Source organism: Nocardiopsis gilva YIM 90087 (assembly GCF_002263495.1).
Classification (GTDB): domain Bacteria; phylum Actinomycetota; class Actinomycetes; order Streptosporangiales; family Streptosporangiaceae; genus Nocardiopsis_C; species Nocardiopsis_C gilva.
In genome coordinates, this window is the sequence record NZ_CP022753.1 from 1,643,509 (window position 1) to 1,755,540 (window position 112,032).

Genomic DNA, 112,032 nt, shown 5'->3' on the forward strand with positions numbered 1-112,032 from the left:
AGGGGCCGCGGCCGGTCCCGGCGATCGACCTCGTGGCGGATGACGACGGCGCGGTCGCCGAGCCGGTGCGCCGCGGTACCGCCCTGGCCCGTGCCACCGCGCTGGCCCGCGACCTGATCAACACGCCGTCGCTGGAGAAGGACCCGGCGTGGCTCGCCGGGCGGGCCGAGGAGATCGGGACTGAGGCCGGACTCGACGTCGAGGTCTGGGACGAGGCGCGGTTGGAGCGCGAGGGATTCGGCGCGATCATCGCCGTGGGGCAGGGCTCGGTCCGACCGCCGCGCATGGTCAAGCTCGCCTACCGGCCCGAGAACCCGACCTCGCACGTCGTCCTCGTCGGCAAGGGCATCACGTTCGACACCGGCGGCCTGCAGATCAAGCCGACCGACAACATGATGCTCATGAAGACCGACATGAGCGGCTCGGCGGTCGTGCTGGGCGTGGTGTCGGCACTGGCCGAACTCGGGGCGCGGGTGAGCGTCACCGGCCTGATCCCGCTCGCCGAGAACTCGGTCTCCGGATCGGCGCAGCGCCCCAGCGACGTGATCACCACCTACAACGGGCGCACCGTCGAGGTGCTCAACACCGACGCCGAGGGGCGCCTGGTCATGGCCGACGCCATGGCCTACGCCGTCGCGGAGCTGGACGCCGACACCATCGTCGACGTGGCCACCCTGACCGGGGCGGCCAAGCTGGCGTTGGGAACCCAGACCGGCGCGCTGTTCAGCACCGACGACGCACTGGCCGAGGCGCTCGCCGCGGCCGGCCGCGCCTCGGGCGAGGAGCTGTGGCGGATGCCGCTGGTCGAGGAGTACCGCGACACGCTGGACTCGCCGGTGGCGGATCTGGCGAACATCGGCACGAAGACCGACTACGGCCACCCCGGCGCCACCGAGGCGGCGCTGTTCCTGCGCGAGTTCGCCGGCGGCCTGCCGTGGGCGCACCTCGACATCGCCGGGCCGGGCCGGGCCACCGGCGACGACGGGCTCATCACCAAGGGCGGCACCGGCTTCTCCACGCGGCTGCTGCTGCGCTGGCTGACGGCGACGCCCTAGCGGACGGCGGTGCGGGCCCGACCCCGGGTCCGGCCGGTTCGGCTCAGAGGGCCTCCTCGCGGATCGCCGCGAGGAGGCCCTCGCCTACGGGCAGCAGCAGCGGGACCAGGTTCTCGTCCTCCCGGATCAGGCGCCCCACCTCGCGCACGGACTGCTGGGCGCTGGGGACGCTCAGCGGCCCGTCGGGGACCGGGGCCGCGTCCAGGCCGTTGTTGAACACCACGATCCCGCCGACGCGCAGCAGGCGCAGCGCCTCGGCCAGGTAGGCGGGGTACTCGTCGGTCACCGCGTCGATGAAGACCATGTCGTAGGCGGCGTCGGTGAGCCGCGGCAGCACCTCCATGCCGCGCCCCTGGATGAGCCGGGTGCGGTTCGCGGGGAAGCCGGCGGACCGGTAGGCCTCCCGGGCCGCCTCCTGGTACTCGGGTTCGATGTCCACGGTGGTCAGGATGGCGTCGGGGCGCATGCCGCGGAGCAGCCAGATGCCGGAGCTCCCGCACCCCGTGCCGACCTCCACGACCGAGCGGGCGCCGATCGCCGCGGCGAGGAAGCGCAGCACCGCCCCGCCCGCCGCGCTGATCGGGCCCACATCCGCCCGCCGCCCGGCTTCGCGGGCGTCGGTCAGCGGGTCGTCCTCGATGACGTAGGAATCGATGTACGCACGTGTATCGTCTCGGCTGGCGATGTCGGCCTCCCGCACGTGGAACGGATATGACGGCTGCTCGCCGGGTGGGTCCCGCGTGGGGAAGCGGGAACGCTCAGTCGTGTCGAGAGTGGGCGGCACGGCCCGGCAGATGCGATCGATCTCAGAACACCGCGACCGTCACGCGCTGTCGTAGCGTGATTACAGTCGGATGATGCTCCTGGGCAAAGACTAGCCCGTCCGGAAGCGGGACGGGGCTGTGGGAACTTAATTGCCGCCGCGCGGCGTTGCAATCGGGTGAAGGGTCCTCGCGGACGATGACATATCTGGACCGTCGTCCGCGCGATCCGGTCGACGCGACCGGATGCGGGACGCCGCGCATGCGGATCGTGCCGAAGAATGGGGGTAGCGGTGGCAGGCTCCGAAACTGCCGTGGACTTCGAGCAATGGGAGCCGCCCAGCTGGGACGAGGTGGTGCGGAACCACTCCGCACGCGTGTACCGGCTCGCCTTCCGCCTGACCGGGAACCAGCATGACGCCGAAGACCTCACCCAGGAGGTCTTCATCCGCGTCTTCCGCTCCCTGGCCAACTACACGCCCGGAACGTTCGAGGGCTGGCTGCACCGCATCACGACCAACCTCTTCCTCGACATGGCGCGCCGCAAGGCGCGCATCCGCTTCGAGGGCCTCGCCGAGAACGCCGACGAACGGCTCCAGGGCCGGGAACCCTCCCCGGCCCAGTCGTATGACGCCAAGCACTTTGACGCCGACATCCAGGGCGCGCTCGACGCGCTGCCCGCGGAGTTCCGCGCGCCGGTGGTGCTGTGCGACATCGAAGGGCTCTCCTACGAGGAGATCGCCGCGACCCTCGGAGTGAAGCTGGGCACCGTCCGCAGCCGCATCCACCGCGGCCGCGCTCAACTGCGCAAGGCGCTGGAGCACCGCAAGCGCATGGCCGCCCAGGAGGGCGTCCCCCACGCGAACGTGACACAGGCTCATGGCTGGGGCCGGGAGGTGGAGTGAACAATGGATCACTTGGGGGAACGGCTGTCAGCTCTCGTCGACGGCGAGCTCGGGGACGCTGAGCGCGATCGGGCGCTGATCCACCTGGCGTCCTGCGAGTCCTGTCGCTTCGAGGCCGAGATGATGCGCCGGCTCAAGCGGCGCCTGCACCACCTCGACGAACCCGCGCCCTCGAACGACTTCATGGGTCGCCTGTCCGCGCTGAGCGGGCCGCCGTCCGCGGAACCACCCGCGGGGCCGCCGCCCGGCGGTGGCCCCGGGGTGCTCAGCCGTCCCAGAGGTAGCCGCTCGCCATTCGGAACCGACCCGTTCGGTCCTCCGGCGCCCGGTTCCCTCGGCGGCCTGGCCGCCGAGTCCGCGCCCGCTCCCACGTCCACCCCCGCGGCACGGGCGCTGCGCCGCCGCCGCGGCCCGGAGCCGCTCTCGGTGCTCCGACCCGGCTGGCCGGGCGCGCGCTACGCCGTCGCTGGAGCTTCTGTCGTGGCGCTGACCCTGGGAACGGCGTTCGTCGCGGGAGGCGACGCCCAGCCCGCGCCCGTCGTCCGCCCCGCCCTGGAGGACTACGCGGTCGAGCACGCGGTCACCGCGCGCCAGGGCGCGTTCCCCACGGCACCGCCGCCGTCGTCCGCCTCCGCCAGTGTCGAGACGGTCATCCGCACAGGCGCGATCGATGCGCCCCGGCCCCGGTGAGCGGCGCGGACCGATGGCGCGGTCCGGCCGTTGCGCTGGTCCTGCTGACGCTGCTCGTCGTGGTGCCCCTGAGCGCCTCTGGGAGCCCCGGGGCGGCCGCGACGGCGCCGGGCGGTGACGACGACGGAATGGCCCTGCTGCGCCGCGCGGCCCGGGCGGAACACGGCACCTCCTACCGGGGCGTCCAGTCGGTGACCTCGGGCATCGGGTCGGAGGTCGAGACCCGCCTGGTCCAGGTGGTGCACCGGGCCGGGCACGGCACCGAGTACGGCGGACCGCCGGGGACGACCGGGGCCGACCGCGTCGTGGTGACCCCGTCGCCGACCCTGCTGCGCATGGACGAGAAGCTGCTGGGCGCGCTCGCGGCCAACTACCGCGTGACCCGCGCGGGATCGGGCGTGATCTGCGGACGCCGCGTGACGGTCGTGGAGGCGCTGCGCGCCAACGGGACGGTCGCCGGGCGGTTCTGGATCGACGACGACACCGGACTGCCGCTGCGCCAGGAGACCCGGGACGCGGCCGGGCAGGTCGCGCACTCCACCGAGTTCACCGAGTTCCGGACCGATGTCGGCACAGCGACCCTCCCCATGTCGGCGCACCACGCGTGGCCGTGGAAGGGCGTGACCTCGAACGCGGAACTGGATGACCTGCGCGCTGAGGGCTGGGCCGTGCCCGACTACCTCCACTGGGACCTGCCGCTGATCGAGGTCTGGTCCAAGGGCGAGGGCGAGGGCCGCGTCCTGCACCTCTCCTACTCCGACGGATTGTCGGTGGTGTCCGTTTTCATCCAGCGTGGGCGCTTGGGGCGTGAATCCGAGGGAACCGGGGACGGGATGACCGCCGTCGTACAAGGCGATGGCACCGTCTACGTCGACGACGCGGGGCAGCAGCGGCGCGTGTGGGAGACCGACGGATTCGTCTACACCGTGCTGGCCGACGCCCCCGAGGAGACGGTCAGGGCGGCGGTCGCGGGGCTGCCCGCCCCCGACGGGAGCGGGTTCTGGCCGCGAGTGATGCGGGGCTTCGAGCGGCTCGGCTCCTGGTCGGGTCTTCCGGTGGCGCAGGCTACCTGAGCCGGCACCACCCATAGGCGACCTGAACGGCCCGAATGCCCCGGTGAGGACGTAAGGTGCGCCAGTTGGGACAATCCACTGACGGCGCCTGTTAACCAACGGCTTATGTCGACCGCCCCAGAATGGAGGCGGCAGCGACAACACGGAGAATTCATGACGGATGAGACCGGCCCCCGCCCCCCGGCCGAGAACGGGGAGCAGAACTGGTCGGTTCCGCCGGGAGCGGAGCGCGAGGACGACCGCGCCCAGGCCGCGGAGGCGCTCTCGGCGGGACAGCCCGAGGCGGGCGCCGCCGACGCCCCGCCGAACCGCGGCGACATCCTCGCATCGCCTGGTTCCGCCCCCGAGGACCAGAGGCACACCACCGACCTGGCGCCGGGCGTCTGGGGGGACGGCTCGGCGCCTCCAGGGGCAGGGGCCGCGGGTCCACCACCGCAGGCCGCCCCGGGGCCGCCACAGGGCGTACCGGAAGCGCAGGGAGGGCCCACCGTCACCGGTGGTTACGGATCGATGACCACCCCCGCGCCGTCCGGAACCGGCCAGTGGCCGGTCGGGGGCGCGCCGTCGGGCACAACCGGCGCTTTCGCCTCGGGCGGATTCGGTGGTCCGAGCGGACCCACAGGCCCCGGCGGGCCGGGAGGGCCGCGGATCCCCGGTGGCCAGGGTGGTCCAGGCATGCCCGGCGGCCCCGGTGTGCCGGGGGGATCGGGCTACCCGGGCGGACCCGGTGGCCCGATGGGACCCGGCGGTCCGGGCCACCCCGCTGGTCCTGGAGGGCCCGGCGAGGGGGGACCCGGAGGCGGGCCGTGGGGCCCCAGCCCCGGCGGCACGGCGATGATGCAGCTCCCCACCGCGCCGCGCAAGCGTCGCAGCATGCCGGTCTGGTCCGTCATGCTCGTCGTCGCCCTGGTCGGCGTCGTCTCCGCGGGTGTCGGGGGGACCATCGGCGCCCAGCTCGGGCTGAGCAACGGCGACGCCACCAGAACAGGCGCACCATCGCTGAACAACCCGCCGCCCACCGGCGCCCCGAGCCGCGCGCCCGACACCGTCGCCGGGGTCGCGCAGCGGGTCAGCCCCAGCGTCGTCTCCATCCAGGCCAGCGGTCCCGGCCTGAGCGGCAACGGTTCGGGCTTCGTCATCGCCGACGACCACGTCGTCACCAACAACCACGTGTCCTCGGCGCTGGAACGCAAGGGCATCGAGGTCGTCTACAGCGACGGCCACACGAGCGGTGCCGAGGTCGTCGGCTCGGCGCCCAGCGCCGACCTCGCCGTCCTCAAGCTGAAGGACCCCGTCGACGTCGAAGCCCTGGAGTTCGGCGACTCCGACCAGGTCACCGTCGGGGACGAGGTCATCGCCATCGGCGCCCCGCTCGGCCTGGCCGGAACCGTCACCACCGGGATCATCAGCGCGGTCGACCGCCCCGTCTCCGTCGGCGAGGCGGGCGAGGAGACCTTCATCAGCGCCCTGCAGACCGACGCCGCCATCAACCCGGGCAACTCCGGCGGGCCGCTGGTCGACGCGCAGGGACGGGTGATCGGCGTGAACTCGGCGATCGCCACGATGGGCGCCCTGTCGGGCGAGCAGAGCGGCAGCATCGGCCTGGGCTTCGCGATCCCCTCCGCCCAGACCAAAGGGTCGTCAACGAACTGATCGAGAACGGCGACATCCGCCCGGCCGTGATCGGCGCCGTGCTCGACATGCGCTACGGCCAGGACGGCGCGCCGATCGTCACCGACGAGGAGGCCGGAGGCGACGCGGTCATCCCGGGCGGCCCCGCCGACAAGGCGGGACTGGAGGCCGGCGACCTGATCGTGGAGTTCGACGGGCAGAAGGTCGCCGACTCCACCGAACTGCGGCTGCTTCTGTCCCAGAAACAGCCGGGCGACAAGGTGAAGGTCGGCTACGAGCGCGACGGCAAGAAGCGCACCACCACCGTCACCCTCGGGGCGGCCAAGGACTGACCGACGCTTCCGCCCCGGACCACGACGTGCCTTCCGGTGAGGGAACGGGTCGGGGTGTGACACCGCCCGTGACGTCCGGCCCCTTCGGGCCGGACGAAACCGTGATGCCCCGGTAGCTAATGACGATGGGGGCCGATCCGCCACAGGCGGATCGGCCCCCATCGTCGTCCGTCGAGGGAGGGCCCGTGCGGGACGAACGTCAGTCGTCGGTGTCCTCGCCGATGTCCTCGTTCCAGAGATCGGGGCGGGCCGCGATGAAGTCGGTCATCAGCCGGACGCAGCGGGGGTCGTCGAGGAGCACGATCTCCACACCGTTCTCGGCGAGCCAGTCGTGGCCCCCGGTGAACGTCGTCGACTCGCCGATGACCACGCGGGAGATGCCGAACTGCCGCACGAGGCCACTGCAGTACCAGCACGGGGACAGCGTGGTCACCATCGTCGTTCCCGCGTACGAGCGCTGCCGCCCGGCGTTGCGGAACGCGGCCGTCTCGCCGTGGACGGATGGGTCGCCGTCCTGGACCCTGCGGTTGCGCCCGCGACCCAGGACCTGGCCGTCACGGCCGATCAGCGCGGCGCCGATGGGGATGCCGCCCTCGGCGAGTCCGGCCTCCGCCTCCTCGATGGCGATCCCCAGCCAGCGCCTGTAGAGCGCGGTGTCCGACTCGGCCATGGGTCCGTCCCTGTCGTGTGTGGAGGTCGTTGTGGTGGATCGACGAAGGCCGCCACCTGATCGGGTGGCGGCCTTTCCGTCGTTGAAGCGGCCTTGGCGGGTCAGCGGCCGGCCGGGGTGATGCCCAGCTGCATGCCGGACAGCCCGCGCGGCTTGCCGACCAAGTCGTCGGCGACCTTGGTGAGCACCGCGCTCGCCTCGGCGTCGGGGTCGGTCAGAACCAGCGGCTTGCCTTCGTCGCCGCCCTCGCGCATCCGCATGTCGAGCGGGACCTGGCCGAGCATCGGCACCTGGGCGCCCAGGGAACGGGTGAGGCCATCGGCCACGGTCTGGCCGCCGCCCTCGCCGAAGAGGTAGGTGCGCTCGTCGCTGCCCGGCGCGATGTAGTAGGACATGTTCTCGATGACACCGGCCACCCGCTGGTGGGTCTGCGCGGAGATCGCGCCCGCCCGCTCGGCGACCTCGGCCGCGGCCTGCTGCGGCGTGGTGACGACCAGGATCTCGGCGTTCGGCAGCAGCTGCGCGACGGAGATCGCGATGTCGCCGGTGCCCGGAGGCAGGTCCATCAGCAGCACGTCGAGGTCGCCCCAGTACACGTCGCCGAGGAACTGCTGCAGCGCGCGGTGCAGCATCGGCCCGCGCCACACCACCGGCTGGTTGCCCTGGGTGAACATGCCGACGGAGATGACCTTGATGTCATGCGCCGACGGCGGCATGATCATGTCCTCGACCTTGGTCGGGTGGGCGTCCACGCCCAGCATCCGCGGCACCGAATGGCCGTAGATGTCGGCGTCGACGACGCCCACCTTGTGGCCCTGCGCGGCCATCGCGGCGGCGAGGTTCACCGTCACGGAGGACTTGCCTACGCCGCCCTTGCCGGAGGCGACCGCGAAGACCTTGGTCAGCGAGTTCGGCTTGGCGAAGGGGATCTCCTTCTCCGCCTGCCCGCCGCGGAGCTTGGTCTGCAGCGCCTTGCGCTGCTCATCGCTCATCACGTCGAGCTCGACCGCGACGCGCGTCACGCCGTCGACCTTGGAGACGGCCTCGGTGACGTCCTTCTCGATGCGCCCCTTCATGGGACAACCGGCCACCGTGAGGTAGATGCCGACGTTCACGACGCCGCCGTCGGCGATCTCGACACTCTTGACCATGTCGAGATCCGTGATGGGGCGGCGGATCTCGGGGTCCTGGACGTTGGCCAGGGCCGCGTTCACCTGCTCGGTGGTGGGTGTGGAGGACATGTACCCCATGGTAGTAAAGCCCGCGCGTGGCCAAACACGCGGACTCGCCTTGCTCGGATCCGCGTCACTGCAGGTCAGGGGAGTATTCCCGGATTCCTGGCGATTCTTCTTTCCCAACCCTGTCACATCCGCGGCCTGTCATGTGTCGTGGTTGGGGAAGGCAGAAGATAGAAGCGGATGGAGGGAGGCCGTCATGGCCCGCATCTCGTTGGAACCGCCCAGCACCCTGCTGAACCGGCTGGTGATGCCCATGGCCCGGCGCCGCTACGGCAAGATCCCCGATCCGGGAAAGGCCATGGCGCACAACGGGCGCGTCCTCATCGCCCACCTTCTCTTCGAAATGGGCGTGGCGTGGTGGAAGCGGGTGGATCCCACCCTCAAGGCGCTGGCCGTCACCGCGTCGGCGGCACGCATCGGCTGTTCCTGGTGCATGGACTTCGGCTACTGGGAGCACACCCACCAGGGGATCGACGGCGCCAAGCTGCGGGCGGTCTCGCAGTGGCGCGACAGTGAGCTGTTCAGCCCCCTGGAGCGCAGGGTGATGGAGTACGCCGAGGCGATGAGCGCCGACCCGATGGAGACCACGGATGAGATGGTCGAGGCGCTGCGGATCGACCTCGGAGAGGCAGGTCTGGTGGAGCTGACCGCGATGGTCGCGGTGGAGAACCAGCGCTCCCGGTTCAACCGCGCGCTCGGTCTGACCAGCCAGGGGTTCAGAGAGTTCTGCGACGTGCCGCGGGCACGGCAGGGGGAACAAGCGTGAACACGATCCAGACGGACGCGCGACAGGTCGGGGGCACCGCCGCCCCCGACAGCACCGAGGTCTTCGAGCGGTACCGGCGGCTGCTGTTCAGTGTCGCCTACGACATGCTGGGATGCGTCGCCGACGCCGAGGACTGCGTGCAGGAGGCGTGGATCCGCTGGACACGCGACGACCGCTCCGACATCGCCGACCCGAAGAGCTACCTGGTCCGGATCACCACCAACGTGAGCCTCAACCGGCTGCGCGCGGCCCGCAGCCGGCGCGAGTCCTACGTCGGGCCGTGGCTGCCGGAGCCGCTGGTCACGGCGCCGGACGTGGCCGAGGAAGCGGAGCGCGCGGACGCGGTGTCCTACGCCATGCTCGTGGTCCTGGAGACGCTGAACCCCGTCGAGCGGGCCGTGTTCGTGCTGCGCGAAGTATTCGGGATGCCGCACGCTGAGATCGCCGAGGCGGTGGGCAGATCGGAGGCGGCCGTGCGCCAGCTGGCCCATCGGGCGCGGGAGCGCGTGCACGCTCGGAAGCCCCGCTACACACCCGCCCCCGACGAGCGGCGCCGTCTGACCGAGAGGTTCCTGGCCGCCTGCGCCGAGGGCGATGTCGCCGGGCTGAAGGACCTCCTCGCCGAGGACGCGATCGTGCTCACCGACGGTGGCGGCAAGGTCCGGGCGGCCCTCCGTCCGCTGTTCGGTGTGGACAAGTGCGCCCGCTTCCTGGCCGGGATCGGTGTCGGGTTCCAGCAGAAGAGCTGGCTGGTCACCTGGGCGGAGGTCAACGGCGCTCCGGGCATCGTCCTCTTCGACGCGGAGGGCACAGTGCAGGCGACCGCGCTCGTGGAGGCCGTGGACGGGGCCATCACGCAGGTGCTCATGGTCCGCAACCCGGACAAGCTGGTGCACCTGCGGGAGCTGGGGGCCGCCGTCGAGGCGATCGGGAAAGGCCAGGTCATCAATGAGTAGTCAGTTGATCGCGGTGGGTTCTTAACGCAGCCGATACACGGGCGGATAGTAATCTCGGCAGACGATGAGAAACACGCCGCCACCGCCTGGTTCGTCCTGGCAGCCCGATCCGCGGCACACCGGGGGACGGGAACCGTCAGCGCACTCGGACGCACAGGCGTGGGCGTGGCCGCCGGGCACCCCGGCGGTCGGCGCCCAGCCCGCTCAGGCATGGGCCTGGCCGCCGCCGCAGGAGCGGCGGCCCCGGACGACCGCGTCATCGGGCCCGGCCGTGCCACGGACCGGCAGCGCGTACCACCGTATGGGCCGCACCTGGCGGCACCGGTGGTGGATCCCTGTGGTGGCGTTCATCTTCGCCGTCGCGCTCTACCTGCTCGTCCAGACCATCATGAGTGTCGCGGGCGCGATCATCGCGGTGCTGCACGGGCACGAGTTCAGCGCCGAGTCTCCCCTCGGGGCGACCGTGCCCGACCTGGTCTTCCTCTTGCTCACGATCGCCGCGATGATGCCGGTCGTGATGCTGGCAGTGCGGCTGATCCAGCGGCGACCGGTCGGCACGCTGATCTCGGTGGAAGGGCGGATGCGCTGGCGCTGGCTGTTCATCTGCCTCCTCGCCGCGGTCCCGGTCCTGGTGGTGTTCTCGGCCGCACTGTACGTCCTGCAGGTGGTCGTCACGCCGGACGAGCCGTTCATCGCCGAATCCGGCGGCGGGAAGAACGTGCTCCCCGCGATCGTGGCGATCGTGCTCCTGGTCCCGTTCCAGGCCTCCGCCGAGGAGTTCGCGCTGCGCGGGTTCCTGATGCAGCTGGTCGGCTCCTACGGCGCCGATCCAGGCGAGCGGCGCGGCAGCGGCGCGTGGGCGCGGTTCCTGCGCACGCCGATCCTCGGCGTCGTGGTCACCACCGCGCTCTTCACCTCGCTGCACGAGTACACCGGTTGGGGGCTCGTCAACGTCGCGGTCCTGGGCGCCGGACTGGCCTTGATCACCTGGTACTCGGGCGGACTGGAAGCGCCCATCGCGCTGCACGTGCTGCACAACATCCTGGTCTTCTCGATCAGCGCCTACGAGGGCACGCTCGACGCCGCCGCCAAGGGCCCCGGGTCGTGGGAGGGTGTGGTGGGCACGACCGTGGAGGTCGGCCTGTTCGGCCTCATCGTCGTCTTGCTGGTCCGGCGGCTGGGCATCCGGCGCACCGCGACCGCCGAGCTGTCCGCCGCACGGGGCCGTAGCGCGATGTCGGCCTCCGCCGCACCGGCCTACCAACCGCCGACCGGCCCCGGCTCCTCCTACTCCCACTCCTCCTACGGCGGCCCTGACGCTCCCGGTATCCAGGGGGCCTCCGGCGCCCCCGGTGTCCGGGGCACCCACGGCGCCTCCGGCGGCGGGCGTGCCCAGGCGCCGCCCGCCGACCCCGGTTCGCTGCCGGGACCTCCCGCGCTGTAACCGCAGGGACGCGCGTCGGCTGGGGCGCAAGGTTCGGGAGTTTCCGCACAGGTCACCGGGGTATCTCTCCCACCAGCCATGAGATCGGATCCCACCTGCCCGCGCTGCGGTCGCGCCATCCACCCGCCGAGTGTGTGGACGAGCGCGTGGCAGTGTGACGCGCACGGTCCGGTGGCACCGCTCCGACCGATCCGGCCCCTCGGGGAGGCGTCGGTCGACCTGATCGTCAAGTCCGCCCAGGTGCCCGTGTGGGTGCCCTGGCCCCTGCCCACGGGGTGGGTCATCACCGGCTTCGCCGAGGCGGGTGACGACCGCAGCGGTGCGCTGGGCGTCGTCGTCGCGCTGTCGGGTCCGGCCCCGCTGGGTGGGATCGGGGAGATGGCCATCGTCGCCGAGGACCCCGGCATCGGCCTGGGCGCGCGCCTCGCCCGGTTCGACGGTCCCGATCCGGGCACCGGCTTCGACTCCGGCCCGCCTGACGGCAAGATCCGCCACGACGGCCACGAGATCGCGCTGTGGAGCGTCGACGCGGGCAAGGAGCGCGCGGTCTACGCCGGAGAAGCGAACACCTGCTGGATGTGGCTCGTGTTCAACCCCGCCGATGCCGGCATGCTGATGTGCGACCTCAAGACGGTCATCGACCTCCGTGACCACCAGGGCGGCGTCGCCCAGCAGCTGCCGTTCGGCGCGCCCTCGCCCTTCCTCGCCTCGGCACTGCAACCGATGGACTGACGAGGAACCCGTCGCGACCGCCCCTGTATCTTCGTGTGATGCGCATCGACCTGCATTCGCACAGCTCCGTTTCCGACGGCACCGAACCTCCCGAAAAGGTCGTCGGCCACGCGATCGCGGCGGGGCTCGACGTCCTCGCGCTCACCGATCACGACACGGTCGGCGGGGTGGCCGCGGCGGCGGCCCACGTCCCGCCCGGGTTCACCCTCGTTCCCGGCATGGAGCTGTCCTGCGCTTATGAGGGCTCCAGCGTGCACCTGCTGGCCTACCTCTTCGACCCCGATCACCCCGAGCTCGCCGCCGAACTGCGGCGGATCCGCCTCGACCGCACCGAGCGGGCCGCGACCATGGTCCGGATGCTGCGGGAGGCCGGTGTGGAGCTGACCTGGCAGCGGGTGCGGGAGATCGCCCACGGGCGGGCACCCGGCGCCGACCTCGGTGACGTCGGTGCCGACGACGTCGTCGGGCGGCCGCACATCGCCCGCGCGCTCGTGGAGGCCGGTGCGGCCGAGGACGTGCAGGACGCGTTCGACCGCTGGATCGGCTCCGGCGGCCCCGCCTACGTGGCGCGCTACGCCCTGGACCCGGTGCGCGCAGTGGAGCTGGTGCGCGCCGCCGGGGGCGTGTGCTCGCTGGCCCACCCGGCGCGCGGCGAGGGAGCGCTCACCGGAGCGGTTCCCGAGCCCCTCGTGGAGCGGATGGCGGAGGCCGGACTCGGCGGGATCGAGGCGGACCACCCTTCGCACGACGAGGAGGAGACCGAGCACTGGCGTGCCGTCGCCGAACGGCTCGGCCTGGTGGTCACCGGCTCCAGCGACGACCACGGAGAGCTGAGCGGCCACCGGCTCGGGATCCGCACCACGGATCCGGCCGCGTTCGAGCGGCTGATTGCGCCCGCTACCGGAGCCTCCCTCATCACCGGTCCCACAGGCTAGACTGCCGGGCTGAGATGGGATGATGGCCCGCTGGATGGGGACCCCGAGGGTCTTATCGGCCGCTTAGCGGTGGCGTGGGATCCTCACAAGCCGTGCGGAGGGGGTACCCGATCACGCCGCGGGGCCGGAACAATGGTCCCCGCACACTCGAGTTGAGTTCCCAAGAAGCGAATCGAAGGGTCGGCACCGTGTTCTGGAATCGGAAGAACAGAAAGAAGGACGTCAAGGAAGCCGACGGCAGCGGCACGACGTCCTCGACGGTGACGGCCGACGAGGCTGCCGAGGACGAGCGCAACGAGCCGGAGGCGCTCGAGGCGGCGACGGAGAACGGCGCGCACGCGGACACGGACACCGCGGCCGAGAAGGCGGATGAGGCCGAGGAGTCGAAGGGCGCGAAGGACGTCGAAGCAAACGACGCCGTGCCCGACACGGACGACGCGGACGACGAGGGCAGCAAGGACACCTCGGCCGGGGCGGTGCAGGCCGAGGACGACGAGGAAGCCGATCCCGAGCCCGAGGTCCCCGGCATCGGCGAGCCCGACGCCGACGGCATCCAGCGCGTCCGCAGCGAGGGCGTCCTGAAGGTCGACGGCGAGGAGTTCGACGTCGTCAGCAACACCTGGATCGTCGACGTCGACGACGAGGGTGTCGTGGTGGTCGACCCGGCGCACGACGCCAAGGCCATCCTGGAGGCCGTCGGCAAGCGCGAGATCTACCTGGTGGCCTGCACCAACGGGTACAACACCCACATCGAGGCCGCCGTCGAGGTGGCCGAACGCGATGAGGCCCCCATTGCCCTGCACCGGCGCGAGATCCGGCCCTGGCGCCGGGTGCACGGCGCCGAGCACCGCCCCGACCTGGAGATCGAGGGCGGAGGCAAGCTGCAGGCCGGCGACAAGGAAGTCGACATCCTTCCCCTCCCCGGCACCGCGACCGGGAGCGTCGCCTACTACATCTCCGAGCTGGGCGCGGTCTTCAGCGGCGACACCCTCCGCAAGGGCGAACTGGGCACCGTCGGCGAGGGCTACGTCGACTACACGCGCCAGCTGCACTCGGTCGGCGAAGTCCTGATGTCCCTGCCGCCGGACACCCGCATCCTGCCGGACCGCGGTCCCGAGACCACGGTCGGAAACGAGACGAAGAACTTCGAGGACTGGGTCTGAGTCTGCGGCGGACGCCCATCACGTCCCCCCCAGCACCCTGGACCGGATATCGGAGGCCGGGCGCCCTGGTCAGGGCGCCCGGCCTCCGGCGTTTCCGATAGCCCACGTTCGGGCGGGTACGGACGGCGCTGTCACGAAGTGCGGGCCGGGGTCTCCGCGTCGTGCCAGAAGCGGGTGAGCGCGCTGGCCGTCGTCTCGGGGGCTTCGACGTTGGGGGAGTGGCAGGCGCCGGGGATGACGACGCGGCGGGCGCCGACGCGCTGGGCCATGTCGGCCTGGACCTCCGTGGGCCAGGCGTCGTCGTCCTCGCCGTAGATCACCAGTTTCGGCAGGTCCACCTGGGCGAGTTCGGCGCTGCGGTCGGGGGCGCTGAGGATGACATCGGCCATGCGCACCAGGCCGTGGGGGTCGTTGGCGAGCATCCGGGCCCGCAGGAAGGCGTGGATCTCGTCGCTGATGCCGCTCGACCGCGCGGGGGCTTCGAGGTACTCGTCCCAGACCTCGCGCAGCCGCTCGCGCGTGGGGGAGGCTTCGAGCGCGGTCTTCAGGCGCTGGGCGTCGACCGCCCGCAGGCCGCTGATGGCCGACGGGCCGGAGCTCATCAGGGTGAAGGAGAGCAGCGGGGCCTCGTTCGCGAGGACGGCCTCGCGTGTCACCAGGCCGCCGAACGAATGTCCGAGCAGGTGGACCGGTCCCTCGTCGAGGGCGCGGACCACCTCGGTGACCGCCCGGCCCAGCCCTTCGCGCGTGTAGGACTCGGGGTCCTTGGGGCCGGGCGATTCGTACTGGCCCGGCATGTCGATGGCGAGCACCGAACGCCCGGCCTGCGCCAGCGTCTGCAGCAGCGCGATGAAGTCCTCTTTGCTGCCCGTGTACCCCGGTACCAGGACGGCGGTCTGGCGGTCCGTGCCACCGGCCGTGGGCATGGCGTGCAGCGCGGCGATAGGGCCGAGCGCCGTTGGGACATCGATCCGCCGGACACCAGGCGGAAGGTCCAGAAACCGAGGTGTACTCACGACGGTTTACCTTAGACGATCTCCTCCCCCTGGTGGGGTGTCCAGTGGCCCCGGATTTCTTCGAGATTGGACCAGTTTGGCGGGGCCGTTATGTCGACGATGCCCCAGCGTCCGGGATGTTCCGGGGCCGGGGCTCTCCAGGGGCCGAGGCGGCCGTATGCCGATCCACGCCGCGCGTCGCCGACGTGTCCGATGCCACCGGCCGGTCCCGGCACGCTCACCGCCGACCGGCCTGGCACGTTCACGGCCCCTCACATGCGACTGCGGAGAACCGCTAGTCCTGGTCCTTCTTCACGTCCACGCCGCTGCGGGTGCGGCGGCGACGGCGGCGCCGCGGGGCGGGCTTGTCGGCCCCCTCGCCGCTCGTCTTCTCGCTGCGCTCGGCACCGGAGGCCGCGCGTCCGCTGTCACCGGACGGCTTGCGGCGGGTGCGGCGGCGGTTGCGGGAACGGCCGCGCGCGGGGCGGTCGTCCTCGTTGTGGGACCGGCCGGTGTCGCCGATGTCCTCGACCTCCTCGGCCTCCAGCCCGGCGCGCTCCCGGCGCTCCTTGGCCAGCGTCCCCTTGGTGCCCGCGGGGATCTTCAGGTCCTCGAAGAAGTGCGGCGAGGTGGAGTAGGTCTCCTCCGGGTCGGCGTAGGGCAGGTCGAGCGCGCCGTTGATGAGCTTCCAGCGCGCGGTCTCCTGCCAGTCGATGAAGGTGACCGCGGTGCCCGAGCGCCCCGCGCGGCCGGTACGGCCGATGCGGTGCGTGTAGGTCTTCTCATCCTCGGGGCACTCGTAGTTGATGACGTGCGTGACATCGTCGACGTCGAGACCGCGGGCGGCCACATCGGTGGCGACCAGCACGTCGATCTTGCCGTTGCGGAACGCCCGCAGCGCGCGCTCGCGCTGGCTCTGCCCGAGACCGCCGTGCACGGCCGCGGCGGCGAAGCCGCGCCCCTCCAGCGCCGTGGCGACCTTGTCGCAGGCGCGCTTGGTCTCGCAGAACACCATGCTCAGGCCGCGGCCGTCGGCCTGCAGCAGCCGCGCCAGCATCTCCGGCTTGTCCATCTGGTGCGTGCGGTACACGTACTGCTTGATGTCTCCGATGCTGGTCTGGCCCGGCTCGTTGTCGTCGCCGGCCCGCACGTGCGTGGGACGGCGCAGGTACCGGCGCGACAGCGACACGATCTCGCTCGGCATGGTCGCCGAGAAGAGCATGGTCTGGCGCTCGTCGGGGATCTTCTTCAGAATGCGCTCGATGTCGGGCAGGAAGCCCAGGTCGAGCATCTTGTCGGCCTCGTCGAGCACGACGGCCTGGACGCTGGCCAGGTTGAGGTGCTTCTGCTGCTCCAGGTCGAGCAGGCGGCCCGGGGTACCGACGACGACGTCGACACCGGCCTTCAACCCGTCGATCTGCGGCTCGTAGGCGCGGCCGCCGTAGACGGTCAGAATGCGGCTGCCGGTGCGCTTGCCGGCGGTGGTGAGGTCGGCGGCCACCTGAATGGCGAGCTCGCGCGTCGGCACGACGACGAGCGCGCGCGGGCGCTTGGACTCACCGGGTCTGCTCTGTGCGAGCTGGAGTAGGGGAAGGCCAAAGGCGAAGGTCTTGCCGGTGCCGGTCCGGGCCTGGCCGATGATGTCGGATCCGGCCAGGGCCAGCGGAAGGGCCAGGGACTGAATAGGGAAGGGGTCGACGATCCCTTCGGCTTCGAGAGCGTCCGCGATCTCGGTGGTGACACCGATATCGCGGAACGTCTGTCGGGGTTCGTTGGTCGAGTCTGTGGTTGTCAGGGCTCATGCCTCCATCTGGGCGGGCCTGTCATCGCAAATGCGGCCGGCTGTCGCGGACAGCTCGCGGCGCGGCGAGCAGGATGTGTCGCTTCTCGTGCGGGTCCCCGAATGCCAGGCGGGAACGAATCCGGCGCGGCGCGAGGGCCCGGAGCGATCCGGTGCCTCGGCGCGGCCCGTTCTGCGGCCGCGGCGTCGCCGCCGCGGATCACGGATTCATGGTCAGTGCACGCAAGCCATCCGCTGTACTTGTCTTCCGCGCTCCGGCCCCCTCCTCCGGTCGCCATCGCGCGCGATTGTCATGGTGCGCTGCGGAGAACACCGGGCGTCGGCCCGTGCCCCGAGACGCCGCCTATGGGCGCCGCGTTTCACGATTCTCCGCGTTCGAGGTGCGCCGGGGGGACTCCGCGCGATGACCGGCAGCGGCCGGTCACTGGTCATGAGTCTAACCTGTAGGCCCTGCGGCCGGATATAGGAGTCCGTACCACATGCAAGGGACGGCCGCACACCGCGTTTTCGTTACCGTCCACCGCTTCTCTAACGCTCCATAACGGCCAACACGGATGCGGGTGCGGATAATCCCGAAGGGCCGGTCCACCTCGCGCGGGCGCTAACCTGTGCGGCATGACGAACGGCCCTGCCTCCGACACCACCCCGGTGGACCCCGACGACAAGCCCGGTCGCGGCGTGATCGATCTGCTGGCCATGATGGCCTACGCCGAGCTGGTGGCCTTCTTCCGGTTGTCGGACGACGCCGGGCTCGCCCCGGACCTCGCCGCCAAGGGAGAGCTGGCCGGTGTCGCCGCCACCGAGTACGGGCACTACAAGCTGCTGCGCGACCGCCTGGAGGAGCTGGGCGTCGACCCCGAGGCGGCGATGCGCCCGTTCGTCGAGCCGCTCAACGCGTGGCACGCCCGCACCGAGCCGCAGAGCTGGCTGGAGAGCCTCGTCAAGGCGTACGTCAGCGACGGCATCGCCGGTGACTTCTACCGCTACATCGCCGACCAGACCGACGACCGGACGCGCGCGCTGGTCGGCGAGGTGGTCTCCGACACCGGGCGCGGAGAGATCATCACCGCGCGGATCCGCGCGGCCGTCGAGGATGACCCGAAGCTCGGCGGACGCCTGTCGCTGTGGGCGCGCCGCCTGGTCGGCGAGGCGCTGAGCCAGGCCCAGATCGTCGCGGCCCAGCGGGTGGAGCTGGCGGCGCTGCTCGCCCCGCGGGGCGCTGAGGCGGGAGAGGGAGAAGGCAGGAGCGAGGGGGCCGCGTCCGACCTCGCGGCGGTGAGCCGGGTCTTCGCCAAGCTGACCGAAGCGCACTCCGCCCGCTTGGCGGCCATGGGCCTCAACGGCTGACGCTCCCGGCGCCCTCGGCGATTCCGGACGAAACCCGCGCCGGTGCGGGAGTCATCCCAGGTCGAAGAGGTGTGTAAGGTCGGTCACGGCCTGCGAACTTCATTGCGAATTCGTATATAGTCTGTTGCGTTCCCTTTTGTTCCCTTACCTGAGGTAACCAGCCATGCCCCGTGAATTCTTCGCGGAGGGCCCGCTGGTCCGGCTCTCTCGTGAGTTCGACGTCTTCGGCCCGATGAGTTCGGATCCCGAGCCGTGGATGACCGCTGAGCTGGATCAGCACGCCGCCGCGGTGTGCGAGTCGATCACGCGGGACGGCGCGGCGGTAACCCTCCAGAGCCTCAGCCGCTACCTGCACGGTTTCATCGACGGCTGCCGCGAGCGCGGCTGGGACTCCGACTCGTCCGGGTATGACTGGGAGACCCTCCGACTGCTGGCGGTGTGCCGCCTGGCCAAGGAACACGGCTTCGTCCGCTAGGTTGGTCTCGCTGTCGGCGGATACGCCGACAGCGCCCCACCCGCGTGGTGATCGAGAAGTGATCTCGCGAATGCCCTGACTGGGCGTACGCTAAGCCATACCTGGGGTGGCTACCGGCACGGTGGCCTCCTGAGTCCCCACGCCGTGGCAGGATGCCTCCGGCATGGACCCGACTCGACAGACCTGACCGCGATCCCCCTCGGGAGCGAAGGATGCGGTCCAACGCGGACCGTGAGAAAGGAAGAACGCATGAGGAGCGGCCGGCACGGGGCGGCGCGCCCACCGATCGGCGTCCTGATCCACCGGGATCGCGTCGACTTCTCACTCTTCGCGTTGATCATCGTGATCGCTCTGGCGGTCATGGTGCTGACCGGCTGGACGAGCATCGCCTTCTGGCTGGGGCTCGTGCCGATCTTCGCGACGCTGGCCCTGATCGTGCGCCGCATCGACCGCCTCGCTCGCGACGAAGTCCGCGACGAGGAACTGCTCTGACTGCGGCGTCCTGCTGCGATCAGGACGCAACGCGTCACTCTTGCGGGGTACGACCCTGCTCGCTGCCCCCTCCTTCTTCGCCCATCGCCGGGCCGTGCGTCGCCGGAGTCTGCTTCTCCTCGGACTCCGCCTGCGCGGGGGCGCCCTTCTTGCTCATCGCGTCGGCGCGCCCGGCCTGGTAGCTGCCGTCCTCGCGCATCATCGCGCTGGTCTCGCGCTCCGCGCTTTCGAGCCAGCGGCTCCACCGCTCCTGCATCGGCCTGATCATTCCGCCGCCGACACCGACGACGAGAATGCCGCCGATCGTGGCCAGTACGGCGATCAGGACGGGCTGGGTGACCGTGGTGGCGATGCCGACCTGGTTCAGGGCGGCGATGACACCGAGCGCCATGATGAAGACGCCGACGACGTTGGCCACGAAGCTCCCGTAGCTGAGACCGCCCATCGCGCCGGAGACGATGTCGCGCGCCGCCTTGGCGATCATGCCGGCCACCACGACGATGACCAGGGCCACGATGGCCTTCGGGATCCAGGCGATGACGCTGTCGAGCAGCTGGGTGATCGGGTTGGTCGGACCGAACACGCTGAAGGCGAGCTGCAGCACGATCAGCAGACCGATGTAGTACACGATCTTTCCGCAGAGCTGGCTGGCGTCGTAGCGGCTGCGCTGGAAGTACTCACCGACGCCGCTGCGCTCCAGGCCGCGGTCGAGGCCGACCCGGGCGAGCCCCTTGCCGACCATCCGGCCGACGAACTTCGCGATGATCCAACCGATGACCAGGATCACCAGGAACATGGCGAGGAGGGGTGCGAAGGTCGCTACCGCGCTCCACGCCTCGGTAAGGCCCTGTCCAATGTCCATGAGGTTCCCCCCGTGGGGTTCCATCGACCGGGCAGCGGATTCGCTACCCGTGGGAACGGGTCACAGTAGCGCTGATTCCCTGTCGGGGTGACCAGCAATCGTCACGGCGTGACCAGGAGCAGGGCAATGTCAGATTTGACCGGCGGTATACCGTCGCATTGCGCTGGGCCGCACCGGCCCTAACGGCTCTTCCGGGCGGCGTCAGCTGCGGGTCAGGTCCCAACCGCTGATGCCACGCCAGGCCAGGCGCGCCACGAGCTTCTCCGCGGCGTCCTTGGGGATGGAGCCGTAGTTGCTGATCCAGTAGCGGGCGCTGGTCTCGGCCATTCCGACGAGCGCGATGCTGAGCAGGTTGGCCTCGTCATCGGAGATGCTGGTGTCCTGCCGGATGACCTCGCCGATCAGCTCGGCGCAGCGCTGCAGCGTCTGCTCGGTCTTCTCCCGGACAGCGGGGAGGTTGCGCAGGTCGGATTCGAAGACCAGGCGGAACGCCTCACCCTCGCCGGACACGAAGTCGAAGTAGCCCTGGAAGCTGGCGGTGACGCGCTGGCGGTTGTCGTCGGTGCTCTCCAGCGCCTCGCGCTGCTTCTCGACCAGCGACTCGGAGTGCTGTTCCAGCAGTGCCAGGTACAGCTCCAGCTTGCCGGGGAAGTGCTGGTAGAGAACGGGCTTGCTGACACCGGCGCGTTCGGCGATCTCGTCCATCGCCGCGGCGTGATACCCCTGCGCGACGAACACCTCCTGGGCCGCGGCCAGCAGCTGCTTCCGGCGCTGCAGCCGGGGCAGCCGGGCCCCCCGCGGGCGCGCGTCTGAAGGAGCAGTCACACCCAATACCCTCCGGATCTCCGTGCGGCGCGAGGGGCGCCGCGATGCGTGAATGTGGACGGTCGAGTCGTCGTCGGGTCTGGGACCAGCCGCGACGGTGACTCGGCGCGTGTCCTCATATCTTACCCATGCGTAGGTTCGGGACCGCCAGACCTGGAGTCGTCGTATTCGCAGCGTTATCGCGTGTCAGCGGTATTCGTCCTCCTCATCGGCCACTTCCTGGTGCTGCTCGACGGCGTCGGCCTCGGGCACCTCGGTGCCGCGATCGTGGCCCCCGCGTTGCAGCCAGTCGTCCGGTGCCTGGGGCGATTCGGTGACGTCCGCGTGCTGTTCCGCGACGTCGGCTTCCGGGGCCTCCACTGAGGCCTCGTAGTCCTCGTCGTCCGGTGCTTGCTGCCGAGGCTGGGATGTCACGGTCACTCTCCCTGCTCACTCCACCCGGGTATGCACCGGGTTCGCCCTCACGGTACCCCGATGTGTCCAACGACACGGGAAAGCCCCGGTCTGTGATTGGCCCACACTGCGGCGGTCCGGATGCGTAGAGTCGTGACCAGGAGCGAACGCGACGGAGGCGTCATGGCCGAACCGATCGAGGTGTGGCCGGGGGTGTTCCGGCGGCTCGGCGAACGCCGGATCTTCGTCCGCCGGGACGTGGGCGGCGTGCGCGGGGGCGCCGATGCCGCGGACTACGGCGCCGCCGACAGGGCACTCGGGCGCATGGTCTATGTGCACGGCCTTGCTGGAGCATCGACCGACTGGACCGACCTCATGGGGGCGCTGTCCCAGGGCTCCACCGCAGATGCGCCGGACCTGCCCGGATTCGGGAAGTCGCCGCCGCCCCCCGACCTCGACTACGGCGTCGACGCGCACGCGGCGGTGATCCGCGACCTGATCCTCTCCGGCGAATACCCGGTGCACCTCGTCGGCAACTCCCTGGGCGCCACCGTCGCCGTGCGGCTGGCCGCCGAGCACCCGGAGCTGGTGCGCACCCTGACCCTCATCTCGCCCGCGCTGCCGGACCTCCTGCCCCGGCTCGTCCCGCTGCAGATGACGGGTGCGCTGGTGCCGGTGGTGGGCCCCTGGGCCTACGCACGTATCCAGAGCCGCCCGCCGGAGGTGCGGGTGCAGAGCCTGCTGGACACCACCTTCTACGATCCGGCCGCGGCGCCCGCGAAGCGCGTGCTGGAGGAGCTGGAGGCCGAGCGCGAACGGGACTCGCGCGACTACGCGCACGCGGCGACCCTCGGGTCGTTGCGCGGCCTGGTCGCCGAGTATCTGCGGCGCGGACCGCGTGCGCTGTGGCGCCAGGCCGCCGCGATCCACCGGCCCACGCTGCTCGTCTACGGCATCGGCGACAAGTTCGTGCGCCCGCGCATGGCCCTGCGGGCCGCCGCCACCTTCCCGCACAACCGGCTGGTGCTGATGCCGCGCACCGGGCACGTGCCGATGAAGGAGCAGCCCGAGCGGGTGGCGCGGGAGATGCGCCCGTTTCTGGCCGCGTCGATGGCGGGCGCCGACGAGGGCGCGAACCCGGATCAGATGACGTCCCCGGGGTGGGAATGCCAAACCCCACCCCGTAGGTTGGGTATGAGAGGAAGCACGTCACGTGCCCATCCCCAAGCGCGTCCGGCGGACGGCGCCGAGGGAGCGTGACGCCATCGAGGAACATCGAGGAGCCGCTGTGTCGCTGCCGCCGCTGGTCGAACCAGCCGACGAGCTGACCGTCGACGAAGTGCGACGCTACTCTCGTCACCTGATCATCCCCGACGTGGGCATGGACGGACAGAAGCGCCTGAAGAACGCCAAGGTGCTGGTCGTCGGTGCCGGCGGACTCGGCTCGCCCGCGCTGCTCTACCTGGCCGCCGCCGGGGTGGGCACGCTCGGCATCATCGACTTCGACGTCGTGGACGAGTCCAACCTGCAGCGTCAGATCATCCACGGGCAGAGCGACGTCGACCGCCCCAAGGCTGTCTCGGCCCGCGACTCCATCCGCGAGGTCAACCCCAACGTCGAGGTCGTCCTGCACGAGGAGCGCCTGGACTCCGACAACGCGTTCCGCGTCTTCGAGCCCTACGACCTCATCGTCGACGGCACGGACAACTTCGCCACCCGCTACCTGGTGAACGACGCCTGTGTGTTGCTGGGCAAGCCCTACGTCTGGGGCTCCATCTACCGCTTCGACGGCCAGGCGTCGGTCTTCTGGGCCGAGCACGGCCCCTGCTACCGCTGCCTGTACCCCGAGCCCCCGCCGCCGGGCATGGTCCCCTCCTGCGCTGAGGGCGGCGTGCTGGGCGTGCTGTGCGCGTCCGTCGGGTCCATCCAGGTCAACGAGGCCATCAAGCTGCTCGCCGGATTCGGCGACCCGCTGGTCGGGCGGCTGATGATCTACGACGCCCTGGAGATGAGCTACCGGGCGGTCAAGGTCCGCAAGGACCCCGAGTGCCCGCTGTGCGGCAAGAACCCCACGATCACCGAGCTGATCGACTACGAGGAGTTCTGCGGCGCGGTGTCGGACGAGGCCGAGGAGGCCGCCGCCGGGTCCACCATCACGGCCGCCGAGCTGAAGAAGATGATGGACGACGGTGAGGACTTCCAGCTCGTCGACGTCCGCGAGAAGAACGAATACGAGATCGTCAACATCCCGGGCGCGGTGCTGATCCCCAAGGGCGAGTTCCTGAACGGCGAGGCGTTCGCCAAGCTGCCGCAGGACAAGAAGCTCGTGCTGCACTGCAAGTCCGGTGGCCGCTCGGCCGAGGCCCTGGCGGCGGCCAAGGGCGCCGGCTTCAGCGACGCCGTCCACCTCGGCGGCGGCGTGCTGGCCTGGGTGCACCAGGTCGACCCCAGCCTGCCGACCTACTAGGCGCGAGGGCCGCGGACCCGCGCCCGCGCGGTTCGCGCCATCGGCACCCCCAGGGCCGCCGCGAAGCCGAGGCTTCGCGGCGGCCCTCGCTGTGTTCGGGCCCGCCCGGTCCTCTGGGGCCGGGCAACCGCGCACGAACCGACAGGTGAGGTGTTCGGCGGATACATCCCCTTCGGTCTGGTTGCGACATAGGTCACACTGGGTACGAACAAGCAATCCAATGCCGACGCAGAACCGCCGGTCGGGGAGGTGCTCCATGAAGATCAGGGGCATGAGGATCACGGGGCGTTGGGAGGACTGGGTGGCCGTGGTCGCGGGCGTGGCCGCCGCGACCAGCTGGGTCTGGCACGGAATGGTCGGTGCCCCCATGCTGGCCCTCTACCTGACGGGCCTGCTGACCGTGCTCGCCGCGGTCATGTCGATCACCCGTCCCGGGCTGATTGCCTCTGAGGCGATCATGGCCGTCCTGGGCGTGTTCATGTTCCTCACTCCGTGGCTGGTCGGCTTCACCGACGTCACGGCCGGGGCATGGACGGCGTGGATCCTCGGATTCGTGATCGCCGCCGTCGGGGTCGTCGACCTCCCGATGGCGAACACCGCACACCACCGAGGCAGCCCCACCCACCTGGCGCGTGGCGCGGGCGCACACGGCACCGCCCGGACATGAGACCGGTCGGCACGCACCGACCCACGAGCTCGCTATGGTCGGAGCCATGCCCCGACCCGACTCCCACCCTGACGAGTACGCCGAACGCGTCCTGGACGTCGTGGAGCGCATTCCCTCGGGCAAGGTGATGTCCTATGGCGACATCGCCGAGTACCTGGGCGAGGGCGGCCCACGCCAGGTCGGCGCCGTGATGTCGGCCTGGGGAGGCGGCGTCCCCTGGTGGCGCGTACTGCGCGCCGACGGCACCCCGCCACCCGGCCACGAGGTCCGCGCCCGCGAGCACTACGCCGCCGAGGCCACCCCGCTGCGTCCCAGCGGTCACCGCGTCGATATGCGTGCGGCGCGATGGGACGGTGCGCCCTCATAGTCGGCGGAGTGCCACGGTTGGTCGTGGGCATCTGGTGAACTAGGAGGGGTGAGCTCATCCCCGTACCGCCTCGTGCGTCGTGTGCACCACGAGACGCCGCCCCCCACGCTGGACGAGAACCAGCGGCGCGTGGTCGTCCACAAGGGCGGCCCGCTGCTGGTCCTCGCGGGGCCGGGCACGGGGAAGACCACGACGATCGTCGAGGCGGTCGTCGACCGCATCGAGAACCGGGGTGTGGACCCGTCGCGGGTTCTGGTCCTGACCTTCAGCCGCAAGGCCGCCCAGGAACTGCGCGAACGCATCACCGCCCGGTTGCGCCGGACCACCCGCGAGCCGCTGGCGCTCACCTTCCACAGCTACGCCTACGCCCTGATCCGCCGCGAGTTCCAGCGCCAGGGGGACCTGCCGCCGCGCCTGCTGTCGGGCCCCGAGCAGCTCATGGAGGTCCGTGAGCTGCTGTCGGGCGAGGCCGACGACGGCGCGCCCATGTGGCCCGAGCGGCTGCGCCCGGCTTTGCGCACCCGGGGGTTCGCCGAGGAGCTGCGCGACTTCCTGATGCGCGCGCAGGAGCGCGGCCTCGGCTCGGTCGACCTGGACCGGCTCGGCCGCGAGTACCGGCGCGACGACTGGGTCGCCGTCGGGGACTTCCTGGACCGCTACACCGGCCGATTCGATATCGCGCCGATGCCCACGTTCAACTACGCCGAGCTGGTCCGCGTCGCCGCGAACCTGCTCGCCGAACCCGAGGTGCAGGCCCGGGAGCGCGCGGCCCGCGAGGTCGTGTTCGTCGACGAGTACCAGGACACCGACCCCGCCCAGGAGGAGCTGCTGCGCGGGCTCGCCGGAGACGGGCGCGACCTGGTCGTCGTGGGCGACCCGGACCAGTCCATCTACGGCTTCCGGGGCGCGGACGTGCGCGGGCTCCTGGAGTTCCCGCGGCGCTTTCCCACCATGGCGGGTGACCCCGCCCCCGTCGTCGCCCTCCAGACCTGTCGCCGCAGCGGGGCGGCCCTACTCGCCGCGTCGCGCGGGGCCGCCCGCCGCCTGCCCGCCGCCCCGGCCCGGCGGCGGCCCGGTCAACGCCCACCGCGTCCTTGCCCCGGCCTCCGACGCTCCGGAGGGCGAGGTGCGGGTGCTCATGGCGGAGAGCCCGACGCAGGAGGCGGCCGTCATCGCCGACACGCTCCGCAGGGCGCACCTGGTCGACGGTGTCCCGTGGTCCAGGATGGCCGTCCTGGTCCGCTCGGCCACCCGGCAGATCCCCGTGCTGCGCCGCGCGCTCGCCGCAGCCTCGGTGCCGGTGGCCGTCGGCGGCGACGAGCTGCCGCTGGCCGCCGAACCCCTGGTACGCCCGCTGCTGCTGCTGATCCGCTGCGCGCTGTACCCCGACACCCTGGACGACGACGCCGCCCACGAGCTGATGACCAGCGCTTTCGGTGAAGCCGACACCGTCCGGCTGCGACGCCTGAGCCGGGCGCTTCGGCGGCTCCGGATGGACACCGAAGCAGCGAGCCGCCGAGCGAGCGGAGGCGCCGACGCTGATGGCCGGAGGCCGAATGCTGTCGGCGGTGGAGTCGAGCGAGAAGGCGAGCGCGAGCGGGGGTTCGAAGCAGCGAGCCGCCGAGCGAGCGGAGGCGTCGGCGCTGATGGCCGGAGGCCGAGCGCTGTCGGCGGTGGAGTCGAGCGAGGAGGTGAGCGCGAGCGGGGGTACGGAGCAGCGAGCCGCCGAGCGAGCGGAGGCGTCGGCGGCGGAGCCGAGCGCGGCAACGACGGCGCCACGGCGAGCCCCTGGGCGAGCGAGGTCGTCGAGGCCAGCGCGCGGAACGCGGGCGGGCACAGCGAGGGCGGTGTCGACGGAGCGGACGAAGCGGAACGTCGCGGCCCCCGCCCTTCGGGAACACTGCTGGCCGAGGCCCTGCTGGACCCGCGCGAGCTGACCCTGATCGATCCGGAGGTTGCCGCCCCCGCCACCCGGGTGGCCGCCCACCTGAAGCTGGTCCGCGACCGCACCGCCGCTGGCGACAGCGCCGAGGACGTGCTGTGGGCGGTCTGGCGCGCCAGCGGGCTGGCCGACCGGCTGCTCAAGGCCAGCCAAGCCGGAGGACGGCGCGGGGCGGCGGCCGACCGCGACCTCGACTCCGTCGTCGCACTGTTCGAGAGCGCCGCGCGCTACTGCGACCGGCTGCCGCCGGGAACGCCCGCCGGGTTCCTGGAGGACCTGGAGGCCCAGGAGATCCCCTCCGACACACTCGCCGAACGAGCACCCGAGGGGGAATCGGTGCGGATCCTGACCGCGCACCGCTCCAAGGGGCTGGAGTGGGACCTGACCGTGGTCGCTGGTGTCCAGGAAGGGCACTGGCCCGACCTGCGGCTGCGCGGGTCGCTGCTCGGCGTGGAGCAGCTCGTCGACACGGTGACCGGATTCGCCGACAGCTCCGGGGCGGCCGTGGCGTCCAAGCTCCTCGACGAGGAGCGGCGGCTGTTCTACGTGGCCGTCACCCGGGCGCGCCGCACGCTCGTCGTCACCGCCGTGGGCGGCGAGGACACCGAGGAGCGCCCGTCACGCTTCCTCGCCGAACTCGGGGTCGGCGAGCCTGAGCGCGTGAGCACCGGGCGCCGCTGGCTCTCGCTGCCCGCGCTCGTGGCCGACCTGCGCTCCGTGGTCACCGACCCCTCCCGCCAGGCCCCGCTGCGCCGCGCCGCCGCCGCGCACCTCGCACGGCTCGCGGCGCAGGGCGTTCGCGGCGCCGACCCGGCGGAGTGGTACGCGCTCACCCCGTTCTCCGATGACCGGCCGCTGGTGGACGAGGACAGCACGATCCGGGTCTCGCCGTCGCAGGTGGAGAAGTTCACCACCTGTCGGCTCCGCTGGCTGCTGGAGAGCGCGGCCGGTGCCTCGGCCATGGAAATGTCGTCGGCCCTCGGCAGTATCGTGCATGCGGTCGCCGTGCTCGTCGCCGAGGGAGCGAGCATGGACGACATCCGGCGCCGGATGGACGGCATCTGGTCGGAACTGGACTTCGGCGGCCTCTGGTACGCGGGCAAGGAGCGCGAGCGTGCCGACGAGATGGTGCGCAAGCTCATCTCCTGGCACGAACACAACGAGCGGGAACTCGTCGTCACCGAGGAGGGCTTCAAGGTCGAGCTGGACGGCATCGAGATCACCGGCCGGGTGGACCGGCTGGAGCGGGACGCCGAGGGCCGGGCGGTCGTCGTCGATATCAAAACGGGCGGCGGCCGCCCCAAGGACGACGAGCTCGCCCGCCACCCCCAGCTCGGCGTCTACCAGCTCGCGGTCCTGGAATCGGCGTTCGCCCAGTTCGGCCTGACCGCCCCGGGCGGCGCCGAGCTGGTCCAGGTCGGAAAGGCCGCCCTGAAGAACCAGGCGCGTGACCAGCGGCAGCCGCCACTGGGAGCGGATCCCGACCCCGAGTGGTCGCGGACCCTGGTGCGCGAGGTCGCCGACGGCATGTCGGGGTCGCGCTTCGACGCCACCCGTAACCAGTACTGCGACTCCTGCCCGGTCCGCTCCAGCTGCCCGCCCACGACGAAGGAAAACGTGTCTGATCGCCCCGCCCCGGCGTTGATCTCGGGAAAGTGCGCCAAGAAACCGCCGGAATTTGGCGCACTTTCCCGAGATCAACGGTGAAACGGGGCCGAAAGATCAGGAGTGGGATATCGAGAGCGTGGACGTGACCCAGGAACTGGCCGAAGAGGCCGCGGCCTTCCCCCGCCGTGAGCTGACGCCCGCCGAACTGGCCCGGCTGCTGGGGCAGCCCGAGCCGACGGCCGAGCAGGCCGCGGTCATCTCGGCTCCGCTCGGGCCGAGCGTCGTGGTGGCCGGTGCGGGCTCAGGCAAAAGCGAGACGATGGCCGGGCGGGTGGTCTGGCTGGTCGCCAACGGACACGTGCGACCCGAACACGTCCTCGGCCTGACCTTCACCCGGAAGGCAGCCGCCGAGCTGGCCGAACGCGTCCGCAAGCGGCTCGACCAGCTGCGCGCCACCGAGCAGGTGCCCGCCGAAGTCCTCGACGGCGATCCGATGGTGTCCACGTACAACTCCTACGCCGCCCGCCTGGTCGGCGACCACGCGCTGCGCGAGGCCATCGAACCCACCGCGCGGCTCATCAGCGAGGGCCAGGCGTGGCAGCTCGCTGCCCGCATCGTGGCGGACTACGACGGGCCGATGGACGCCATCACCGTCACCCCCGGCACCGTCACCGGGCGGGTGCTGGAACTGGCCGGTGAGTTGGCCGACCACCTGCGCACCCCGGACGACGTGCGTGGTGTCGGCGAATGGATGGCCGAGCGCGCCGCGGCGCTGCCCAAGCGCCTCAAGGAGACCCGCGACCTGCTGGACACCCAGCGTCGGCGCGAGCAGCTGCTGCCGCTCGTCGAGCAGTACACCGAGGCCAAGGCGGCGCGCGAGGTGATGGACTACGGCGACCAGGTGGCGCTGGCAGCCCGCATCGCGACCCGCCACCCGGAGGTCGGGATGATCGAGCGCAGCCGCTACCGGGTGGTGCTGCTCGACGAGTACCAGGACACCAGCCACGCCCAGCTGCTCCTGCTCCGGGCGCTCTTCGGCGACGGCCACCCGGTCACCGCCGTCGGTGACCCCTGCCAGTCGATCTACGGGTGGCGGGGGGCCAGCTCCGGCAACCTCACCGGCTTTTCCACCGACTTCCCCGAGGCCCCGGGGCGGCCGGCGCCGGTGCGCCGACTCGCCACCAGCTTCCGCAACGGCGAGCGCGTGCTGCAGGTCGCCAAGCGGGTCTCCGAACCCCTGCGTGAGGAAGCCGAGTACGTCCCCGTCCTCTACCCCGGCCCGGCGCGGCGCGGGCGCGGCACGGTGGCCTGCGGGCTGTTCGCGACCGAGACCGAGGAGGCCGCCTGGATCGCCACGACCATCGAGGCGGCGCTGCGCCAACCCGACCACCTGGCCCCCGATGGCATCACCTGGCCCGAGGGGGAAGGCGCGGCCGCGATCACGCACGGCGACGTCGCGGTCCTGTGCCGCAAGCGCTCGCAGTTCCCCGTTTTGCGGGAGGCGCTGGAGGAGCGCGGTATCCCCGTGGAGGTCGTGGGCCTCGGCGGACTCCTGACGGTTCCCGAGGTGCGCGACATCGTGGCCACCCTCCGCGTGATCCATGACGCCAACGCGGGCAACGAACTCGCCCGGCTGCTGACCGGGCCGCGTTGGCGGATGGGGCCGCGGGATCTCGTCGCGCTCGGCGACCGTGCCGCGGAGCTCGCCAAGGAGGTCCGCCGCGACCTCAACGGATCGGCCGCGGCACCGGATGAGGTGGCTGAGGCAGAGGAAGCGGAGGAGCTGCTGCGGCGCACCGTCCTCGACGTGACCGCCGAGAGCGGCAGCCTCGTCGACGCCCTCGACGATCTCGGCCCGGCCGAGCGCTACTCGGAGACCGGCTACCGACGGCTCACCGCCCTCGCCGAGGAGCTGCGCGGGCTGCGCCGCCTGGCCACCCAGCCCCTGCCCGACCTCATCACCGAGATCGAGCGGGTGCTGGGCCTGGACATCGAGGTCGGGGCGCGGGCCGGTCGCGACCCGATGGCGGCCCGCGCCGACCTCGACGCGTTCGTCGACGCGGCCGTGCGGTTCGTCGGCAACAGCGAGGACCCCTCACTCGGAACGTTCCTCGCCTACCTGCGCGCCGCAGAGGACGCGGAGAAGGGGCTGGACCCGGGGGAGCGGGTCGGCGGCAGCGACACCGTCAAGTTGATGACCGTGCACGCCGCCAAGGGGCTCCAGTGGCCGCTGGTCGTCGTCCCGGGGCTGTCCGGGGGCCGCTACCCGCTGTTCCCGACCAAGCCGAAGGCCAGCGGCGGGTGGCTCACCCAGGAGCAGCAGCTGCCGTTCCCGCTGCGCGGCGACGCCGCGGGCCTGCCGCGCCTCGACGACGTCGACAAGCCCGGCATCGTCCGGTTCAAGGAGGCCGACCGCGACCGGCATCGGATGGAGGAGCGGCGGTTGGCCTACGTCGCCGTCACCCGCGCGTCCTTCGCGCTGCTGTGCACCGGCCACTGGTGGGGGCGCGCCAGCGCGAGCAAGCGTGGACCTTCGCCGTTCCTGGAGGAGATCCAGGAGACGTGCGCTGCGGGGGCGGGCCGCGTCGCGCACTGGGCTCCGCCGCCCGGTGACCACGAGACCAACCCGCAGACCGCCGAGGTGGAACCGGTGGCCTGGCCGCAGACGCCCGAGGAGTACGAGGGCGGCGCGGCGCGGCGGTATCGCGAGGTGGCCGAGGGCGCCGAACTCGTGGCCCGGGCCGCCGCTGACGGTCACGCTGAGGGCCGGAGATGGCTGGAGACGCTGGAGCGCGCCGAGATGCCCGCGGCGATGCGGCGCCGACTGGACGGGTGGAGCCGCGACACCGAGCTGCTGCTGGCCCACCGCGAGGCCGAGGACCGCCCCGAGGACGGTGCGATCCCGGTGGAGCTCCCGGCCCACCTGTCGGTGTCGTCGCTGGTGTCGTTGGCGCGCGACCCCGCGACGCTGGCCCGGCAGATCCGCCGCCCCCTGCCGCGTCCCCCTGCCCCGCACACCCGGCGCGGCACCGCCTTCCACACCTGGCTGGAGCAGCGGTTCGGCCAGCAGAGCCTGCTGGTGCCGGACGAGCTGCCCGGTGCGGCCGACGAGACGGCCGTCGAGGTGGACGGCGACCTCGCGGAGCTGCAACGCCGCTTCGAGGAGGGCGAGTGGGGCGGGCGCACCCCGCTGGACGTGGAGGTGCCCTTCGAGACGATCATCGGTGACCGCCTCATCCGGGGGCGCATGGACGCGGTGTTCAACGACCGCGACGACGGCCACTACGACGTCGTGGACTGGAAGACCGGCCGACCGCCGGGCAACGAGCGCGAGCGCGCGGCGGTGGCCGTGCAGTTGGCGGCCTATCGCATCGCCTGGGCGGAGCTCGCGGGGGTTCCCCTGGCCGACGTCCGCGCGGCCTTCCACTACGTGCGCGCGGGGGAGACGATCCGACCGGCCGACCTGCTCGACGCCGATGGGCTGGCGGCCCTGATCGAGGGGCTGCCGGTGGCCGACTGAGCGGCCGCCGACGGCGCGGTCCCGCCGCCCGCCCGGCCGTTCGCCGACGGGTGGTGGGCGGCGGTGGCGGGTCAGGACGTCAGGCAGTGGACCTGTGGGGCGGTCGGCGAGCGTTCGGCCGTGACCGTACCGATGTAGGGGAAGGCGAGGACGTCCCCGGTCCGCAGCCGGTCGATGTGGACGTCGCGCACCAGCACCTGTTCCATGCCGGAGCGCTGGAACGTGATCGTCACGGGCTCATCGACGAACTCGGGCCGGGGCCAGGGGCGGTCCCAGCCGTCGTCCAGGGGAACCACCCCGAGGCAAGCCCGGCCGTCCTCGCCGACGGCGGCCTCCGCTGCCCGCGCGCCTCCGGCCACCACGGCATAGGCGTGTCCGTGGTTGCGCTTCACGTCCAAGACGAGGGTCAGGTACCAGCCGCACCACGCCCCCGGGTGGGCGACCGGGGTGACCTGCAACGTCTCACCGGGGACGAGAGTGTCGGCCAGGAGCGCGCCGTACTCCCGCCAGTCGAACGCGGGTTCGCTGCTGTTCGGTGGGCCCAGCGTGCCGCCGCCGATCGCGTACCGGGGGCCGCGGATGCCGAACATCTCCCCCCACGGGCGCAGGCATCGGATCAACTGGCGGACCCGGTCAGCCAGTGCCGTGGCGTCCAGGCCGGGGAGCATGTCGGCGCTGAACCCGCGCAGGCGGATCCGCGCGTCGCTCCGCAGGATCTCCGCGCACTCCACGAGCGCGGCGAGGTCCATTCCGGCCCCGACCCCGCTGCTCGCCGGATCGGGTTCGCCGTCCTCCGTCGGCGGGTCGACGCGGAGGAGGACGTCTGAGGTGCGCTGTGCCTGCTCGGCGCGGTAGGCCACCAGGCGTAGCTCGCCGGTGCTGTCGACGTGGATCGTCGTGCTTTCGGACGCCAGGACCTGGGCGATGTCATCCTGCCTCTTTCCCGGGCCGCGCAGTACCGCCGGTGCCTGCGGGAGTTCCCTGCGCAGTCCCTGCAGGGCGCCGGTGGAGGACACCTCGAACCCGGCGACATGCGGGGCGAGGGCGGCGGCCATGCCCGGTGGCGGGTCGTGCAGGGACAGGTAGGTCTCGATCGCCGAGGGGAGGCGCTCCCGGAGGCAGCGGACCTCCTCGTCGAGGCGGGGCAGGTCGTAGACGCAGACAGGGAGACGTTCGGGTGTGATTCCGAGCGCGTGCTCACGGACGCGCTTCGGTAGTTCGATCATGGGGGCTCCTACAGCCGTTCGCTGGAGGAGGTAGTACCCACCACGGCGGCCTATAGCAGGATGATCATGGCCCCGGCGTACCCGGTGGCGGCCGCTCCGACAGCGGCCCGCACGGGCCAGGATCCCAGGAGGGTCCCGCTCCACGGCCGCTCGAAGCGGTGCAGCGCGGCGCTCAGGGGGGCCAGCACCACCGCGAACAGCAGAATCCAGGGCACCCGCGCGAGCAGCCAGCCCCCGCTGTCGGGCACCGACGTGAGGCCGGGCACCACACCCCAGACCGCCGCCCCGACCGCGCTCACGACGAACAGCGCCGTCAGGTGCCAGCAGAAGACGGTGAGCGCGTTCATGTTCAGCACGGCGATACCGGCCCACGGCAGCGGGCGCCGGAGCAGGCGATCCAGCCGGTCGCGGAGGAGGACCGCCACGCCGATCTGCGCCATCGCCAGCACGGGGACGAACAGCGAGGGCGGGTTGAGGTTGGAGCGCTCCGCGCCCGGATACCCGATGGGGGCGGCCGGGTACCCCAGGCGGGTCACCAGGACGAGGAGGCCGACGGCCCCGACGATGAGGAGGGCAACGGCGAGGGGGCGCCGGAGGCGTCCATGGGCCCAGGAGATCCCGAGCTGGAAGGCGAACATCCAGGCGGGAATCGCATTGACGTAGCCGATCCCGACGGGGACCGCCGCGCCCCATGGTCCGAAGCGCGCCAGGTCGATCAGGCCGACGACGGCCAGGGGGATCAGCGCGGCCGCGGCGCCGAACCGCCGATCAGCGGCGAGCAGGACCTTCGTCAGCGCGGTGATCACGAGGAAGACGCCGATGAACCACAGTGGCTGCAGCACCAGCACCGCTCCGGTCCGCACCGTCACCTGCGGAACGCCGAGGAGGGGGAGGACGCCCACCAGCACGCCCCAGAGCGCCATCACCAGCACCACCGGCCGCCCCAACCGGTACACGCGGGCGGTCAGCCAGGCGGGGTAGTCGGCACTGCCGCGACTGCGCGCGGCCACATAGCCGCCCACCAGGAAGAACAGGGCGAGCAACTGCACGCCCCACCCGATCGGACCGATCCAGGGCAGCGCCGGCAGCGGGCTGGAACCGCGCAGCCCGCCGTCCTGCCAGACAACGAGCGCCGCCACCATCCAATGGCCCAGAACGATCCCGGAGATCGCGGTCGCCCGCAGCCCGTCGATCGCCCGCTCCCGAGTCGGCGGCGTGGCCCGATCCAGCCGTACGGCAGCGTCACGCAACCGCCGCATCGGTCCGCCGGACGACGGTCCCTGCGGAGGTGTCGGAGCAACGGCATCGCCGCTCACCGCGATCACCCCCACTCGCCACGCCCGCCGCGCGGGATGGCGTCCATCGCATCCGCGAGCGCCTCGGCGGCACAGCGCCCCGCCGGTGCGCGGCCCGTTCACGGATGTGATGCCCGTTGCGGGTGCCACCTACAGCGTGGGCCTCCGAGACCCCGCGGGTGCGGGGCACATGCGGCCGACGGGCGCGGGCGGTCCGGTGGTACTGACATCTCACCCCCGAACCCTTCGTTGATCTCGGAGATATTGGGGAAAAAATCGGCCCTGAGACCCCAATATCTCCGAGATCAACGAAGGGGCGCGGTGCCCAGGACGATGCGCGCGGTGGTCCGCAGTGATGCGCTGCCCGGCCGGAAGTAGTTCTGGTGTCCGCTGATCTCGCCGGGGCTGAAGGTGCGGGCGCCGAAGTCCGGCTTCATGGGGTCGCCCCGGCCTAGCCCCAGTTCGTGGACCTGGAACGAGGGGACGAAGCGGATCCAGTCGTCCGATGCGCGGGTCGCCCAGACGCGGGCGTGGATTTCCCCGGCGTCGTCGACGCCCATGCCCGGGCTGGCCAGGGCGACGACGTCGGCGGCGATGCCCGGCTCGCGCGCGGCCATGCCGCAGACCGTCGTGCCGTAGCTGTGGCACACGAGCGTGATGCGCGTCTCCGGGGGAAGAACTTGCTGGCGGAACCGGACGAGGGCCTTGGCGCCCTGCCTGGCCCGTACGGAGGTGGCCACAAGGGGGTCGCCGATCTGCGGGGGCTCATAGCCCAGCCACACCACGACGGCCACATCGCGGTCCGGCTCCTGGCGTCGCAGTTCGTCGTAGAGCGCCTGTCCGTTGAGGTAGGGCACCGCCCCCTCGCCGAAGTAGCTGTGCCGGAAGTTGTCCCGGTTCTGCCCCATGCCGGGGACGACGACGGCGATGTCCGCCGCGGAGTCGAGGTTGCCGATCACCTCGACGACCCGGCCGCTCCCCGACGGGTCATCGGCCAGCACCTGGTCACCGTCCTGCTGGACCGAGGCGTAGCTCAGCGGCTCCGGCTCGGCCAGTGCCGTGGAAATGTGGACCTGAGCGGCGTAGATGAGCCCGGTGGCCAGCAGAAGGAGGGTGATGGCCCGCGGCGAGGTCATCCGTCGTGTCATGGGGTCCGACACTAGGAATCCGACGTCCGCACGGGCATCGCCCTGGGGAGGGAACTCGGGCTGGCTCCACGGAGCTACGTGCGCGCTGCCGGGGGACAGGCCGGTCGACCCTCGGCGCCGTGCGGGCGCGGACCCGCTAGATCAGCCCGTTCTCGTAGGCGAAGACCACGACCTGGGTGCGGTCGCGCAGGTGGAGTTTCATCAGGATGCGCCCGACGTGCGTCTTCACCGTCTGCTCCGAGCAGACCAGCTCCTCGGCGATCTCCGCGTTGGACAGGCCGCGCGCGATCTGGCGGAGGACATCGACCTCGCGCGGAGTGAGGTCGTCGAACGCGGCGGGGCGGGCGTGGATCTTCTCTCGGCGGCGCTGGGCGATGTCGGAGATCAGCCGCTTGGTCACCGACGGCGCGAGCAGCGCGTCGCCGTTGGCCACGATGCGCACCGCGGAGCGCAGGTCGTCGACGGGGGCGTCCTTCAGCAGGAAGCCGCTGGCTCCGGCGCCCAGCGCCTCATAGACATACTCGTCCAGGTCGAACGTCGTCAGCACCAGGACCTGGGGGCCGCCCTGACCATCGGGGCCGGTGATCTCCCGCGTGGCGGCCAGCCCGTCCATCACCGGCATGCGCACGTCCATGACCACGACGTCGGGTCGGTGCTCGTGCGCGAGGTCCGCGGCCTCCCGCCCGTTCGACGCCTGGGCCACCACCCGGATGTCGGGAGCGGCGTCGAGCAGCGTGGCGATCCCGTCGCACACCATGGCTTGATCGTCGGCGACTATGACGGTGATGGGCACGCAGCACAGACTAGCCTCGCTCACGGGAGACCGGCAGCTCCGCGTGGACCTCGAAACCACCGTCGGCGAGCGGACCGGCGCGCAGCCACCCGCCGAGCATCGCCGCCCGCTCCCGCATCCCCACCAGGCCGTGCCCGCCGGACGAGAAGTCCGCTGGGGCGGGGGTCTCCGCCCCACCGTCGGCGGGCCCGTTGACGACGCGTACGATCAGGCGCCCCGGTGCGCGGTCCACCACGACGGACACCTCGGAGCCGGGCGCGTGCCGCCCGGCGTTGCTCAGGGACTCCTGGACGATGCGGTAGGTCGACAGCTCCACGGCGTCGGGCAGGTTGCCGTCGACCGGTGCGCCCTCCAGCCCGACGTCCAACCCCGCCTGCCGCGCCCCGCTCACTAGCTCGGCGAGCCGGTCGAGGCTCGGCTGCGGCGCGGGGATCGGCCCCTCGGACTCCTCCTGCCGCAGCAGGCCGACGACCCTGCGCATCTCCGAGAGCGCGTCGCGCGCGGCGTCGCGGATGGTGTGGAAGGTGGCGGTGGCCTCGTCGCCGATCGCCGGGTGCTTGTAGGGCGCCGCCTCGGCCTGGATCGCGATCATCGACATGTGGTGGGAGACGACGTCGTGCAGCTCGCGCGCGATCCGTGACCGCTCCTCCAGAACGGCCTGGCGCGCACGGTCCTGGCGCCGCAGGGCACTCTCGCGCTGCAGGTCGAGCTGGGCACTGCGGCGGCTGCCCACGTTGTAGCCGAACAGGAGAACGGCGACGCCGACGACCGCGATCCACAGCGTCTGCTGGAGGGGCGTGCCCGTGACGAACGACGCGGCGAAGACGTCGGCGACGATGGTGAGGACGCCCACGCCGACCGTGGTCCGGCGAGGGTAGGCGACCGCGATCGCGTACAGCGTGATGGGCAGGGCCAGCAGCGCCCCCGCGGGCCATGGCCACAGGGCGCGGGCCGGGTCGAGCGGGCCGGTCATTCCGACGGCGATCAGCGCGACGAACAGGCCCGGCGCCATGATCCGCCAGGCGAGCAGCGGCGCGCGGGGCAGCAGAGCGAGCGGCAGGCCGGTGGCCGCGGCCAGGATGAGTGCGGGCAGGACCGGGACCTGGAGGTAGTACCGCAGCTGCAGTGCGCTGCCCAGCGCGATGACGGTGCTGACCGCCAGCAGCGCGTACCAGGCGGCCAGTTCGCGGGGAAGGGTCGGCGCGGGTTCGCCGTCGTCGGTCCAGTGCTGTTCGTCGTCGCGGGGGAGGAGCAGCCACAGGGCACCGTAGAGGAGCGGGCCGACGGCGACGGCCAGGACGAAGCCGGCGCGCAGGAGCACGCGCAGCTGGTGGGAACCACGCGACAGCGCTGTGCACACCCCCGCGACGACCTTGTCGTCGACCGGGCGCCGCGGCCCGTGGAACAGCCGCACCTGCCCGCCGGGACGGTGCGATGGCGACCGCCACACGGCGTCGAGCACGCCGTCCAGGACCGGGATGGGATTCCGGGGCGGGCGCTGGGGAGCGGTGGGGCGGCCGCCGACCGGTAGGCCGATGTCCTCCCTGCGCAGCCGCACGTTGTCCCCGGTGAACAGTGCCGCGGCCGAGAACAGCACGGGCCAGGTGGCGGCCGCCGCGGCGCCGCTGAGCAGGGCGGTGCCGATCAGAACGGCGGCCGTGCACGCGCCCGTCCCGTAGACGATCCGGCGCTCGTACTGGGAGGCGACCAGGAAGAGGAGGACCAGGAGGAGCAGGAACGCGGCGGTGGGCAGGTAGGGCGCGGGTGGGATCCCATCGTCGGCTCGGGGTTGTCGCAGTAGCACCAGAAAGGGCGGCAGGCACAGCGCGGCGAGTAGGACCCGCCAGGCGAGCAGCGGAGAGCGGCCGATGAAGAGCGCGGGCAGGCCCAGTGCGGCCCCGACCGCCAGAGTGGCGACATCGGCCAGGCCGCCGAGCAGTAGCCCAGCGGCCGACAGGAGGGCGGACACCAGGGCGATGACCGCCAGGAAGACGAGCCCGTTCGCCTGGTCGCGCCCACGCGCCTGCGGCCGTCCGGCCAGCCGCACCAGCCAGAACAGCGGGTAGAGCAGGACCGGCAGCACCGTGAGGACGAACGTCCAGCGCACCCGCCTCGCGGTCACGCCCCGGCGCGCGGCGAAACCCGCGCACACCCCGCCCAGGACCGATGGCGGCTCAGCCTCCGGCGGCGCGTACCGGACCGGAAGGGTGCGCGGCAGGTGTACCGGCGTCCGCCACAGGACGTCGGCGAGGAGGACCGCCAGGGCCGACCCTGGTCCACCGCTGCCGCTCGCCCCGGTCCCACCGTCCGGCGCCGCGACACCATCCGGCACGGACTCTGGTTCCGCCTTCGCCATGCCTCCCCCACCGGATCCGACACCGCCTCCGGGTCAACCATAGGCAGCGGCCGCACCCGGCGGTCGTGTGTCCACAGGGGCAGTGGGCGCGTAGCGCCGAGGTAGGGGGCCGGGCGAGGCGCACCGATCGCCTTGCACATCCGGAGTGATGACGGAAGGGGCACGGTGGCGGCCGTCGCCACGGCCGCTGGTTCCAGGAATGGACGTGACGGGGTTCACCCCGAGCAGGGTGCCGGGACGCTGCGGTGGACTCACGGCGACCTCCCCGGTCTGTGGGGAGCAAGAGCGTCGGTACATCGGGCGGACGCGGCCGAGGCCAGAAGCGCAGGCACAGGGCAGTGCGGGCCGCTGTGTCCCCGGACCGCGACGTCGCGGTCATCGGTCGGCGCCGTGATCACGATCGCGTGGTCCCGGGCCATCGTCAGGGGGCGGATCCGGGGCCGTGTGATCCGGGCCCGCCCGCGCTGCCGGACACAGTCGTGATTCCGATCGTTGTCACGTGCTCCCGTCGGGCGCTTGTGGCTCCTGGCATTGCCGCCGCCTCACGCTGAAGCATTGGGAACCGATCCTTCGCCTCCCACGCGATGTTCTTCCCATGGATACGCCGCCGGAATATCTGGGCACGCGAGACGCGGGGCATCGCGCGGTGCTATCCGCCGGGGCTTGCTCGACCACGCCGTGCCGTCGGCTGATACGGCTGCGGGCTACCGCGGAGTGGACACGGCGTGCGCGGAGGCGCGGGAGCGGGTCTAGGCTCGATAGGGCCCCATCGGTTTCGTGGAAGGAAAGCGGCCCGGCACATGGATGCGCGCACCTACATCGCAGAAAACCGCGACGAGTTCGTCGCCGCGCTCAAGGAATGGCTGGCCATTCCCTCCATATCGGCCGCGCCGGACCATCACGCCGACGTCCACCGCTCCGCCCGGTGGCTGACGGAGCACCTGACCGCCACCGGTTTTCCGACCGTGGAGATCTGGGAGACCGGGGGCCTTCCGGCGGTTTTCGCGGAGTGGCCCGCCGCCGACCCGCAGGCACCGACCGTGGTCATCTACGGCCACCATGACGTCCAGCCCGTCGACCCGGTCGAGGCGTGGCGCACCGAGCCGTTCGCGCCGGTCGAAGAGGGCGACCGGCTCATCGGGCGCGGTGCGTCCGACGACAAGGGCCAGGTGCTCTTCCACACCCTGGGCCTGCGTGCCGGGATGGCCGCCTCCGGCGCGACCGCCCCGCCCGTCACCGTCAAGCTGCTCGTCGAGGGCGAGGAGGAGAGCGGCTCCCCGCACTTCGCCGAGCTGCTCAGAAAGCACCGGGACCGGCTCGCCTGCGACATCGTCGTCATCTCCGACACCACGATGTGGGCGGCCGACACCCCCTCGATGTGCGTCGGCATGCGCGGCATGACCGACTGCGAGATCAGCCTGCACGGCCCCGAGGTCGACCTGCACAGCGGGTCGTTCGGCGGTGCCGTCCCCAACCCGCTGCAGGCGATGGCCGACCTGCTCTCCGGCCTGCATGACGCCGACGGCCGCATCACCGTCCCCGGCTTCTACGACGACGTCGTGGAGATCAGCGCGGAGGAGCGCGAGCTCATCGCCCGGCTGCCGTTCGACGAGGCCGAGTGGCTGCGCACCGCGAGCAGTACCGCCACGGCCGGGGAAGCCGGATACAGCACGCTGGAGCGTATCTGGGTGCGGCCGACAGCCGAGATCAACGGCATGTGGGGCGGCCACACCGGCGCCGGATCCAAGACCATCGTGCCGCGCTCGGCGCACGCCAAGGTGAGTTTCCGGCTCGTCCCGGGCCAGGAACCGCTCCGCGTCCAGGAGGACGTCCACGCGTACGTCGAAGCGCACACCCCGCCCGGCCTGAGCGCTGAAGTCCGGTTCGCCGGTCCCGGCGTCCGCGCCTGCGCGTCCGACATCCACTCGACCGCGGTGCGCGCCGCCCGCAACGCGATGAGCACGGCCTTCGGCACCGAGGTGCTGTTCACCCGCGAGGGCGGCAGCGGGCCCGAGGCCGACATCGCCGACATCCTCGACGCCCCGCTGGTCTTCGTGGCGGTCGGGCTGGACGACGACCGGATCCACGCGCCCAACGAGAAGGTCGAGGTCCCGCTCCTCCTCAAGGGCGCCGAGAGCGTCGCCTACCTGTGGGATGAACTGGGAAGAAGCACGACCACATAGTTCGCGCACCGCCGGCAGGGCGGCGGCCCGGTCGCCGCCCGCCCTGATCGGCCGCTGCCCCCGTTTCTCCCGCTCGGCCCCTGTGAAAGGTCTCCCATGCACGGATCATCGAAGACACCCGCGCTCTCCCGGGGCACCGTCGATATGGCGGCGCACCGGCGGAACGATGACGCCTGGCTGGACAAGGCCTGGGCCGACCCGGCCACGCGGGTCCTGGTCCTGGAGGCGGGGGAGCCGGGTTCCTACGGGTGGCGGGCGCTCTCGGGGCGCCAGTCCCGGCTGCTGGTCGAGACCGTCGACGACCAGCCGCGCCTGGTCTTCGTCTCCCCGGCCGACGCCCCTGAGGGCGACCACTACCTGCTGGGCGTCGACAGTGACGGCCGCGCCTACTTCGCGTTGAGCGCCCGCGCCGAGAACGCCCTGCCGGAGGTCGAGGGGGCGTGGCGGGCCTCCCTGCGCGAGGTCGGGGCGCTGCTCGACGACCGCGACGCCGGACTCCTCACCCACGCCATCGCCCTGGTGAACTGGAACGGCACGCACCGCTTCTGCCCCGTCTGCGGCGCCGCGACGCGATCGGCGTCGTCCGGGCACGTGCGGATCTGCCAGGAGGACGGCACCGAGCAGTTCCCGCGTATGGACCCGGCCGTGATCATGCTGGTCCACCGGGAGGTCGACGGCGTCGAGCAGTGCCTGCTCGGGCACACGCCGAAGGCGCCGGACAAGTGGTACTCCACGCTGGCCGGGTTCGTGGAACCGGGGGAGTCGCTGGAGCAGGCCGTCGTCCGCGAGGTCGCGGAGGAAGCGGGCGTGGCCGTGACGGAGCCCCGCTACATGGCGTCGCAGCCGTGGCCCTTCCCGCGCAGCCTGATGCTGGGGTTCTTCGCGACGGCCGTCGGCGATGCGGAGCGCACCGACTTCGACGAACTCTCCGACCTGCGCTGGTTCAGCCGGGAGGAGCTGGGTGCGGCAGCGGAGAGCGGCGACGTGATCCTGCCCGGCGCGGTGTCGATCGCGCGTGTCCTGATCGAGGAGTGGTACGGCGGCGCACTGCCGGGCTAGAGGGATGTGAGGGGACCCGGCGCGACCGGCGCCCGACCGGCCCGCCGCCATCTCTCCGCGCGGCCCCCGCCGCCCCCGTGGCTAGGCGGACTCGCTGTCGGCGGCCCCCTTCGCCGCGAGCTCGGCGGGCAGGGGGATGAGCGGGTTGGTGCTGCTCTGCACCACCTCGCGGGCGAGGTCGGCGACCTTGCGGCCGCGCGACCGGGCGGCGGAGCGCAGCCGCTCGAAGGCCTGGCGCGGCGCCACCTGGTGGCGTTCCGACAGCACCCCGATCGCCTGCTCGACGACCACCCGCGTGTGCAGCGCGTGCTGGAGCTGCGCCACCGTCAGGCGCAGCCGCTCGACCTCCGAGCCGTTCTCGACGGCCCGCGGGGGAGCGGTGCCCGCGGACACCGCCCCGCCCGCTTCGGCCACCAGGAGATCGGCGAGGACCATCGCGTTGAGCAGGTCGGGAAGTTCCTCGCCATCGTGAACCCGCCATCCCGTCGGGGTCCGCTGGATCAGTGCGGCGGACTCCCCACTCTGGACTGTGCTGTGAGGCTTCACGTACATTCCCCCAGTTCTCTCTCCTGGCCCGGGGTGTCGGGCCGTCCCCCGGTCGTGCCGGACGACGGTCGGACACCTACGACCGCGCCGCCAGCTTTTCCTTCACCTGCGCGAGCGACGGATTCGTCAGGGCGGTCCCGTCGGCGAACAGGAGCGTCGGCACCGTCTGGTTGCCGCCGTTCACCTTCATCACATACTCGGCCGCGGCCGGGTCCTGCTCGATGTTCACCTCGTCGAGCGCGATCCCCTCACGCCCGAGCTGGCTCTTCAACCGCTTGCAGAATCCACACCAGGGGGTGCTGTACATCGTGATCTGAGCGGTGGTCGAGCTGGTCATAGGGAGGTCTCCTTTTTCCAAGTGAATGGGAACACCGCCTACTACCAACACCGGACACCCCGTTGAGCTTCCCCCGGTATTCGGATGTCAGCTGGTGGGACGCTTCCCGGGAGGCGGAGGTTCCCGGAAAGTGTTCCACCCGCTGGGACTAATGGAGTGTGCCAGGTTCAGGTGACAACTCGTCCACAACCGCGTCCGCTGAGACGTGATCCGTCACCCACAGCCCAGCGGTACGTGGTGGGACGGCCCCCGGCACTCCCCCATACTGTGATAGGCGCGTCGCTGCCCGAGACCTGAGAGACTGGCCCGCGTGGATGAGGCCGGCACGGACGAGCGTGGCCGATGAGATCGCGACGTGCCGCAGGGTCGTGCGGTGTGCCGTGTGGCCGGAGTCGACGAGAGGTTCGCCTACTCCCCGCCCGCCGCGGGGATGTCCCGGGAGCGGATGCATGAATCCTGATCGCATGCTGGAAGGGCTCGACCCCGAACAGCTGGAGGCCGCGCGCGCCCTGCGCGGCCCGGTGTGCATCCTGGCGGGCGCCGGTACGGGGAAGACCCGCGCGATCACGCACCGCATCGCCCACGCGGTCGCCAGCGGCGTGGCCACCGAGCAGCAGATCCTCGCGGTGACCTTCACCACCCGCGCCGCCGGTGAGATGCGCGGACGGCTGCGCGCCCTGGGCGCACCACGGGTGCAGGCCCGCACGTTCCACGCCGCCGCGCTGCGCCAGCTCTCCTTTTTCTGGCCCGATGCCATCGGCGGACCGAAACCCACGCTGATCAACAGCAAGATCCAGGTGGTCGCGCACGCCGCCCGCTCCTGTGGCCTGCAGCTCGACGGCACGGGCATGCGCGACCTCGCCAGCGAGATCGAATGGGCCAAGGTCACCCAGGTCCGCCCCACCGACTACGAGAAGGCCGTCGTCAAGGCCGGGCGCACCGCCCCCATGGCGGCCCACGACGTCTCCCGCGCCTACGAGGAGTACGAGGAGCTGCGCCGCGACCGCAACCTGCTCGACTTCGAGTCGATGCTGGAGCTCACCGCGGCGATGCTCACCGAGTACCCGAAGATCGGCGCGCGCGTCCGCGACCAGTACCGCTACTTCGTGGTCGACGAGTTCCAGGACGTCAACCCGCTGCAGAAGCTGCTGCTGGACGCCTGGCTGGGCGAACGCGACGACCTGTGCGTCGTCGGAGACCCCAACCAGACCATCTACTCCTTCGCCGGGGCCACGCCCAACTACCTCACCCGCTTCTCCGCCGCCTACCCGCACGCCACGGTGGTGCGGCTGGTCCGCGACTACCGGTCCAGCCCGCAGGTGGTCCGGGTGGCCAACGGTGCCCTGAAGCACGCGCGCGGTGCGGCGGCCGAGCACAAGCTGGAGCTGGTCGCGCAGCGCCCCGACGGCCCGGACCCCACCTACACCGAGTACGACGACGAGCCGGCCGAGGCCACCTCGGTGGCGCGCAAGATCGCGGTGCTGATCGAGTCCGGAACGCCGGCCCGCGAGATCGCGGTGCTGTTCCGCACCAACTCCCAGTCGGCCGCCTACGAGCAGGCGCTCGCCGACGCCGGGGTTCCGTTCACCGTGCGCGGCGGCACCCGCTTCTTCGAGCAGCCGGTGATCAAGCAGGCCGTGCACACGCTGCGCGGCGCCCGCCAGGGTGCCGACGACGAGCCGCTGATCAGCACGGTCCGGCATATCCTCACCCCGCTCGGGCTCACCGACACCGCGCCCGAGGGCCGCCAGGCCCGCGAACGCTGGGAGTCGCTGGCGGCGCTGGCGCAACTCGCCGAGGATGTGGCGGCGGAAAAGCCGCGACGCGACGGCGATCGAGCGAGCGGAGGCGTCGATGCCGATGGCCGGAGGCCGACTCGCGTCGGCGGTGGAGCGAGTGAGGAGCCGGAGCGCGCAGGCAAGCAGAGGGTCGGGATGGCGGAGTTCGTCGCCGAGCTCGACGCCCGTGTGGCCACCGAGCACGCCCCGGAGTTCGAGGGCGTCACCCTGGCCTCGCTGCACTCGGCCAAGGGCCTGGAGTGGGACGCCGTCTTCCTCGTCGGGCTGACCGAGGGCATGCTCCCCATCGTCTACGCCGAGTCCTCCGAGCAGGTCGAGGAGGAGCGGCGACTCTTCTACGTCGGCGTCACCCGGGCCCGCGAGTACCTCGCGCTGTCGTGGGCGCTGGCGCGCTCGCCCGGCGGGCGCAAGAGCCGCAAGCCCTCGCGGTTCCTCGACGGCCTGCGCCCGGCCTCGCCCAGCCTCGCCAGCAGCCGGGCCGAGCGCCGCAAGCAGCCCAAGGTCGTGCAGTGCCGCATCTGCGGGAACACCCTCATCGAGGCAGCCGAGCGCAAACTCTCCCGCTGCCTGGACTGCCCGGCCGACTACGACGAGGAGCTGCTGGAGCGGCTCAAGGCGTGGCGCCGCGAGACCGCCCAGGAGCAGAAGGTCCCGCCCTACGTCATCTTCACCGACGCCACGCTGCAGGCGGTGGCCGAACAGGTACCGAGCGGCGTCTCCCAGCTGTCGCGCATATCCGGTGTCGGGGCCGTGAAGCTCGAACGGTACGGTTCGGCGGTACTGGCGCTCTGCGCGGGCGAGGAGCCCACCGCGGCCGTATCGGCGGCGGGCCAGACGGATGGGGAGGACGAGGGGGAGTAGTCGGATGGGTGAGGAACGGCACGCCACGGCCACGCCGGACGACGAGCGGGGCGGCCAGACGCTCGACGCCCTGCTGAACATCCTCGACCTGGAGCGCATCGAGGAGAACATCTTCCGCGGGAACAGCCCCGACGAAGGGCCGCAGCGTGTCTTCGGCGGACAGGTCGCGGGGCAGGCCCTGGTCGCGGCCGGGCGTACGGTCCAGGCCGACCGGCACGTGCACTCCCTGCACGCCTACTTCATCCGCCCTGGCGATCCCGCGGTGCCGATCGTCTACGAGGTCGACCGGGTGCGCGACGGCCGTTCCTTCACCACCCGCCGGGTCGTCGCGATCCAGCACGGCAAGCCGATCTTCACCCTGTCGGCCTCGTTCCACCTGGTCGAGCCGGGACTGGAACACCAGGCCGAGATGCCCGCCGTCCCCGGCCCCGACGCTCTGCCCACCATGCGCGAGCGGCTGCGCACGGCCTTCGGCAAGGTGCCCCGGTTCGCCGGGTGGCACCCCATCGAGCTGCGGCCGGTCGGGCCGCTGTCCTGGGAGGTCGAGCGCGACCCGTCGCTGCGGACCCTCGATAACCCCGTGTGGCTGCGCGTCGAGGGCAAGCTGCCCGACGACCCGCTCCTGCACGTCTGCCTGATGACCTACGCGTCCGACACCACGCTGCTCGACACCGTCCTGCTCCGGCACGGCCGGTCCGACCGCGGCGTCTTCATGGCCAGCCTGGACCACGCCATGTGGTTCCACCGTCCGTTCCGCGCCGACGAGTGGCTGCTCTACGCCCAGGAGACCCCGACCGCCGTCGGCGCCCGTGGTCTGGCCCGGGGACTGGTCTTCACGCGGGAGGGCGAGCTGGTGTGCAGCGTCGTCCAAGAGGGGCTGGTCCGCGTTCCCGAACCGGAGCCCGAGCCGACCGCGTCTCGTTAGGTCGCGGATGGGGCGGAACCGAGGGCGTGGCGTCGCGCACGTTCGTGTCGCCGAAATAGGGCGGCAAACCCCGAGAACCCCCGGAAAATTCCCGATAAGTTCCGGCCAGGTTCGGCCAACATCGCAGGTCAAAAATAGGTTGCCGGTTCTGATCGCCAACCCCTAAGGTTTAATCCATCGACGAAGGCAATGGCCCGGGAGAGATCCCGTCGGCCCGACCGTGAAGGAGGTGTCCCATCTAATGAACATGCAGAGTCTGCAGTTCGGCCTGAGCGTGAGCTTCGGCCCGATCAGTGCTGTCGGGGGCACCGCCATGCACGGCGATGTCGCATTCCAGGAACTCCGTTCGATCGAAGGCCGGACCGCCACGGTCCTGATGCCTCAGACGCAACGAGTGTTCCAGCCGGGTCCGGGGGAGAGCTATGCCCTCTCGGTCAACGGCAAGGATCGCCGCCACGTCGAACTCGCTTCCGCAGCAGAAACCACCCCGCGCCCCAAGGGCGCTGTGGGGGAGTGTCCACGGAGAACACCGGTCTAACACACCAGGCCGGGTGATTCCTCCCGTGGCCGCGGACCCCACATAAGGGGCCGCGGCCGTTTCGCTTCACCGCATCGACGGTCTCCCCGCCAGGAGAGAACCGTCTCGCGGCGTTGCACGCAGTCTTGGCCCCGCCCTCCGGAAGAAATTCCGGACGCAGATGTCGCCAACCGCGTTCAACACGAAATCAGGGAGGACACCGATGCTCGCGTCGGTCCTGGAGACTCCGTGGCTCGGCGAGGCCGAGGTTCCGTGTCGTTGGGAGCCTGACCTTTTCTTCGCCGAGGCCCCGGCGGATGTGGAAGCCGCCAAGGCGGTCTGCCAGTCCTGCCCCGTTCGGGAGCAGTGCCTGGCCGACGCCCTGGAGCGGCGGGAGCCGTGGGGTGTGTGGGGTGGCGAGCTCTTCGTCGCCGGCAAGACCGTCGCGCGCAAGCGTCCGCGCGGCCGTCCCCGGAAGAACCCCCAGCCGGTCGCGGCCTGATCCGCGCCCGCACCCCTCGGCCTACCGGTCGCGCCCGGCCGGGTCCACGGTCCGCATCACTACTTCGCGGTGCGAAAACCGCACCACACCAGAACAGGAAACCCAGCATGCTGTACGAACTCGTCCAATTGCAGAAGACGGTCGATGAGAGGACGCACGACCGCCAGCGCAACCGCCTCCAGGCACGCCAACTCCGGGCCCAGCTGCGGGAGCGTGCGCGTGCGGAACGAGCGCTCATAGAAATACGGTGGTCGCGCCTGTGTTGACGGCACAGGTCCGCTGAACGGGGCGCTGAGCACGGCACTTATGGCACGCGGTAGCGCGTGCCGGCGAGGGGCCGATGACCCGCTGGGTCATCGGCCCCGTTCCGTTGCGGTGGCTGACCGACGCGCTACCACGCCACGTCGCGGTTGTGGCACATGGCCGCCAAGATGGCCGGATGTGGCCACGGCGCGGAGCGTGTCGAACGCCGCCGCGGGCGGGAAGGATGCCGGTGATCGCGGAGGGGATCCGCGCCCGGTGTTGCGCGGGGTGGCCGAGGTGAACCGCAAAAAAGCCGCAACATCGGTCTGTGGTGTTCGTCAACTCTGAGCTAACGTGATTTTGTGCCTTCGAACACGAAGATCGAGGTACGTCGAAGTCCTCGCCGTCAGCGGACCGTGTCCGCCTACCGCGATGGGGACAAGACGATCGTCCTCGTTCCCGCATCGTTCTCCAGCGCTGAGGAGCAGCGCTGGGTCGATCGCATGCTGGAGCGACTGGAGGCGCGGGAGGAGCGCCGCCGCCCCGACGATGAAGCCCTGCAGGCCAGAGCGTTCGAACTGGCTGAACGCTACCTCGAAGGGCTAGCCCAGCCCGTCAGCGTGCGGTGGGTCGACAACCAGCGCACCCGCTGGGGCTCCTGCACCCCCGACTCGGGGTCCATCCGCCTCTCGCGGCGGCTCTCCGGCATGCCGTCGTGGGTCGTCGACTACGTCCTCATGCACGAACTCGTGCACCTGATCATCCCGAACCACGGTCCGGAATTCTGGGATCTGGTCCGTCGCTATCCCAAGGCCGAACGTGCGCGCGGCTACCTGGAGGGTGTCAGCGCCGCCCCGCGCCTCGACGCCGGAGGCAGCGGCGAGGTCGAGGACGAAGAGGACGACATCCTGGAAGAGGAGTAGCGGAACCGCCACACGCTCCGCGGGTGACGTGGCATCCTCGTCGGGGAATCGATGTGGGATCGATCACGGTTTTCGCGACGGAGGAGGGCCCGCTCGGTGCGCATGGCGGCCGTACTCATCACGCCCGGCACAGGAACCGCACCACCGCCTGGAATCGACCCTGGGGCGTTCCAGTCCGTCCTCTCCGAAGACACCTATGACGTCGTCGCGGACCTCGAACAGTGCGCACCCGCCGTCGCGGCGTGGGCCGAGCGCCACGACGAAGCCGACCGCCTCGCCACCGCGGCCACCGACCTCACCTGGCCCGGCACCCCCGTCCTGCGCCTCACCGGCGGCGCCCCACTGTCACGCACCCTGGCCGCCCTGCATGATTACGGCGCCGACCAGGCTGCCGTGATCGCGGCCGACGCCCCGGACCTACCGAGGCTGCTGATCGGCAAACTCTTCCGCGCCCTCGGCAGCGCCGATGTCGCCGTCTGCCCCGCCGATGGCGGCGGCCTGGTCGCCCTCGCCACCCGCATCCCCGCCCCGGCCTGGGCCGACGGCGTCGACCTCGATACCCGTGATGCTCTCGCCCGCCTGAACGCTGCCCGCCCGGAACGCCGCGCCCTGTCCATGGTCCCCGGCTGGCACCGCATCCGCACCCCGGCCGACATCTCCCGCCTCGACCCCGGCCTGGAGGGATGGGAAGTCACCCGCTCCCTGCTGAGCACTGGGCGGCGGTAAGGGGTCGGCTGGGCGGCCTTGTCGGCGTTAGCCTGACCGGTGTTCTTGGGTGAAAAGCGGCAGCGACGGCGGTGGGGCCTGGGGCGCCGGTCCCCTGGCGGGTGCGGCGGGCCGGGCCAGCGGCAGCGGCCCGCACGGCCGGGCGCCTTCCCGGTGGAGCGGCGGGGCGGCAGCGACGGCGGGTGGGCGGTGGGGGTGCCCCGGTCGGCTCCCGGGTGGGGCGCGCAGACCGGAATGCGGATTGCGGGCTGCCGGGCGTCGGGTATGCCCGGTTTGCCCCACGTTTCCCGCGATGATCATGGGAATTCTTCCGATTTCCGGCCGGAAATCGGAAGAATTCCCATGATCATCGGTGAGAGGGCGCCTCTGCTCCCGCATAGCGGAAGTGCCCTCACGTGAAGCGGAGCAGTGGTATTCCGGCTGGTCCTGGGGGCGGCAACCGGCTCGGCCGGATCCGCGCTCCCACGCCTCCACGGCGCAGAGAGCGCTTTCCCCGCCCCGGGGCACCGTGCGCCCACCCGCCGGACGACCGGCGCCCCCAGGCCCCACCGCCGTCGCTGCCGCTTTTCACCCAAGAACACCGGTCAGGCTAACGCCGACAAGGCCGCCCAGCAGGCCTCCGCCCCCGCCTCCCGACCTGTCGGTGCCGCCCTCTCCGCTCCACGGGGAAGCTTTCCAGCGGTGCATGCCCCGACGTCGGCCCAGGCTCCACCACCCTGGAGACGCGGCGGGAGCAGTCCGAACCAGGCGACCGACGTCAGGCGGCCCGCCGGGCCGCCGCTGCTGCGGCGGTGACCAGGGCGCGAACGGCTGTGTCGGTGGGCTCCGGGATGGCGTCGACCGGGAACCAGGCGAGGCCGTCGGATTCCTCCGGGTCGCGGACCGGCTCGGAACCGGGTGGGGCGATGGCGGCGTACTGCACGTCCAGGTGCCAGGTGCCGCCGCCGCAGCCCACCCAGTGGCGGTCGAGGCGCACGGGGTCCGGAAGCAGCCGCAGGTCCGCGATGCCCGACTCCTCGGTGGCCTCACGCAGGGCCACTGCCGCCAATGCGGTGTCGGCGGGTTCGCAGTGGCCGCCGGTCTGCAGCCAGAGCCGGATCTTGCGGTGCAGGGTGAGCACGGTACGGCTGCCGTCCGGATCGACGATCGCGGCGCTCGCCGTCACGTGGCCAGGCTGGCAGGAGCGCCACACCCCGTCGGGATGACGGTCCAGGTGGTCGAGGTAGGTGCGGCGCAGCTCCTCCTGGGCGGCGTCGGGTGCGGTCCAGGACGTCAGGACCGCGCGGGCATCGGTGTGCAGGTCGCGGGTATCGGCGTCAACGCTCACCGACCGTCGTCCCCCTTGCTGTCCCCGTGGTCAGTGTCGGCCTCGCCGTCCGTGTCCTTGTCGTCCTTGGCCTCGCTGTCGGAGGCCTCGCCCTCCGCCGACTGCGCCTCGGTGAACTGGCTGATGTCGATGTCCGGAACGTCGATGTCGGACTCGCCGCGCACGAAGGCGTCCGGGTCGTCCAAGTCGGAGCTGGAGGGCATGAGGTCGGGGTGCGCCCAGACGGCGTCGCGCCCTTCGGTCCCGCGGGCCTCGCCCAGGGCTCTCCACAGCGCGGCGGCCTCGCGCACCCGGCGCGGGCGCATCTCCAGGCCGACAAGCGCGGCGAAGGTGTGCTCGGCCGGTCCGCCGGAGGCACGCCGACGGCGGGTGGCCTCGCCCAGGGACGCCGACTGCGGCAGCCGTTCGGTCACCGCGGCCTCGACCACGACCGAGACCCATCCCTCGATCAGAGCGAGGGCCGTCTCCAGCCGCGCGAGGGACGCCTTCTGCCGCGGAGTGTCCTCGGGCTGGAACAGCCCGCCGCCCTCCGCCCCGGACAGCACCTCCTGCAGTGCCTCGGGGTTGGAGATGTCGATGTGGCCGAGCTTCTCCTCCAGCCCGCTCATGTCGAAGGATATGCCGCGCGCATACTCCTCGACCAGGCTGAACACGTGCGAGCGCAGCCACGGCACATGGCTGAACAGGCGGTGGTGCGCGGCCTCGCGGGCGGCGAGGTACAGCCGCACCTCGTCCTGCGGGATCCCCAGCCCCTCGCCGAACGCGGTCACGCCCGACGGCAGCAGCGCGGCGTGGCCCTCACCCGCCAGCGGTACGCCGACGTCGGTGGAACCGACGACCTCGCTCGCCAGCTCGCCGATGGCCTGCCCGGCCTGCTGGCCGACGAGCATGCCGCCCATCTGCCGCACCATGCCCATGAAGGGACCGGCCACAGACTGCATCTCCTCCGGCAGGTTCTGCCCCATGGACTCGACGATGCGGGAGGTGAGCGGGTCGCACAGGCGCGCCCAGGTGTCCATGGTCCGCTCGATCCACTCCGACCGGCTCCACGCCTCCATCGTCTGCACACCCGAGGGCAGCGTGGTGGCCTCGTTGAGCCACAGGTCGGCCAGTTGCAGGGCCTCCTGTACGTGGGCGTTGTCGATCGGCCCGGTGCTGGCGTCGCCCTTGGCGGACACCGTGTGCCGGGCGATGTTCTTGGCGATGTCCCAGCTCACGCCGCCCTCACCAGTGGGCGAACCGGGCGACGGCTGGGCCGCCATCATGTCGGCGAACTGGCGTAGCATCTGGGCCATCTGCTGGGGATCACCGAACGGGAATCCCCCAGGCATGTTCGGAACCCCGCCTGGGCCGTTGTCTCCGGCCCCGGAACCGGAGTTACCCGATCGCCGACCCGACTCGTCATCCGGGTCGTTCGGCATGCTGAATCCAAAAGGTAGGTCGCTCACGATTAGACCTCAGGCAGGATAGGAATGTCTCCACTGTCACGTTAGCTGGGAGCCGCCTGGAGTGAGTACCCGAAACAGTCAGGTTCGCCCACAGCACACTCCCGGCGCCGGGGGGCCCGTCGTCGCGGTCACTGGGGCCGCGTCCGGCGTTGGACGCCTGCTCGTTGAACGACTGGCGCAGGCCCAGGATTCCGGAAACATCGGACGAGTCGTCGCGATCGACGCACACCGGGGCGACGCCGAAGGCGTCACCTGGCGTATCGCCGACGTGCGCACCCCGAGCCTGGCGAGTCGGCTGACCGGAGTCGATGTCGTCGTGCACGCGGACGATGACCGCTCCCTGGACACACCCGCCGCCGAGCGCCGAGCGAGCAACATCCGCGGCGCGCAGACCGTCCTCACGTCGGCCGCCGCCGAGCGTGTGCCCCGCGTCATCCTCCTCACCAGCACGATGGTCTACGGCGCCGCGCCGGACAACCCCGTCCCGATCCCTGAGGACGCGCCGCTCGTCGCGGAGCTGGGCGGCGGCCTCATCGGCGAGTTCGCCGAGATCGAGGACCTCGCGCGCCGCGCCCGCCGCGCTCACCCCGGGCTGTCGGTCAGCGTGGTGCGCCCGGCCCCCCTCGTCGGTCCCGAGCTCGACACCCTGGTCACGCGGCACTTCGCAGCGCCCCGGCTGCTCTCGGTCAAGGGGTGCGAGCAGCAGTGGCAGTTCTGCCACGTCGACGACCTGGCCGACGCGCTCGAGTTCATCGTGGTGCAGGGCCTGGACGGCAAGGACGGCGCGCTCGCGGTCGGCTGCGAGGGATCACTCGCACAGGCCGAGGCCCAGGAGATCGCCGAGCTGCGCCGCCTCGAGCTGCCCGCGAACTTCGCGTTCGGCACCACGCAGCGGCTGCACCGGGTCGGGGTCACCCCGGCGTCGGCGAGCGAGATCAAGTTCCTCGTCTACCCGTGCGTGGTCGACTGCGTGACCCTGCGTGAGGCCGGGTGGCGGCCGACCTACGACAACACCGAGGCGCTGCGGGTGCTGCTGGAGGCCCGGGCCGGTGAGCATGCCCTGGTCGGGCGGAAGGTCGGCCGCAAGGAGGCCACCATCACCGCGGCGGGTGCGGCGGGCGCCGCCGTGGCCGCCATCGGTACGGCGGCGGCCGTGCGGCACCTGCGCAAGCGCCGCAAGGGCTGAGGCGGGCCCGGAACGGCGGCGCCCGTCGGACGTCGCGGAGCGCACCGCGGTTGTGGGGCGCTCCAAGCGGCGGTGTCCGAGGTCATCGGGGTTTTGGACGTTCGCCCGACCGGGCGAACGCGTTGATAACGTCGACTCTGTGGATCACATCACTCTGGCAGGAATCCGTGAGACGCCCCTGTCCGTTGACGAGGTCATCGACGCCGTGGGCGAGCCTCGCGTCGGGGGGACCGCGTTCTTCATCGGCACGGTTCGCGACCACGACCACGGGCGCGACGTGTCGGCGCTGACGTATTCGGCGCATCCCAGCGCCGAGGCGGAGATGCGGCGCGTCATGGAGAAGGTCGTGGCCGACACGTCCGAGGACGGTCGGCCGGTGTGGAAGGTCGCCGCGCTGCACCGCGTCGGCGAGCTGCGCATCGGTGACATCGCGGTGGTCGTGGCGGCCGCCGCCGAGCACCGGGAGGAGGCGTTCGCCGCCTGCCGTCGGCTCATCGACGACATCAAGGCCGAGGTGCCCATTTGGAAGCACCAGGTGTTCAACGAGGGTGACGCCGAGTGGGTCGGGGCCTGCTGAGCACCGTGCGCGACAGGCGCCCGGTCCCACGCGGTTCTCGCGTGGCGTGACCGGGCGGCATGACACGATTCGAGGGCTCTGCGCCCAGGATGCGCCCCGATCCCCGGTGGTCCGTTTAGGCTGTGCAGCATGTTGCGTCGTGTCATCACCCTGTTCGTCGCCTTTGTCCTGCTGGTGGGCTTCGGCGTCGCGGGGATGTACCTCCCGGTCCCGTATCTCGTGGCCTCGCCCGGTATCACGCTGAACACCATCGGCGAGGACCAAGAGGGCGGCCCGGTCATCCGCATCGACGGGGAGGACAGCTACGAGCACGACGGCGGGCTGTCGATGGTCACCGTGCAGTACTCCGGCGGCCCCAGCTCGCGTATGGACCTGTTCACCGTGCTCAGCGCGTGGCTGTCGCCGAGCCAGGCGGTCCTTCCCGAGGAGGCGCTCTTCCCGCCGGACCGGACGGTCGAGGAGATCTCCAAGGCGCAGTCCGTGCAGATGAACGACTCGCAGACGAACGCCACCGCCGCCGCCCTCACCGAACTGGGCGTCGACTACGACACGCACGCCCTCGTCGCCGGGGTCGGCGAGGACATGCCGGCCGAGGGCGAGATCGCCAAGGGCGACATCATCACCGCCGTCGACGGCGAGCCGGTCGACGGCAAGGAGGAGGTCGTCGAGGAGGTCGGCGACCGCAAGCCCGGCGACGACGTCGACATCACCGTCGACCGCGACGGCAAGGCCGAGGAGTTCACGCTGACCACGGCCAAGGGCGACGACGGGACCCCCATCATCGGTGTCCTGGTCCGCAACGACATGGACTTCCCCGTGGATGTCGACATCAGCGTGGGCGACATCGGCGGTCCGAGCGCGGGGATGATGTTCTCCCTGGGCATCATGGACCGGCTCAGCGAGGAGAGCCTCACCGGCGGGCACAAGATCGCCGGGACCGGCACCATCAGCCCGGACGGCAGCGTTGGCGCTGTCAGCGGCGTGGAGCAGAAGATGGTCAGCGCCCAGCGCGAGGGCGCCGAGTACTTCTTCGTCGCCGAGGGCGCATGCTCGCAGACCTTCGACTCGGCGGCCACCGGCGATATCGAGGTGGTCAAGATCGACAAGCTCGGCGATGCGGTGGACGCCCTCAAGGCCATCCGCACCGGTGACGGGGCGGACGACCTGCCCCGCTGCGAGCCGAAGCAGTAGCGCCGCGGCGCTACTGTGCCGCACCGCCGCCCCCGAGGGCCGTGCGGGAGGACAGGGGCGGCAAAAACACAGTCAAGGTAGCTCCAATACGGCGGGAGGGCGGCGCACCCCTCCCGTAGAGTCGTCCCGTTCCGGTCTCCCTCTCCCTCTCGACCTTCCGGAGGTTTCCGCGTGCGTCGAACGTTTGCCGTCCTGTCCTTATTGGGCGGCATCGGTCTGCTGAGCGCGTGCGCTGTCGCCACGGACGAGACGCCCGACGGCGAAGAGGCGGTCACGCGCGCCGCCTTCGAACGCGACGGCAAGACCTGGCCGCTCAAAACCGACAGCGCCGAACTCCGCTGCTACGACGGCGAGGTCGTCACCGCGACCGTCGACGGCACGGAGTACCAGCTCAACAGCCAGGCACAGCGCGAGGGGTTCCCCAGCATCGAACCGATCTGGGCCGATGCCCAGGGATCCCCCTACGACCTCAAGGTCAACCTCGGCGAACTCATCGACGCCGGGATCGGGCTGTGCGCCACGCCCCAGTAACGCGGTGACGGGATGGCGACGACCCGACGTGGCAGGCCGGGGGCGCGGCCGCCGGCCCGGTGATCCCGGCCGCGCGGCGGACGTCCGGATCCTTCACCATCGCCGCCGCTCACCCTTCCCTCCGCCACACGCTGCCCGTTTCCCGGCTACTCCTCGCCGTCCTCCTCCAGCGTCAGCGCGAGCGCCGAGGTGAGCGCGGGCACCAGATCCTCCCCGTTGAGCACCTGATCCTCACTGTCGTGGCTGCGCATGCGCAGCGCCGAGTGCCGGCCGCCGTCCCGGAGCACCCCGGCGACCATCCGGATCTCCTCGGCCCCGTCCTGGGACTCGGCCCACTGGCCGGCGTCGCCGTCCTTCGGCGGCGCCAGCGTCTCGTCGGACCCCTTCACCACCAGCCGTTCCATCACCAGCGCGCACCCGGCCACCGCCCCGGGCCAGGCCATCCGGCCCAGGGCCTGTTCGAGGGGCAGCTCCTCGGGCAGCGGCTCCTGCTCGATCGGCGTCAGCGCCGACGGGTCCACCGGCGCGCTCACGCCCAGCATCCCGGCGAGCGCGGGCTCACGCTCCAGCAGGTCGGCCGTCGGAACCAGGGCATAGACCCGGACCGGTTGGTCCCACCCCTGGTCAGAGGCATGGCGTTCGAGATCCATCACGACTTCGCGAATATTGAAAGACACCCCTCCATGGTGGCCTATCCACAAGACCGAACCGGTGGATGAGCGAAAAAGCGGCAGCGCAGTAGGCTCTGTGTCACGGAAGGCCGATACGTCTTCGAGTCCAGGGCGATGCCAGGTTGTCATCGCTCCGGCGCGTGGATTCGGGAACCCTCGGGCAACGCAATAAGTTGCCGACTACAGGGGGATCATTTGTTCCCCGGCCTACCAACATCGACCGTCAGAACGAGGGGGAGGCGTGAGCTTCCGATCGCCCGGCGCACCGACAGCGCGTATGCCACGCCGATCAAGGCTGCTCGCGCCCGTCGCGGCAGTCGTGGTCGTCATCATCGCGGGTCTGCTGCTCTCCGTGAATTTCCTGACCGACTACAAGTGGTTCAGCTCCGTCGGCTTCGCCTCGGTCTTCCTGACCGAGCTGCGTACTCGGGCGCTCCTGTTCGTCGGCGCCGGTCTGGTGATGACGCTCATCGTCGGCGCCAGCATGTACTTCGCGTACCGCACCCGCCCGCTGTCCCGGCCGGTGAGCCTGGAGCAACAGGGCCTCGACCGGTACCGGATGACGATCGACCCGCACCGCAAGCTGTTCTTCTGGGGCATCGCCGGCGGCCTCGGCCTGCTCGCGGGCGCCTCGGCCAGTAGCGACTGGAACATCTACCTGCAGTTCGCGAACGCCACGCCGTTCGGTGTCAAGGACCCCGAGTTCGGCATGGACATCTCCTTCTTCGCGTTCATCTACCCCTTCGTGCGGGTCGTGCTGGGCTACCTGTTCGCCGCCATCGTCCTCGCGTTCATCGCGGCGGTGGTCGTGCACTACCTGTACGGCGGCGTCCGCCTGCAGACCCAGGGGCAGCGGGCCACTCCGGCCGCCCGCGTCCACCTCTCCGTGTTGCTCGGCGTCTTCGTCCTGCTGCAGGCCGCCTCCTACTGGCTCGACCAGTACGGGCTGGTGTTCTCCGAGTCCGGCTACACCTTCGGTGCCTCCTACACCGACGTCAACGCCGTCCTCTACGCCAAGATCATCCTCACCCTCATCGCGCTCGTCTGCGCCGTGCTGTTCTTCGCGAACATCTACTTCAAGAACGCCATGGTGCCGATGGTCAGCCTCGGCCTGCTGGTGCTCTCGGCGGTGCTGGTCGGCGGTGTCTACCCGGCGATCGTCCAGCAGTTCACGGTGAAGCCGAACGAGCAGCGGCTGGAGAGCCCCTACATCACGCGCAACATCAACGCGACGCGTGAGGCCTACGGCATCGCCGACGCCGAGGTCGAGTCCTACGACGCCCAGACCGAACTGACGGCGAGCCAGCTGGCCCAAGAGGCCTCGACCATCCCGAGCGTGCGACTGGTCGACCCCTCCGTCGTCTCCCAGACCTTCCAGCAGATGCAGCAGGTCCGGGGCTTCTACCAGTTCCCCGAGGTCCTCGACGTCGACCGGTACAAGACCGAGGACGGCCAGCTCGTCGACACCATCATCGCCGCTCGCGAGCTGGACGGACCGCCCGAAGGCCAGGACAACTGGCTGACCCGGCACACCGTCTACACCCACGGCTTCGGCATCGTGGCCGCGGCGGGCAACAAGATCGACAAGCAGGGCCGCCCGGTCTTCACCGAGTACAACATCCCGCCGAAGGGGAAGCTGTCGGAGGTTACCGGCGACTACGAGCCGCGTATCTACTACGGCCAGGAGGGCGCCGACTACGTCATCGTCAACGCCGAGGCGGAGTACGACTTCCCGCTGGGCGGCGAGCCCGAAGACGTGCCCACCACCGAGGACGCCGAATCTCCCGAGGCCACCCCGGGAGCCGCGGGCACTGATGGGGATGCGAAGGGCTCCGACGAGAAGTCCGGCGCCAGCGCCGACAACGAGAAGGAGACGGACCAGCAGGCCGACAACGCCAAGGCCCCGGCCGACGGTGGCGGTGGCGCCGAGTCCACCCCGAGCCCCGAGGCGAACGAGGCCGACCAGGGCGGCGGTGGCAACGGTGCCGACGAGGGCGAGGGCGGCGACAGCTCCGGCCAGGCCACCAACCGCTACGAGGGCAGCGGCGGCGTGCAGCTGTCCAACTTCTTCGAGCGGATCCTGTACGCGCTGAAGTACAGCGAGCCCGACATCCTGCTGAACAGCGCGATCAGCGACAAGTCGCGGATCATGTACGACCGCGATCCGGCCACGCGTGTGGAGAAGGTCGCGCCCTTCCTCACCGTCGACGGCAAGCCCTACCCGGCGGTCGTCGACGGCCGGGTCCAGTGGGTTGTGGACGCCTACACGACCTCCAACGGCTACCCGTACTCCACCCGGATCGACCTGGCCAACGCCACCGAGGACACCTTCAGCGAGGGCATCAGCAACGCGCTGCCCGGCAACCAGGTCAACTACATCCGCAACTCGGTCAAGGCCACCGTTGACGCCTACGACGGCTCGGTCAAGCTGTACGGCTGGGACGAGAACGACCCCGTCCTGAAGACGTGGTCCAAGGCGTTCCCGGGGATCATCACCGACAAGAAGGACATTAGCGACGAGCTCAACGCCCACCTGCGGTACCCGGACGACATCTTCAAGGTGCAGCGGGAGATCCTGAAGCGCTACCACATCACCGACGCCGACGCGTTCTACGGCGGCCAGGACTTCTGGAACGTCCCGGAGGACCCGACCAAGAAGGGCGACAACCCCGAGCCCCCGTACCGGCAGACCCTGCGGTACCCGGGTGAGGATGAGGCGGCCTTCTCGCTCACCTCGACCTTCGTCCCGCGCGGCCGCGAGAACCTGGCCGCGTTCCTGGCGGTGGACAGCAACCCGGCGTCCGAGAACTACGGCAAGCTGCGCATGCTGCGGCTGCCGCAGGACACGGTGATCATGGGTCCGGGGCAGGTCCAGGCCCAGTTCGGTGCCGATGACGCCATCCGCGACGAACTGCTGCCGCTGCAGCAGAGCGAGCAGTCGCGGATCATCAACGGCAACCTGCTCACTCTCCCGTTCGCCGATGGACTGCTCTACGTCGAGCCGCTGTACGTGCGGTCGGAGGGCAGTCAGACCGCCTATCCGCTGCTGCAGAAGGTGATGGTGGGCTTCGGCGAGAAGGTCGCCATCGGCGACAACCTCCAGGGCGCGCTGAACAACCTCTTCGAAGGGGGCGAGGGGCCCCTGGAGACCGGTGGGGACAAGGACGCCGACGCCGGCAAGGACGATCAGGGCGGCCAGGACGCCGAGGGCGGAGCGGGCGACTCCGGGACCGCGGACAGCGACGTCACCCAGGCCCTGGAAGACGCGCAGAAGGCCTACGAGGACGGCCAGGAGGCGCTGAAGGAAGGCGACTTCGCCGCCTATGGCGAGGCCAACGACCGACTCGCCGACGCCCTGGAGCGCCTGGAGAAGGCCGCGAACAAGGAGTAGGGACGACGCCGCGTCGACGTCCGTCGGCATCCTGAGGCGCGCGCCGGGGCGGGGCCACCCCGCCCCGGCGCTCTGCTCAACGGCCGTCCGCCCGCCGATTTGGTGTTGTGGCGGTGGGCGCGCTAATCTTTAGGAACACCGACGCGGGGTGGAGCAGTTCGGTAGCTCGCTGGGCTCATAACCCAGAGGTCGCAGGTTCAAATCCTGTCCCCGCTACCACGTGAAGAGGCCCGGTGCTCAACATCGAGTACCGGGCTTCTTCCGTTCGCGTGCCTCCGCTTATCGGGTGGTCCCAGGTGGGCTTCCGGGTGGTCGCGGAATTTGATTTGGTGTTGTGGCGGTGGGCGCGCTATTGTGAAGGAACACCGACGCGGGGTGGAGCAGTTCGGTAGCTCGCTGGGCTCATAACCCAGAGGTCGCAGGTTCAAATCCTGTCCCCGCTACCAAGAAACGGGACCGGAAATCGATTTTCGATTTCCGGTCCCGTTTGTTTTTTCCGCGGCACCCATTATTCCCTCTGCTGATCGTTGATTCGCCGCAAACCGGCAGTAGGGCAGAGCGGGCGTGTGGCCCTCGGTGTGCCAGCCGCCCCGTCGTGGCCTGCGCCGCTATGAGACCGCCGTCATACCTTGCGTCTTCTGAGCTGCCCCTCGTCGTCTCCCCTCGGTCCCCGCCGGGGTGGTCGCGGAATTTGATTTGGTGTTGTGGCGGTGGGCGCGCTATTGTGAAGGAACACCGACGCGGGGTGGAGCAGTTCGGTAGCTCGCTGGGCTCATAACCCAGAGGTCGCAGGTTCAAATCCTGTCCCCGCTACCAAAAAGCGGGCCCGGAACTCGAAAACCGAGTTCCGGGCCCGCTTCTTTTGTCGCCGCACTGATCAGTACATACGACCGTCGGCGATATTCATCGTTCGGTCGGCCCGGGACGCCACACTCGGCTCGTGCGTCACCACGATCACCGCGGCACCGCGATGCCGCGCCTGCTCCAGCAACTGGTCCATGATCAGTTCACTCGTGGTCGCGTCCAGCGCGCCCGTCGGCTCGTCGGCGAGGATGAGCGAGGGGTTCAGGCACATCGCCCGCGCCAGCGCCACACGCTGCTGCTCACCGCCGGACAGCTGGTGCGGCTGGGCGTGCAGCCGGTGCCCCAGCCCTAGCGACGTCAGGAGCTGCTTGGCGATCGCGCGTCGGCGGATCAACGGCACCCCGCCCAGCACTAGCGGCACCGCGACGTTCGCCATCGCGCTGCGCCGCTCCAGCAGGTGGAACTGCTGGAACACGAAACCGATCCCGTTGTTGCGCAGCCGCGCCCGCTGCCCCTCCCGCAGCCGCGTCACGTCGACGCCGTCGAAGATGTGCTCGCCGCCGTTCGCGGTGTCCAACAGGCCCAGCAGGTTGAGCAGGGTGGACTTGCCCGACCCCGACTCGCCGACGATCGCCACCACCTCACCGCGCTGGACATCCATCGAACAGTCCACGAGCACGTGCAGAGGCTCACCGGACACCTGGAAGGACCGGCGCAGCCCGCGGATCCGCAGCAGCGGTTCCCGTTCGCCGCCCAGGTGCGCCGGTGCGGGGAAAGGAGCCGCCTCGTCGGTGGGATCGGGACTGTCGGGCTCGGTGGGAGTGGCAGACGCCGCGTGCGGGCGGACCCGCGCGGCTCTGGGGGAGCGGAACGCCATCTAGAAACCCTCCTCAACGGGCCCGCCGCCCCCGTAGGGGTCCTTGGCCTCGGAGGGCACGTCGAAGTCCGCGTCCAGCGGGACCGGGTCGAGGACCTGGTCGTCCACGGTCAGACCCTTGGTCACCTCGACGGAGGTCCCGTCGGATATGCCGAGCTCGACCTCGCGGACCTCCTGGGAGCCGTCGGACCCGACGACGATGACCTCGCCCTTCTCCGCGCTGCCCCGCACCGCGGTCACCGGCACGATCAGCGCGTTCTTCGCCTTGCCGGTGATCACCGACATCTTGCCCCGCACACCGGGGAAGACCTTGAAGTCCGACGGGACCCGGCACGACAGCTCGGCTCCCGCCTCCCCGCCGCCGCCCGATCCGCCTCCGATGGGGGGCACGACGCCTTCGTCGCCGGTGCCCTGCCCGTCCGCCGCCGCCTCCTCCTCGGCCTCGCCCAGCCCGATGAACTCGCACTTCTCGGCGGCCGGGCCCTTGTCGATCTTGAGCTTGATCTCCTTGGGCCGGTCGTAGAACTGGTAGAGGTCGTTGGGCGGGATCGAGGCGACGGCCCGGTAGGAGTTCTTGGTGATCTCGGCGACCACGGAACCGGCCTCGACCGGATCGCCGTTCTCGAGGTCATCCAGCCCGCTCACCTTGCCCTTGGCCGGTGCTCTCAGCGTGACCGCGGTCGTCTTCGGCGGCTCCGCCGCCTTGTCGCCCTTGCCGTCCTTGTCGTCGGCGGGCGGCTCCGCCTCCTCGCTCGGGACGGCCAGAGTCACGATCGGGGCGCCCCGGTCGACCGTCTGGTCGTCGGACACCCACACGCGCGTGGCCTCTCCGCCCTTCTTGGCCTTGACCTTCTCCGCCGGGTCGGCGCGCACCGTGGCGTCCAGCACGACCTTGGAGCGGATCTCACCGTGTTCGACCGCGACCGGCGCGCTCTGGTCAAGATCGGCGCCCTCCATTCCCTCCATCGCGGCGGGATCTTCCCTGCCCCCTGCCGCGATCCCGCCGAGCAGCAGGTAACCGCCCCCGGCGACCCCCATGACGACGACCAGGACGGCCGCCGTGATGATCAGCTTCTTCTTCACCTGAGATCCGCTCCTATTCCCGCAACCCGGCCACCACGGACGCCCGCAGCGCCCGCCAGGCGGGGATGATTCCGGCCAGTAGGCCCACACCCGCGGCGCTGCTCAGGCCCACCAGGACGCCCTGGAAGGGCACGTACAGAGAGACATCGGACGGTAGATAGTCGGCCACCAGGGCGTCGGCCACGGCGGCGCCCGCGTAGCACAGCGACAGCGCGATGATGCCCGCGACGAGTGAGACCACCACGGACTCGGCGACGACCGTGATGAACAGCGTCAACCGGTTCGCCCCCAGCGCCCGGTAGGTGGCCAGCTCACGGCGGCGCTCCCGCACGGTCACCAGTCCGACGTTGAGCACGCCGAGCAGCCCGGTGGCCAGGGTGATCGCGGCGATCCCGAACAGGCCCAGCGACATGTAGGAGAGCAGTCGGCCCATTTCCTCGCCGCTGTCGGAGCGGTAGGCCATGATGCTCCCCTTGTTCTTCACACCCCATCGCCAGGAGGCCGAGGCCAGCCGCTCCATGAACTCCTCGTCGCTGACCGTCCCCGGCTCCGTCCGCACGCTGTAGCTGAGCGACGCGAACCCGCCTCCGCCTCCGCCCCCGCCGCTGCCGGGCGCGCCGCTGGGAAAGACCACCGGCGCGCTCGCCGGGGAGCGCAGGATGTAGGCGGTGTTCCAGCCGCCGTCCAGGGCGGTGGCCTCGACGACCCCGACGACCCGGGCGGTCACCCACTCATCGGTGCCGATCTGCAGATCGGCGGTGTCACCGATCTGGGAGGCCAGGTTCTGGTTGACGATCACAACCGGGGCGAGGGAGGCCTGGTCGTCCTCGGTGAACCAGCGTCCCGCCGCCATGTTGATGCGTCGGATGTCGCCGAGGTCGGCGTCGACCACGTAGGTGTCGACATCGGGGATCGCGGTTCCGCCGGCGCGCATCCGCAGCTCGCCTTCCGGCCGGGAGGTCAGCGACACCGTGGTCGCACCGGCCCGCTTCAGGTCGGTCTCCAGCGCGTCGATGTCGGTGACGCGCTCTTCCATGATGTCGACCTGGAACGTATCGGCGACGCCGAAGTTGGATTCCGTGTAGGACTGCGCGAAGCGCTCGCCGAAGTCTCCGACGGTGACGACCGTGATGAGGGAAGCCACGCCGACGACGATTCCGGCGCAGGAGAGGATGGTCCGGGACACATTGGCCCGGGAACCGGCGAAGGCCAGCACGAGACCGGCGATGAGGGAGCGCAGCAAGCCGTCGGCCCTTTCCGCGGAAATCGAGGGGGGCGTAGCGCGCGTTCACGCACGCGCACCGACAACGTCATCGCAGTGGATCGTGTGTTCGGTTCGCGGTTTCCGCGGGGGATTCGACGTATTTCGGAGTCCGCGATCGCCCGGCGTGGGAACCCTAGCGGTCCGCGTCGCGCTTGTCACCCTCGGTGCGGAATGCGGAAGGAAATGGCCGGATCCGGCAATGTGTCCGACGTGCTTGAGGGGAGGTCGGGGAGGCCTCCCGGTCCGTCCCTCTCCTCTGGCGCTCCCTCCTGCCTGTCGTGCTGGCGGCCCTCGCGTCGGCCTACGCGCGGTGGAATCCGTCGCACGCGAGGAGCGCTTGGTCTCCGGAGGCCGACCAGATGACGGTGTAGGCGCCCTTGCGCAGGCGGTGCGGCCCCTCGGGGAAGTCGTCCGGGAAGGACAGGCGCGTCCAGGCGGTGCCGGTGAGCGTCGTCTCGACGGAGTAGGCCGTGTCGTCGGGCGCGATGACGCGCGCGGTCACGGGGAAGCGCGTGCTGCCCTGGTGGTTGCGGAGGCCGACCTCGGCACTGTGGCGGGGTTTGGCGTCGTCCTGGGAGAGGCGTTCGCGTGGTGCCGAGGTCTCCCAGGCCCCGGGGGCGGTGCTGACCGCCCGTGGTTCGCAGGCGACCGACTCCGGGTCGAACCGGAGGTCGTCGGTTTCGAACTGGAACGTGGTGGCGCTCAGCTCGGCGGGTTCGTCTCTTCGCATGGCCTTCTCGGCCCCATCGGTCGCCTTGGCGGCGAACTCCGCTCCCCAGTCCTTGATGGGATGGGGGAGGGAGACATCCGAACAGCCTGCGGCGGCGATCGCGCCGAGGAGCACAGTGGACAGGGACAGCAGGACACGACGAACTGGTGACTCCCCCATGCACACAATCTACTACTCAGAGTGAGTAATCATGTGCAAATCGCTCAGATGAGCCGGCGCCAGGTCGGCCCCGCAGCGGGGCACAGGGCGCGATGGGGCCGGGAACCGAGTCAGCCGATCAGGTCGCCCGGAGTGGAGTCGGGCCGCCGTTGAGCCAGGTGAGTACCTGGTCGTGCAGGGCACCGTTGGTGCAGACGAGCGCTCCGCCGTCGGTGAAGCTCTGCCCGCGCAGGTCGGTGGCGCGGCCGCCGGCCTCCTCCAGGATCACCGGGAGCGGGGCGGCGTCCCAGAGGGACAGCTCCGGCTCGGCGGAGATGTCCACCGCACCCTCGGCGACCATGACGTGCGACCAGAAGTCGCCGTAGGCGCGGGCGCGCCACACCGAGCGCTGCAGCCCGAGGAAGGAGTCGAGCCGGTTCTGCTGCTCCCACTCCGAAAGCTCGGAGAACGACAGCGAGGCGTCCTCCAGTTCCGACACCTGGGAGACGAGGCAGCGCGTCGCCTTGGTGAGGCTGCGGCCCATCCAGGTGCCGTGGTCCTTCGAGGCCCACCACCGCCGGTTCAGCGCCGGAGCGGAGACCAGGCCGACCACCGGTCGGTCGCCCTCCAGCAGCGCGATCATCGTCGCCCAGACGGGGACGCCGCGGACGTAGTTCTTGGTGCCGTCGATCGGGTCGATACACCAGACGCGGTGGCTGTTGCCGGTCTTGCCGAACTCCTCTCCGATGACCGCGTCCCGAGGTCGAGCACGGGAGAGCACATTACGCAGCGACTCCTCCACCGCTCGGTCGGCTTCGGTCACCGGAGTGAGGTCCGGCTTGGTGTCGACCTTGAGGTCGAGAGCGCGGAAGTGCTTCACGGAAATGTCGTCGGCCGCGTCGGCGAGGACGTGGGCGAGACGCAGATCATCGTCAAAGGACGCCATATCGAGCAACGCTACCCCTGTTCGGGGCCGGTGTGCGGATCCGGCACCCCCACGTGACCGGAGTGTTAGCGTGACCGCGTGCGAGGATGTCCCCATGACTTCCGCCCGTGAGCACGCGACCCCCGATGGCGCGAACGGATCCGTCGGTGTCCGGGACCGTCTTCTCGACTCCGCCTACGCGGTGATCCTGGCCGGACGGTGGGGGCGGCTGCGCATGGCCGACATCGCGAGCCGCGCCGGGGTGTCGCGGCAGACGCTGTACAACGAGTTCGGCAGCAAGGAAGGCCTGCTGCAGGCGGTCGTGGTGCGGGAGGCGGAGAGCTTCCTGGACGGTGTCATGGCCATTTTCGCCAGTCATCGCAGCGACCCGGTACAGGCGGTGGGCGAGGCCACCCGCTGGACACTGGTCTCGTCGGCGGAAAACCCGCTGCTGCGCGCGATCATCACCGGCGACGACGAACTGCTGCCCGTTCTCACGACGCGCGCGGAACCGCTGCATGTGGCACTGGGCGAGCGCATGCGAGCGTTCATGGCCGAGAGCTGGCCGTCGCTCGGCGACCGGGGCAACGACATCGTCGAGGTCTCGCTGCGACTCACGCTCTCCTACGTACTCCTCCCCACCGACCCTGACCAGGCCGCGCGACGCGTTGAGCTGGTGGTTCGCAGCCTGCTCGCCACTACCCGGGAGACGGCCTCCTCCTGATCAACCGGTGAAACGGGCGGTCTCGGAGATGTCCGCGTTCGAAGTGGTGACGCTTGGGCCGGGCTCTGCTTCGATGGGGATATGTCTGAAGGAGAACCACTCCGGCTGGTGCGCCTCTTGAGCGCTCCGGAACGGCTGCGGGTCTTCTCCGCCCTGGTGCTGGGGGCCACGGGCAGCACGGAGATCGCCGACCACGCGGGCGTCCCGGAACCGGACGCGGTACGCGCCCTGACCGAACTCGAACAGGGCGGCCTCGTCGGGCGCGATGGAAACGACTGGTTCGCCCGCACGGAGGAACTGCGCAACGTTGTAGCGGCGACCACGACGACCGCTGCGGCATCTATGGCCTCAACAGCCTCGGCACCCTTCGCCACCGCATCGGCTCCACGAGCCACGCCCACCGCACCGGCCCCGTCCGCGCCGGCACTCGGGGCGCATTCGACCCCACCAGACCCACCCATCCCCTGCGGCCGGGAAGAGGCCGCGATCTTCCGCGCCTTCACCCGCGACGGCCGCATCCTGGCCATGCCGATCCAACGCTCCAAGCGCCTGGTCCTGCTCGACTACGTCGCCCGCACCTTCGAACCCGGCGTTCGGTACACAGAGTCAGAGGTCAACGCGGTCCTCCGCACCTTCTATGGCGACCACGCCCTGCTGCGCCGCTACCTCGTCGACGAGGGATTCCTGGACCGCGACACGACCCACTACTGGCGCTGCGGGGGAACCGTCGAGGTGTGAGGCTGCGCCGCTATGCGTGGCAGGTATGTGGCGCGGGCATGCGGCCCATGGGCTGCAGGCGCGGCAGGGGCGGCACTGAGTCTGACGGACCGTTTGGGGAGGTCTGCTGTGCGGCCTTGTCGGCGTGTGGCTGATCCGGTGTTCAGTGGGAAAAGCGGCACCGACGGTGGGGGTTGGGGCGGGGTCTCCTTATAGCTCCTGGTGGGGTGGGGCCGGGGAAACGGTGGCGGCCTGCTCTCCACACTCCGCCCGGGCCGGGCCTCGATGGCGGCGCCGGTGGCGGTGGCGGTGGGGGCTGGGGGCGCCGGTCCTCGTCCGAGTGGGGGCCGGGCGGCCCTAAGGCGGGTAAGGCGCTGTCCGGAATCCGTTTTCGCGATGATCATGGCCCGTGACCCGGTTATGTCCGTTTTGTCGGAAGAATTGCCATGATCATCGGTGGAAGGAGCTCCGGGGTCCCGTATGGCGGAAGTGTTCTCAGGTCCAGCGGAACACCGGGATTCCGGCCCGCCCGCTACTGGCGTTTCACCACCGCACTCACCCGCCTCTCTGTTGATCTCGGGGATATCGACGGAATTCCCGCCAAAATTCCGTCGATATCCCCGAGATCAACAGAGGGCAGGGGCGGAGAGCGCTTTCCGGACTCGGCGCCAGGCCCGGCCGCCGCACCCCGAAGACGACAGGGGCGCCCAACCCCCACCCCTCGTCGGTGCCGCCCCCGTTACGGCCCCCGAACTTTCCGACGGCGAATGCCCCCGACGTTGGCCCAACCCCGTCCCGCTCGTCAGGGGAACGGTGCCCCCGACCCCCACCGGCCTTCGCTGCCGCCTTTCCGGCCCGACCTTGATGGAGACCGGCGCCCCCAGCCCCCACCGCCATCGGCGCCGCCGACGAGGCCCAGCCCGGATGGTGTGCTGAGAGCAGGCCGCCGCGACAGCGGAAGCCTGCTATCCGTGGACTCAGAGTCTGCTGGCCTTCACGGCGCTGACAAGCGCGGTCCACTCGCGTCCAGAGAGCGAAAGGTGGCCCTTCTCTGGGTGCTTGGAGTCGCGTACGGCGGCACCGTCAGGGAGGTCTGCGACTTCGACGCAGTTGTTAGTTTTCGAGTAGCTGGATGTTTGGAATACCAGCTCTCCGGGATGAGCTGTCGGGTTCATCGTTTCCTCTTGACGAGCATGTTCTTCAGGTAGGCAAGCGAACGCTCTGGTTTCATGGCCGCAACCTGGATGTGCAGAAAGAGTTTGCGATAGCGCTCGATCTCGCCCGCCTCTTCCAGGTAGATGCCATCTGTGTTGGTCTCTAGGTAGACGACCGGGCTGGCGTCCTCATCGAAGTCCAAGAGGACGAAGGGCCCATCTACCCCGGCATGAAGACCGGCGTCGATCGCTAGGACCTGAATCGTCACCGAGTTAGAAGTGTCGTCCGCGACGTCGATCAGGTGCTGAACCTGGCTGGCCATGAGGTCGCCGCTTCCAAGCCGCAGAAGGGCAGCTTCGTCGATGACCGCCCACAGTTCCGGTTGATCGGGCGAGGAGAGGATCTCCTGCCGCTTCAGGCGTGCGTCGACGACGCGTTGGATGTCTTCCTCGCTGTAGATCAGCGTGGCTTTGGTGATCGCGGTGATGTATTCCGGGGTCTGGAGCAGGCCTGGAATAAGCGTGGCCTCGTAAGTGCCGATCTTGCTGGCAGCGGCTTCGAAGCCTGGGAAGCGCCCTGTGAATACGTCGTCATAGCGAGTCCACCAGCCGGTCTCGCGGGCTTGGCGCGTGAGAGTGAATATTGCTTCTCGCTCGCGTTCGTTGGTGACGTCGTAGAGGTCCAGCAGCGCCTTGATGTCAGTGATCAGCGGCTTCTTGCGGCGTCCGGTCTCGATGTGGCCGAGGCGTGCACGTGACCATTCAAGGCGTTCGGCTGCCTGCTCCACAGTCATGCCAGCAGTGTTCCGAAGCCGACGCAGCTCGTTCGAGAGCTGGCGACGCTTGATTGTCGGGCTGTCTGGCATGGCGACCCCCTCCCCGTGAGCTGGCTCATCGTATCGGGGCAACCCAGAATTGGACATTTCACCCTCTACATCTACCAGATTACGTTCAATCAGTTGAAAATGTAGCTGCTACGTTCCATACTCGGGTATGCCTTAACCGCAGCCGGGTGTCTGGCCCCGGCCCTAGACCCCCTTACGGGAGGGGTTCCTATGCATCTGCTCTTCCTGTCCCTGATCCCGTTAACTCTGCTGGCTGGGGCTTTGCTGCCCTCGCGTCACATTCAGCGGAATCGCCACGCCGCCCCGTCCCGGCAGCAGTGCCGACTGGCCGCGCTGATCCCGATGCCACCGGCGCCGCTGCCGTGGGAAACAGCAACCGAACCTCCGCCCCGTCGGGTTCGCGTCCCACGCCCGGCCGGTGTCTCACGGGCTCGCCCCTACGCGCCTCGGCCGCGCGTGCCTGACTACATCGACTTCTGCCGGGTCGCTCTCCGGCATGAAGCCGATTGGGAGATCACCTACGACAAGAGCGAGGACAAGCCCTTCCAAGCCCGGCACCGTGTCCACCACGACCTCGTGATCACGTGCGCCGACCTCACCGTCTTCGACACCGCGCTCGCCAACGCCCGCACGCCCGCCCCCGCCCTGAACGGGACGCGGCAATGAGTACCGACGTGAAGGTGACCAGCACGGTTCGCCTCGTCGAGCTGGAAAAGCTCGATCCCACAGACATCGAGCTCGAAGAAGGTGTGTACGCGGGGGAGTGGATCCTGCATCTCAGCCCCCAGGTCCGCATCTACCTGCAGACTCTGGGCGGCAACTCCGACATGGCCGTCGTCAACGCGCTGATCGCCATGCTGCGTGAAGTGCGCGCCGAGATCCTGTCGCACGACAACGGCAACCGGCGCGAGTCCCGCGCGCGCATTGCCGCAACGCTGCCCACCGAGGGCGACGCCGCCGGACCCACGACGCAGAGCACGTGAGCCAGGCGACTCATACAAACCGTGCCGGACAGGGGTGCCGTGCACCCGTACCTCGTCCGGCTGTCCCGGCCGCGCCCTGCCGGAGGGGGACAGGGCAGCCGCCACAACGTGCCCGGAGGGAACTGTCCGCCCCTCCGGGCACGCCTTTGTTTCATCGTCGGAGTCGCCCAGCGTCACTCCTGTTCAGCGGAGCCAGCAGGGGCGTCGGCGCCGATGGCTGCTGCCGCTTCGGCCACCAGCGCCCGGATGGCCTCCTCGGCCTTGGCCTTGTCGATGCCGAGTCTGCTGAGCAGGCCGGCGCCGTCCTCGACCTCCAGCAGACCCAGCAGGATGTGCTCGGTGCCGATGTAGTTGTGCCCCAGGCGCAGCGCCTCGCGGAAGGTGAGCTCAAGGGCCTTCTTCGCCTGGGCATCGAACGGGACGAGGCCGGGCACCTCATCGGCCGCCGGAGGCAGCGCAGCGGTCGCGGCCTCCCGGACCGCGTCCAATGCCACGTTCTGCTCGGTGATCGCCCGCGCCGCCAGTCCTTCGGGCTCGGTCAGCAGGCCCAACACCAGGTGTTCGGGCTGGATCTCGGTGTTGCCCGCCGCCTGGGCCTCGTTCTGCGACGCCATGACGACCTTCCGGGCGCGCGGAGTGAAGCGGCGGAACCCCTCCTCGGGATTGAGGTCCGATGGGCCGACAGGCTCCTTCGGCACGAACCGCTTCTGCGCCGCCTGCTTGCTCACCCCCATACTCCGCCCGATCTCCGTCCACGACGCCCCCGAGCGCCGCGCCTGGTCGACGAAGTGCCCGATGAGGTGGTCGGCGATGTCCCCGAGGTGATCCGCGGCCACAACCGCATCGGAGAGCTGTTCCAGCGGGTCGGAGCGGACCCCCTTGATCATCTCGATCAGTTCGTCGAGCCGGACCGGATTCGTCTTGTGTGCGCGTTCATCCATGCGTCAACGGTAGGTTGACGCATGTGCAGGCGTCAACCCCGGATTGACGATTTCTGGTTGTGGGTCGGGGGCGTTGCCCGACGGATCCCTCAGGGGATCGTCACGCGGGTTGCGACGCGCTGTCGTCGCCCTCGCGACTGCTGAGCAGGCGCCGCAGGGACATGACGCGGGCGGGATCGAGCCTGCCCTCGGCCAGCCAGCGGTCCAGCGCGCAGTCCGGGGTGCCGTCGGTGTGCGTGCAGCCGGGCGGGCATTCCACCACGGCCTCGTCCATGTCGGGGAAGCCCGCCACCACGTCATCGGGGCTGACGTGCGCGAGACCGAAGCTGCGCACGCCCGGGGTGTCGATGATCCAGCCGCCGTCGATCGGCAGTGCCACCGCCGACGTCGACGTGTGGCGGCCGCGCCCCGTCACGGGATTGACGTGCCCGACCGCACGCTCGGCGTCGGGGAGGAGCCGGTTCACCAGGGTGGACTTGCCCACGCCCGAGGAGCCCACCAACACACTCGTCCGGCCGGTCAGGTAGCTCCGGATCTCATCGAGGTCGCCGTCGATGCTCGTCACGACGTAGGGCAGGTCAAGCGATGAATAGATCTCCAGGATGTCGTCCGGAGCCGTGAGGTCGGACTTGGTCAGGCACAGCAGCGGCTCCAGCCCGGCGTCGTATGCGGCCACCAGGCAGCGGTCGATGAAACGCGGCTGCGGCTGCGGGTCGGCCAGAGCGCAGACGATGACCAGCTGATCGGCGTTGGCGACGATGATGCGCTCGACCGGATCGGTGTCATCGGCGGTTCGGCGCAGCACGGATCGGCGCTCCTCGACCCGGACCACACGCGCCAGCGTGTCGGGTCGGCCGGACAGATCCCCGACGAGCGCCACCTGGTCGCCGACGACGATGCTGCCCCGCCCCAGCTCGCGCGCCTTCATCGCGACGATGGGCTGGCCGTCGACCAGGCAGCGGTAGCGACCGCGGTCGACCGCGATCACGAAGCCTCGGCTGGCGTTCTCATGCTTGGGCCGTTTGCGGGTGCGCGGGCGCGACCCGCCGCGGGCGCGGACTCGGACGTCGTCCTCGTCGATGTAGCCTCTGCCGCCGCTGCTCACGCGGTGACCTCCGACCACAGGCCTGGGAAGTCCGGCAGTGTCTTGCCCGTTGTGGCGATGTTCTCCACCTCCACCCCGGGCACCGCGAGCCCGATCACGGCACCCGAGGTCGCCATCCGGTGGTCGTCGTAGCTGCGGAACACGCCGCCGTGCAGCGCGCGCGGCCGGATCACCAGGCCGTCCGGCAGCTCCTCGGCGTCGCCGCCCAGTTCGTTGATCTCGCGCACCAGCGCCGCGATGCGGTCGGTCTCGTGCCGACGCAGGTGGGCGATGCCGGTGATGCGCGAGGGCGTGGAGGCCAGCGCCGCCACGGCCGCGATCGTCGGGGTCAGTTCGCCGACCTCGCGCAGGTCGGCGGTGATCCCGTGGATCTCCCCGGTGCCGCGCAGCGTCAGTCCGTCGGCGTCGAACGCGACCTCGCCGCCCATGGCGGTGAACAGGTCGCGCAGGGCGTCGCCGGGCTGGGTGGTCTGCTGCGGCCAGCCGCGCACGGTGACTCGGCCACCGGTGACCAGCGCGGCGGCGAGGAACGGCGCGGCGTTGGACAGGTCGGGCTCGACCACGATCTCGCCCGGCTTGATGGGGCCGGGGGCCACACGCCACACGTCGGGGATGGAGGTGTCGACCTGCACCCCGGCGGCACGCAGCATCTCCACGGTCATGTCCAGGTGTGGCTGCGAGGGGACGGGATCGCCGATGTGGCGCACCTCCACGCCCTCGTCGAAGCGGGCGCCGCTGAGCAGTAGCGCCGACACGAACTGGGAGGAGCTGGAGGCATCCAGCGTGACCGATCCGCCGCGCAGGCCGCCCGTCCCGTGAATGACGAGGGGGAGCGCGCCGCGCCCGCCGTCGTCGATGTCGGCGCCCAGGGACCGCAGGGCGTCCAGTAGCGGACCGACGGGCCGCTCCCGCGCCCGCGGGTCGCCGTCGAAGTCGATGTCGCCGTCGGCCAGCGCCGCCAGCGGCGGAACGAAGCGCATGACCGTGCCCGCGTTGCCGACGTCCAGCGCCGCGGGACCGCGTGGCGGAGCGGCCGTGACGGCCCAGTCGTCGCCGTCCTCCACCACACCGATCCCGAGCGCGCGCAGGGCTGCGGCCATGAGGTCGGTGTCGCGGCTGCGCAGTGGACGGCGGACGACAACGGGTGTCTCCGCGAGGGCCGCCAGGATCATCGCGCGGTTGGTCATCGACTTGGATCCGGGCAGGCTCACCGTGGCGTCCACGGGGCCGCGGGCGGTCGGAGCAGGCCAGGTCGGTGCGGAGGTCGGCATGATCCCCAGGGTAGCCGGGGCCAGTGGCCACACGTGGCCTCCTTGTGCGCCGCGCCGTGCCCGCCCGTCTGTCGGTCGTGCCGCCGCTCGCGCGCGTGCGCGTGTCGGGACTGACGGCCGACCCCGGTCACTCGATGCCTCACGCCAGCGCTCGGTCCGGGCCCAACCTGCCGATACAACGGGCGGACGTCCGGAGCGCCGCAACGGGGCCGGGACGTGGCATGCTGGGCCTTGGGATCGAGATCGAACATGTGATCGCGTCGAAGGGGGAGCAATGGCGGACAAGACCCACCACTACGAGGTCCGCACGCGATGGACCGGGAACACCGGCTCGGGCACCACGCAGTATCGCGGCTTCGATCGCTCCCACGACATCGAGGCCGAGGGCCGCCCTGTGCTCAAGGGATCGGCCGACGCGGCGTTCCGGGGCGACCCGAGCTGCTGGAACCCGGAGGATCTGCTGGTCAGCGCCCTGAGCGAGTGCCACATGCTGTCCTACCTCGCGCTCGCGGTGGCGGCCAAGGTGAATGTTGTGGCCTACGAGGACCGGGCCACCGGAACCATGGTCACCCGCGCTGACTCCTCCGGCGACTTCTCCGAGGTCACCCTGCACCCCGTTGTCACGGTCGCCGACGAGAGCATGGTCGAGGCGGCCGAGAAGCTGCACGCGAGGGCCAATCAGGTCTGCTTCATCGCCCGCTCGGTGAACTTCCCGGTCCACCACGAACCTGTCGTCAAGGTCGCTGACGAGGCCTAATGATCAGGCGTCGATCTTGGTCACGAGCCGCTTGAGTAGATCATGCATCTCAACGTGGTTGGCCTTGATCTCTGAGACGGTTTCCCTCAACTCAGCCTGTCCTGCTTCGAGCTTGGCCTGACCCGCTTCGAGTCTCTCAAGGCGGTCATCGACGCGGTCGAAGCGGGCATCAACCTGGTCGAAGCGTTCCTTGACCTCTCTCCGGTGCTCGACGAGGCCGTCGGCGATTGAGTTGATGCGGTCATCCACGTTGGACTGGCGATCGGCCAGGGCCTGCTGATCGGCGGCGAGGTTGAGATACAGCCGCTCGATCGAGGTGACACGCTGCTCAAGGGTGGGCATGGGTTCCGGTTCCTCCGGGGGCTCTCGGGTCGCTCCCAAGCTTATCCGGCCCACTCTGTTCACACCCGGTGATTCCGGTATCACTCGGCATCGGACATGGGTGGGACCATCCGGCGAGCCGGCGCGACCACATGGGGGAACGGATTCCCCCACGTGGGGGAGTCGCGTTGGGTAGCGCTCCCCATAGGTTGCGTGCGACAGCGCTTCCGATGGGAGGACCGGGCCATGCACGTGCGCACGCTCGCCGACGACTTCCTGCCCGCACCGCACTTCGCCGAGCGGCACACGATCGTTATCCCCGTGCCGCCGCGGACCGCATGGGACGCCTATCAGCAGCTCGACGTGGCCGACGTGCTCGCCAACACTCGGGTGGGGCGACCACTACTGGCTGCCCGGCGCCTGATCGGGCGGCTTCGCAATGGTCGGGTCCACGAGGACATGCCGACGACCTTCATTCCGCTTGCCCAGGAAGCGCCCTACGAAGAGGTTCAGGGCCTCATCGGCCGGTGGTGGACCTTCGGAGGTGAAGAGAACCGCACCGACGTCATGGACGCGGACGGGTTCCTGGCCTTCAGCGAACCGGGCTACGGCAAGGCCGTATTCGGGATGCGGTTCCTCGAAACCAGGTCCGGTGGCACGCAGGTGATCACCGAGACGCGAGTGGCGTGCACGGACGCGGTCTCGCGCAGGCGGATGGGGCGCTACTGGCTGCTCATCCGCCTGGGCAGCGGGCTCCTGCGTCGCGTGATGCTGCGGGAGGTCAGGCGTCGGGCGCTGGCACTCGAACGCCGTTGAGTGGGGCGCAGTGACGGAGAGGCGGTGGATGATGGGGGATGTCGCGGGGGGAATGGGGAAATCGATCCCGACCTGGACTGCCTCTGTCGCCTCTACTGGCCGCCGCTCTGCCGCTTCAGGCGCCGACGTGCGTTCTGGCACCCCATGGCGGCGTTCAACAGGTCGACCGCGTCCGGCATCGTGGTGACCCCGGAAGTGAGCAGCGCCCAGTGGGCGTCGTCCATCGTCACCTGTCCGGCGACCAGCTTGCCGTCGAAGTAGACGTCCCATCTGCGGGACTCGACGGCACGGCGGTCGTAAATGATCTGGAGGCGTCCGCGCGTGACGGTCGTGACGCCTCTCCTCGTCTCGAAACTCGGCGGGTGAGTCAGCACTAGGGCCACCCCCGGCCGGATCCGATGCCGGTGGTGTGACCACTGGGGATGGTCGTGCGGAGCAGGCGGGTCCGCGCCCTCGGCGATCTCATGTGGTTCTCCTATTTTCCCGTGCGCTGTCCCCAGAATGGCGCCGGTACCAGCAAACCTTCCATAGAAGCCACATGACTCTAGCCTTTCGTGGAATCCGTGGCATGGTGTGGCGCACTGTGTCAACTTTGGAACATGGTGGAGAAAGGGAATGGAGCGTGGCTCCGGTGGGGCGCGGAACTCCGCCGTCTACGCGAGCGAGCTGGGAAAACGCAGGATCAGCTGGGTCGCTCGGTCGGAATATCGCGCCAGCTGATCGGGGCGTTCGAGAATGGGACGCGGACGCCAAAGGCGGAACATTGCGACATTCTGGATCGCGAGCTCGCTACAGGCGGAACGCTCCGCCAACTCTGGGCGGAGCTGAGCGATACCGACGAACTGTCCGAGGGCTTTCGCGGCGTACTGCGCATGGAGCGCGTATCGCGACGGATCCGGGAATACCACCCCATCCTGATACCCGGGCTCCTCCAGGTGCCCGACTACTCGCGGACGTTGATCAGCGCACGGCAGGTCGGTGTCCCGTCGGATCGCATCGAGGCGGTGGTCAAGGCCCGCAGCGAACGGCTGGAGGCGGTGCTGCCGGAGTCTCCGGCACTCTGGTTCGTCGTGGACGAAGTGGTGATCACCCGCACCATCGGCGACCGAAGGATCATGCGCGAGCAGCTTCAGCACGTCGAGAAGCTGATGTCCAGCGGAAAGGTCCGGCTCCAGGTAATCCCGAACGACATCGGACACCACCCCGGCCTGTGTACTCCCTTCCGTATCTTCGAGCTGCCGACGGGCACTCTGCTGCACATGGAGAACACATTCGGCGGCCAGAGCTTCCGGGAGGCCGAGAAGGTCAACCGCATGCTCTCCCTCTTCGGCGCACTGCAGGCCGAGGCGTATCCGCCGCGGCGCTCCATCGATCTGGTCCGAACGGCGATCAGCGAGCTGAAGTGACCTGAAGTCCCCTGACGTGACCTGCGGCGGGTCGAGAGGGCCAAGCCGAAGTGGCGCCGAGGCGAAGCCGCGGGCGGCGGTCGCCACGTCACCGCTGTGGGCGCCCCACAGGTTGTCGACCCGCTGTGTCAGTGGGTGGATGGAATAATGACTCGCTATGTGTGGCCGTTATGCCCAGGCGCGAAACCAGCACGAGCTCCAGCTCGCATTCGACCTTCCGGAGATCGACGAAGCGGTCGAGGCGGCGCGGGACGCTCGCTCCTGGCCCCCGCTGGAGGAACTCGAGCCCGACTACAACATCGCGCCGGGCAAGCCCGTCTACGCCGTACTCGGAACACCGCCCGGCGAGGTCGGGCGCGGCGCGCACCCGACAGGCCCCCAGTACCTGCGCACACTGCGCTGGGGGCTGGTGCCGTCATGGGCGAAGGACATCAACGTCGGCTACAAAATGATCAACGCCCGTGGCGAGACCGTGGCCGAGAAGCCGTCCTTCCGGGCCGCGTTCAAGCGGCGGCGGTGCCTCCTGCCGGCCGACGCCTACTACGAGTGGCAGCTGATGCCCGACCAGGCGCCGGGATCGTCCGAGCCCGGGACGTCCCCGGCCACCGACGCCGGCCACAAGCGGCGCAAGGCCAAGTCCACGAAGCGCCCCTTCGCCGTCCGCTACGCCGACGGCTCCCCGCTCGCCCTCGCCGGTCTGTTCGAGCGGTGGCGTAACCCCGAACTCCCGGAGGAGGACCCGGACGCCTGGCTGTGGACCTGCACCGTCGTCACGACCGAGGCCGCCCCGGAGCTGGAGCACATCCACGAGCGGATGCCGATCGTCGTCCCACGCGACGCCTGGGACACCTGGTTGGATCCCGCCTCCGGCGTCGCTGACCTCCAGCACGTCATGGCCTCCACACCCGTGCGCGAGTTCGACATCCACCAGGTGGGGACCGCCGTCAACAGCATTCGCAACAACGGTCCTGAGCTGCTGGAACCGGTGGAAGCGGTCCAGGAGGACGCCGAGCCGGGAACGCTGTTCTAGCCGGTTCGGCCGCACCGCCCGACCGCGTGCGGGCGGGGTGCTGTCGGTCCGGGGGGTGGAATCTCCGCGCACGCCATGGGTATGGTGTCCCCGGTCATAGGGTCCGTGTTCGCGTTCACGCGATCGCGTCGTGCCTGCTCTACGGGCGCGTCGGTCGATCGTCGCGGCTCGCAGCACGGGCCGAAAAATGAAGAACCGCGGGAGCTCGCGCCTTGGCGGGCTGAGAGGGCGGCTGTCCCCAGAAGGGGACGGTGCCGCCGACCGCAGAACCTGTTCGGGTAATTCCGGCGTAGGGAGGCGTGCCTTGACGGCGCTTGACGACCGTAGTGTCCAACCCACCGTGACCAGCGGCCCCATCATGGGCTCCGAAAAGGTCTACCTGGAGGTTGACGACCCCGCTTCCGGGCGGACGCTCAAGGTCCCGCAACGGCGGGTTGGACTCAGCAACGGCAGCCACATCGATCTGTACGACACTTCCGGTCCGTACACCGACTCCTCCGCGACCATCGACGTGCATGCCGGGCTCGCCCGGACACGCGAGGCGTGGATCGACGACCGCGAGCCCATCAACGGGGCGGTCACCCAGCTGGCCTACGCGAAGGCCGGCGTCATCACCCCGGAAATGCGGTTCATCGCCGCGCGCGAGGGCATGGACCCGGACTTCGTCCGGTCCGAAGTCGCCATCGGGCGGGCGATCATCCCCGTGAACCGCCGCCACCCGGAGTCCGAGCCGATGATCATCGGCAAGAACTTCCTGGTGAAGATCAACGCCAACATCGGCAACTCCGCCGTCACCTCCTCCGTCGCCGAGGAGGTGGAGAAGATGGTGTGGGCCAGCCGGTGGGGCGCCGACACGATCATGGACCTGTCCACCGGCAAGCGCATTCACGAGACGCGCGAGTGGATCATCCGCAACTCCCCGGTGCCCGTCGGCACCGTCCCGATCTACCAGGCGCTGGAGAAGGTCAACGGCGACCCGGCCTCGCTGACCTGGGAGATCTATCGCGACACCATCATCGAGCAGGCCGAGCAGGGCGTGGACTACATGACTGTCCATGCGGGCGTGCTGCTGCGCTACGTCCCGCTCACGGCGAAGCGGGTCACCGGCATCGTGTCGCGCGGCGGTTCGATCATGGCCGCCTGGTGCCTGGCCCACCACAAGGAGAGCTTCCTCTACACGCACTACGAGGAGCTGTGCGAGATCTTCCGCGAGTACGACATCACGTTCTCGCTGGGAGACGGGCTGCGGCCGGGTTCCATCGCCGACGCCAACGACGAGGCGCAGTTCGCCGAGCTGCGCACGCTGGGCGAACTCACGCACATCGCGCGGGAGCACGACGTCCAGGTGATGATCGAGGGTCCCGGCCACGTGCCGATGCACAAGATCGCCGAGAACGTGCGACTCGAAGAGGAGCTGTGCGGCGAGGCCCCCTTCTACACACTGGGGCCGCTGGCGACCGACATCGCGCCGGGCTACGACCACATCACCTCGGCGATCGGGGCGGCGCAGATCGGCTGGTGCGGCACGGCGATGCTCTGCTACGTGACGCCCAAGGAGCACCTCGGCCTGCCCAACCGCGACGACGTCAAGACTGGCGTCATCACCTACAAGCTCGCCGCGCACTCCGCCGACCTGGCGAAGGGGCACCCGAGGGCACAGGAGTGGGACGACGCCCTCTCCCAGGCCCGCTTCGAGTTCCGCTGGCAGGACCAGTTCAACCTGGCACTCGACCCGGAGACCGCCCAGGCCTTCCACGACGAGACGCTTCCGGCCGAACCGGCCAAGACCGCGCACTTCTGCTCCATGTGCGGGCCGAAGTTCTGCTCAATGAAGATCTCGCAGGACGTCCGCAAGTACGCGGAGGAGAACGGCCTGTCCACGGTGGAGGCCATCGAGAAGGGCATGCAGGACAAGGCTGAGGAGTTCGCGGACCAGGGCAAGCGCGTCTACCTGCCGATTGCGGATTAAGGCTGGCTCGGGACTGCATTGACCTGACGATGCGTGGCGTGTCAGGTCAGTGCCGGTCCCGTAGCCGACCCATGAGGTCGGTCCGCTGACCACGTACCAGGCCGGTGCGGCGCCACTGTGCAGCCGCACCGGCCCATGTCATAGGTCCAGTCACGGTCCACCCCCGCACGCGCGGGGCTTACCTGCTCGACTTTCGTGGCAGGCACTTCGGCGACTTCCCATCGCCATTGCTGCCCGTGCTCGCCTACGTAGGTCTCGACCCAGGTGATCCGCGCGAGGAGGCCGGACGGTGTGCGCACCCACGCCAGCAGATACGCGTATCCGCCCGCGCCGCGGTTGGCGACGACGGGCGGGACACGGGTCAGCGGACTGGGCATGCCCCCCATTGTGCCTGGTCAGGGTCGGTGGCCCTTGAGGCGGAAGTGAGGACGCAGGTACGCCCCTACTTCTTCTTGCGGTCGATGCCCTTCAGGAGTTTTTCGGCGAGGTGCGCTTTCTCGGCTGCGTCGGCGCGTGTTGCCTCGTCGGACGAGGTCAGGTCGCGGACGAGCCCTGCGATCTCAGCGTCGGCCTGCCTGTTGAGGTCGTCTTTATCCATGGGTCTTTCCTTAAGTCGTCGGGAGTGCCTTCCGCCGTACCCCCTGCCAGCGGGTACGGCGACCCCCGCCCCGTGGGGAAGTGCGCCCGGCGACGCAGGTGGGGCGGGGGCTGCGCGCCGTCACCAGGCTGGGCCACCTGCGGCGCGCAGCCTGCTTAGAGGCCGAGCCGGGCCGCGATGCGGGCCTGGCCCTCCAGAGCGCGGCGGAGCGCCCCGAGGCCGATCGCGGTCACCCGGTCGTACAGGCCAGGCGTTGCCTGGGGAGGCCCAAGCAGCGGGACACGGCGCTCGGCGACGCAGTACAGGCCACCAGTGATCCACCCAGTACGGATGATCCAGCCGGGGAAGTCGGATTCCAGGGCCTTGCGCTCGACTGCGAGGTCAGTGGTTACCGGACCCCCGCCTGCTCGTCGGCTTCCAGGCCCGCGCGGAGCGCCTGCTGGACGAAGAGGGCGGCCGATAGCTGTTCGGGTTGCCAGGCGGTCAGCTCGGTGAAGATCAGCGCGCGCTCACGGGACAGGTCGCGCTTCTCCTCGCGGTGGACGGCGCGCAGCAGCCCGTCGGGTTCCGGGGTGATCTCCCAGTCCGGGTACCGCTCGCGCACCTCCGCCAGCAGCGGTTGCTCGGCGCCTGCCGTCGTCATCGTCGTCCTCCAGCCTCTACTGTGAGTACGACGCTACGGAGCAGCATTGCCCCGCTGTAGTGACTGCCAGTACGGGTATCCCGCCCCAGGAGGACCCGAATGCCGAGCTCCCACGGCACAACCCCGACCACCGGTCAGGGATCCCCGCGACGCCCCCGAGGCGGCGTCGTCTCCGGCTACGTCCTACGCCTCATCAGAGAGCAGCTCGACCTTCCCCAGGACGGCCTCGCCGAACAGCTGCGTGTCTCTGCGGACACGGTCGCCGGGTGGGAGACTGGGCGGCGCCCCCTTACCGCGGTGCCAGTGGGGCAGATGCTGGTGCACCGCCACCGGCTGCTGCGCCTCGGCGCGCAGCCCGCGCTGCTGGCCGCGCTCGACAAGGCCATGGAAGCCGATGTGCTGTTGACCAGCGTCATCGAGGACGATGGCGATGCCGACGCAAGCCCGTTGGGGGCGTGGGTGATGCAGCGTGACCTCGTGGAGCTCCTCGCTTGGCCGCTGACCGGCGACACCCCTGAGGCCCTGCGGGAGGTGCCGCAGCCACGCAAGGCCCGCCGCGGCCCCGCCGCTCCCAGTCCCCAGCTGCCCGCCCCCGAGCGAACGCACCTGTTCTCCCAGCTGCGTCGCACCGCCGAGACCGCCACCGCCCCGGGCACGTTCCTGCTGCGCCGTCAGGCCCTGTATCTCGCCGGGTACGACCACGCCCCGGACGCGTCCGCATGGCTGGCCGAGCAGCAGCGCCGCCGCGCGCCGGATGACTGGTTGTCGCGTTGGCTGGCCGCCCGATCCGTCGCCTCCGTCGCGACACGATTCGGCGACCGGGACCGCCTCGCGCACTTCGTCGGCGCCGAGCTGCTCGACGACGACCGCGGCGAGGCCGCGAACCTGGAGTACTGGGCGTACTGGGTGGGGGAGATCCAGCAGATCGAATTGAGTGACGACTTCATGGCCACCGGCCGCACCGGCGCGTGGGAGGGCCGGAAGCTGTTCCGGCATCTGCTGGCACGCCTCGCGCCCGCGCACGGCTACCTCGACCTGTACGTGCACACCATGCGGTCGTTACTGGCGGCGCGCCTTGACCTGTTGCGGGCGACCGCTGGGGGAGCGGAGGCCCTGCGGGAGCGGGTCGCGGTGCTGTTGGATGATGGCCACACGTCGGCGCAGGCGCGCCGCGAGCTTGACGCCATCCTGTACGCGATCCGCCTCTCCCAGGCGTAGAGGGAGCAACCCGCATGGACGACCACCTGACCCGCACCGCCCACATGCTGTTCGAGGCCGGGACGCTGAAGCGGCAGCGGCGCACCGGGTGGTGGATGGCCGGTGTGCGTGACCCGGAGTCGGTGGCCGAGCACTCCTGGCGGGTGGCGCTCATCGCCTCGATCCTCGCCCGGATGGAGGGGGCGGACCCGGGCCGGGCGGCGCTGATCGCGGTGTGGCACGACACCGGCGAGACCCGCAGCGGCGACCTCAACCACCTCGGACAGCGCTACGTCCAGGGGGAGCCGGATCCGGTGGAGATCGCCGGAGACCAGACGGAGGGCATGCCCGAGCCGGTGGCGGAGATGGTGCGCGGCGCGGTCTCCGACTACGAGGACCAGGAGATTCCGGAGGCGCGGTGCGCGAAGGACGCCGACAAACTGGAGTGCCTGTTGCAGGGCATCGAGTACCGGGAGCAGGGGTATTCGGCGGCCCAGCGGTGGATCGACAACTCCCGGCCGCGGATCAAGACGAAGTCCGGGCAGGCTTTGGCGGATGCGGTGTTGGAGCAGGGGACTCTGGACTGGCTACGCGCCGCCATGGGAGAGAAGTAGACGCACACATGAGGGTCCCGCTTACGCAGCGGTGGGGCCTTGCCGATGTCGCGCGGTGACCGGTAGCAGATGAGCTCTGCGTAGTCGGTCGGTTGTCCGGATGCGGTCGAGGGTGTTTGGTGGCGTGCGGGTCCGGCCAGACAAGATCAAAGAGTGGTTGAGCAATCACTCTGCGAATCCCCCCATCGAAAAGGACGAACCATGACGAAGGCGTCCCGCGTGCCCACCCCGATCCGGCTGAGCGTCCCCCTTGCCCTGGCTCTGGCGGCGACTGGGCTCACCCCCGTCCCGGCCACCGCAGCCACTGTTCACACCTTCTCCGAGACCGGCAAGTGGCATGAGTACACCGTGCCCACCGGCACGTCATGGATCGGAATCGTCGCTATCGGCCCCGGCGGAGGGGGCGGCGGTGGCGGCACAGGCGTGCCGCCCATCGTGCCCGGTGGCAATGGGGGCGCAGGCGGAGGCGGTGCCGCGGTCTCGTGCGACTACTGGCCGCTGTCGGGGGAGAAGATCACCCTGTGGGTCGGTGCGGGTGGCATGGGCGGAGCAGCCGGCTCTCACTGGAGCGGCGAACACTTCCTCAGCAATGATGGGAAGCCCGGGTCGGACGGTACTGGCCCCTCCCTTGTTAGAGACGGACACCCCAGGCAGAGCGTGATCGCTGACCCTCAGCCAGGCCACGGTGGGGCTGGCGGCAAGCGTGGTACCGCACGTGACGCTGGAGACGACGGCGCGCACGGGCCGGGCGGCACGCCCACCCCCAACACCGGAACCGTCAACTGCAAGAGCGACGTTGCTGGCCACCCCGGCAACACAAGCGAGACAGGTAGGAGGGAAGGGGGTAATCCGGGGATCAGCCCACCAGAATCCTGCCCGGTCGGCACAGGCCGCGGCGGGGACGGCGGGTACGGCGCGACGCCCACGGAGCACGGGTGGGGAATGACCGCACCCTCAAGCGGTCGGCCAGGTGGGAACGGCTGCATCGTATTGACCGTGGCCCACTGATCCCACCCCAGGCCGCAGCCAGGACCGAGAAGTCCTGAGGGGCCGACGTTATCGGTTCGCTGAATACGGTCTCTTCCAGGATCCCTGGAGGGGACCGTTCTGCCGTGCAGAGCCATGAACCGTGGCACGGGCGTCCGCGACCGTTCCCTCGGCGTCGGCGCCGCTGAGCCCGTAGCACCACAGCGGCATCGATCGGATCGCCGACGGGTTGAACGTTCCATCACGCTGGCCTCGCCCAGCGGCACGCGCTCCCGCTTTGCGTAGGCCAGCACCTCGGCCTCGCGGGCGTCCAGGTCGTCGGTCCATCCCCGCACGCGCGGGGCTTACAGTAAGCGACCTGCACTAACGCAAGGTGTTACCTTCGCGTGATCTGTCGATTGGCCCACCGTTAATAAGTCAGTCGCCACCGCCCGGTTTGCGGGCGCTAGCGAGTAGGTGCACGCCGACGTAGTCGTCGGATTCTGATGCTTTGAGTTCCATGTCGACCAGCCGGTTCAGTGCCCGGGGGTCGCCGTTCACCATCATCTCCACCGTCGACGCCGACAGCACAGTACGCGGCTTGATCCACTCCAGCTCCAGCCCAACCTCCGTCAACAGCTCGGACAGCTGTTCCGCTGTGAAGCACCGTGTGATGGAGCCGTCGGGCCACGGGACCAGGAGCACGTCGGCCTTGGGCGCGAAGCTCAGCTCGGGCCAGCAGTCCTGTTCGGCCAGCAGGGCCATGCCCAGCACAACAGAGTCGACGGACAGCAGCGTGCGCCCACCCGGGCGCAGTACGCGCTCGATCTCGGCCAGCGACGACTCGGTGGCAAGGTGCTGGGAGAGGATGCGGTTGTCGGCGATGACGCCGTCGAAGACGTTCGACGCGAAGCTCTCGAGCAGCGTGGCGTCCCCGACGACCGGGCGGAGCCGTCCGGGGGTCTGTCCGCGCTGGGCTGGGGCGTGGCCGTTGACCAGGGTCAGGGGGCGCCGCACGGATCTCTTGACCGAGGGCAGGAGCGGAATGACGTCGTGCCCGGCCGCGACGGCGCGCTGGGCGCCGGGGAAATCCGGGTGCGACATATCCAGGATCAGCCCGGGGGCATGGGGGAGCCATCGGGCCAGCTGGGCGTCGGCTACCGCCCAATAGAACCGCCAGTAGGCGGTCAGCGAATCAGTAGTGGAGAAATGTGCCGCGGGGGATCGGATCGACTCGGGATCCGCCGCGGTATCGGCGGACGGGGGCTCCGGCACACGGGCTGCGGAACTGGAGGACGGTCGCACGCACGCTCCTCTCCCACGTCTGATGTTGAGGTTTTACCCGTACTCTCCCACGGCTCACCTCCCCGGATTCAGCCGTCGGAGGAAGTCGCGGGGAGTCGTCAGGTGTATCGGACCGGCTGTGGGGCGGAATCAGTGAGCGGTGCCGGTTGTTGGCACCGACATCACCCGCCAGCCCGGCCGCCCCCGGGTCGGCTGCCGCTCTGTGGCCCGGCAGCTCCGAGTACGGCCTGATAAGGACAGTAAAGGCAGGTCCATGCCCAGCGCCAGCGCTTGCTTGCTGAAAGATCGCCCCGACTCGTCGCCTCCGGGTTCAAGCGTGCGTCCCGCCGCCCCGGGGCCGTATCGTGAGGCTACGGTTGCCCCACGGGATGCCAGCACAAGGAGGCCGGCGGGTTTGAATCAGGGCCAAGAGACTATCGAGGATCGAGGAGCGCGGTTCGAGCGGGATGTCCTCCCGTTCCTGGACCAGCTGTACTCGGCCGCGTTGCGGATGACCCGTAACCCGTCCGACGCCGAAGATCTCGTCCAGGAGACGTTCGCCAAGGCATTTGGCTCGTTCCACCAGTTCAAGGAAGGGACCAACCTCAAGGCGTGGCTGTACCGGATCCTCACCAACACCTTCATCAACTCTTACCGCAAGAAGCAGCGGGAGCCGAAGCAGGCGGGGACCGAGGACGTCGAGGACTGGCAGCTCGCACAGGCGGCGTCGCACACCTCCACCGGGCTGAAGTCCGCTGAGGCGGAGGCGCTGGAGCACCTGCCCGACAGCGACGTCAAGCGTGCGCTGCAGGAGCTGCCAGAGGACTTCCGGATCGCGGTCTACCTGGCGGACGTCGAGGGGTTCGCCTACAAGGAAGTCGCCGAGATCATGGACACCCCGATCGGGACCGTGATGTCGCGGCTGCACCGCGGGAGACGACAGCTCCGTACGCACCTTGAGGAGTACGCGGTCGACCGGGGGATCCTCTCCGCGGAGGGCGTCGAGTCGGCGGCCATGGAAGCGTCAACTGGTGGGGCACGTCGGAGGGACCAACGATGATGTGCGGAAAACCGCACGCTACGCCTTGTAGCGAAGTACTGGCCAAGGTGTACACATACATCGATGGCGAGCTCGCAGAGTCCAACTGCGACGAGATTCGACAGCACCTCGACGAGTGCGGACCGTGCCTGGAGGAGTACGGCCTTGAGGAGGCCGTGAAGAAGCTCGTCGCCAAGCACTGCGGGTGCGACCCCGTTCCCGGCGATCTGCGCGAGAAGGTGCTGCACCGGCTCGCGGCGGCGCAGAAGGAGCAGGAGGCGCGCGAGACCGGAGTCGGGGAAGCGTAGCGCGTGTAGGGAGGAGAGGAGCCGCGGTCGGCTCGTCCGGGCCGGGACGCGAGCTTGTGCCCTGCGCTCGGGAGTCCTTTGCCGCTCCGCCCCTCCCAACCCGCCCTGCCCCACCCCACCCCGCTCCGCGTCAGCGCGGACTTCCGGCCCTGCCCTGGACCATGTCGCGGACCACTCCGATTCCCGCTCCCGCCCCCATACCCGCACGCCGTGGATCCCGGCGAAGCAGGGGATGAACGGACATGACACAGCGGTCGATAATATCGGCCGCTGTTCCCTCTTTTAGGGCGACATGTACGCGAATGCCCTTCGAACGTCATCCGACGGCCACGGTGGTGTCCACAGTCGGGTTTTGGACACGGAATCGTGTTCCCGAGCGTCCGAGGGATGTCATTGACACGCCCGGTGGCGTCACTGCCTTTCGTGTTCAAAAAGTGGCGCGGATAAAGCGCGCCGATACGGTTATCGTATGTGAACGTCTGTTACATAGGGTGATGAAGGTTGTCCTTCATGGGGCCAATGTGGTGCGGGAGTCACTGCGGTGCGGAGATTTGGTGTCTCGCGATGTCGGGAAAGAGATTGCGGAGAGTGACTTTCGCGAGCTACGAATTTAAATCGTATTTCCGCAATTTGAAACCGGAGAGATGTGGGTTTCTCACGGTTGTCTCACGCTTCGGGTTGGGGAAATCGATAGCGAGGCGAGGCCCGTTAAACTGAGCCGTCATATCCACCGTATGGGGGTATATTCGCGCCGCGCCCAGGGGAGATTCAGGGGGTGCGCGGTGCCGAGGCTCCGGAGAGGACGGTAGGCCGTGACTTTGCTGATCGTGAAACTGACGTACCTGGTTTTCGCAGTGGGGTGGGTCCTCACCCACGTCGGCGGGTGGTCCTGGTGGTAGAACGGAATCGATGAAATCATGACGGTTCGGTCGGCATCGGGGCAGGAGGTACCGGGAATTGCGTTCGCTTCCGGGAGCGGCGCGGTTGTACGTCGGCCTCGTCGTCCTCAGCGCCGCGGCAGTACTGCTGCACGGTCCCTACACGGGGATTGATCCGGCCACGCTGATCCTGCTCGCCGTCCTGTTCGTGGTCGCCGAGTCCATCGGCACGATGGTCGTTTCGGGGAAGACGGGCCTCTCGCCGAGCTCGTCGGTGTCCCTGGCGGCCGTCGTGCTGGTCGGCCCGATCGGGGCGGCCGTGGTCGGCTTCTCCTCGTGCTTCGTCGTCTTCCGTCGGCAGAACCTCGTCAAGCGCCTGTTCAACGGCGCTCAGTTCGCCCTGGCCGGTTACGCGGCCGGGCACATCTTCCAACTCCTCGGCGGCCGGATGGGCATCCCCGAGGGCGGTGACTTTCCGCTCATCGTCCTGCCCTTCACCGTCGCGATCCTCACCCACACCGTTGTCAACAGCGCCCTCGTCGGGGGCCTGATGTGGTGCCTGGGCGCCGTGCACATCCAGCGACCTCGCAGGGTGCGCTGGCGCCCACTCGCCAGCCTCGAACTGTCGTCGGTCGGCTACGGCATGCTCGGCCTGTTCATCGCCGCCATCTGGGGAGCGGTGGGCGCCTTCGCCGTGCTCCTGGTGCTGCTGCCGCTGTTCATCGCACGCTGGACCTTCGACCAGTACATCGCCGAGCAGAAGGCGCACGACGCCACTCTCGCCACGCTCTGCCAGGCGGTGGAGACCAAGGACTACTACACGCGCGGCCACTGCATGCGCGTTGCCAAGGCCGCCGTGATGATCGCCCAGGAACTGGGCATGCACGCCGAGCGCGTGCACACCATCCGCTACGCCGGGATGCTGCACGACGTGGGCAAGCTCGGCGTCCCGACGAAGGTGCTCCAGAAGTCCGGGCGCCTGACCGAGGAGGAGTACGCCGCTATCCAGTTGCACCCGATGCGCGGGTACGAGATTGTCCGGGAGATCGGCTTCTTGGACGAGGCGCTCGCCGGGATCATGCACCACCACGAGCGCATGGACGGCGGCGGCTACCCGATGGGGCTCTCCGGCGAGGACATTCCGGAGTTCGCCCGCATTCTGTCGGTGGCCGACGCCTTCGACTGCATGACCTCCACCCGCTCCTACCGCAAGGCGCGTTCGATTGGTGAAGCCATCGCCGAGCTGCGCCGCTGTGCGGGGCCGCAGTTCGACCCCGTCATGGTCGACGCCCTGATCGCCGCTGTGGCCCGCGACGGGTGGGAGGCGCCCGACGCCGTGGAGCCGCCCGATGACGACCTTGCCGAGGTAGCCCAGCAGGACCACGACGACCCCAGTGTTCCGCTGCGGGTCGCGGGGGAAAGTGACGGATGATCCTGCAACGGAGGCCCGAAGTGGAGGGGATGGGGATACGGCGTCGGGGGTGGCCCCCCGGCCGTATCGACCCTGCTCGGGCGATGCTCATCACCGCGGCGGGTGGCTGTGCTGTCGGCTCGCTGATCTGGACGCTGCTGGTCGGATTCGTGGAGCCGCACGCGGCACTCGCGTTCGGCGTGCTCATCGCGGCTGGTGAGCTGGCCCGTATCACCCTGCCGGGGCATCGGGAGGTCGCGCCGATCGCCTCCGCCGGAGCCATCGGCTACGCGTTCCTGCTGAGCATCGGCGGCGTCATGGTGACCCACTCCGCGTGGCAGGTCATCGCCGTCGTCACGCTGGGGGTCGCGCTCGGCGAGCTCCCGCACATCGCCGTTGGCCGTGAGCCGCGTTGGAGCGACCTCGCCCGCCGCGTGCTCATCGTCGAGATCACCGCATTGGTGTTCCGCCCTTTCGTGCGCGAGGTGCCGCCCGACCCTGACAACTGGTGGCTCATCGTGGCGGTGATGACCGCCCTGGTCGCCGTGGCCTGGCTGATCGACGCGGGCATCGCGGCCACCATTCGCGCCGAACGGCTGCACACCCGCCTCAGCGTCGCCTTCGGCGACGAGTTGCGGGCACAGTTCGCGATCGGCATGGCGATCGGCTCGTCCGGGGTGCTCATCGCGCTGGCCAGCACCGTGACGGGGCTTGTGGGGCTGCTGGTGTTCACGGCTCCGCTGCTGGTGACGCAGGTGGCCTTTCGCCGCTTCGCCGAGATCCGGCTCACCTACCTGCAGACCGTGCGCTCGCTGTCCCGCGTGACGGAGGTCGGGGGGTATGTGGAGACCGGCCACTCGCGGCGCGTCAGCCGCCTGGCCCGGCTGATCGGTTGTGAGCTCGGCATGCGCGAGTCCGAGCTGCTGGAGCTGGAGTACGCCGCGCTGATGCACGACATCGGCCAGCTCTCGCTACGCGACCCGATCGCGGGCGGGGCGACCGTGCTGGCGTCGCCGCGCGAGCAGCGACGGATTGCCGAACTGGGCTCAGCGGTTATCCGGGAGACGGGCGTGCTCGACGCCGTGGCCGAACTGGTGCGTCGCCAATGCGAGGCCTGTGAGGGCGATGGTGATGATGGTCCGCCGCCGCTGGGAAGCAGGATCATCAAGGTGGCCAACGCGTTCGACGACCTGGTGGGCGAGTCCAGGGACGCGGACCGGATCGAGGCCGTCCTGCAGCGGTTGCGGATGGACGCGGGGCGCGAATACGACGCGGAAGTGGTGGCGGCAGCGGCGCAGGTGCTCGAACGCGACCGCGCGCGCCGATGACCAGGATCATTACCGGCGGGTACTGCCGTAGGATCTGTCCCCGTTCAGGAAGATTCACCATCAGGGGAAGAAAAGGGGCACACCATGGCTGAGATCCGCGCGGAGATGGTCGCCAACGTGTTCAAGGTGACGGCGGCCCCGGGCGACAAGGTCGACGCCGGTGCGACCCTGTTCATCCTGGAGTCGATGAAGATGGAGATCCCGGTCCTGACGGAGGGGCCGGGAACCGTGTCCAGCATCGACGTCGCCGAGGGCGACGTGGTCCAGGAGGGCGACCTGCTCGCCGTCGTCGAGTAGGGAAGCGCGCCACAGGGGCCTGTGGAGTCGATCTATCTGTCAGCTCCCCGGTCCCGCCCCAGGGCGCCGCACAGCCATCGGATAGTTTCTTCGGCATGACCATCAGCGAGGGACTGCAAGGCACAGCCGATCTCGTGGTGACCGACGACGACACCGCCATCGCCCTCGGCAGCGGCGACGTCCCTGTACTGGGAACCCCGCGCGTTCTCGCCCTCGCGGAGGCGGCCACCGTCGCCGCCTTGGCCGGACACCTGGACGAGGGCTACACCAGCGTGGGTACCAATGTGGCGCTCTCGCACAGTGCTCCCACTCCAGTCGGTGCACGAGTTCAGGCTGAAGCTGTCCTGAGCCGCGTCGAAGGCAAGCGCCTAGAGTTCGACATCACCGTCACTCAAGGGGCCAGCGTCATCGCGGAAGGCACGGTGGCCCGCGCCATCGTGAACCGCGATCGCTTCCTTGCCACTGCTCGATAGCGCCAACAGAAGATCTCAAGAACATAACGCGCCGCATTGTTCCAGGTCATTTGCTGTAAGCCCCGCATGCGCGGGGGTGGACCCGCGGCGTCTTGGGACCCGTAGGCCGGGCGCAGCGTAAGCCCCGCATGCGCGGGGGTGGACCGGGTCATGTGCTAGCGAGCCAAGATATGTACGCCACCGCACACGCGGGGGCGGCCCGGCCGAAGCCGGGCCCAACTCAGGCGGCTGGTCTGGCGTGATGCGCTAGGGCACCTTGTCGGCAAAGTACACGGCAGGATGCGTGGGAATTCCGGCCATCAGGGGCGCTCGTGTATCCGACCACCAGAAGTCCCAGCATGAGGGCTGCTGCAGTGCGTGGGACCATGCCTACTCTTCAACCTTGAAGACGATGGGGTCGGCAAAGGACCAGACATCCTCGATGACGACCTGGGTGATCTCGGTGCCCTTCGGTACGTCCACAACGGCTTCGCCGCTGGCCTTGTTGCCGGGATTGATCTGCTTCAGGAACAGGTCGTTCTCGCCGATGGTGGTTTGGGACGAGTACTTCTTGCCGTCCGCGTCTTCCAGCTTCAGCGCGCTCGCGTCGAAAAGCGTGGCCTCGTCTCCAACGTTCTCCACCTCGAGGCCCACGACTTTGAACTCGCCCTGAGCCTCTTCCTCAAGGTATTCCGGCCCGTAGGTATCGGTCGTGTCGATGCCGGTGACGGTGATCTTCCAGTCGTCCACCGTGCCGGTGTCGCCGACTGTGAGGGCGTCGGTGGCCGCTGAGCCCTTACCCTCCAATTTCGATTCGGCTGTGCCGTCCTGTGACTCCGCAGCGGACCCATCCTTCGAGGGAGCGTCTGTGCTGCTGGTGCCGACGACGGCCATGCAGCCGACACCGAGTACAAGGAGCACGGCGGTTGCGCCGCCGCAGCCGAGACAGCCAAGTAGCCACGGATTGTGCTTCCTGGGCTGAGGGGACTGGGGCATGTACGGCTGCGCCATCCTGCGTCCTTCCGGTGGGGGATTCGTAGCTCCGGACCATAAGTGGGGCAAGATCGGTTACGGGCCGGTATGACGAATTTGTAGCCACCAACGCAGTTGTTGATGATTCACGGCGATTAGCTGGTATGCAGAAGACCCGGCCGCAGGCCGGGTCTTCATTGAGGGGGTAAGGCCCGCCAACGCGGGGCCGCGTCCTACACCCCCATGGTCTTGCGGGGGTAGACGTTCTCCGGGTCGGTGGCGATGTTGACCAGGTAGGGGACGCCCGAGTCGAAGGCCCGCTGTAAGGCCGGAGCGATCTCCTCTGGTTTGGTGACGAGTTCGCCGCCGCCACCCAGGGCCTGGACGACCTGGTCGTAGCGGGTTTGCGGGTTGAGGTCCGCGACGACGTCGTAGCCGTAGAGCATCTGCATCGGCGCTTTCTCCAGTCCCCAGATGCCGTTGTTGCCGCAGACCATCACCACGGGCAGCTTGTGGCGGACGAGGGTGTCGACGTCCATCAGGGAGAATCCTGCGGCGCCGTCACCGAGCAGTGTCACCACCTGGGAGGACGGGCGGGAAAGGCGGGCGGCGATGGAGTAGCCCATGCCCGTTCCCAGGCAGCCGAAGGGGCCGGGGTCGAGCCAGTTGCCGGGCTGCTTGGGTTCGATGTACTTGCCCGCGTAGGAGACGAAGTCTCCGCCGTCGCCGATGACCACAGCGTCGTCGTCCAGCACCCTGTTCAGTTCGCCGTAGATGCGTGCCGGGTGGATCGGGTCCGCGTCGCTCGTCAGGGCCTCGGCGTCGGTGGCTATCGCCGCTTGGGCTGCCTCGGACAGTGTGGTTCGCCAGGCCTCCACGGTCCCTGACGGCTTTGTCGCGTCGCCGAGGCCGCGGAGTACGTGTGACAGGTCGCCGGACACCGATCCGGCCAGCGTCAGGTGGGTGGCGATCTGCTCGGAGGCGTCTGTGATGTGGACGACCTTGGCCAGGGGTGCCCCGTCCTTGCCGCCGAACAGGCCGTGGCCGAGGCGGAAGTCCATCGGGGTTCCGACGACCACCACCAGGTCGGCCCCGCCGAAGGCGGCGCCGCGTGCGCGCGTAGCCAACAGTGGGTGTCCGGCCGGGAGTACGCCGCGTCCCTGGCCGTTGGTGATGACCGGGATTCCCAGCGCCTCGGCGACCTCCAAGGCCACCTTCTCGGCGCCGTCGACCCACACGTCGGATCCGAAGACGAACACCGGGCGTTCGGCGTCGCTGATCAGGCGGGCGATGTGCGCCACGGCCTCCGGGTCGGGCGTGCGGTCCCAGGCAGGCGCGTTTCCGGCGAGATCGACCTCGGCTTGGTCGTAGAGCCGGTCCATGGGCATGTCGAGGAAGACCGGGCCGCGGTGGGCGCTGTTGGCGAGTCGGCAGGCCTCGTCCATGGCCGTCGCGATGCCGTCCGTCGCGTGCACGGTCTCGGCGCGCTTGGTGATCGGGGTGAGCAGCGGCGGCTGGTCGAGTTCCTGCAGCAGGCCCTGCCCCCAGCGGCCGTCCGGGGCGCGTCCGCCGACCACGACCAGCGGCGAGCCGTTGAAGTGAGCCGTCGCGATGCCGCTGACGACGTTGGTCACGCCCGGACCGGCGGTCACCACCGCCATCCCGGCCCGCCGGGTCAGCTTGCCGATGCCCTCGGCGCCGAACACGGCCGTCTGCTCGTGCCGTACGTCGAGGAGGCGCATGGTCGCTTCGGGCTGGACCGCCCCGTCGTAGAGGGGGAACACGTGCCCGCCGCTCAGCGTGAACATCGTGTCGATGCCGTGGTGGCGGGCCACCTCCACCGCGTGCCTGCCGCCGTGCCCGCTGATGCGGCCGGTGAACGGGGACGTGCTCATCTACGGGTCACTCTCCTCGGACGTGTGGGGCGTTTCGGAGAAACTGAAATTACCGGTCAGTAAAGCAGCGGCGTGACATGTCGCACAACCCGCCGGAGCGACACTTTCCGGCGGGTTGTGTCTTCTCCGCGCTAGCCGGCCTACTCCTCCCGTGGCGGGCGCAGGCGGGTGACGAACTTGTACCGGTCGCCCCGGTACAGCGAGCGCACCCACTCCACCGGGTTCCCCTCAGCGTCGAAGCTGTGCTGACTGTGCAGCACCAGCGGCAGACCAACGTCGACGCCGAGCAGCCGGGCCTCGTTCGGGGTGGCCAGGACGGTCTCGATCGTCGCCTCGGCCTCTGCCAGCCGGACGTCGTACGCGCTGGCCAGCGCCTCATACAGCGACGCGTAGCGGTCCAGCTGCCGCCGCAGCCCCGGGAACCGGCGCGCGGCCAGGTGGGCGGTCTCCACGGCCATTGGTTCGCCGTTGGCCAGCCGCAGGCGCTCGATGCGCAGCACCCGCCCGCCCGAGCGGATCGCGAGCAGCTCGGCCAGCTGGTCGTCGGCGTTGATGTAGCTGACGTCGAGGATGCGGGTGGCCGGGTGGAGCCCGTGCGCGCGCATCTCCTGGGTGTAGCTGGTGAGCTGCAGCACCTGCGCGACCTTGGGCTTGGCGACGAACGTCCCCTTGCCCTGGATCCGCAGGAGCCGGCCCTCCACGACCATCTCGGTCAGGGCCTGTCGCACCGTGGTCCGTGATGTACCGAACTGAGTCGCGAGCGCGCGTTCAGGGGGCACCGGGTTCCCGGCGGGCATGGCTTCGATCAGTTCCAGAAGTAGCTTCTTGACTTGGTAGTACTTCGGAACCCGGGGGCCGTCTTCGAGTGTGCGCTGACCCGTCACGTCGGTATCCTCCACCGCTTTCCCGGCCATTATTGGTTTGGACCACTGGTCGAGTCCATCCCTTGAGTATGCCTCCATCCGTGGGATGATTTGTGAGTGCCTCACCTCAGTGATCTCATCAGGCGCTACACGGCGCTCAAGACGGCGGACCTCGAATGGTTTCACTCGCTGGTCTCCGACTGGCAGCTGCTGGCCGACCTCTCCTTCGCTGACCTCGTACTTTGGGTCCGGCTGCGGGACGACAACGGCTGGGTCGCCGTCTCCCAGATGCGACCGACCACTGGTCCAACCGCGTTCCAGGACGATCTCGTGGAGACCGTGCTGCGCGACGACATGACGGAGATCGCGGACGAGAACGTCCAGTCCCGGCTGGTCGGCCGGAAAGCGCTGATCGACCGGGCCTGGGACGAGGGCCGGATCTGTCGCGAGGGCGATCCCGACTGGTCAGGCGGGGTTCCGGTGCGCGAGGAGACCATTCCGGTCCGCCGCGAGGGGAAGCTCATCGCGGTGATCCAGCGCAGCACCAACCTCAGCTCCGCGCGCACACCCAGCCGTCTGGAGCTCACTTACCTGCAGAGCGCGGGTGACCTGGCGCAGATGATCTCCGAGGGGGAATTCCCGTTCAGCGACCAGGGGCCGCTGATGGTGCGCTCACCCCGCGTCGGCGACGGCCTGCTCCGCCTCGACCAGGACGGCGAAGTGGTCTACGCCAGTCCCAACGCGCTCTCGGCCTATCGGCGACTCGGTCTGACGGCCGACCTCGTGGGCGCGCGATTGGACCGCACCACGCTGGACCTGGCCTCGGCGGCCGGGGGAGACCCCCGGGACGAGTCGCTGACCTGGACCGCCGGTGGCCGCGTCCCGCAGGAGGCCGAGGTGGAGGCGCGCGGATCCACGGTCCAGCTGCGCTCTATTCCGCTGGTAACCGGCGGCGTTCGGGCCGGCGCGCTGGTCATGGTCCGCGATGTCACCGAGCTGCGCCGACGCGAGCGCGAGCTGATGACCAAAGACGCCACGATCCGTGAGATTCATCACAGGGTGAAGAACAACCTGCAGACGGTGGCCGCGCTGCTGCGTCTGCAGTCCCGGCGGCTGAACATCCCCGAGGGACGCGCCGCCCTGGACGAGGCCGTGCGCAGGGTCGGATCGATCGCCATCGTGCACGAGATGCTCTCACACACCCCCGACGAGGTCGTGGACTTCGACGACATCGCCGACCGGGTGATCGAGATGGCGGCGGAGGTCTCCTCCACCGGCGCCACGGTGCACCCCCGCCGTGTCGGCAACTTCGGGCTGCTCTCCGCGCTCGTCGCGACCCCGCTGTCGATGGTCCTGGCCGAGCTGGTGCAGAACGCGGTCGAGCACGGGCTGAAGCAGGAGCAGGGCAGCATCGAGGTCCGGGTGCGCCGCGACGACCCCACCGGAGCCGAGGACCACCCCGGACGGCTGTTCATCGAGGTCATCGATGACGGGGGCGGGCTCCCCGTCGACTTCGACGTCGACGGCACGACCAACCTCGGACTGCAGATCGTGCGAACCCTCATCATCGGGGAGCTCGGCGGCAGCCTGGAGATCAAGCCGCGGGAGAGCGGCGGGACCCGGGTCGCGATCGAGATGCCGCTGGAGAGCGAGGTGCAGCCCTACCGCTGGGACCACTGAGCGCGCGTGGCCGCCCCGCCGGCGCGGGCGTCTGCGCGCCGCGCCGCGGCGGACGTGGTTGCTTGTCCCTCTGCCGTGGCCTGCGGAGACGGTGATACGGTGTCGCGGCGGCCCGGCAGGCAGCGTTGGGCGCGGGTGGCCGCGCCGAGATGGTTCAGGCGGGTCTAGAGTGCGGTGCGGAGCATCGGACGCGCGGTGCGGCGGCGCTTGAGCGCTCGGCGCTCGTCCTCGCTCATGCCGCCCCACACACCTCCGTCCTGCCCGGAATCCAGTGCCCACTGCAGGCACGAGGTGCTGACCGGGCAGCGCCCACACACCTCTTTGGCCTCTTCGATCTGGATCAATGCCGGCCCGGAATTCCCGATCGGAAAGAACAGCTCGGGGTCTTCGTCACGGCAGGCTGCGTGGTGGCGCCAGTCCATGCGGGGCAACTCCTCACGGTGAGGCGAACTGGGGTGTGCGACTCGTGAACAGATTCACTTGCTTCGGCGCCCAGCTTGGAGGAACGTCATCGTCGGCCCCCCGGGTACGCCTGCGCACTCGCCCAACGGGTTCGTCATCGGTGTGATCCGCAGGCTGTAGACGGCTCTGCGTCGGGCCATCCGACCTCGGAATCATCCGTTTTACTCGCCCGTAACGTGCGGCGATATTTTGACTCTGACAGGGATGGTCCGACCACGCAAGAGCGACGGTATATCATCCTCCTGGATCCCGTGTCGCGTGCGTCACAGCGCCGCTCACCTGCGGGTTCACCCCCGTATTAGCCGATCATTCGTAATGCCTTCGGTATCGACTGGAAGTTGACCCGTTTCCGCATTCCGAGGTATTCGCCGTCAATCTGAAAGGCGCGCGGCCGTCGCGCGCTGATGGTCATCGACGGTTGGTCGTGCCATGTGACGTATCCGCGGCCATAGGGTTTCAGCCCCTTGTGCGACATCATGCGACGCAACAGCCGCGCCACTCGGACCGTGTGCAGCTGGGTCAGGGCGAACGCGTCCAGGCCGAGTTCGAAGCGCGAGCGCGGTGTCGGCTGGACGGGGACGGACCCGGCATACGTCCACGGGGTCGTGTTCGTGACGAGCGCGAAGTACAGATCGCTCACGGGGTCGTGTCCGGGAACCTCCACGGTGAGCCCGGGATCGCGGATGGTGCCCTGCATGAAGAGCTTCGTCGCGATCGAGATGTACAGCGCGGGGGAGGCGCGCCGCCCGGCCCGGCGCTGCCGCTCGACCTCGCGCACCACATCGGCGTCCCACCCGAACCCGGCGCAGAACGTGAAGTAGCGGTCGTCCTCGTCGCTGGTGATCCGTCCGAGCCCCACCGTGCGGTTGCGGCCGGAGCGCAACCCCTCCAGCACCGCGCCGGTGGCCTCGACCGGGTCGGTCGGCAGGCCCAGCGCGCGGATGAACACGTTTGCGCTGCCGCCGGGCAGCGCGGCGTAGCTCGGCCGGGTCAGCTCCGACGGCGTCGACAGCAGTCCGTTGACCACCTCGTTGACTGTGCCGTCGCCGCCGAGGCTGATCACCAGCTCATAGCCGTCGGCCGCCGCGTCGCGGGCCAGCTCGCGGGCATGATCGCGGTACTCGGTCACCGCGACGCGCAGATCGACATCGCGGGCGATGGCGCCGACGATGACATCGCGGGATCGGGGGGTGGTCGTGGTCGCCTGGGGGTTCACGATGAAGAGGGCACGCACCCGATCATTCTAGTGATCGCGGCGAGGATAGGCTGGAACGTGTCTTCGCGCCCCATCACCATCACCCTCGCTGCGGTACTCCAGGCCCTGATCGCGCTGGTCGTGGCCGCCGAGGGCTGCTACGTCCTCGTCAACACCCTGCTGGGCCGCGCGTTCGACGCGGCGCAGGCGCTGCCGCTCGCGGTCTTCGCGCTGGTGGCCGCCGCCGCGCTCGGCTACGTCTCCTGGGGCCTGTACCGCCTGAACGACTGGGCGCGCACGCCGGTCGTCGTCACCCAGATCTTCGTGCTGGTCGTCGCCTACTACATGTGGACCAGCGAGCAGTATGCGATCAGCGCCGCCCTCGCCGCGGTCGCGGTGGCCGCCCTCGCTCTGGTGCTGTCTCCGCCCACGACCGCCACGCTCTTCCCCGACAACGAGAGCTGGCAGAACAATAAGCGGCGGCAGTAGGGCGGCAGCAGGGCGCTTGCCGACACGGGCGCGGTGCGAACGGCCAACGGCGGGGGAACCGCGCGGACGCCACGGCGCCATCCCGATCCCCGAGTCCCCGGACCCGCTCGAACGACCGACGGCCCCGCGCCCCGGAGGAGTCCGGGCAGCGGGGCCGTTCGAGGTGGGTCCGGCGCTATGGCCGGCCACGGATCATCAGTCGTCGGTGGTGAGTGCCTGTCGGAGCTGGGCCAGCGTGCGCGCCAGCAGCCGGGAGACGTGCATCTGCGAAATCCCCAGTTCCTGGGCGATCTGTGACTGGGTCATGTTGCCGAAGAAGCGCAGTAGCAGGATGCGCTTCTCGCGTGGCGGAAGCTGCTCCAGCAACGGCTTGAGCGATTCGCGGTACTCGACGCCCTCCAGCGAGTCGTCGACGATGCCCAGCGAGTCGGCCACGGCCGGGGCGTCCTCGTCACCGCTGTCGGGAGCGTCCAGCGACACGGTGGAGTAGGCGTTGGCGGACTCCAGGCCCTCCAGCACCTCTTCCTCGGACATCTGCAGGTGTTCGGCCAGTTCGTGCACCGTGGGCGCACGGCCCTCGCGCTGGGACAGGTCGCTGACCGCCTTGGTCAGCGACAGCTTCAGCTCCTGCAGCCGACGCGGGACGCGGACCGCCCACCCCTTGTCGCGGAAGTGCCGCTTGATCTCCCCGACGATGGTGGGCGTCGCATAGGTCGAGAACTCCACGCCGCGGTCCAGGTCGAACCGGTCGATCGACTTGATCAGGCCGATCGTGGCCACCTGGGTGAGGTCGTCGAGCCACTCCCCGCGGTTGCGGAAGCGCCGCGCGAGGTACTCCACGAGGGGCAGGTGCAGCTCCACAAGCTCGTCGCGGATGCGCTGCCGCTCTGGAGAGTCCTCGGGAAGCTCGCTCAGGCGCTCGAACAACTCTCGTGCGCGGGCACGGTCCGGCACCGCGTGCTCCGTTTTCGCCGTCAGAGCGGGCCCCCTTTCGCTCACGCCGACTCCACCTGGCCGCGTCGTTTGTGCAGGACGATCGAGACCCGGTCGTCCGGACCAGCGGTGGCGTCGACCTCGCCCGCCAGCGCGGACAGCACTGTCCAGGCGAACGTGTCGCGTTCGGGCAGGCGGCCGTCGGCGGTCAAAACCGACACCGAGATGCGCATCCCGTCGCCGGTGAGTTCGAACTCTGTCGTCAGGTCGGTTCCGGGAAGTGCCTGGGAGAGCAGCATCGCGCAGGCCTCATCGACCCCGATGCGCAGGTCCTCGATCTCATCGAGGGTGAAATCCAGCCGGGCCGCCAGGCCGGCGGTCGCCGTGCGCAGGACAGAGAGGTACGCGCTGTCGGCCGGCATCTTGACGGTCACAGCGTCCCGTACGTCCGTGGCGCCCGACAACGGCGCGGCGGTTTCTTCGGTCACGTCCCTCCTTCGGGATGTGGGATTGCCGCTTGAGAGCAATCTATCTTGTTTCTGCATGGTCCCGGTGCACACGGTCACATACGTGTCATGCGTCCCGACCTTCCGGCCTGTGCTGTTGTCGTCCGCGAGTCGCCGATGTATCTCCTACCTCAGCGGGTCCCGAGTGCCGTGAGACTGTCGTCGGCCAGCCGGTAGACCGTCCATTCGTCCATGGGCACGGCGCCCAGAGACTTGTAGAAATCGATCGACGGCGTGTTCCAGTCCAACACCGACCACTCAAGGCGTGTGTAACCCCGGTCGACGCAGATGGCGGCGAGCTCGGCCAGGAGCGCCTTGCCGTAGCCGTGGCCGCGCATCTCCGGGCGGACATAGAGGTCCTCCAGGTAGATCCCGTGCTTTCCGGTCCACGTGGAGAAGTTGCGGAACCAGAGGGCGAATCCGGCGACGGTGACCGACCCGTCGGCGTCGGTGTGCTCGGCGATGTGGGCGAAGACCGCCGCGTCCGGCCCGAACAGGGCGTGGGCGAAGTCCTCCTCGGCCGCCACGGCGGCGTCCGGCTCCTTCTCGTACTCGGCGAGGTCGCGCACGAGCCGGTGGATGGTGGGGATGTCTTCGGGGCGTGCGGGGCGGATCACGGTGCTCCTCGTAGGTGGGGCGAGCGGTGTGCGGCCGGGCCGGCCGTCGGGTCCGGCGGAACCGTTACCTGCTCGCCCCACGCTACCCAGTGTCGATGAATCGGTGATCACATCGATCCGCACCGATCCGCGCGGGCGGGCGATGCGATCGCCCTTTACAGCACCCGCGACAGGAACGCCTGGGTGCGCTCCTCCCGGGGGTTGGCCAGCACCTCGCGCGGGGGGCCGGACTCCACGACGACGCCGTCGTCCATGAAGACCAGGGAGTCGCCCACCTCGCGGGCGAAGCCCATCTCGTGGGTCACCACGACCATGGTCATGCCGTCCTCGGCGAGATCCTTCATGACCGCGAGCACCTCGCCCACCAGCTCCGGGTCCAGCGCGCTGGTGGGTTCGTCGAAGAGCATGAGGTCGGGCTCCATGGCCAGGGCACGGGCGATGGCCACCCGCTGCTGCTGCCCGCCGGACAGCTGCCGCGGGTAGGAGGGGGCCTTTTCGGCCAGGCCCACCCGTTCCAGCAGCCGCATCGCCTTGTCCCGCGCCACGGCCCTCTTCTCGCGGTTCACCTGGACCGGTGCTTCCATGATGTTGCCCAGCACCGACATGTGCGGGAACAGGTTGAAGTTCTGGAACACCATGCCGATGCCGCGCCGCTGTGCCGCGACCTGCGCGTCGTGCAGCTCGTAGAGCTTCCCGCCCTTCTGCCGGTAGCCCATGAGCTGACCGTCCACCCACAGCCGACCGCCGTCGATCTTCTCCAGGTGGTTGATGCAGCGCAGGAAGGTGGACTTGCCCGAACCCGAGGGGCCGACCACGCACATCACCTCGCCGCGCCGCACCTCCAGATCGATGCCGCGCAGCACGTGCAGGCGCCCGAAGTGCTTGTGCACGCTCTCGGCGACGACCATGCGGTCGTCGACGGAACCGGGATCAGTGCCGGGGGCGGCGCCGGACCCGGTCGCGGGCCCGGTCCCCGTGTCGGCCGGTGTGGTGTCCTGTGTCAATTCCCCGCCTTGGTCTCGATCGCCTTCAGTTCGGCCTGGGCCTGCCGGTCGCCCTTGGTGAACGAGCGCTCCAGGAAGTACTGGCCGATCATGAACAGGCTCGTGATCGCCAGGTACCAGATGCACGCCGCAACGAGCATCGGGAACGCCTGGAAGGTGCGCGCCCCGATGTTCTGCAGCTGGAAGAACAGCTCGGTGGTCACCGGGACGAAGGCGACCAGCGCGGTGTCCTTCAGCATCGCCACGGTCTCGTTGCCCGTCGGCGGGACGATGACCCGCAGCGCCTGCGGCAGCGTGATCCGCCGCATCACCTGGAAGTGGCGCATGCCCAGCGCCTGGGCGGCCTCGGTCTGGCCCTTGTCCACGGACTGCAGCCCCGCGCGCACGATCTCGGCCATGTAGGCGCCCTCGGACAGTGCCAGGGCGAGCAGACCGGCCATGAACCCGCTGAGGAACGTGCGCGCGTCGATGCTGAAGATCGCCGTGCTGTAGCCGTCCAGCCCCAGCAGCGGCAGCCAGTACATGTCGAACGGTAGTCCGAACGACACGGTCGCGTACAGGATCCCGAGATTGCCGAAGAGTACCGCCAGCACCAGTCGCGGAACCGCTCGGAAGAACCAGGTGTAGGTCCAGGCGACCCCGGCCAGCACGGGGTTGCCCGACAGGCGCATCAGGGCCAGCACGATGCCCAGGAAGACGCCGATGATCATTGACAGGACCGTCAGGAGGAGGGTGGTCCGCACGCCGATCAGCACGGGTGGGATGAACATGTTGGAGAACATGAACTCCCACTGGAACGCCTCGTTCGTGAGCAGCATGTGCACGAACATGGCGACCAGAACCACGATGACGGCGGCCGCCACCCACCGCCCGGGGTGCCGAACCGGCACGGCCTTGATCGGGGTGGGTGGGGCGGCACCCGGCGTGCCCGGGGACAGGGGGGCTTGTTCTGTCACGCTCACGCCTGACCGTTCTATTCGTCGACGTCGGGGTTGACCGCGGGCTCGGTGATCGCGCCCGCTTCCACGCCCCACTCTTCGAGGATCGAGGAGTAGGTGCCGTCTTCGATGAGCGACGTGTAGGCGGCGGCGACCGCTTCGGCCAGCTCCGTGTCGTCCTTGTTGATCACCGCGCCGTAGGGAGCGGACTCGTACTGCTCACCGAGGGTCTCCAGCTTTCCGCCGGTCTGCTTGACGGCGTATCCGGCCACCGGCGTGTCCGCCAGCGCCGCGTCGTTCTTGCCGGAGACGACCGACTCCGTGGCGTGCGTCTGCTCCTGGTACTGCTCGATGGTGATGCCGGCCTTGCCGTCGGCCACGCACTTCTCGCTGCGCGCCTTGGCGTCCTGCACCTGGATGGTGGCCTTCTGCACGGCGACGCGCTTGCCACAGGCGTTGTCGGGGTCCACCGACTGCGGGTTGCCCTTCTGGGTGAACCACTGGGTCCCGGCCGTGTAGTAGCTGACCATGTTGACCTGTTCGAGGCGCTCGTCGTTGATGGTCACCGACGACATGCCCACGTCGAACTTGCCGGACTGCACGCCGGTGATGACCGCGTCGAACGGGGAGGGCTTCCAGTCCGTCTCCAGGTCGAGCTTTCCGGCGACCGCGTCGAACAGGTCGACGTTGAAGCCGGTGACGGTCTTGCCGTCGGCCTCCATGAACTCGCCCGGCGGGTACTCGGCGTTGACGCCGATCACCAGCTTGCCGGCGTCTCTGTACTCCTGGGGCACCATCGCCGCGAGCTCGGCGTCGGCTTCGACCTCCACCTTCGGCGTGGTCTCCTGGCCGGCGTCACCGTCGTCGCCACCACCGCCGCACGCGGTGGCGAACAGGGCGAGGCCGGCGGCGAGTGCTCCCATGCGGTAGATGCGGCTGCGGCGGGCGCCCGCTGCGGCCGGGTGTCCTGCGATGGTCACGGCAGTCTCCTTCGTGCGGCCCGCCACTGCCTGCCGGCGGACGGCCGCGTCCTGTCGGAATCGGAGTTATGGCATCACACAAAAGTGGGGATGACGTGGGCGTACTATCGTGCACAACCCGGCATGTTTCGTGGGTCACCGTTATGAGATGATTGGGTAACGGGTCAACCCCGTGGCATCGGCAGCGCCGCACTCGCATAAGAGCCGAGCGGAGTCCGACTCCCCCGTTCCCACCAAGGTCATGGCCGACCGGATCGGCGGAGTCCCCCCTAGCACCCTGGCCTCCGCGCGCTGACCGGATTTGTACGCGGCCGTTCGTGTCATGGCCGGCATGGACGCGCATGATGACGAGGGGTTTCAACGTTGACCATCGATTCCCACGATTCCCAGACCGAGACCGATTCCCGAACCGAACTGGACCAGGACCCGGCCTTCGCCCTGCACCGGGGCGGCAAGCTCCAGGTCCGCTCCTCGGTCGACGTTCATGACCACGAGGGCCTGTCCCTCGCCTACACCCCGGGCGTGGCCCGGGTCTGCAGTGCCATCGCCGACTCTCCGGAGCTCGTCGACACCTACACCTGGAAGAGCAAGCTCGTCGCCGTCGTCACCGACGGCTCGGCCGTGCTCGGCCTGGGTGACATCGGCCCCGAGGCGTCCCTGCCCGTGATGGAGGGCAAGTCGCTGCTGTTCCAGCAGTTCGGCGGCGTCGACTCGGTGCCGGTCGCGCTGGCCTGCCGCGACGTCGACGACATCGTCGAGACCGTCGCACGGATGGCGCCCTCCTTCGGCGGCATCAACCTGGAGGACATCTCCGCACCGCGCTGCTTCGAGATCGAGCGGCGGCTGCGGGAGCGGCTGGATATCCCGGTGTTCCACGATGACCAGCACGGTACCGCGATCGTCACTGTCGCGGCGCTGCGAAACGCCGCGCGACTCACCGGTCGCACCCTCGCTGACCTGCGAGTTGTCGTTTCGGGTGCCGGGGCGGCCGGTGTCGCGGTCACCAAGATGTTGGTCGAGGGCGGCATCGGCGACATCGCCGTCGCCGACAGCAAGGGGCTCATCTACGCGGGCAGGGAAGGCCTCAACCCGGTCAAGACCGAACTCGCCGAGATCAGCAACAAGGCCGGGATCAAGGGGTCGATCGAGACCGCGCTGGTCGGCGCGGACGTCTTCATCGGTCTGTCGGCGGGGGAGGTGCCGGAGTCCGTTGTCGCGACGATGGCCAAGGACGCCATCGTCTGCGCGATGGCCAACCCCACGCCGGAGATCCACCCGGATGTCGCACGCAAGTACGCGAGTGTCGTCGCGACGGGACGCAGCGACTTCCCGAACCAGATCAACAACGTCCTCGCCTTCCCCGGGGTGTTCCGCGGTGCGCTGGACGTGCGCGCCAGTGACATCACGGAGGGCATGAAGCTGGCCGCGGCCAATGCGCTGGCCGACCTGGTGGCCGACGACCTCGCCGCCGACTACATCATCCCGAGCACGTTCGACGAGCGCGTGGTCCCGGCGGTCGCGGCGGCCGTCGCGGAGCAGGCGCGCAAGGACGGCGTGGCCAGGGCGTAGTCTCTGGTCGTAGCTGGTCGACTCTCCTCGGTAGCCGGTCCGGGCGGGGCTCACCTGCCCGGACCGGCGTCTTCTGTGCCACCGGACGGGGGAATTGCGTCCGGTACCGGACGGGGGAATACGTCCGGTTACGTCAGTTCCCTCCCATTGGTCGGCCAAGAATGGCCGTGTGGCTGTGCGGGAGCGATGTCAGAGCTCCTCGTGCGTCGCTGCGGTGAGGAAGGCCGCCCATGCCTCGGAGGTGAAGCTCAGGACGGCGCCGTCCGGGGCCTTGGAGTCGCGGACGCGGACCGCGGGCAGCGCGTCGGCGACTTCCACGCACTGCCCACCTCCCGTGCCGCTGTAGGAGCTCTTACGCCAGAGCAGTGGTGTCGGATCGATCGCGGACATGCCGCGCCTCCTTCATGGTTCATCTATACCTGGGGGTTCCTGCCGCCGAAGGCGCCGCTCGACGTCGCTAATGAGCCGTCGGGAACTATCCGGATGCAGCGCAGCGGTACGCAGGTGCTCGAAGGCCACGGTGTAAAAGTGGACCTCCTTCGCCTTTTCTATATAGAGGCTACTGGTCAGGTTTTCCAAATGGACCAGGCGAGGTGCGTAGATATCCGACTCGGTGAACTCCAGGATGTCGAATGATCCGTTCAATCCTGAATTGGCCCCCCTCTCGAAGGGTAGGATTTGTATGGTGATCTGTGGCTTATTGTCCGCTTCGAGAAGGTGCTGAAGCTGGTCAGCCATGACGTCGGGGCCGCCAATGTGGCGTCGGAGGACCGATTCGTCCAACACCACCCATGTGTCCGGTGGGTTGTCCTGGAAAATGAGCTCCCGCCGTCGAATGCGCAATTCCGTCCGGCGGTCGATTTCTCCGGCGTCGGCCGGAGAGGGGTGCGCCTCCAGGAGTGCGCGGGCGTACTCCTCGGTCTGGAAGAGTCCGGGCACGATCTGCGACTGGTAGAAGCGCAGGGTGCTGGCCTCCGGCTCCAGGCCCAGATACACCTCGAACCGGTCGGGCATGACGTCGCCGTACACATGCCACCACCCCCGCCGACGCGATTCGCGTGCCAGCGTCACGAGCGTGCGGCCGAGGGCCTCGTCCGTGACTCCGTAGAGTTCCAGCAGGTCACGGACGTCATCAGAGTTCGTCGCGACCAGTCCGCGCTCGATCCGGGAGAGTTTGCTGCCGGACCATGACATGCGTTCGGCGGCTTCCTCTCCGGTCATTCCGGCGTTTTCTCGCAGACGTCGCAATTCGACACCAAGGCGACGACGTCGCACGGTTGGGTTGTTGGCTCCGGCCATCAGATCCTCCAAATCGGGGGGTGAGGAGAGGCTGAATCCTAAAGGTGAGCAGGCTACTCGACCTCATCCTTACGGGTGGGGCCAGGACGACCGACTGAAAATTCTGCAAAGCAATTGCAGGGGATGGTCGGCGTGGGCATGATGTTGCGTGGCTCGCGGAGGCTTACGGGCGGGCCTCAACCAGCCACCTCCCACACCGGACCGAGGGCGGATGAATGATCACGGATACCCCAGCCGCCGGCAGCCGTTCGGCGGGTTCCGGACCCGGGCTACCCCGAGGCATGGGCCGTCCGAGCGCGGTCGTCGTCGCCCGGTGCGGGTTTTCCGGTGAACAGGGCCAGGTGCGCGAGGCACGCGCGTTCGTGCAGGCCACACTGGGCTTGTGCGCCACCCCCTGCACGGACCTCCGCGACTCCGCGCTGGCCGTCGTGAGCGAGCTCGCCTCCAACGCCATCCGGCACACGGCCAGCGGCGAGCACGGTGGGCGATTCGGTGTGGAGGTGTACCGGCGTCCCGGCGCCATCACCATCGAGGTGCGCGACGAGGGGCTGCGGCGCGGCGGTCCGGAGCCCGAGCCGCATGTGCGGCGCGGACCGATCGACGTCGTCCATGGGCGGGGCCTGGCCATGGTGGAGGCGCTCGTGGACAAATGGAGCATGCGCCGACTCGCCGAAGGCCGGGTCGTCAGCTGCACCCTGCGTGACGAGCGGGGCGGGCGCGACGCCACGCGGCCGGGGTGGTCGGTGTAGCCCGGCGTACGGTCGATCGTTACTGTCGAGACATGTTCGCAATCACCGCCGCGCGCATCGACAAGGACAACCCGCTGTCCGGCCTGGAAGCGGGCGAACGCCCCGAGCCCGAGGCCAGGGAGGGCTGGGCCACGGTCACCGTCCGGGCCGCCGCGCTCAACCACCACGACATCTGGAGCCTGAAGGGCGTCGGGCTCACCGAGAAACGCCTCCCCATGGTGCTGGGCTGCGACGCCGCCGGAGTCGACGAGGACGGCCGCGAGGTCATCGTGCACTCGGTCATCGGCGACCCGGACGCGGGCGGCGGAGACGAGACGAGGGACCCGCGCCGCTCGCTGCTGTCGGAGGTCTACAACGGCACCTTCGCCGAAAAGGTCGCCGTGCCACGACGCAACCTCGTGCCCAAACCGACCGAGCTGTCGTTCGAAGAGGCCGCCTGCCTGCCCACCGCATGGCTGACCGCCTACCGCATGCTCTTCGACAAGGCTGCCCTGGAACCGGGGTCGACGGTCCTGGTCCAGGGCGCGGGCGGGGGAGTGAACAGCGCCCTGATCCGCATGGCCAGCGCGGCCGGACACCGCGTCTACGCGACCAGCCGTACCGAGGCCAAGCGCGAGCGAGCACGCGCCCTGGGCGCCTTCGCCACGGTCGAGACGGGAGAGCGGCTCCCGGAGAAGGTCGACGCCGTCTTCGACAATGTCGGCGCCGCGACATGGGGCCACTCGGTGCGCTCACTGCGTCCAGGAGGACGCATCACCACCTGCGGCGCCACCAGCGGCGACGCCCCTTCAGCAGAGCTGACGCGCGTCTTCTTCCTGCAGCTCCAGATCATCGGTTCGACCATGGGCACCCGCGACCAACTCCACCGCGTGGCCGAGTACTGCGCCCGCACGGGTATCCGTCCCGAGATCGACAGAGTGCTCCCGATGGCCGACGCCAAGGACGGCTTCGAGGCGATGGAGCAGGGCGACCTCTTCGGCAAGATCGTATTCACCGCCTAAGCACGACCTCAGCAGGTACCCCACCCCCCACCTGCAAGGAGATCCCCCGTGCTCCGTCGATTCATGGTGGCCGTCGCCCCGGCGGCGGCCCTGCTCGTCCTTGTCGGGCTCGGCTTTCTGGTGTGGGCGGTCTTCATCCGCGAACCGTTCGAGGCCCGCGACTACAGCGCCATGTGCGACAGCCCAAGAGCCTTCGAACAGGCCGCCCCATACACCGATGAAGGTCCCCACCCGATCCGCGTCGACTACGGGGTGGAAGCGGACGACAGCGAGGAATCCACCTGGCGCCCGACCGACCCGGAAACGGTTCAGCTCGTCGCCTGCACCACGCCTAAAGGCAAAGGCGACCACGTGGATACGTGTGAGTACGCGGAGTCAGAGTTCAGCTCCAGAGCCACCCACATCCGCCAGCTCTACCTGGGAATCCACACCGTCACTATCTACGGGGCACGGACAGGCAAGGTCGTAGGAGAGGAAGAGATCATCGGCGACCAGTTCCGCCTCAAGCCCATGACAGAGGGTGCCGAAGTCTGCCAGTTGTTCGTCAACCTGCCGAGCGACGCCCCAAGGCAGGAAGATGAACTCAGCAGGCCGTCGCACAGCCAGATGCGCGAGGCTTTGGAGTCTTATGTCGAGTGAGTGGATCCTACGTGTCCCAATGCGCGTTGTGTCCGATTCTCGACAAGTTGCAAAAACTGGCCTACCGACCGGTTAGAGTGCCAGGTCATAGAGCATGCGCCCCGCGCCCGCGGGGATGGACCGCCTCTCCAGCTCCATGTGCCGGACCTGCTCAGATGCGCCCCGCGCCCGCGGGGATGGACCGTGGAGGTGGGCGACGCCGCCCCGCAGGACCTCATGCGCCCCGCGCGCGCGGGGAAGGGTCCTTGACGCACAAATGCCGAGAGGCGCCACTCGAGGATGGCGCCTCTCCGCTTACTGGGGATGTGGGTCAGCCCTTGGGCTTGTCCCCGTTAGTGTTCTGGGGCGGTTCTTCCTCCGCCACAGCGGTGCTCCAGGGGTCGCCGCTGGGTGGGCTGGAGGACTGCTTGGAACCGTCGCCTTGGGCGTCGGAGGAAGCCTTGGGAGTCTCCTCCGGCTCGGACGTGGTGGTGTCCGTTGCTGAGGTGGTGTCCCTGGCCTCCTCTTCCTTCTCGTGCTCGCAGCGGGAGCCCGGAGGGCCCCAGGAGGAGACGTCGCGGCGGATTACTTCGATGGTGTCGTCGAGGATGCGGCGCAGGTCTTGGGCCGCCGACTCCCCGACGTGGCCGGCTTCGCGGACGACGTCGCGGACGCGGTCGCTGAAGTCGTGCAGGGCCTGCTCGAATTCGAGGGGTTCGCCCTGGCGGCCCTGCTTGCCCCAGCCGCTGCCCCAGGAGCCGATGTTCTCGGCGAACTTCTGCCAGTCGCGTTCCCACCAGTTGCCGTCGCGGCCGGTGCGGTCGTCGCGGTCCTCGGACTCCTTGGTGTCGTCCGAGCTGGTGGTCGCGGACGCGCGTTCCTCCTCCTCGCGCTCGTCCCGCTCTTCCCTCTCTGTGCGGGCGGAGCGTCGGCCGCCACCGGCCGCGAACTTGAGTTCTTCGCGGAGCGAGCTGATCGTGTCGCGCACGTCCTCCTTCACCGCTCGGGCGACGTCGCGAACCGATTCGGTGAGTTCGCGTTCCAGGTCGTCGAGGTCGGTGCTGCGGCTGCGCAGTTCTTCGCGCCCCTTGTCGGTCAGGCGGTAGACCTTGCGCCCGTTGACCTCCTCGTGGGTGACCAGCCCTTCCTCCTCCAGGCGGGCCAGGCGCGGGTAGATCGTGCCGGGGGAGGGCGAGTACACGCCGAGGAATCGGTCGCGCAGCAGGCTGATGATCTCGTAGCCGTGGCGGGGGCTCTCGTCCAGGAGCTTCAGCAGGTACAGGCGGAGCCGACCGTGGCCGAAGATGGTGCTCATGCGTTCCCCCTGGGGATTTCGGCGGGAGCGTCGGGCTCGCGGCGCAGGAGCGAGACCGCTCCCGAGACGGTCGTGGTGGTGATGGTGGCGGGGTCCACCCCAATACCGATCTTGCCGGACATGCTTCTTCGACCGCGTAGATCGCGCCGGTCCAGGCTGAAGGCCGAGTCCAGGTTGCCGGTGGCCGTCCGCAGCTCGACGCCGGCCGAGGTCTCGGCCGGGAGGCGCAGGGTGACCCCGCCGGAGATCGACGCCAGGCGGACCCGGGCCGAGGGGGCGAGGTCGATGTCGCCGAGGAACTGTCCGGAGGCGGTCTTGCCGGAGAAGTCGGCGAGACGTCCCCCGGCCACGGCGACCTGCCCGCTCACGCTGTTGAAGTGCAGGCTGCCCTCCAGGTCGCGGGCGGCCAGTTTGCCGGAGACGGTGTTGACCTCGACCTCGCCGCCCAGGCCGTCGAGCGTCACGTCGCCCGATGCGGTGCGCAGCTGGGTCTTGCCGGTCAGACCGGCGGCCACGATCGGTGCGGACAGGGTGGTGACCTCCACCGGGCAGTCGCGGGGCACGCGAAGGCCGATGGTGGCCGACCGGCGGCCGACGTCCTTGTAGCTGGAGAGCTGGACCGGGCGCAGGCGGTCGAGCAGGCCCGAGCCGGTGAGGTCTTCGTAGGTGATGGTGAGGATGCCCGCGTCCTGGGTGGCGAGGACGGGCTCGCCGACGATGTCGGACACCTCGAAGGTGGCCGGGTCGTCGGTCGGCAGGATATTGACGTGCCCGCCGATGATGCGGATGCGCAGGGCCACGATCCCGTCCAGGACCCGTGTCATCGGCTGGTCGATGGTCCATCGAGCCATCGCGAAACCTTTCGACTCGAAGAGCTGATGGGGATCACGATATGTCGCGTCTCGTCCGTATTCAAGATATGTCGCGAGAAATCAGGGGCGTGTCGGGGAGAGCCCGGACATCATCTCAAAGTGGGGGTGTGTGCTCAGGGGTGGGCAGACCAGCCACTGACCAGGAACATCAGCCGACGGGAGCGGGAGTCTGCGGCAATAGCGTTCCCCGGACACGCGAAGGGCCCCGGCCGCAATCGGCCGAGGCCCCGTGATCCATCGTCGGATCACTGACTCACCGAGTCACCGACGTCACCCGTGCTCACTCGTCTTCGTCGTCCAGCCGGGCCAGCCATGTGGCCAGCCGGTCGACGGCGGTCTCGAACTCCGGGTTGAGGTCGGTGAACGTGCGCAGCTGGTCGGCGACCCACGCCAAGGAGACCTCCTCCTCGCCGCGGCGCTTCTCCAGCTCCTCGATTCCGCGATCGGTGTAGTACATCCTCGCTGCCCGCCTCTAGTCCGCCGGCGGGAACACCGTGTTGATGAGCGCCTGCTGCTCGACCTCGTGCCGCTTGCCGGAGCCGGCGGCCGGGGAGGAGCCGGCCGGTCGCGACACCCGCGTGAAGGGGCGGTCCAGCTGCTCGGAGAAGACCAGTGCCACAAACGGCCACGGGCCCATGTTCGCCGGTTCTTCCTGCACCCACAGGACCTCGCCCGCGTTCGGGAAGGCGGACAGCTGCTGCCGGATCTCCTCGATCGGCAGCGGGTACAGGCGCTCCACCCGGATCAGGGCGGTGTGCGTGTCGCCGGTGCGCTTCCGGGCCGCGTCCAGGTCGTAGTACACCTTGCCGGAGCACAGCACCACGCGCCGGACATCCTTCGGCTTGATGTCGGTGGTGTCGGGGATGATCGGCTGGAAGGAGGTCTCCCCGGTGAAGTCCGCCACCGCCGACGTCGCGACCTTGTTCCGCAGCATCGACTTCGGCGTGAACACCACCATCGGACGGCGGTAGGGCGACTTGACCTGCCAGCGCAGCAGGTGGAAGTAGTTCGCCGGGGTCGTGGGCATGGCCACGGTCATGTTCTCCTGGGCGCACAGCTGCAGGAAGCGCTCGATGCGCGCCGAGGAGTGGTCCGGGCCCTGGCCCTCGTAGCCGTGCGGCAGCATCAGGACGACGCTGGAGCGCTGCCCCCACTTCTGCTCGCTGGCGCTGATGTACTCGTCGATGACGCTCTGCGCGCCGTTGACGAAGTCGCCGAACTGGGCCTCCCACGCCACCAGGGCGTCGGGGCGCACGACCGAGTAGCCGTACTCGAAGCCCAGCGCCGCGTACTCGCTCAGCAGGGAGTCGTGCACGTAGAACTTGG

General features: G+C 69.8%; 109 protein-coding genes, 3 tRNA genes and 2 pseudogenes (2 of these 114 cut by a window edge). 63 read left to right on the forward strand and 51 right to left on the reverse strand.

Annotated features, from left to right (window positions below):
- Positions 1 to 1,055 carry the 3' portion of a leucyl aminopeptidase gene (locus CDO52_RS07705; protein WP_094932283.1) on the forward strand. 463 nt of this gene lie to the left of the window's left edge, so only the last 1,055 of its 1,518 coding nucleotides appear in the window; its start codon lies off the left edge, out of view; it ends in the stop codon at positions 1,053 to 1,055.
- 43 nt (positions 1,056 to 1,098) lie between these two features.
- On the opposite strand, the gene CDO52_RS07710 is transcribed toward CDO52_RS07705, so the two are convergent.
- Complete coding sequence (locus CDO52_RS07710; protein WP_026126065.1) at positions 1,099 to 1,695, reverse strand: O-methyltransferase; 597 nt, start codon at positions 1,693 to 1,695, stop codon at positions 1,099 to 1,101.
- Between the two features lie 402 nt (positions 1,696 to 2,097).
- Between CDO52_RS07710 and sigE the strand changes: the two genes are divergently transcribed.
- The 5 genes from sigE to CDO52_RS07740 all read left to right on the forward strand — a co-directional run bounded on the left by sigE (position 2,098) and on the right by CDO52_RS07740 (position 6,448).
- Positions 2,098 to 2,721, forward strand: coding sequence for an RNA polymerase sigma factor SigE (gene sigE, locus CDO52_RS07715; RefSeq protein WP_033301110.1), 624 nt, complete (start codon positions 2,098 to 2,100; stop codon positions 2,719 to 2,721).
- Between the two features lie 3 nt (positions 2,722 to 2,724).
- Positions 2,725 to 3,411 (forward strand): anti-sigma factor family protein, encoded by a 687-nt coding sequence (locus tag CDO52_RS07720; RefSeq protein WP_094932284.1) that lies wholly within the window; start codon positions 2,725 to 2,727, stop codon positions 3,409 to 3,411.
- A complete protein-coding gene (locus CDO52_RS07725; protein ID WP_017620127.1) occupies positions 3,408 to 4,484 on the forward strand; it encodes a sigma-E factor regulatory protein RseB domain-containing protein in 1,077 nt (358 codons plus the stop codon). Before CDO52_RS07720 ends, CDO52_RS07725 begins: the two co-directional genes overlap by 4 nt.
- Before the next feature lie 153 nt (positions 4,485 to 4,637).
- Positions 4,638 to 6,137, forward strand: coding sequence for a S1C family serine protease (locus tag CDO52_RS28620; RefSeq protein WP_232524409.1), 1,500 nt, complete (start codon positions 4,638 to 4,640; stop codon positions 6,135 to 6,137).
- A 26-nt stretch (positions 6,138 to 6,163) separates the two neighbouring features.
- On the forward strand, positions 6,164 to 6,448 hold the full coding sequence (locus CDO52_RS07740) for a S1C family serine protease (RefSeq protein ID WP_017620129.1): 285 nt from the start codon (positions 6,164 to 6,166) through the stop codon (positions 6,446 to 6,448).
- 199 nt (positions 6,449 to 6,647) lie between these two features.
- On the opposite strand, the gene CDO52_RS07745 is transcribed toward CDO52_RS07740, so the two are convergent.
- Both CDO52_RS07745 and CDO52_RS07750 read right to left on the reverse strand, forming a co-directional pair.
- Entirely contained in the window at positions 6,648 to 7,118 is a 471-nt protein-coding gene (locus CDO52_RS07745; protein ID WP_017620130.1) for a nucleoside deaminase, read from the reverse strand.
- A 101-nt stretch (positions 7,119 to 7,219) separates the two neighbouring features.
- Entirely contained in the window at positions 7,220 to 8,359 is a 1,140-nt protein-coding gene (locus CDO52_RS07750) for an Mrp/NBP35 family ATP-binding protein (RefSeq protein ID WP_026126067.1), read from the reverse strand.
- 193 nt (positions 8,360 to 8,552) lie between these two features.
- Between CDO52_RS07750 and CDO52_RS07755 the strand changes: the two genes are divergently transcribed.
- The 6 genes from CDO52_RS07755 to CDO52_RS07780 all read left to right on the forward strand — a co-directional run bounded on the left by CDO52_RS07755 (position 8,553) and on the right by CDO52_RS07780 (position 14,352).
- Positions 8,553 to 9,122 carry a carboxymuconolactone decarboxylase family protein gene (locus tag CDO52_RS07755; protein WP_017620132.1) on the forward strand — a complete coding sequence of 190 codons (570 nt, stop codon included), beginning with the start codon at positions 8,553 to 8,555 and terminating at the stop codon, positions 9,120 to 9,122.
- Positions 9,119 to 10,078, forward strand: a complete 960-nt coding sequence (locus tag CDO52_RS07760; RefSeq protein WP_017620133.1) for an RNA polymerase sigma-70 factor — start codon at positions 9,119 to 9,121, stop codon at positions 10,076 to 10,078. The genes CDO52_RS07755 and CDO52_RS07760 overlap by 4 nt, the downstream gene beginning before the upstream one ends.
- Positions 10,079 to 10,418: 340 nt before the next feature.
- Positions 10,419 to 11,522: a CPBP family intramembrane glutamic endopeptidase gene (locus CDO52_RS07765; RefSeq protein ID WP_157745488.1), complete on the forward strand. Its 1,104-nt coding sequence runs from the start codon at positions 10,419 to 10,421 to the stop codon at positions 11,520 to 11,522.
- A gap of 78 nt (positions 11,523 to 11,600) precedes the next feature.
- On the forward strand, positions 11,601 to 12,254 hold the full coding sequence (locus CDO52_RS07770) for a DUF6758 family protein (RefSeq protein ID WP_094932285.1): 654 nt from the start codon (positions 11,601 to 11,603) through the stop codon (positions 12,252 to 12,254).
- Between the two features lie 35 nt (positions 12,255 to 12,289).
- Positions 12,290 to 13,189: a PHP domain-containing protein gene (locus CDO52_RS07775; RefSeq protein WP_026126068.1), complete on the forward strand. Its 900-nt coding sequence runs from the start codon at positions 12,290 to 12,292 to the stop codon at positions 13,187 to 13,189.
- Between the two features lie 188 nt (positions 13,190 to 13,377).
- On the forward strand, positions 13,378 to 14,352 hold the full coding sequence (locus CDO52_RS07780; protein ID WP_017620137.1) for an MBL fold metallo-hydrolase: 975 nt from the start codon (positions 13,378 to 13,380) through the stop codon (positions 14,350 to 14,352).
- 131 nt (positions 14,353 to 14,483) lie between these two features.
- Here the strand turns inward: CDO52_RS07780 and CDO52_RS07785 are convergent, their stop codons facing one another.
- Positions 14,484 to 15,368 (reverse strand): alpha/beta fold hydrolase, encoded by an 885-nt coding sequence (locus tag CDO52_RS07785; protein WP_017620138.1) that lies wholly within the window; start codon positions 15,366 to 15,368, stop codon positions 14,484 to 14,486.
- Positions 15,369 to 15,642: 274 nt separating this feature from the next.
- Positions 15,643 to 17,049, reverse strand: coding sequence for a DEAD/DEAH box helicase (locus CDO52_RS07790; RefSeq protein ID WP_232524483.1), 1,407 nt, complete (start codon positions 17,047 to 17,049; stop codon positions 15,643 to 15,645).
- Between the two features lie 714 nt (positions 17,050 to 17,763).
- On the opposite strand from CDO52_RS07790, the gene CDO52_RS07795 reads away from it, so the two are divergent.
- The 3 genes from CDO52_RS07795 to CDO52_RS07805 all read left to right on the forward strand — a co-directional run bounded on the left by CDO52_RS07795 (position 17,764) and on the right by CDO52_RS07805 (position 19,462).
- Positions 17,764 to 18,495, forward strand: a complete 732-nt coding sequence (locus tag CDO52_RS07795; protein WP_017620140.1) for a ferritin-like fold-containing protein — start codon at positions 17,764 to 17,766, stop codon at positions 18,493 to 18,495.
- A 163-nt stretch (positions 18,496 to 18,658) separates the two neighbouring features.
- The gene (locus tag CDO52_RS07800) at positions 18,659 to 18,970 is read left to right on the forward strand and encodes a DUF6401 family natural product biosynthesis protein (RefSeq protein WP_017620141.1); all 312 of its coding nucleotides are present in this window, start codon (positions 18,659 to 18,661) and stop codon (positions 18,968 to 18,970) included.
- A 249-nt stretch (positions 18,971 to 19,219) separates the two neighbouring features.
- Positions 19,220 to 19,462 (forward strand): hypothetical protein, encoded by a 243-nt coding sequence (locus CDO52_RS07805; RefSeq protein WP_017620142.1) that lies wholly within the window; start codon positions 19,220 to 19,222, stop codon positions 19,460 to 19,462.
- A gap of 34 nt (positions 19,463 to 19,496) precedes the next feature.
- On the opposite strand, the gene CDO52_RS07810 is transcribed toward CDO52_RS07805, so the two are convergent.
- The 3 genes from CDO52_RS07810 to CDO52_RS07820 all read right to left on the reverse strand — a co-directional run bounded on the left by CDO52_RS07810 (position 19,497) and on the right by CDO52_RS07820 (position 21,563).
- On the reverse strand, positions 19,497 to 20,324 hold the full coding sequence (locus tag CDO52_RS07810; RefSeq protein WP_017620143.1) for a mechanosensitive ion channel family protein: 828 nt from the start codon (positions 20,322 to 20,324) through the stop codon (positions 19,497 to 19,499).
- A gap of 201 nt (positions 20,325 to 20,525) precedes the next feature.
- A complete protein-coding gene (locus CDO52_RS07815; protein WP_017620144.1) occupies positions 20,526 to 21,149 on the reverse strand; it encodes a TetR/AcrR family transcriptional regulator in 624 nt (207 codons plus the stop codon).
- Positions 21,150 to 21,335: 186 nt separating this feature from the next.
- Entirely contained in the window at positions 21,336 to 21,563 is a 228-nt protein-coding gene (locus CDO52_RS07820) for a hypothetical protein (protein ID WP_026126069.1), read from the reverse strand.
- A gap of 162 nt (positions 21,564 to 21,725) precedes the next feature.
- On the opposite strand from CDO52_RS07820, the gene CDO52_RS07825 reads away from it, so the two are divergent.
- The 7 genes and pseudogenes from CDO52_RS07825 (at position 21,726) to CDO52_RS07855 (ending at position 32,113) form a co-directional block, all read left to right on the forward strand.
- Entirely contained in the window at positions 21,726 to 22,802 is a 1,077-nt protein-coding gene (locus CDO52_RS07825) for an alpha/beta fold hydrolase (protein WP_017620146.1), read from the forward strand.
- Positions 22,803 to 22,830: 28 nt separating this feature from the next.
- Positions 22,831 to 24,009 carry an adenylyltransferase/sulfurtransferase MoeZ gene (gene moeZ / locus CDO52_RS07830; protein WP_026126070.1) on the forward strand — a complete coding sequence of 393 codons (1,179 nt, stop codon included), beginning with the start codon at positions 22,831 to 22,833 and terminating at the stop codon, positions 24,007 to 24,009.
- A gap of 256 nt (positions 24,010 to 24,265) precedes the next feature.
- Positions 24,266 to 24,676 carry an SPW repeat protein gene (locus tag CDO52_RS07835; RefSeq protein WP_017620148.1) on the forward strand — a complete coding sequence of 137 codons (411 nt, stop codon included), beginning with the start codon at positions 24,266 to 24,268 and terminating at the stop codon, positions 24,674 to 24,676.
- Between the two features lie 46 nt (positions 24,677 to 24,722).
- Entirely contained in the window at positions 24,723 to 25,043 is a 321-nt protein-coding gene (locus CDO52_RS07840) for an MGMT family protein (RefSeq protein WP_026126072.1), read from the forward strand.
- A 129-nt stretch (positions 25,044 to 25,172) separates the two neighbouring features.
- A pseudogene (locus CDO52_RS29665) lies at positions 25,173 to 25,931 on the forward strand (UvrD-helicase domain-containing protein); the annotation flags it as partial.
- Positions 25,932 to 26,181: 250 nt separating this feature from the next.
- Entirely contained in the window at positions 26,182 to 28,692 is a 2,511-nt protein-coding gene (locus tag CDO52_RS28625; protein WP_449406724.1) for a PD-(D/E)XK nuclease family protein, read from the forward strand.
- A 28-nt stretch (positions 28,693 to 28,720) separates the two neighbouring features.
- Complete coding sequence (locus tag CDO52_RS07855) at positions 28,721 to 32,113, forward strand: ATP-dependent helicase (RefSeq protein WP_394296729.1); 3,393 nt, start codon at positions 28,721 to 28,723, stop codon at positions 32,111 to 32,113.
- 71 nt (positions 32,114 to 32,184) lie between these two features.
- On the opposite strand, the gene CDO52_RS07860 is transcribed toward CDO52_RS07855, so the two are convergent.
- The 5 genes from CDO52_RS07860 to CDO52_RS07880 all read right to left on the reverse strand — a co-directional run bounded on the left by CDO52_RS07860 (position 32,185) and on the right by CDO52_RS07880 (position 38,931).
- Entirely contained in the window at positions 32,185 to 33,339 is a 1,155-nt protein-coding gene (locus CDO52_RS07860) for a type III PLP-dependent enzyme domain-containing protein (RefSeq protein WP_017620153.1), read from the reverse strand.
- A gap of 50 nt (positions 33,340 to 33,389) precedes the next feature.
- Positions 33,390 to 34,655, reverse strand: coding sequence for an acyltransferase family protein (locus tag CDO52_RS07865; protein WP_232524411.1), 1,266 nt, complete (start codon positions 34,653 to 34,655; stop codon positions 33,390 to 33,392).
- A gap of 284 nt (positions 34,656 to 34,939) precedes the next feature.
- Positions 34,940 to 35,782, reverse strand: a complete 843-nt coding sequence (locus tag CDO52_RS07870; RefSeq protein WP_152471760.1) for an alpha/beta hydrolase — start codon at positions 35,780 to 35,782, stop codon at positions 34,940 to 34,942.
- A gap of 136 nt (positions 35,783 to 35,918) precedes the next feature.
- A complete protein-coding gene (locus tag CDO52_RS07875) occupies positions 35,919 to 36,575 on the reverse strand; it encodes a response regulator (protein WP_083919989.1) in 657 nt (218 codons plus the stop codon).
- 10 nt (positions 36,576 to 36,585) lie between these two features.
- Complete coding sequence (locus CDO52_RS07880) at positions 36,586 to 38,931, reverse strand: ATP-binding protein (RefSeq protein WP_094932287.1); 2,346 nt, start codon at positions 38,929 to 38,931, stop codon at positions 36,586 to 36,588.
- An 800-nt stretch (positions 38,932 to 39,731) separates the two neighbouring features.
- On the opposite strand from CDO52_RS07880, the gene CDO52_RS07885 reads away from it, so the two are divergent.
- Together CDO52_RS07885 and nudC are read left to right on the forward strand one after the other, a co-directional pair.
- Entirely contained in the window at positions 39,732 to 41,114 is a 1,383-nt protein-coding gene (locus CDO52_RS07885) for a dipeptidase (RefSeq protein WP_017620157.1), read from the forward strand.
- Positions 41,115 to 41,210: 96 nt separating this feature from the next.
- Positions 41,211 to 42,173, forward strand: coding sequence for an NAD(+) diphosphatase (gene nudC / locus CDO52_RS07890; RefSeq protein ID WP_026126075.1), 963 nt, complete (start codon positions 41,211 to 41,213; stop codon positions 42,171 to 42,173).
- An 81-nt stretch (positions 42,174 to 42,254) separates the two neighbouring features.
- Here the strand turns inward: nudC and CDO52_RS07895 are convergent, their stop codons facing one another.
- Both CDO52_RS07895 and CDO52_RS07900 read right to left on the reverse strand, forming a co-directional pair.
- Positions 42,255 to 42,725, reverse strand: a complete 471-nt coding sequence (locus CDO52_RS07895) for an ANTAR domain-containing protein (RefSeq protein ID WP_094932288.1) — start codon at positions 42,723 to 42,725, stop codon at positions 42,255 to 42,257.
- A 70-nt stretch (positions 42,726 to 42,795) separates the two neighbouring features.
- On the reverse strand, positions 42,796 to 43,056 hold the full coding sequence (locus tag CDO52_RS07900; protein WP_017620160.1) for a mycoredoxin: 261 nt from the start codon (positions 43,054 to 43,056) through the stop codon (positions 42,796 to 42,798).
- 449 nt (positions 43,057 to 43,505) lie between these two features.
- Between CDO52_RS07900 and CDO52_RS07905 the strand changes: the two genes are divergently transcribed.
- The 6 genes from CDO52_RS07905 to CDO52_RS07930 all read left to right on the forward strand — a co-directional run bounded on the left by CDO52_RS07905 (position 43,506) and on the right by CDO52_RS07930 (position 49,552).
- Positions 43,506 to 45,716: an ATP-dependent DNA helicase UvrD2 gene (locus CDO52_RS07905; protein ID WP_026126076.1), complete on the forward strand. Its 2,211-nt coding sequence runs from the start codon at positions 43,506 to 43,508 to the stop codon at positions 45,714 to 45,716.
- A gap of 4 nt (positions 45,717 to 45,720) precedes the next feature.
- A complete protein-coding gene (tesB, locus tag CDO52_RS07910) occupies positions 45,721 to 46,641 on the forward strand; it encodes an acyl-CoA thioesterase II (protein WP_017620162.1) in 921 nt (306 codons plus the stop codon).
- A gap of 241 nt (positions 46,642 to 46,882) precedes the next feature.
- Positions 46,883 to 47,179: a hypothetical protein gene (locus CDO52_RS07915; protein ID WP_017620163.1), complete on the forward strand. Its 297-nt coding sequence runs from the start codon at positions 46,883 to 46,885 to the stop codon at positions 47,177 to 47,179.
- Between the two features lie 202 nt (positions 47,180 to 47,381).
- On the forward strand, positions 47,382 to 47,660 hold the full coding sequence (locus CDO52_RS07920; protein ID WP_017620164.1) for a WhiB family transcriptional regulator: 279 nt from the start codon (positions 47,382 to 47,384) through the stop codon (positions 47,658 to 47,660).
- Between the two features lie 605 nt (positions 47,661 to 48,265).
- Positions 48,266 to 48,826 (forward strand): M48 metallopeptidase family protein, encoded by a 561-nt coding sequence (locus CDO52_RS07925; RefSeq protein ID WP_193373692.1) that lies wholly within the window; start codon positions 48,266 to 48,268, stop codon positions 48,824 to 48,826.
- Between the two features lie 102 nt (positions 48,827 to 48,928).
- Entirely contained in the window at positions 48,929 to 49,552 is a 624-nt protein-coding gene (locus tag CDO52_RS07930) for a DUF2064 domain-containing protein (RefSeq protein WP_232524484.1), read from the forward strand.
- Positions 49,553 to 50,309: 757 nt separating this feature from the next.
- Here CDO52_RS07930 and CDO52_RS07935 read toward each other — a convergent pair.
- Both CDO52_RS07935 and CDO52_RS07940 read right to left on the reverse strand, forming a co-directional pair.
- A complete protein-coding gene (locus CDO52_RS07935) occupies positions 50,310 to 50,879 on the reverse strand; it encodes an NUDIX hydrolase (RefSeq protein ID WP_232524412.1) in 570 nt (189 codons plus the stop codon).
- Positions 50,876 to 52,300, reverse strand: coding sequence for a zinc-dependent metalloprotease (locus tag CDO52_RS07940; protein ID WP_026126077.1), 1,425 nt, complete (start codon positions 52,298 to 52,300; stop codon positions 50,876 to 50,878). Before CDO52_RS07940 ends, CDO52_RS07935 begins: the two co-directional genes overlap by 4 nt.
- 88 nt (positions 52,301 to 52,388) lie before the next feature.
- Here CDO52_RS07940 and CDO52_RS07945 point away from each other — a divergent pair, with 88 nt between their 5' ends.
- The 4 genes from CDO52_RS07945 to CDO52_RS07960 all read left to right on the forward strand — a co-directional run bounded on the left by CDO52_RS07945 (position 52,389) and on the right by CDO52_RS07960 (position 55,812).
- A complete protein-coding gene (locus tag CDO52_RS07945) occupies positions 52,389 to 53,513 on the forward strand; it encodes an NAD-dependent epimerase/dehydratase family protein (RefSeq protein WP_017620169.1) in 1,125 nt (374 codons plus the stop codon).
- Between the two features lie 139 nt (positions 53,514 to 53,652).
- The gene (locus CDO52_RS07950) at positions 53,653 to 54,090 is read left to right on the forward strand and encodes a molybdenum cofactor biosynthesis protein MoaE (RefSeq protein ID WP_017620170.1); all 438 of its coding nucleotides are present in this window, start codon (positions 53,653 to 53,655) and stop codon (positions 54,088 to 54,090) included.
- 129 nt (positions 54,091 to 54,219) lie between these two features.
- A complete protein-coding gene (locus CDO52_RS07955; protein WP_017620171.1) occupies positions 54,220 to 55,281 on the forward strand; it encodes a YlbL family protein in 1,062 nt (353 codons plus the stop codon).
- Between the two features lie 171 nt (positions 55,282 to 55,452).
- Positions 55,453 to 55,812 carry a hypothetical protein gene (locus tag CDO52_RS07960; RefSeq protein WP_152471761.1) on the forward strand — a complete coding sequence of 120 codons (360 nt, stop codon included), beginning with the start codon at positions 55,453 to 55,455 and terminating at the stop codon, positions 55,810 to 55,812.
- Positions 55,813 to 55,958: 146 nt separating this feature from the next.
- Here CDO52_RS07960 and CDO52_RS07965 read toward each other — a convergent pair whose 3' ends face one another.
- Complete coding sequence (locus tag CDO52_RS07965) at positions 55,959 to 56,462, reverse strand: PPA1309 family protein (RefSeq protein ID WP_017620173.1); 504 nt, start codon at positions 56,460 to 56,462, stop codon at positions 55,959 to 55,961.
- A 298-nt stretch (positions 56,463 to 56,760) separates the two neighbouring features.
- Here CDO52_RS07965 and CDO52_RS07970 point away from each other — a divergent pair, with 298 nt between their 5' ends.
- The 4 genes from CDO52_RS07970 to CDO52_RS07985 all read left to right on the forward strand — a co-directional run bounded on the left by CDO52_RS07970 (position 56,761) and on the right by CDO52_RS07985 (position 60,690).
- Complete coding sequence (locus CDO52_RS07970; RefSeq protein WP_083919990.1) at positions 56,761 to 59,874, forward strand: UPF0182 family membrane protein; 3,114 nt, start codon at positions 56,761 to 56,763, stop codon at positions 59,872 to 59,874.
- Positions 59,875 to 60,016: 142 nt separating this feature from the next.
- Positions 60,017 to 60,093 (forward strand) — tRNA-Met (locus CDO52_RS07975).
- Positions 60,094 to 60,243: 150 nt separating this feature from the next.
- Positions 60,244 to 60,320: transfer RNA gene (locus CDO52_RS07980), tRNA-Met, on the forward strand.
- 293 nt (positions 60,321 to 60,613) lie between these two features.
- Positions 60,614 to 60,690, forward strand: a tRNA-Met gene (locus CDO52_RS07985).
- Positions 60,691 to 60,751: 61 nt separating this feature from the next.
- Here CDO52_RS07985 and CDO52_RS07990 read toward each other — a convergent pair.
- The 5 genes from CDO52_RS07990 to hisN all read right to left on the reverse strand — a co-directional run bounded on the left by CDO52_RS07990 (position 60,752) and on the right by hisN (position 65,716).
- Entirely contained in the window at positions 60,752 to 61,555 is an 804-nt protein-coding gene (locus CDO52_RS07990; protein ID WP_017617272.1) for an ABC transporter ATP-binding protein, read from the reverse strand.
- Complete coding sequence (locus CDO52_RS07995; RefSeq protein WP_017617273.1) at positions 61,556 to 62,638, reverse strand: HlyD family efflux transporter periplasmic adaptor subunit; 1,083 nt, start codon at positions 62,636 to 62,638, stop codon at positions 61,556 to 61,558. It abuts the gene before it with no gap.
- Between the two features lie 13 nt (positions 62,639 to 62,651).
- A complete protein-coding gene (locus tag CDO52_RS08000; RefSeq protein ID WP_017617274.1) occupies positions 62,652 to 63,881 on the reverse strand; it encodes an ABC transporter permease in 1,230 nt (409 codons plus the stop codon).
- Positions 63,882 to 64,203: 322 nt separating this feature from the next.
- Entirely contained in the window at positions 64,204 to 64,791 is a 588-nt protein-coding gene (locus tag CDO52_RS08005) for a hypothetical protein (protein ID WP_017617275.1), read from the reverse strand.
- A gap of 118 nt (positions 64,792 to 64,909) precedes the next feature.
- Positions 64,910 to 65,716: a histidinol-phosphatase gene (gene hisN / locus CDO52_RS08010; protein WP_017617276.1), complete on the reverse strand. Its 807-nt coding sequence runs from the start codon at positions 65,714 to 65,716 to the stop codon at positions 64,910 to 64,912.
- Positions 65,717 to 65,810: 94 nt separating this feature from the next.
- Here hisN and CDO52_RS08015 point away from each other — a divergent pair, with 94 nt between their 5' ends.
- Both CDO52_RS08015 and CDO52_RS08020 read left to right on the forward strand, forming a co-directional pair.
- Entirely contained in the window at positions 65,811 to 66,419 is a 609-nt protein-coding gene (locus tag CDO52_RS08015) for a TetR family transcriptional regulator (protein WP_017617277.1), read from the forward strand.
- A gap of 108 nt (positions 66,420 to 66,527) precedes the next feature.
- On the forward strand, positions 66,528 to 67,157 hold the full coding sequence (locus CDO52_RS08020) for a DUF2087 domain-containing protein (protein ID WP_017617278.1): 630 nt from the start codon (positions 66,528 to 66,530) through the stop codon (positions 67,155 to 67,157).
- A gap of 956 nt (positions 67,158 to 68,113) precedes the next feature.
- Here the strand turns inward: CDO52_RS08020 and CDO52_RS08025 are convergent.
- Positions 68,114 to 68,311 (reverse strand): DUF397 domain-containing protein, encoded by a 198-nt coding sequence (locus CDO52_RS08025; protein WP_083919721.1) that lies wholly within the window; start codon positions 68,309 to 68,311, stop codon positions 68,114 to 68,116.
- Complete coding sequence (locus CDO52_RS08030) at positions 68,308 to 69,156, reverse strand: helix-turn-helix domain-containing protein (protein ID WP_026125513.1); 849 nt, start codon at positions 69,154 to 69,156, stop codon at positions 68,308 to 68,310. Before CDO52_RS08030 ends, CDO52_RS08025 begins: the two co-directional genes overlap by 4 nt.
- A gap of 435 nt (positions 69,157 to 69,591) precedes the next feature.
- Here CDO52_RS08030 and CDO52_RS08035 point away from each other — a divergent pair, with 435 nt between their 5' ends.
- Both CDO52_RS08035 and CDO52_RS08040 read left to right on the forward strand, forming a co-directional pair.
- Positions 69,592 to 69,801: a hypothetical protein gene (locus tag CDO52_RS08035; RefSeq protein WP_017617280.1), complete on the forward strand. Its 210-nt coding sequence runs from the start codon at positions 69,592 to 69,594 to the stop codon at positions 69,799 to 69,801.
- On the forward strand, positions 69,798 to 70,118 hold the full coding sequence (locus CDO52_RS08040) for a hypothetical protein (RefSeq protein WP_152471505.1): 321 nt from the start codon (positions 69,798 to 69,800) through the stop codon (positions 70,116 to 70,118). Before CDO52_RS08035 ends, CDO52_RS08040 begins: the two co-directional genes overlap by 4 nt.
- 173 nt (positions 70,119 to 70,291) lie before the next feature.
- Here the strand turns inward: CDO52_RS08040 and CDO52_RS08045 are convergent, their stop codons facing one another.
- From CDO52_RS08045 to aroA, 3 genes are all read right to left on the reverse strand, one after another.
- The gene (locus CDO52_RS08045) at positions 70,292 to 71,059 is read right to left on the reverse strand and encodes a Clp protease N-terminal domain-containing protein (protein WP_017617282.1); all 768 of its coding nucleotides are present in this window, start codon (positions 71,057 to 71,059) and stop codon (positions 70,292 to 70,294) included.
- A 100-nt stretch (positions 71,060 to 71,159) separates the two neighbouring features.
- On the reverse strand, positions 71,160 to 72,164 hold the full coding sequence (gene rsgA, locus CDO52_RS08050) for a ribosome small subunit-dependent GTPase A (protein WP_017617283.1): 1,005 nt from the start codon (positions 72,162 to 72,164) through the stop codon (positions 71,160 to 71,162).
- Positions 72,161 to 73,435: a 3-phosphoshikimate 1-carboxyvinyltransferase gene (gene aroA / locus CDO52_RS08055; RefSeq protein ID WP_026125514.1), complete on the reverse strand. Its 1,275-nt coding sequence runs from the start codon at positions 73,433 to 73,435 to the stop codon at positions 72,161 to 72,163. Before aroA ends, rsgA begins: the two co-directional genes overlap by 4 nt.
- A 274-nt stretch (positions 73,436 to 73,709) precedes the next feature.
- Here aroA and CDO52_RS08060 point away from each other — a divergent pair, with 274 nt between their 5' ends.
- Positions 73,710 to 74,192: an OsmC family protein gene (locus tag CDO52_RS08060; RefSeq protein WP_017617285.1), complete on the forward strand. Its 483-nt coding sequence runs from the start codon at positions 73,710 to 73,712 to the stop codon at positions 74,190 to 74,192.
- Positions 74,193 to 74,195: 3 nt separating this feature from the next.
- Here CDO52_RS08060 and CDO52_RS08065 read toward each other — a convergent pair whose 3' ends face one another.
- Entirely contained in the window at positions 74,196 to 74,534 is a 339-nt protein-coding gene (locus CDO52_RS08065) for a hypothetical protein (protein WP_017617286.1), read from the reverse strand.
- Positions 74,535 to 74,759: 225 nt separating this feature from the next.
- On the opposite strand from CDO52_RS08065, the gene CDO52_RS08070 reads away from it, so the two are divergent.
- Positions 74,760 to 75,329 carry a hypothetical protein gene (locus CDO52_RS08070; protein WP_017617287.1) on the forward strand — a complete coding sequence of 190 codons (570 nt, stop codon included), beginning with the start codon at positions 74,760 to 74,762 and terminating at the stop codon, positions 75,327 to 75,329.
- A 92-nt stretch (positions 75,330 to 75,421) separates the two neighbouring features.
- On the opposite strand, the gene CDO52_RS08075 is transcribed toward CDO52_RS08070, so the two are convergent.
- On the reverse strand, positions 75,422 to 75,703 hold the full coding sequence (locus tag CDO52_RS08075) for a hypothetical protein (protein WP_152471506.1): 282 nt from the start codon (positions 75,701 to 75,703) through the stop codon (positions 75,422 to 75,424).
- Between the two features lie 225 nt (positions 75,704 to 75,928).
- Here CDO52_RS08075 and CDO52_RS29425 point away from each other — a divergent pair.
- The 4 genes and pseudogenes from CDO52_RS29425 to thiC form a co-directional block, all read left to right on the forward strand.
- Positions 75,929 to 76,132, forward strand: a pseudogene (locus CDO52_RS29425) (helix-turn-helix transcriptional regulator); the annotation flags it as partial.
- A 39-nt stretch (positions 76,133 to 76,171) separates the two neighbouring features.
- Positions 76,172 to 76,735 carry a DUF5753 domain-containing protein gene (locus CDO52_RS28630; RefSeq protein ID WP_269769193.1) on the forward strand — a complete coding sequence of 188 codons (564 nt, stop codon included), beginning with the start codon at positions 76,172 to 76,174 and terminating at the stop codon, positions 76,733 to 76,735.
- A gap of 157 nt (positions 76,736 to 76,892) precedes the next feature.
- Positions 76,893 to 77,765 (forward strand): SOS response-associated peptidase, encoded by an 873-nt coding sequence (locus tag CDO52_RS08085; RefSeq protein WP_017617290.1) that lies wholly within the window; start codon positions 76,893 to 76,895, stop codon positions 77,763 to 77,765.
- A 304-nt stretch (positions 77,766 to 78,069) separates the two neighbouring features.
- Positions 78,070 to 79,734 (forward strand): phosphomethylpyrimidine synthase ThiC, encoded by a 1,665-nt coding sequence (gene thiC, locus CDO52_RS08090; protein WP_017617291.1) that lies wholly within the window; start codon positions 78,070 to 78,072, stop codon positions 79,732 to 79,734.
- A 41-nt stretch (positions 79,735 to 79,775) separates the two neighbouring features.
- On the opposite strand, the gene CDO52_RS28635 is transcribed toward thiC, so the two are convergent.
- The 3 genes from CDO52_RS28635 to CDO52_RS08100 form a co-directional block, all read right to left on the reverse strand.
- Complete coding sequence (locus CDO52_RS28635; RefSeq protein WP_232524413.1) at positions 79,776 to 80,111, reverse strand: hypothetical protein; 336 nt, start codon at positions 80,109 to 80,111, stop codon at positions 79,776 to 79,778.
- A 65-nt stretch (positions 80,112 to 80,176) separates the two neighbouring features.
- Complete coding sequence (locus tag CDO52_RS28090) at positions 80,177 to 80,332, reverse strand: hypothetical protein (RefSeq protein WP_017617292.1); 156 nt, start codon at positions 80,330 to 80,332, stop codon at positions 80,177 to 80,179.
- A 388-nt stretch (positions 80,333 to 80,720) separates the two neighbouring features.
- Positions 80,721 to 80,975: a hypothetical protein gene (locus CDO52_RS08100; RefSeq protein ID WP_017617293.1), complete on the reverse strand. Its 255-nt coding sequence runs from the start codon at positions 80,973 to 80,975 to the stop codon at positions 80,721 to 80,723.
- 99 nt (positions 80,976 to 81,074) lie between these two features.
- Here CDO52_RS08100 and CDO52_RS08105 point away from each other — a divergent pair, with 99 nt between their 5' ends.
- From CDO52_RS08105 to CDO52_RS29670, 3 genes are all read left to right on the forward strand, one after another.
- A complete protein-coding gene (locus tag CDO52_RS08105) occupies positions 81,075 to 82,193 on the forward strand; it encodes a helix-turn-helix domain-containing protein (RefSeq protein WP_017617294.1) in 1,119 nt (372 codons plus the stop codon).
- Positions 82,194 to 82,207: 14 nt separating this feature from the next.
- Complete coding sequence (locus CDO52_RS08110; RefSeq protein WP_017617295.1) at positions 82,208 to 82,786, forward strand: HD domain-containing protein; 579 nt, start codon at positions 82,208 to 82,210, stop codon at positions 82,784 to 82,786.
- A gap of 201 nt (positions 82,787 to 82,987) precedes the next feature.
- Positions 82,988 to 83,794, forward strand: a complete 807-nt coding sequence (locus tag CDO52_RS29670) for a glycine-rich domain-containing protein (RefSeq protein WP_449406725.1) — start codon at positions 82,988 to 82,990, stop codon at positions 83,792 to 83,794.
- A gap of 396 nt (positions 83,795 to 84,190) precedes the next feature.
- Here CDO52_RS29670 and CDO52_RS08115 read toward each other — a convergent pair whose 3' ends face one another.
- Positions 84,191 to 85,057, reverse strand: coding sequence for a methyltransferase domain-containing protein (locus CDO52_RS08115; protein WP_094932290.1), 867 nt, complete (start codon positions 85,055 to 85,057; stop codon positions 84,191 to 84,193).
- A 394-nt stretch (positions 85,058 to 85,451) separates the two neighbouring features.
- Between CDO52_RS08115 and CDO52_RS08120 the strand changes: the two genes are divergently transcribed.
- From CDO52_RS08120 to CDO52_RS08145, 6 genes are all read left to right on the forward strand, one after another.
- Complete coding sequence (locus tag CDO52_RS08120) at positions 85,452 to 86,096, forward strand: sigma-70 family RNA polymerase sigma factor (protein ID WP_017617297.1); 645 nt, start codon at positions 85,452 to 85,454, stop codon at positions 86,094 to 86,096.
- Positions 86,093 to 86,383, forward strand: coding sequence for a mycothiol system anti-sigma-R factor (gene rsrA / locus CDO52_RS08125; RefSeq protein ID WP_026125516.1), 291 nt, complete (start codon positions 86,093 to 86,095; stop codon positions 86,381 to 86,383). The genes CDO52_RS08120 and rsrA overlap by 4 nt, the downstream gene beginning before the upstream one ends.
- A 984-nt stretch (positions 86,384 to 87,367) precedes the next feature.
- The gene (locus tag CDO52_RS08130) at positions 87,368 to 88,693 is read left to right on the forward strand and encodes an HD-GYP domain-containing protein (protein WP_017617299.1); all 1,326 of its coding nucleotides are present in this window, start codon (positions 87,368 to 87,370) and stop codon (positions 88,691 to 88,693) included.
- A gap of 29 nt (positions 88,694 to 88,722) precedes the next feature.
- Positions 88,723 to 90,000, forward strand: a complete 1,278-nt coding sequence (locus tag CDO52_RS08135; RefSeq protein ID WP_033299360.1) for an HD-GYP domain-containing protein — start codon at positions 88,723 to 88,725, stop codon at positions 89,998 to 90,000.
- Positions 90,001 to 90,084: 84 nt separating this feature from the next.
- The gene (locus CDO52_RS08140; protein ID WP_017617301.1) at positions 90,085 to 90,297 is read left to right on the forward strand and encodes a biotin/lipoyl-binding carrier protein; all 213 of its coding nucleotides are present in this window, start codon (positions 90,085 to 90,087) and stop codon (positions 90,295 to 90,297) included.
- 95 nt (positions 90,298 to 90,392) lie between these two features.
- A complete protein-coding gene (locus CDO52_RS08145; RefSeq protein WP_017617302.1) occupies positions 90,393 to 90,770 on the forward strand; it encodes a thioesterase family protein in 378 nt (125 codons plus the stop codon).
- Between the two features lie 369 nt (positions 90,771 to 91,139).
- Here the strand turns inward: CDO52_RS08145 and CDO52_RS08150 are convergent, their stop codons facing one another.
- The 3 genes from CDO52_RS08150 to CDO52_RS08160 all read right to left on the reverse strand — a co-directional run bounded on the left by CDO52_RS08150 (position 91,140) and on the right by CDO52_RS08160 (position 94,500).
- Complete coding sequence (locus tag CDO52_RS08150) at positions 91,140 to 91,760, reverse strand: DUF4352 domain-containing protein (protein ID WP_193373644.1); 621 nt, start codon at positions 91,758 to 91,760, stop codon at positions 91,140 to 91,142.
- A gap of 194 nt (positions 91,761 to 91,954) precedes the next feature.
- Complete coding sequence (locus CDO52_RS08155; protein ID WP_094932291.1) at positions 91,955 to 93,616, reverse strand: acetolactate synthase; 1,662 nt, start codon at positions 93,614 to 93,616, stop codon at positions 91,955 to 91,957.
- 140 nt (positions 93,617 to 93,756) lie between these two features.
- Positions 93,757 to 94,500, reverse strand: coding sequence for a GntR family transcriptional regulator (locus CDO52_RS08160; protein ID WP_026125517.1), 744 nt, complete (start codon positions 94,498 to 94,500; stop codon positions 93,757 to 93,759).
- 96 nt (positions 94,501 to 94,596) lie between these two features.
- Here CDO52_RS08160 and CDO52_RS08165 point away from each other — a divergent pair, with 96 nt between their 5' ends.
- Entirely contained in the window at positions 94,597 to 96,159 is a 1,563-nt protein-coding gene (locus CDO52_RS08165; protein ID WP_094932292.1) for a sensor histidine kinase, read from the forward strand.
- A gap of 164 nt (positions 96,160 to 96,323) precedes the next feature.
- Here the strand turns inward: CDO52_RS08165 and CDO52_RS08170 are convergent, their stop codons facing one another.
- The gene (locus CDO52_RS08170) at positions 96,324 to 96,581 is read right to left on the reverse strand and encodes a WhiB family transcriptional regulator (protein WP_017617307.1); all 258 of its coding nucleotides are present in this window, start codon (positions 96,579 to 96,581) and stop codon (positions 96,324 to 96,326) included.
- Positions 96,582 to 96,919: 338 nt separating this feature from the next.
- Entirely contained in the window at positions 96,920 to 97,855 is a 936-nt protein-coding gene (locus CDO52_RS08175; RefSeq protein ID WP_017617308.1) for a diacylglycerol/lipid kinase family protein, read from the reverse strand.
- Positions 97,856 to 97,894: 39 nt separating this feature from the next.
- On the opposite strand from CDO52_RS08175, the gene CDO52_RS08180 reads away from it, so the two are divergent.
- Entirely contained in the window at positions 97,895 to 98,305 is a 411-nt protein-coding gene (locus CDO52_RS08180; protein ID WP_017617309.1) for a hypothetical protein, read from the forward strand.
- 195 nt (positions 98,306 to 98,500) lie between these two features.
- On the opposite strand, the gene CDO52_RS08185 is transcribed toward CDO52_RS08180, so the two are convergent.
- From CDO52_RS08185 to CDO52_RS08210, 6 genes are all read right to left on the reverse strand, one after another.
- On the reverse strand, positions 98,501 to 99,259 hold the full coding sequence (locus tag CDO52_RS08185; protein ID WP_193373645.1) for an RNA polymerase sigma factor SigF: 759 nt from the start codon (positions 99,257 to 99,259) through the stop codon (positions 98,501 to 98,503).
- A 41-nt stretch (positions 99,260 to 99,300) separates the two neighbouring features.
- The gene (locus tag CDO52_RS08190; protein WP_017617311.1) at positions 99,301 to 99,726 is read right to left on the reverse strand and encodes an ATP-binding protein; all 426 of its coding nucleotides are present in this window, start codon (positions 99,724 to 99,726) and stop codon (positions 99,301 to 99,303) included.
- A 149-nt stretch (positions 99,727 to 99,875) separates the two neighbouring features.
- Positions 99,876 to 100,361 (reverse strand): GNAT family N-acetyltransferase, encoded by a 486-nt coding sequence (locus tag CDO52_RS08195; protein ID WP_017617312.1) that lies wholly within the window; start codon positions 100,359 to 100,361, stop codon positions 99,876 to 99,878.
- Positions 100,362 to 100,516: 155 nt separating this feature from the next.
- A complete protein-coding gene (locus CDO52_RS08200) occupies positions 100,517 to 101,269 on the reverse strand; it encodes an amino acid ABC transporter ATP-binding protein (protein WP_026125518.1) in 753 nt (250 codons plus the stop codon).
- Positions 101,270 to 101,361: 92 nt separating this feature from the next.
- A complete protein-coding gene (locus CDO52_RS08205; protein WP_232524414.1) occupies positions 101,362 to 102,321 on the reverse strand; it encodes an amino acid ABC transporter permease in 960 nt (319 codons plus the stop codon).
- Between the two features lie 17 nt (positions 102,322 to 102,338).
- Complete coding sequence (locus CDO52_RS08210; protein WP_017617315.1) at positions 102,339 to 103,283, reverse strand: ABC transporter substrate-binding protein; 945 nt, start codon at positions 103,281 to 103,283, stop codon at positions 102,339 to 102,341.
- A 363-nt stretch (positions 103,284 to 103,646) separates the two neighbouring features.
- Here CDO52_RS08210 and CDO52_RS08215 point away from each other — a divergent pair, with 363 nt between their 5' ends.
- A complete protein-coding gene (locus tag CDO52_RS08215) occupies positions 103,647 to 104,852 on the forward strand; it encodes an NAD(P)-dependent malic enzyme (RefSeq protein WP_017617316.1) in 1,206 nt (401 codons plus the stop codon).
- Between the two features lie 189 nt (positions 104,853 to 105,041).
- Here CDO52_RS08215 and CDO52_RS08220 read toward each other — a convergent pair whose 3' ends face one another.
- Both CDO52_RS08220 and CDO52_RS08225 read right to left on the reverse strand, forming a co-directional pair.
- Positions 105,042 to 105,242: a DUF397 domain-containing protein gene (locus CDO52_RS08220; RefSeq protein WP_017617317.1), complete on the reverse strand. Its 201-nt coding sequence runs from the start codon at positions 105,240 to 105,242 to the stop codon at positions 105,042 to 105,044.
- Positions 105,243 to 105,254: 12 nt separating this feature from the next.
- Positions 105,255 to 106,151: a helix-turn-helix domain-containing protein gene (locus CDO52_RS08225; RefSeq protein WP_083919724.1), complete on the reverse strand. Its 897-nt coding sequence runs from the start codon at positions 106,149 to 106,151 to the stop codon at positions 105,255 to 105,257.
- Positions 106,152 to 106,432: 281 nt separating this feature from the next.
- On the opposite strand from CDO52_RS08225, the gene CDO52_RS08230 reads away from it, so the two are divergent.
- Genes CDO52_RS08230 through CDO52_RS08240 form a run of 3 tightly spaced genes read left to right on the forward strand, consistent with a single transcriptional unit; the run spans position 106,433 to position 108,540 of the window.
- The gene (locus CDO52_RS08230; RefSeq protein ID WP_017617319.1) at positions 106,433 to 106,900 is read left to right on the forward strand and encodes an ATP-binding protein; all 468 of its coding nucleotides are present in this window, start codon (positions 106,433 to 106,435) and stop codon (positions 106,898 to 106,900) included.
- A 32-nt stretch (positions 106,901 to 106,932) separates the two neighbouring features.
- A complete protein-coding gene (locus tag CDO52_RS08235) occupies positions 106,933 to 107,901 on the forward strand; it encodes a zinc-binding dehydrogenase (RefSeq protein ID WP_017617320.1) in 969 nt (322 codons plus the stop codon).
- A 48-nt stretch (positions 107,902 to 107,949) separates the two neighbouring features.
- Positions 107,950 to 108,540: a hypothetical protein gene (locus CDO52_RS08240; RefSeq protein WP_017617321.1), complete on the forward strand. Its 591-nt coding sequence runs from the start codon at positions 107,950 to 107,952 to the stop codon at positions 108,538 to 108,540.
- A 310-nt stretch (positions 108,541 to 108,850) separates the two neighbouring features.
- Here the strand turns inward: CDO52_RS08240 and CDO52_RS08245 are convergent, their stop codons facing one another.
- The 4 genes from CDO52_RS08245 to CDO52_RS08260 all read right to left on the reverse strand — a co-directional run.
- Entirely contained in the window at positions 108,851 to 109,834 is a 984-nt protein-coding gene (locus CDO52_RS08245) for a PadR family transcriptional regulator (protein ID WP_017617323.1), read from the reverse strand.
- Positions 109,831 to 110,685: a DUF4097 family beta strand repeat-containing protein gene (locus CDO52_RS08250; RefSeq protein ID WP_094932293.1), complete on the reverse strand. Its 855-nt coding sequence runs from the start codon at positions 110,683 to 110,685 to the stop codon at positions 109,831 to 109,833. The genes CDO52_RS08245 and CDO52_RS08250 overlap by 4 nt, the downstream gene beginning before the upstream one ends.
- A gap of 301 nt (positions 110,686 to 110,986) precedes the next feature.
- Positions 110,987 to 111,163, reverse strand: a complete 177-nt coding sequence (locus tag CDO52_RS28095; RefSeq protein ID WP_017617325.1) for a DUF6104 family protein — start codon at positions 111,161 to 111,163, stop codon at positions 110,987 to 110,989.
- Positions 111,164 to 111,178: 15 nt separating this feature from the next.
- Positions 111,179 to 112,032: the 3' end of a multifunctional oxoglutarate decarboxylase/oxoglutarate dehydrogenase thiamine pyrophosphate-binding subunit/dihydrolipoyllysine-residue succinyltransferase subunit gene (locus CDO52_RS08260; protein ID WP_017617326.1), read on the reverse strand. 2,809 nt of this gene lie beyond the right edge of the window; only the last 854 of its 3,663 coding nucleotides appear in the window; its start codon lies off the right edge, out of view — the gene reads right to left on this strand; the stop codon is at positions 111,179 to 111,181.

What these genes read in the sequence shown, in the direction of transcription:
- CDO52_RS08225 (WP_083919724.1), bottom strand. Translation starts at nt 106,151, where the DNA reads ATGGCCGGAGCCAACAACCCAACCGTGCGACGTCGTCGCCTTGGTGTC.
- nudC (WP_026126075.1), top strand. Translation starts at nt 41,211, where the DNA reads ATGCACGGATCATCGAAGACACCCGCGCTCTCCCGGGGCACCGTCGAT.
- CDO52_RS07965 (WP_017620173.1), bottom strand. Translation starts at nt 56,462, where the DNA reads ATGGATCTCGAACGCCATGCCTCTGACCAGGGGTGGGACCAACCGGTC.
- CDO52_RS07920 (WP_017620164.1), top strand. Translation starts at nt 47,382, where the DNA reads ATGCTCGCGTCGGTCCTGGAGACTCCGTGGCTCGGCGAGGCCGAGGTT.
- CDO52_RS08015 (WP_017617277.1), top strand. Translation starts at nt 65,811, where the DNA reads ATGACTTCCGCCCGTGAGCACGCGACCCCCGATGGCGCGAACGGATCC.
- CDO52_RS08065 (WP_017617286.1), bottom strand. Translation starts at nt 74,534, where the DNA reads ATGCCCACCCTTGAGCAGCGTGTCACCTCGATCGAGCGGCTGTATCTC.
- CDO52_RS07825 (WP_017620146.1), top strand. Translation starts at nt 21,726, where the DNA reads ATGGCCGAACCGATCGAGGTGTGGCCGGGGGTGTTCCGGCGGCTCGGC.
- CDO52_RS07905 (WP_026126076.1), top strand. Translation starts at nt 43,506, where the DNA reads ATGAATCCTGATCGCATGCTGGAAGGGCTCGACCCCGAACAGCTGGAG.
- CDO52_RS07930 (WP_232524484.1), top strand. Translation starts at nt 48,929, where the DNA reads ATGGCGGCCGTACTCATCACGCCCGGCACAGGAACCGCACCACCGCCT.
- CDO52_RS07800 (WP_017620141.1), top strand. Translation starts at nt 18,659, where the DNA reads ATGCCCCGTGAATTCTTCGCGGAGGGCCCGCTGGTCCGGCTCTCTCGT.
- CDO52_RS07835 (WP_017620148.1), top strand. Translation starts at nt 24,266, where the DNA reads ATGAAGATCAGGGGCATGAGGATCACGGGGCGTTGGGAGGACTGGGTG.
- CDO52_RS07720 (WP_094932284.1), top strand. Translation starts at nt 2,725, where the DNA reads ATGGATCACTTGGGGGAACGGCTGTCAGCTCTCGTCGACGGCGAGCTC.
- CDO52_RS08110 (WP_017617295.1), top strand. Translation starts at nt 82,208, where the DNA reads ATGGACGACCACCTGACCCGCACCGCCCACATGCTGTTCGAGGCCGGG.
- CDO52_RS28095 (WP_017617325.1), bottom strand. Translation starts at nt 111,163, where the DNA reads ATGTACTACACCGATCGCGGAATCGAGGAGCTGGAGAAGCGCCGCGGC.
- CDO52_RS08140 (WP_017617301.1), top strand. Translation starts at nt 90,085, where the DNA reads ATGGCTGAGATCCGCGCGGAGATGGTCGCCAACGTGTTCAAGGTGACG.
- CDO52_RS08250 (WP_094932293.1), bottom strand. Translation starts at nt 110,685, where the DNA reads ATGGCTCGATGGACCATCGACCAGCCGATGACACGGGTCCTGGACGGG.
- CDO52_RS07895 (WP_094932288.1), bottom strand. Translation starts at nt 42,725, where the DNA reads ATGTACGTGAAGCCTCACAGCACAGTCCAGAGTGGGGAGTCCGCCGCA.
- CDO52_RS07810 (WP_017620143.1), bottom strand. Translation starts at nt 20,324, where the DNA reads ATGGACATTGGACAGGGCCTTACCGAGGCGTGGAGCGCGGTAGCGACC.
- CDO52_RS07795 (WP_017620140.1), top strand. Translation starts at nt 17,764, where the DNA reads ATGACGAACGGCCCTGCCTCCGACACCACCCCGGTGGACCCCGACGAC.
- CDO52_RS08245 (WP_017617323.1), bottom strand. Translation starts at nt 109,834, where the DNA reads ATGAGCACCATCTTCGGCCACGGTCGGCTCCGCCTGTACCTGCTGAAG.
- CDO52_RS07940 (WP_026126077.1), bottom strand. Translation starts at nt 52,300, where the DNA reads ATGCCGAACGACCCGGATGACGAGTCGGGTCGGCGATCGGGTAACTCC.
- CDO52_RS07860 (WP_017620153.1), bottom strand. Translation starts at nt 33,339, where the DNA reads ATGATCGAACTACCGAAGCGCGTCCGTGAGCACGCGCTCGGAATCACA.
- CDO52_RS08150 (WP_193373644.1), bottom strand. Translation starts at nt 91,760, where the DNA reads ATGGCGCAGCCGTACATGCCCCAGTCCCCTCAGCCCAGGAAGCACAAT.
- CDO52_RS07880 (WP_094932287.1), bottom strand. Translation starts at nt 38,931, where the DNA reads ATGGCGAAGGCGGAACCAGAGTCCGTGCCGGATGGTGTCGCGGCGCCG.
- aroA (WP_026125514.1), bottom strand. Translation starts at nt 73,435, where the DNA reads ATGCCGACCTCCGCACCGACCTGGCCTGCTCCGACCGCCCGCGGCCCC.
- CDO52_RS08235 (WP_017617320.1), top strand. Translation starts at nt 106,933, where the DNA reads ATGTTCGCAATCACCGCCGCGCGCATCGACAAGGACAACCCGCTGTCC.
- CDO52_RS08155 (WP_094932291.1), bottom strand. Translation starts at nt 93,616, where the DNA reads ATGAGCACGTCCCCGTTCACCGGCCGCATCAGCGGGCACGGCGGCAGG.
- CDO52_RS08025 (WP_083919721.1), bottom strand. Translation starts at nt 68,311, where the DNA reads ATGAACCCGACAGCTCATCCCGGAGAGCTGGTATTCCAAACATCCAGC.
- hisN (WP_017617276.1), bottom strand. Translation starts at nt 65,716, where the DNA reads ATGGCGTCCTTTGACGATGATCTGCGTCTCGCCCACGTCCTCGCCGAC.
- tesB (WP_017620162.1), top strand. Translation starts at nt 45,721, where the DNA reads ATGGGTGAGGAACGGCACGCCACGGCCACGCCGGACGACGAGCGGGGC.
- CDO52_RS08105 (WP_017617294.1), top strand. Translation starts at nt 81,075, where the DNA reads ATGCCGAGCTCCCACGGCACAACCCCGACCACCGGTCAGGGATCCCCG.
- CDO52_RS28620 (WP_232524409.1), top strand. Translation starts at nt 4,638, where the DNA reads ATGACGGATGAGACCGGCCCCCGCCCCCCGGCCGAGAACGGGGAGCAG.
- CDO52_RS07805 (WP_017620142.1), top strand. Translation starts at nt 19,220, where the DNA reads ATGAGGAGCGGCCGGCACGGGGCGGCGCGCCCACCGATCGGCGTCCTG.
- CDO52_RS07990 (WP_017617272.1), bottom strand. Translation starts at nt 61,555, where the DNA reads ATGGCGTTCCGCTCCCCCAGAGCCGCGCGGGTCCGCCCGCACGCGGCG.
- CDO52_RS07900 (WP_017620160.1), bottom strand. Translation starts at nt 43,056, where the DNA reads ATGACCAGCTCGACCACCGCTCAGATCACGATGTACAGCACCCCCTGG.
- rsrA (WP_026125516.1), top strand. Translation starts at nt 86,093, where the DNA reads ATGATGTGCGGAAAACCGCACGCTACGCCTTGTAGCGAAGTACTGGCC.
- CDO52_RS08100 (WP_017617293.1), bottom strand. Translation starts at nt 80,975, where the DNA reads ATGACGACGGCAGGCGCCGAGCAACCGCTGCTGGCGGAGGTGCGCGAG.
- sigE (WP_033301110.1), top strand. Translation starts at nt 2,098, where the DNA reads ATGGGGGTAGCGGTGGCAGGCTCCGAAACTGCCGTGGACTTCGAGCAA.
- CDO52_RS08200 (WP_026125518.1), bottom strand. Translation starts at nt 101,269, where the DNA reads ATGGTCGTCGCCGAGAGCGTGCACAAGCACTTCGGGCGCCTGCACGTG.
- CDO52_RS07755 (WP_017620132.1), top strand. Translation starts at nt 8,553, where the DNA reads ATGGCCCGCATCTCGTTGGAACCGCCCAGCACCCTGCTGAACCGGCTG.
- CDO52_RS08085 (WP_017617290.1), top strand. Translation starts at nt 76,893, where the DNA reads ATGTGTGGCCGTTATGCCCAGGCGCGAAACCAGCACGAGCTCCAGCTC.
- CDO52_RS07955 (WP_017620171.1), top strand. Translation starts at nt 54,220, where the DNA reads ATGTTGCGTCGTGTCATCACCCTGTTCGTCGCCTTTGTCCTGCTGGTG.
- CDO52_RS07840 (WP_026126072.1), top strand. Translation starts at nt 24,723, where the DNA reads ATGCCCCGACCCGACTCCCACCCTGACGAGTACGCCGAACGCGTCCTG.
- CDO52_RS08145 (WP_017617302.1), top strand. Translation starts at nt 90,393, where the DNA reads ATGACCATCAGCGAGGGACTGCAAGGCACAGCCGATCTCGTGGTGACC.
- CDO52_RS08030 (WP_026125513.1), bottom strand. Translation starts at nt 69,156, where the DNA reads ATGCCAGACAGCCCGACAATCAAGCGTCGCCAGCTCTCGAACGAGCTG.
- CDO52_RS08070 (WP_017617287.1), top strand. Translation starts at nt 74,760, where the DNA reads ATGCACGTGCGCACGCTCGCCGACGACTTCCTGCCCGCACCGCACTTC.
- CDO52_RS08230 (WP_017617319.1), top strand. Translation starts at nt 106,433, where the DNA reads ATGGGCCGTCCGAGCGCGGTCGTCGTCGCCCGGTGCGGGTTTTCCGGT.
- CDO52_RS08060 (WP_017617285.1), top strand. Translation starts at nt 73,710, where the DNA reads ATGGCGGACAAGACCCACCACTACGAGGTCCGCACGCGATGGACCGGG.
- CDO52_RS08040 (WP_152471505.1), top strand. Translation starts at nt 69,798, where the DNA reads ATGAGTACCGACGTGAAGGTGACCAGCACGGTTCGCCTCGTCGAGCTG.
- CDO52_RS07870 (WP_152471760.1), bottom strand. Translation starts at nt 35,782, where the DNA reads ATGACACGACGGATGACCTCGCCGCGGGCCATCACCCTCCTTCTGCTG.
- CDO52_RS28090 (WP_017617292.1), bottom strand. Translation starts at nt 80,332, where the DNA reads ATGGATAAAGACGACCTCAACAGGCAGGCCGACGCTGAGATCGCAGGG.
- CDO52_RS29670 (WP_449406725.1), top strand. Translation starts at nt 82,988, where the DNA reads ATGACGAAGGCGTCCCGCGTGCCCACCCCGATCCGGCTGAGCGTCCCC.
- CDO52_RS07750 (WP_026126067.1), bottom strand. Translation starts at nt 8,359, where the DNA reads ATGTCCTCCACACCCACCACCGAGCAGGTGAACGCGGCCCTGGCCAAC.
- CDO52_RS28635 (WP_232524413.1), bottom strand. Translation starts at nt 80,111, where the DNA reads ATGCCCAGTCCGCTGACCCGTGTCCCGCCCGTCGTCGCCAACCGCGGC.
- CDO52_RS08135 (WP_033299360.1), top strand. Translation starts at nt 88,723, where the DNA reads ATGGGGATACGGCGTCGGGGGTGGCCCCCCGGCCGTATCGACCCTGCT.
- CDO52_RS28625 (WP_449406724.1), top strand. Translation starts at nt 26,182, where the DNA reads ATGGCGGAGAGCCCGACGCAGGAGGCGGCCGTCATCGCCGACACGCTC.
- CDO52_RS08220 (WP_017617317.1), bottom strand. Translation starts at nt 105,242, where the DNA reads ATGTCCGCGATCGATCCGACACCACTGCTCTGGCGTAAGAGCTCCTAC.
- CDO52_RS07770 (WP_094932285.1), top strand. Translation starts at nt 11,601, where the DNA reads ATGAGATCGGATCCCACCTGCCCGCGCTGCGGTCGCGCCATCCACCCG.
- CDO52_RS07970 (WP_083919990.1), top strand. Translation starts at nt 56,761, where the DNA reads ATGCCACGCCGATCAAGGCTGCTCGCGCCCGTCGCGGCAGTCGTGGTC.
- CDO52_RS08045 (WP_017617282.1), bottom strand. Translation starts at nt 71,059, where the DNA reads ATGGATGAACGCGCACACAAGACGAATCCGGTCCGGCTCGACGAACTG.
- CDO52_RS07915 (WP_017620163.1), top strand. Translation starts at nt 46,883, where the DNA reads ATGAACATGCAGAGTCTGCAGTTCGGCCTGAGCGTGAGCTTCGGCCCG.
- CDO52_RS08170 (WP_017617307.1), bottom strand. Translation starts at nt 96,581, where the DNA reads ATGGACTGGCGCCACCACGCAGCCTGCCGTGACGAAGACCCCGAGCTG.
- CDO52_RS07745 (WP_017620130.1), bottom strand. Translation starts at nt 7,118, where the DNA reads ATGGCCGAGTCGGACACCGCGCTCTACAGGCGCTGGCTGGGGATCGCC.
- CDO52_RS08005 (WP_017617275.1), bottom strand. Translation starts at nt 64,791, where the DNA reads ATGGGGGAGTCACCAGTTCGTCGTGTCCTGCTGTCCCTGTCCACTGTG.
- CDO52_RS07885 (WP_017620157.1), top strand. Translation starts at nt 39,732, where the DNA reads ATGGATGCGCGCACCTACATCGCAGAAAACCGCGACGAGTTCGTCGCC.